The 111,727-nt window shown below is 67.6% G+C and carries 105 protein-coding genes, 2 tRNA genes, 1 pseudogene and 1 riboswitch (1 of these 109 only partly in view); of the genes and pseudogenes, 62 read left to right on the top strand and 46 right to left on the bottom strand.

The genetic code is table 11. The features are described from left to right. The 3 genes from LRK53_RS13895 to LRK53_RS13885 all read left to right on the top strand — a co-directional run. Nucleotides 1-140 carry the final stretch of a histone H1-like repetitive region-containing protein gene (locus tag LRK53_RS13895; protein WP_235642327.1) on the top strand. Its footprint begins 457 nt before the window's first position, so only the last 140 of its 597 coding nucleotides appear in the window; its start codon lies off the left edge, out of view; the stop codon is at nt 138-140. Nucleotides 141-286: 146 nt separating this feature from the next. Next, a complete protein-coding gene (locus tag LRK53_RS13890; RefSeq protein ID WP_027493983.1) occupies nt 287-694 on the top strand; it encodes a lipoprotein in 408 nt (135 codons plus the stop codon). A gap of 78 nt (nt 695-772) precedes the next feature. Beyond that, nucleotides 773-1,810 (top strand): aminopeptidase, encoded by a 1,038-nt coding sequence (locus LRK53_RS13885; protein ID WP_027493982.1) that lies wholly within the window; start codon nt 773-775, stop codon nt 1,808-1,810. A gap of 14 nt (nt 1,811-1,824) precedes the next feature. Here LRK53_RS13885 and LRK53_RS13880 read toward each other — a convergent pair whose 3' ends face one another. Further along, complete coding sequence (locus tag LRK53_RS13880) at nt 1,825-2,631, bottom strand: cytochrome c (protein ID WP_027493981.1); 807 nt, start codon at nt 2,629-2,631, stop codon at nt 1,825-1,827. 332 nt (nt 2,632-2,963) lie between these two features. Here LRK53_RS13880 and pncB point away from each other — a divergent pair, with 332 nt between their 5' ends. Further along, on the top strand, nt 2,964-4,148 hold the full coding sequence (gene pncB / locus LRK53_RS13875) for a nicotinate phosphoribosyltransferase (RefSeq protein ID WP_027493980.1): 1,185 nt from the start codon (nt 2,964-2,966) through the stop codon (nt 4,146-4,148). A 36-nt stretch (nt 4,149-4,184) separates the two neighbouring features. On the opposite strand, the gene LRK53_RS13870 is transcribed toward pncB, so the two are convergent. The 3 genes from LRK53_RS13870 to LRK53_RS13860 form a co-directional block, all read right to left on the bottom strand. Beyond that, nucleotides 4,185-4,976 carry a MetQ/NlpA family ABC transporter substrate-binding protein gene (locus LRK53_RS13870; protein WP_027493979.1) on the bottom strand — a complete coding sequence of 264 codons (792 nt, stop codon included), beginning with the start codon at nt 4,974-4,976 and terminating at the stop codon, nt 4,185-4,187. Nucleotides 4,977-5,198: 222 nt separating this feature from the next. Further along, entirely contained in the window at nt 5,199-5,876 is a 678-nt protein-coding gene (locus LRK53_RS13865) for a methionine ABC transporter permease (protein ID WP_027493978.1), read from the bottom strand. Continuing rightward, nucleotides 5,873-6,883 (bottom strand): methionine ABC transporter ATP-binding protein, encoded by a 1,011-nt coding sequence (locus LRK53_RS13860; protein ID WP_027493977.1) that lies wholly within the window; start codon nt 6,881-6,883, stop codon nt 5,873-5,875. Before LRK53_RS13860 ends, LRK53_RS13865 begins: the two co-directional genes overlap by 4 nt. A 116-nt stretch (nt 6,884-6,999) precedes the next feature. Here LRK53_RS13860 and LRK53_RS13855 point away from each other — a divergent pair, with 116 nt between their 5' ends. Further along, on the top strand, nt 7,000-7,485 hold the full coding sequence (locus tag LRK53_RS13855; RefSeq protein ID WP_027493976.1) for a glutathione peroxidase: 486 nt from the start codon (nt 7,000-7,002) through the stop codon (nt 7,483-7,485). Nucleotides 7,486-7,574: 89 nt separating this feature from the next. Beyond that, nucleotides 7,575-8,057, top strand: coding sequence for an FKBP-type peptidyl-prolyl cis-trans isomerase (locus LRK53_RS13850; protein WP_027493975.1), 483 nt, complete (start codon nt 7,575-7,577; stop codon nt 8,055-8,057). Between the two features lie 67 nt (nt 8,058-8,124). Here the strand turns inward: LRK53_RS13850 and LRK53_RS13845 are convergent, their stop codons facing one another. Then, complete coding sequence (locus LRK53_RS13845; protein WP_235642326.1) at nt 8,125-9,219, bottom strand: phospholipase A; 1,095 nt, start codon at nt 9,217-9,219, stop codon at nt 8,125-8,127. A 115-nt stretch (nt 9,220-9,334) separates the two neighbouring features. Continuing rightward, nucleotides 9,335-9,778, bottom strand: coding sequence for a hypothetical protein (locus LRK53_RS13840; RefSeq protein WP_027493974.1), 444 nt, complete (start codon nt 9,776-9,778; stop codon nt 9,335-9,337). 180 nt (nt 9,779-9,958) lie between these two features. Between LRK53_RS13840 and LRK53_RS13835 the strand changes: the two genes are divergently transcribed. Next, on the top strand, nt 9,959-11,194 hold the full coding sequence (locus LRK53_RS13835; RefSeq protein ID WP_027493973.1) for a winged helix-turn-helix domain-containing protein: 1,236 nt from the start codon (nt 9,959-9,961) through the stop codon (nt 11,192-11,194). A 38-nt stretch (nt 11,195-11,232) separates the two neighbouring features. Here LRK53_RS13835 and LRK53_RS13830 read toward each other — a convergent pair whose 3' ends face one another. After that, nucleotides 11,233-11,703, bottom strand: a complete 471-nt coding sequence (locus LRK53_RS13830) for a hypothetical protein (protein ID WP_027493972.1) — start codon at nt 11,701-11,703, stop codon at nt 11,233-11,235. 323 nt (nt 11,704-12,026) lie between these two features. Here LRK53_RS13830 and LRK53_RS13825 point away from each other — a divergent pair, with 323 nt between their 5' ends. The 6 genes from LRK53_RS13825 (at nt 12,027) to LRK53_RS13800 (ending at nt 16,161) form a co-directional block, all read left to right on the top strand. Continuing rightward, nucleotides 12,027-12,236, top strand: a complete 210-nt coding sequence (locus LRK53_RS13825; protein ID WP_008433536.1) for a cold-shock protein — start codon at nt 12,027-12,029, stop codon at nt 12,234-12,236. A gap of 256 nt (nt 12,237-12,492) precedes the next feature. Further along, complete coding sequence (locus LRK53_RS13820; RefSeq protein ID WP_007507924.1) at nt 12,493-12,702, top strand: cold-shock protein; 210 nt, start codon at nt 12,493-12,495, stop codon at nt 12,700-12,702. An 84-nt stretch (nt 12,703-12,786) separates the two neighbouring features. After that, nucleotides 12,787-13,704 (top strand): alpha/beta hydrolase family protein, encoded by a 918-nt coding sequence (locus tag LRK53_RS13815; RefSeq protein WP_027493971.1) that lies wholly within the window; start codon nt 12,787-12,789, stop codon nt 13,702-13,704. Nucleotides 13,705-13,757: 53 nt separating this feature from the next. Further along, nucleotides 13,758-14,816: an NADH:flavin oxidoreductase/NADH oxidase gene (locus LRK53_RS13810; RefSeq protein ID WP_027493970.1), complete on the top strand. Its 1,059-nt coding sequence runs from the start codon at nt 13,758-13,760 to the stop codon at nt 14,814-14,816. Nucleotides 14,817-14,833: 17 nt separating this feature from the next. Beyond that, a complete protein-coding gene (locus LRK53_RS13805; protein WP_027493969.1) occupies nt 14,834-15,709 on the top strand; it encodes a pirin family protein in 876 nt (291 codons plus the stop codon). A 149-nt stretch (nt 15,710-15,858) separates the two neighbouring features. Beyond that, entirely contained in the window at nt 15,859-16,161 is a 303-nt protein-coding gene (locus LRK53_RS13800; RefSeq protein WP_027493968.1) for an Mpo1-like protein, read from the top strand. 55 nt (nt 16,162-16,216) lie between these two features. Here LRK53_RS13800 and LRK53_RS13795 read toward each other — a convergent pair whose 3' ends face one another. After that, on the bottom strand, nt 16,217-16,606 hold the full coding sequence (locus LRK53_RS13795; protein WP_027493967.1) for a cytochrome c: 390 nt from the start codon (nt 16,604-16,606) through the stop codon (nt 16,217-16,219). A gap of 74 nt (nt 16,607-16,680) precedes the next feature. Here LRK53_RS13795 and LRK53_RS13790 point away from each other — a divergent pair, with 74 nt between their 5' ends. Further along, nucleotides 16,681-17,532, top strand: a complete 852-nt coding sequence (locus LRK53_RS13790; RefSeq protein WP_027493966.1) for a tRNA threonylcarbamoyladenosine dehydratase — start codon at nt 16,681-16,683, stop codon at nt 17,530-17,532. Nucleotides 17,533-17,630: 98 nt separating this feature from the next. Here the strand turns inward: LRK53_RS13790 and LRK53_RS13785 are convergent, their stop codons facing one another. The 3 genes from LRK53_RS13785 to gluQRS all read right to left on the bottom strand — a co-directional run bounded on the left by LRK53_RS13785 (nt 17,631) and on the right by gluQRS (nt 20,489). After that, the gene (locus LRK53_RS13785) at nt 17,631-18,563 is read right to left on the bottom strand and encodes an SEL1-like repeat protein (protein ID WP_027493965.1); all 933 of its coding nucleotides are present in this window, start codon (nt 18,561-18,563) and stop codon (nt 17,631-17,633) included. Nucleotides 18,564-18,771: 208 nt separating this feature from the next. Then, a complete protein-coding gene (phbB, locus tag LRK53_RS13780; protein WP_027493964.1) occupies nt 18,772-19,512 on the bottom strand; it encodes an acetoacetyl-CoA reductase in 741 nt (246 codons plus the stop codon). A gap of 110 nt (nt 19,513-19,622) precedes the next feature. After that, a complete protein-coding gene (gene gluQRS, locus LRK53_RS13775) occupies nt 19,623-20,489 on the bottom strand; it encodes a tRNA glutamyl-Q(34) synthetase GluQRS (protein WP_235642325.1) in 867 nt (288 codons plus the stop codon). A gap of 126 nt (nt 20,490-20,615) precedes the next feature. Between gluQRS and htpX the strand changes: the two genes are divergently transcribed. Beyond that, complete coding sequence (gene htpX / locus LRK53_RS13770) at nt 20,616-21,509, top strand: protease HtpX (RefSeq protein WP_027493962.1); 894 nt, start codon at nt 20,616-20,618, stop codon at nt 21,507-21,509. 148 nt (nt 21,510-21,657) lie between these two features. Then, on the top strand, nt 21,658-23,526 hold the full coding sequence (gene htpG, locus LRK53_RS13765; protein ID WP_027493961.1) for a molecular chaperone HtpG: 1,869 nt from the start codon (nt 21,658-21,660) through the stop codon (nt 23,524-23,526). Nucleotides 23,527-23,945: 419 nt separating this feature from the next. On the opposite strand, the gene LRK53_RS13760 is transcribed toward htpG, so the two are convergent. After that, the gene (locus LRK53_RS13760; RefSeq protein WP_027493960.1) at nt 23,946-24,518 is read right to left on the bottom strand and encodes a hypothetical protein; all 573 of its coding nucleotides are present in this window, start codon (nt 24,516-24,518) and stop codon (nt 23,946-23,948) included. Nucleotides 24,519-24,709: 191 nt separating this feature from the next. Here LRK53_RS13760 and LRK53_RS13755 point away from each other — a divergent pair, with 191 nt between their 5' ends. Continuing rightward, nucleotides 24,710-25,333, top strand: coding sequence for a phosphatase PAP2 family protein (locus LRK53_RS13755; protein ID WP_027493959.1), 624 nt, complete (start codon nt 24,710-24,712; stop codon nt 25,331-25,333). Nucleotides 25,334-25,351: 18 nt separating this feature from the next. Here the strand turns inward: LRK53_RS13755 and LRK53_RS13750 are convergent, their stop codons facing one another. Then, nucleotides 25,352-25,972 carry a DUF4124 domain-containing protein gene (locus LRK53_RS13750; protein WP_235642324.1) on the bottom strand — a complete coding sequence of 207 codons (621 nt, stop codon included), beginning with the start codon at nt 25,970-25,972 and terminating at the stop codon, nt 25,352-25,354. 321 nt (nt 25,973-26,293) lie between these two features. Between LRK53_RS13750 and LRK53_RS13745 the strand changes: the two genes are divergently transcribed. The 4 genes from LRK53_RS13745 to LRK53_RS13730 all read left to right on the top strand — a co-directional run bounded on the left by LRK53_RS13745 (nt 26,294) and on the right by LRK53_RS13730 (nt 31,205). Continuing rightward, on the top strand, nt 26,294-28,510 hold the full coding sequence (locus tag LRK53_RS13745) for a toll/interleukin-1 receptor domain-containing protein (RefSeq protein WP_027493957.1): 2,217 nt from the start codon (nt 26,294-26,296) through the stop codon (nt 28,508-28,510). Between the two features lie 80 nt (nt 28,511-28,590). Further along, complete coding sequence (locus LRK53_RS13740; protein WP_027493956.1) at nt 28,591-28,986, top strand: hypothetical protein; 396 nt, start codon at nt 28,591-28,593, stop codon at nt 28,984-28,986. 164 nt (nt 28,987-29,150) lie between these two features. Continuing rightward, nucleotides 29,151-29,378: a hypothetical protein gene (locus tag LRK53_RS13735; protein WP_185754711.1), complete on the top strand. Its 228-nt coding sequence runs from the start codon at nt 29,151-29,153 to the stop codon at nt 29,376-29,378. A gap of 141 nt (nt 29,379-29,519) precedes the next feature. Then, complete coding sequence (locus LRK53_RS13730) at nt 29,520-31,205, top strand: hypothetical protein (protein ID WP_027493955.1); 1,686 nt, start codon at nt 29,520-29,522, stop codon at nt 31,203-31,205. A gap of 47 nt (nt 31,206-31,252) precedes the next feature. Here the strand turns inward: LRK53_RS13730 and pnuC are convergent, their stop codons facing one another. The 3 genes from pnuC to LRK53_RS13715 form a co-directional block, all read right to left on the bottom strand. Further along, nucleotides 31,253-31,840 carry a nicotinamide riboside transporter PnuC gene (gene pnuC / locus LRK53_RS13725; protein WP_027493954.1) on the bottom strand — a complete coding sequence of 196 codons (588 nt, stop codon included), beginning with the start codon at nt 31,838-31,840 and terminating at the stop codon, nt 31,253-31,255. 9 nt (nt 31,841-31,849) lie between these two features. After that, nucleotides 31,850-34,027 carry a TonB-dependent siderophore receptor gene (locus tag LRK53_RS13720; RefSeq protein WP_027493953.1) on the bottom strand — a complete coding sequence of 726 codons (2,178 nt, stop codon included), beginning with the start codon at nt 34,025-34,027 and terminating at the stop codon, nt 31,850-31,852. A 57-nt stretch (nt 34,028-34,084) separates the two neighbouring features. Next, nucleotides 34,085-34,181: riboswitch (TPP riboswitch) on the bottom strand. A 32-nt stretch (nt 34,182-34,213) separates the two neighbouring features. Beyond that, nucleotides 34,214-35,350, bottom strand: coding sequence for a phosphotransferase enzyme family protein (locus tag LRK53_RS13715; protein ID WP_027493952.1), 1,137 nt, complete (start codon nt 35,348-35,350; stop codon nt 34,214-34,216). A gap of 142 nt (nt 35,351-35,492) precedes the next feature. Here LRK53_RS13715 and LRK53_RS13710 point away from each other — a divergent pair, with 142 nt between their 5' ends. The 4 genes from LRK53_RS13710 (at nt 35,493) to LRK53_RS13695 (ending at nt 38,206) form a co-directional block, all read left to right on the top strand. Then, nucleotides 35,493-36,386, top strand: a complete 894-nt coding sequence (locus LRK53_RS13710; RefSeq protein ID WP_037090539.1) for an AEC family transporter — start codon at nt 35,493-35,495, stop codon at nt 36,384-36,386. A 71-nt stretch (nt 36,387-36,457) separates the two neighbouring features. After that, nucleotides 36,458-37,042: a response regulator gene (locus LRK53_RS13705; protein ID WP_027493950.1), complete on the top strand. Its 585-nt coding sequence runs from the start codon at nt 36,458-36,460 to the stop codon at nt 37,040-37,042. A gap of 30 nt (nt 37,043-37,072) precedes the next feature. Then, the gene (locus LRK53_RS13700) at nt 37,073-37,471 is read left to right on the top strand and encodes an RNA-binding S4 domain-containing protein (protein ID WP_027493949.1); all 399 of its coding nucleotides are present in this window, start codon (nt 37,073-37,075) and stop codon (nt 37,469-37,471) included. A gap of 93 nt (nt 37,472-37,564) precedes the next feature. Continuing rightward, nucleotides 37,565-38,206, top strand: coding sequence for a response regulator (locus LRK53_RS13695; protein WP_027493948.1), 642 nt, complete (start codon nt 37,565-37,567; stop codon nt 38,204-38,206). Nucleotides 38,207-38,216: 10 nt separating this feature from the next. On the opposite strand, the gene LRK53_RS13690 is transcribed toward LRK53_RS13695, so the two are convergent. The 3 genes from LRK53_RS13690 to LRK53_RS13680 form a co-directional block, all read right to left on the bottom strand. Then, complete coding sequence (locus tag LRK53_RS13690; protein ID WP_027493947.1) at nt 38,217-39,659, bottom strand: catalase; 1,443 nt, start codon at nt 39,657-39,659, stop codon at nt 38,217-38,219. A 194-nt stretch (nt 39,660-39,853) separates the two neighbouring features. Continuing rightward, nucleotides 39,854-42,499, bottom strand: coding sequence for a DNA mismatch repair protein MutS (mutS, locus tag LRK53_RS13685; protein WP_235642323.1), 2,646 nt, complete (start codon nt 42,497-42,499; stop codon nt 39,854-39,856). A gap of 425 nt (nt 42,500-42,924) precedes the next feature. Then, complete coding sequence (locus LRK53_RS13680) at nt 42,925-43,566, bottom strand: TetR/AcrR family transcriptional regulator (protein WP_027493945.1); 642 nt, start codon at nt 43,564-43,566, stop codon at nt 42,925-42,927. Nucleotides 43,567-43,830: 264 nt separating this feature from the next. On the opposite strand from LRK53_RS13680, the gene LRK53_RS13675 reads away from it, so the two are divergent. The 12 genes from LRK53_RS13675 to LRK53_RS13620 all read left to right on the top strand — a co-directional run bounded on the left by LRK53_RS13675 (nt 43,831) and on the right by LRK53_RS13620 (nt 57,962). Beyond that, on the top strand, nt 43,831-44,985 hold the full coding sequence (locus LRK53_RS13675) for an acyl-CoA dehydrogenase family protein (protein WP_027493944.1): 1,155 nt from the start codon (nt 43,831-43,833) through the stop codon (nt 44,983-44,985). A 49-nt stretch (nt 44,986-45,034) separates the two neighbouring features. Next, the gene (locus LRK53_RS13670) at nt 45,035-46,240 is read left to right on the top strand and encodes an acetyl-CoA C-acetyltransferase (protein WP_027493943.1); all 1,206 of its coding nucleotides are present in this window, start codon (nt 45,035-45,037) and stop codon (nt 46,238-46,240) included. Between the two features lie 13 nt (nt 46,241-46,253). Beyond that, a complete protein-coding gene (locus tag LRK53_RS13665) occupies nt 46,254-48,404 on the top strand; it encodes a 3-hydroxyacyl-CoA dehydrogenase NAD-binding domain-containing protein (protein ID WP_027493942.1) in 2,151 nt (716 codons plus the stop codon). Next, nucleotides 48,401-49,438, top strand: coding sequence for a CaiB/BaiF CoA transferase family protein (locus LRK53_RS13660; protein WP_235642322.1), 1,038 nt, complete (start codon nt 48,401-48,403; stop codon nt 49,436-49,438). The genes LRK53_RS13665 and LRK53_RS13660 overlap by 4 nt, the downstream gene beginning before the upstream one ends. 181 nt (nt 49,439-49,619) lie before the next feature. Beyond that, nucleotides 49,620-49,937: an SCP2 sterol-binding domain-containing protein gene (locus LRK53_RS13655; protein WP_027493940.1), complete on the top strand. Its 318-nt coding sequence runs from the start codon at nt 49,620-49,622 to the stop codon at nt 49,935-49,937. A gap of 81 nt (nt 49,938-50,018) precedes the next feature. Then, on the top strand, nt 50,019-51,707 hold the full coding sequence (locus LRK53_RS13650) for an AMP-binding protein (protein WP_051257654.1): 1,689 nt from the start codon (nt 50,019-50,021) through the stop codon (nt 51,705-51,707). 634 nt (nt 51,708-52,341) lie between these two features. Then, nucleotides 52,342-52,851, top strand: a complete 510-nt coding sequence (locus LRK53_RS13645) for a CinA family protein (protein WP_027493938.1) — start codon at nt 52,342-52,344, stop codon at nt 52,849-52,851. Nucleotides 52,852-52,988: 137 nt separating this feature from the next. Beyond that, a complete protein-coding gene (recA, locus tag LRK53_RS13640) occupies nt 52,989-54,023 on the top strand; it encodes a recombinase RecA (RefSeq protein ID WP_027493937.1) in 1,035 nt (344 codons plus the stop codon). Nucleotides 54,024-54,088: 65 nt separating this feature from the next. Then, the gene (locus tag LRK53_RS13635) at nt 54,089-54,607 is read left to right on the top strand and encodes a regulatory protein RecX (protein ID WP_235642321.1); all 519 of its coding nucleotides are present in this window, start codon (nt 54,089-54,091) and stop codon (nt 54,605-54,607) included. Between the two features lie 83 nt (nt 54,608-54,690). After that, complete coding sequence (alaS, locus tag LRK53_RS13630) at nt 54,691-57,318, top strand: alanine--tRNA ligase (RefSeq protein WP_027493935.1); 2,628 nt, start codon at nt 54,691-54,693, stop codon at nt 57,316-57,318. 269 nt (nt 57,319-57,587) lie between these two features. Further along, on the top strand, nt 57,588-57,791 hold the full coding sequence (gene csrA, locus LRK53_RS13625; protein WP_235642320.1) for a carbon storage regulator CsrA: 204 nt from the start codon (nt 57,588-57,590) through the stop codon (nt 57,789-57,791). A 78-nt stretch (nt 57,792-57,869) separates the two neighbouring features. Beyond that, nucleotides 57,870-57,962: transfer RNA gene (locus LRK53_RS13620), tRNA-Ser, on the top strand. Between the two features lie 654 nt (nt 57,963-58,616). Here LRK53_RS13620 and LRK53_RS13615 read toward each other — a convergent pair. The 8 genes from LRK53_RS13615 to LRK53_RS13580 form a co-directional block, all read right to left on the bottom strand. Further along, nucleotides 58,617-59,441 carry a class I SAM-dependent methyltransferase gene (locus LRK53_RS13615; protein ID WP_051257653.1) on the bottom strand — a complete coding sequence of 275 codons (825 nt, stop codon included), beginning with the start codon at nt 59,439-59,441 and terminating at the stop codon, nt 58,617-58,619. 54 nt (nt 59,442-59,495) lie between these two features. Further along, complete coding sequence (locus LRK53_RS13610) at nt 59,496-60,224, bottom strand: UDP-2,3-diacylglucosamine diphosphatase (RefSeq protein ID WP_027493933.1); 729 nt, start codon at nt 60,222-60,224, stop codon at nt 59,496-59,498. Nucleotides 60,225-60,231: 7 nt separating this feature from the next. Continuing rightward, complete coding sequence (locus LRK53_RS13605) at nt 60,232-60,942, bottom strand: peptidylprolyl isomerase (protein ID WP_027493932.1); 711 nt, start codon at nt 60,940-60,942, stop codon at nt 60,232-60,234. A gap of 69 nt (nt 60,943-61,011) precedes the next feature. Continuing rightward, nucleotides 61,012-62,529, bottom strand: a complete 1,518-nt coding sequence (locus LRK53_RS13600; protein ID WP_027493931.1) for a Ppx/GppA phosphatase family protein — start codon at nt 62,527-62,529, stop codon at nt 61,012-61,014. An 81-nt stretch (nt 62,530-62,610) separates the two neighbouring features. Next, the gene (gene ppk1, locus LRK53_RS13595) at nt 62,611-64,704 is read right to left on the bottom strand and encodes a polyphosphate kinase 1 (RefSeq protein ID WP_027493930.1); all 2,094 of its coding nucleotides are present in this window, start codon (nt 64,702-64,704) and stop codon (nt 62,611-62,613) included. A gap of 52 nt (nt 64,705-64,756) precedes the next feature. Continuing rightward, nucleotides 64,757-66,025: a phosphate regulon sensor histidine kinase PhoR gene (gene phoR, locus LRK53_RS13590; protein WP_027493929.1), complete on the bottom strand. Its 1,269-nt coding sequence runs from the start codon at nt 66,023-66,025 to the stop codon at nt 64,757-64,759. A gap of 70 nt (nt 66,026-66,095) precedes the next feature. Continuing rightward, nucleotides 66,096-66,785: a phosphate regulon transcriptional regulator PhoB gene (phoB, locus tag LRK53_RS13585; protein WP_008439518.1), complete on the bottom strand. Its 690-nt coding sequence runs from the start codon at nt 66,783-66,785 to the stop codon at nt 66,096-66,098. Nucleotides 66,786-66,861: 76 nt separating this feature from the next. Beyond that, a complete protein-coding gene (locus LRK53_RS13580) occupies nt 66,862-68,484 on the bottom strand; it encodes a M48 family metalloprotease (RefSeq protein WP_235642319.1) in 1,623 nt (540 codons plus the stop codon). Between the two features lie 126 nt (nt 68,485-68,610). On the opposite strand from LRK53_RS13580, the gene grxC reads away from it, so the two are divergent. The 3 genes from grxC (at nt 68,611) to LRK53_RS13565 (ending at nt 70,500) form a co-directional block, all read left to right on the top strand. Beyond that, nucleotides 68,611-68,874, top strand: coding sequence for a glutaredoxin 3 (gene grxC, locus LRK53_RS13575; RefSeq protein ID WP_027493928.1), 264 nt, complete (start codon nt 68,611-68,613; stop codon nt 68,872-68,874). Then, nucleotides 68,871-69,248: a carboxymuconolactone decarboxylase family protein gene (locus tag LRK53_RS13570; protein WP_027493927.1), complete on the top strand. Its 378-nt coding sequence runs from the start codon at nt 68,871-68,873 to the stop codon at nt 69,246-69,248. The genes grxC and LRK53_RS13570 overlap by 4 nt, the downstream gene beginning before the upstream one ends. 238 nt (nt 69,249-69,486) lie before the next feature. Continuing rightward, complete coding sequence (locus LRK53_RS13565) at nt 69,487-70,500, top strand: isocitrate dehydrogenase (RefSeq protein WP_027493926.1); 1,014 nt, start codon at nt 69,487-69,489, stop codon at nt 70,498-70,500. Between the two features lie 75 nt (nt 70,501-70,575). Here the strand turns inward: LRK53_RS13565 and LRK53_RS13560 are convergent, their stop codons facing one another. The 5 genes from LRK53_RS13560 to LRK53_RS13540 form a co-directional block, all read right to left on the bottom strand. Then, nucleotides 70,576-70,863 carry a sigma factor gene (locus tag LRK53_RS13560; RefSeq protein ID WP_027493925.1) on the bottom strand — a complete coding sequence of 96 codons (288 nt, stop codon included), beginning with the start codon at nt 70,861-70,863 and terminating at the stop codon, nt 70,576-70,578. 56 nt (nt 70,864-70,919) lie between these two features. Further along, a complete protein-coding gene (locus tag LRK53_RS13555; protein ID WP_027493924.1) occupies nt 70,920-71,873 on the bottom strand; it encodes an aspartyl/asparaginyl beta-hydroxylase domain-containing protein in 954 nt (317 codons plus the stop codon). A 255-nt stretch (nt 71,874-72,128) separates the two neighbouring features. Further along, nucleotides 72,129-73,511, bottom strand: coding sequence for a PhoH family protein (locus LRK53_RS13550; protein ID WP_027493923.1), 1,383 nt, complete (start codon nt 73,509-73,511; stop codon nt 72,129-72,131). Nucleotides 73,512-73,575: 64 nt separating this feature from the next. Beyond that, on the bottom strand, nt 73,576-74,037 hold the full coding sequence (locus LRK53_RS13545) for a peroxiredoxin (RefSeq protein WP_027493922.1): 462 nt from the start codon (nt 74,035-74,037) through the stop codon (nt 73,576-73,578). Between the two features lie 144 nt (nt 74,038-74,181). After that, nucleotides 74,182-74,757 (bottom strand): glycine cleavage system transcriptional repressor, encoded by a 576-nt coding sequence (locus LRK53_RS13540; protein WP_027493921.1) that lies wholly within the window; start codon nt 74,755-74,757, stop codon nt 74,182-74,184. Between the two features lie 126 nt (nt 74,758-74,883). Between LRK53_RS13540 and dapA the strand changes: the two genes are divergently transcribed. Both dapA and LRK53_RS13530 read left to right on the top strand, forming a co-directional pair. Continuing rightward, nucleotides 74,884-75,780, top strand: a complete 897-nt coding sequence (gene dapA, locus LRK53_RS13535; RefSeq protein WP_027493920.1) for a 4-hydroxy-tetrahydrodipicolinate synthase — start codon at nt 74,884-74,886, stop codon at nt 75,778-75,780. Nucleotides 75,781-75,813: 33 nt separating this feature from the next. Beyond that, nucleotides 75,814-76,404, top strand: coding sequence for a hypothetical protein (locus LRK53_RS13530; protein ID WP_027493919.1), 591 nt, complete (start codon nt 75,814-75,816; stop codon nt 76,402-76,404). Between the two features lie 71 nt (nt 76,405-76,475). On the opposite strand, the gene fdxA is transcribed toward LRK53_RS13530, so the two are convergent. From fdxA to LRK53_RS13515, 3 genes are all read right to left on the bottom strand, one after another. Continuing rightward, nucleotides 76,476-76,799: a ferredoxin FdxA gene (gene fdxA, locus LRK53_RS13525; protein WP_027493918.1), complete on the bottom strand. Its 324-nt coding sequence runs from the start codon at nt 76,797-76,799 to the stop codon at nt 76,476-76,478. Then, the gene (locus LRK53_RS13520) at nt 76,796-77,026 is read right to left on the bottom strand and encodes a hypothetical protein (protein WP_185754710.1); all 231 of its coding nucleotides are present in this window, start codon (nt 77,024-77,026) and stop codon (nt 76,796-76,798) included. Before LRK53_RS13520 ends, fdxA begins: the two co-directional genes overlap by 4 nt. Before the next feature lie 19 nt (nt 77,027-77,045). Beyond that, nucleotides 77,046-77,121: transfer RNA gene (locus tag LRK53_RS13515), tRNA-Glu, on the bottom strand. 192 nt (nt 77,122-77,313) lie between these two features. Between LRK53_RS13515 and pcnB the strand changes: the two genes are divergently transcribed. The 5 genes from pcnB (at nt 77,314) to panD (ending at nt 81,374) form a co-directional block, all read left to right on the top strand. After that, a complete protein-coding gene (pcnB, locus tag LRK53_RS13510; RefSeq protein WP_027493917.1) occupies nt 77,314-78,660 on the top strand; it encodes a polynucleotide adenylyltransferase PcnB in 1,347 nt (448 codons plus the stop codon). After that, nucleotides 78,657-79,136 (top strand): 2-amino-4-hydroxy-6-hydroxymethyldihydropteridine diphosphokinase, encoded by a 480-nt coding sequence (folK, locus tag LRK53_RS13505; protein ID WP_235642309.1) that lies wholly within the window; start codon nt 78,657-78,659, stop codon nt 79,134-79,136. Before pcnB ends, folK begins: the two co-directional genes overlap by 4 nt. Before the next feature lie 51 nt (nt 79,137-79,187). Next, entirely contained in the window at nt 79,188-80,018 is an 831-nt protein-coding gene (panB, locus tag LRK53_RS13500; protein WP_027493916.1) for a 3-methyl-2-oxobutanoate hydroxymethyltransferase, read from the top strand. An 18-nt stretch (nt 80,019-80,036) separates the two neighbouring features. Then, nucleotides 80,037-80,882, top strand: coding sequence for a pantoate--beta-alanine ligase (panC, locus tag LRK53_RS13495; protein ID WP_027493915.1), 846 nt, complete (start codon nt 80,037-80,039; stop codon nt 80,880-80,882). Nucleotides 80,883-80,981: 99 nt separating this feature from the next. Next, nucleotides 80,982-81,374: an aspartate 1-decarboxylase gene (gene panD / locus LRK53_RS13490; RefSeq protein WP_027493914.1), complete on the top strand. Its 393-nt coding sequence runs from the start codon at nt 80,982-80,984 to the stop codon at nt 81,372-81,374. A gap of 4 nt (nt 81,375-81,378) precedes the next feature. On the opposite strand, the gene queG is transcribed toward panD, so the two are convergent. After that, nucleotides 81,379-82,476, bottom strand: a complete 1,098-nt coding sequence (gene queG / locus LRK53_RS13485; protein ID WP_235642307.1) for a tRNA epoxyqueuosine(34) reductase QueG — start codon at nt 82,474-82,476, stop codon at nt 81,379-81,381. Between the two features lie 15 nt (nt 82,477-82,491). On the opposite strand from queG, the gene LRK53_RS13480 reads away from it, so the two are divergent. From LRK53_RS13480 to LRK53_RS13460, 5 genes are all read left to right on the top strand, one after another. Continuing rightward, nucleotides 82,492-83,991 (top strand): bifunctional ADP-dependent NAD(P)H-hydrate dehydratase/NAD(P)H-hydrate epimerase, encoded by a 1,500-nt coding sequence (locus LRK53_RS13480; protein ID WP_027493913.1) that lies wholly within the window; start codon nt 82,492-82,494, stop codon nt 83,989-83,991. Continuing rightward, nucleotides 83,984-84,463 carry a tRNA (adenosine(37)-N6)-threonylcarbamoyltransferase complex ATPase subunit type 1 TsaE gene (gene tsaE / locus LRK53_RS13475; RefSeq protein ID WP_235642305.1) on the top strand — a complete coding sequence of 160 codons (480 nt, stop codon included), beginning with the start codon at nt 83,984-83,986 and terminating at the stop codon, nt 84,461-84,463. The genes LRK53_RS13480 and tsaE overlap by 8 nt, the downstream gene beginning before the upstream one ends. A 164-nt stretch (nt 84,464-84,627) precedes the next feature. Continuing rightward, the gene (locus LRK53_RS13470) at nt 84,628-86,139 is read left to right on the top strand and encodes an N-acetylmuramoyl-L-alanine amidase (protein WP_027493911.1); all 1,512 of its coding nucleotides are present in this window, start codon (nt 84,628-84,630) and stop codon (nt 86,137-86,139) included. 49 nt (nt 86,140-86,188) lie between these two features. Further along, the gene (mutL, locus tag LRK53_RS13465; RefSeq protein WP_027493910.1) at nt 86,189-88,015 is read left to right on the top strand and encodes a DNA mismatch repair endonuclease MutL; all 1,827 of its coding nucleotides are present in this window, start codon (nt 86,189-86,191) and stop codon (nt 88,013-88,015) included. 31 nt (nt 88,016-88,046) lie between these two features. After that, nucleotides 88,047-88,952, top strand: coding sequence for a DUF1684 domain-containing protein (locus LRK53_RS13460; protein WP_027493909.1), 906 nt, complete (start codon nt 88,047-88,049; stop codon nt 88,950-88,952). Nucleotides 88,953-88,992: 40 nt separating this feature from the next. Here the strand turns inward: LRK53_RS13460 and LRK53_RS13455 are convergent, their stop codons facing one another. Then, nucleotides 88,993-89,775, bottom strand: coding sequence for an enoyl-CoA hydratase/isomerase family protein (locus LRK53_RS13455; protein WP_027493908.1), 783 nt, complete (start codon nt 89,773-89,775; stop codon nt 88,993-88,995). Between the two features lie 154 nt (nt 89,776-89,929). Between LRK53_RS13455 and bamJ the strand changes: the two genes are divergently transcribed. From bamJ to LRK53_RS13440, 3 genes and pseudogenes are all read left to right on the top strand, one after another. Then, nucleotides 89,930-90,664, top strand: a complete 735-nt coding sequence (bamJ, locus tag LRK53_RS13450; protein WP_051257652.1) for a BamJ family beta-barrel-assembly machinery protein — start codon at nt 89,930-89,932, stop codon at nt 90,662-90,664. A 26-nt stretch (nt 90,665-90,690) separates the two neighbouring features. Then, nucleotides 90,691-91,472 (top strand): annotated as a pseudogene (locus LRK53_RS13445) (NUDIX hydrolase). After that, nucleotides 91,469-92,317 (top strand): sulfurtransferase, encoded by an 849-nt coding sequence (locus tag LRK53_RS13440; RefSeq protein WP_235642297.1) that lies wholly within the window; start codon nt 91,469-91,471, stop codon nt 92,315-92,317. The pseudogene LRK53_RS13445 and the gene LRK53_RS13440 overlap by 4 nt, the downstream one beginning before the upstream one ends. Nucleotides 92,318-92,426: 109 nt before the next feature. On the opposite strand, the gene LRK53_RS13435 is transcribed toward LRK53_RS13440, so the two are convergent. The 4 genes from LRK53_RS13435 to uvrA form a co-directional block, all read right to left on the bottom strand. Further along, on the bottom strand, nt 92,427-93,185 hold the full coding sequence (locus LRK53_RS13435; RefSeq protein ID WP_027491308.1) for an enoyl-CoA hydratase/isomerase family protein: 759 nt from the start codon (nt 93,183-93,185) through the stop codon (nt 92,427-92,429). 18 nt (nt 93,186-93,203) lie between these two features. Next, the gene (locus LRK53_RS13430) at nt 93,204-94,667 is read right to left on the bottom strand and encodes a DUF4139 domain-containing protein (RefSeq protein WP_027491309.1); all 1,464 of its coding nucleotides are present in this window, start codon (nt 94,665-94,667) and stop codon (nt 93,204-93,206) included. A gap of 167 nt (nt 94,668-94,834) precedes the next feature. Continuing rightward, nucleotides 94,835-95,287 carry an acyl-CoA thioesterase gene (locus tag LRK53_RS13425; RefSeq protein WP_027491310.1) on the bottom strand — a complete coding sequence of 151 codons (453 nt, stop codon included), beginning with the start codon at nt 95,285-95,287 and terminating at the stop codon, nt 94,835-94,837. After that, entirely contained in the window at nt 95,284-98,217 is a 2,934-nt protein-coding gene (uvrA, locus tag LRK53_RS13420; protein ID WP_027491311.1) for an excinuclease ABC subunit UvrA, read from the bottom strand. The genes LRK53_RS13425 and uvrA overlap by 4 nt, the downstream gene beginning before the upstream one ends. A 149-nt stretch (nt 98,218-98,366) precedes the next feature. Between uvrA and LRK53_RS13415 the strand changes: the two genes are divergently transcribed. The 6 genes from LRK53_RS13415 to LRK53_RS13390 all read left to right on the top strand — a co-directional run bounded on the left by LRK53_RS13415 (nt 98,367) and on the right by LRK53_RS13390 (nt 102,307). After that, complete coding sequence (locus tag LRK53_RS13415; RefSeq protein WP_027491312.1) at nt 98,367-98,996, top strand: DUF2059 domain-containing protein; 630 nt, start codon at nt 98,367-98,369, stop codon at nt 98,994-98,996. A gap of 110 nt (nt 98,997-99,106) precedes the next feature. Then, a complete protein-coding gene (gene rplU, locus LRK53_RS13410; protein WP_027491313.1) occupies nt 99,107-99,421 on the top strand; it encodes a 50S ribosomal protein L21 in 315 nt (104 codons plus the stop codon). A 20-nt stretch (nt 99,422-99,441) separates the two neighbouring features. Next, nucleotides 99,442-99,699: a 50S ribosomal protein L27 gene (rpmA, locus tag LRK53_RS13405; protein ID WP_008439252.1), complete on the top strand. Its 258-nt coding sequence runs from the start codon at nt 99,442-99,444 to the stop codon at nt 99,697-99,699. 177 nt (nt 99,700-99,876) lie between these two features. Next, the gene (cgtA, locus tag LRK53_RS13400; protein ID WP_027491314.1) at nt 99,877-100,956 is read left to right on the top strand and encodes an Obg family GTPase CgtA; all 1,080 of its coding nucleotides are present in this window, start codon (nt 99,877-99,879) and stop codon (nt 100,954-100,956) included. A 177-nt stretch (nt 100,957-101,133) separates the two neighbouring features. Beyond that, complete coding sequence (locus tag LRK53_RS13395) at nt 101,134-101,460, top strand: cupredoxin domain-containing protein (RefSeq protein ID WP_027491315.1); 327 nt, start codon at nt 101,134-101,136, stop codon at nt 101,458-101,460. A gap of 4 nt (nt 101,461-101,464) precedes the next feature. Continuing rightward, entirely contained in the window at nt 101,465-102,307 is an 843-nt protein-coding gene (locus LRK53_RS13390) for an FTR1 family iron permease (RefSeq protein WP_027491316.1), read from the top strand. 108 nt (nt 102,308-102,415) lie between these two features. Here LRK53_RS13390 and LRK53_RS13385 read toward each other — a convergent pair whose 3' ends face one another. The 3 genes from LRK53_RS13385 to LRK53_RS13375 form a co-directional block, all read right to left on the bottom strand. Continuing rightward, nucleotides 102,416-104,023 (bottom strand): carboxyl transferase domain-containing protein, encoded by a 1,608-nt coding sequence (locus LRK53_RS13385; protein WP_027491317.1) that lies wholly within the window; start codon nt 104,021-104,023, stop codon nt 102,416-102,418. Nucleotides 104,024-104,176: 153 nt separating this feature from the next. Continuing rightward, entirely contained in the window at nt 104,177-104,554 is a 378-nt protein-coding gene (locus LRK53_RS13380) for a hypothetical protein (RefSeq protein ID WP_027491318.1), read from the bottom strand. Between the two features lie 163 nt (nt 104,555-104,717). Beyond that, a complete protein-coding gene (locus tag LRK53_RS13375; RefSeq protein WP_027491319.1) occupies nt 104,718-105,902 on the bottom strand; it encodes an acetyl-CoA C-acyltransferase in 1,185 nt (394 codons plus the stop codon). A gap of 227 nt (nt 105,903-106,129) precedes the next feature. Between LRK53_RS13375 and LRK53_RS13370 the strand changes: the two genes are divergently transcribed. After that, complete coding sequence (locus tag LRK53_RS13370) at nt 106,130-108,988, top strand: S8 family serine peptidase (RefSeq protein ID WP_027491320.1); 2,859 nt, start codon at nt 106,130-106,132, stop codon at nt 108,986-108,988. Nucleotides 108,989-109,336: 348 nt separating this feature from the next. On the opposite strand, the gene LRK53_RS13365 is transcribed toward LRK53_RS13370, so the two are convergent. Both LRK53_RS13365 and LRK53_RS13360 read right to left on the bottom strand, forming a co-directional pair. After that, nucleotides 109,337-110,494 (bottom strand): isovaleryl-CoA dehydrogenase, encoded by a 1,158-nt coding sequence (locus LRK53_RS13365; protein ID WP_027491321.1) that lies wholly within the window; start codon nt 110,492-110,494, stop codon nt 109,337-109,339. Between the two features lie 82 nt (nt 110,495-110,576). Beyond that, the gene (locus LRK53_RS13360; RefSeq protein ID WP_081666535.1) at nt 110,577-111,599 is read right to left on the bottom strand and encodes an IS110 family RNA-guided transposase; all 1,023 of its coding nucleotides are present in this window, start codon (nt 111,597-111,599) and stop codon (nt 110,577-110,579) included. Between the last annotated feature and the right edge of the window lie 128 nt (nt 111,600-111,727).

The following is a 111,727-nucleotide window of genomic DNA, read 5'->3' as shown; positions in this document are numbered from 1 at the left end:
GGCCGGACGCCAACCCGTCCCAGCCGGGGCCAGGCCGGGCGGAACTGCAGCCGCCGCTGGCCGGTCCGGTGGGCGGCGAAGGCGCCGACAGGCGCGTGCTGGCTCCCCAGCGGGGCGAACAGAGCAAGCGCAACGGCTGAGTCGGCTCCGCTCCGCCGACCTGAATCGAAGCCGGGTGGCGATACGTGGCTGGCGGGTAAACGCCGGCGGACGGTGCGCTGCAACTCAGTGCGCGTTCAAGTGCAGCGGCCTAGCGTGAAGTCGCAACTCCCGATGGAGACCGATCATGAAACGCCTGCTGGCCAGCGTTGTCCTGAGCGTCGCCGCCGCGACGCTGTCGGGCTGCTATTACGACCCGGGCTACAGCTATGTGCGTGGCTCCGGCTACAGCGGCGATGCCTACTATGGCGATGGCGGCAACACCTATTACGCGACGCCGGGCTACTACGACGGCTATTACGGCGGTTACTACGGTTGCTGCTATGCGCCCGGCGTGAGCGTGGGCGTCGGCAGCGTGTGGTACGGCGCCCCGCGCTACCGGGACAGCGACTACCACTACCGCGACTACGGCGGTTACCGCGATTATCACGGCCACGCCGGTCGGTGGCAGGGCCATGACCGCGGCGACCATCGCGACGAGCGCCCGCCGCGACGCGACGCCCGCCGCGACCGCGACGACCGCGATCGTCGCTGAGGGTTGAGGCAGTATCGGGGCATGCCCGGATTCGCCCCCCCGCGCCGCCGTATTCCAAGGCTCATCGCCATCGCGGCGATGGGCCTTTTGCTGTGCGCCTGCGGCAGCCTGCGCTACTACGCGCAGGCGGTGCACGGGCAGGGCGAGCTGGTCGTGCACCGGCGTGCGGTAAGCAAGCTGCTGCGCGATCCGGCCACCGATCCGCAGCTCGCCGCGCGGCTGCAGCAGGCGCAGCGGGCGCGCCGGTTCGCCTCGCAGCGGCTGGCCTTGCCGGACAACCGCAGCTACACCGGGTACGTCGCGCTGGATCGGCCCTACGTGGTGTGGAACGTGTTCGCCACGCCGCGCTACTCGGTGCAGGCCGTGCCGCAGTGTTTCCCGATCAGCGGCTGCGTGGCCTATCGCGGCTGGTTCCGCGAGGCGGCGGCGAAGGAGTATGCAGCGCGGTTGCATGCGCGCGGCGACGACGTGTGGATCGGCGGCGTGCCGGCGTACTCCACGCTGGGCTGGTTCGCCGATCCGATCCTGTCGAGCATGCTGCGCTGGGACGACGATGAGCTGGATGGCACGATCTTCCACGAGCTGGCGCACCAACTGGTCTACGTGAAGGGCGACACCGCGTTCAACGAATCCTTCGCGACCTTCGTGCAGACCGAGGGGCTGCGCGAATGGCGCCAGTCACGCGGGCTGCCGCCGCCGGATGAGCGCGTCCACGCGATGGAACGGGGCTTCACCCGCCTGGTGCTGGACCTGCGCACGCGCCTGGCGGCGCTGTACGCCGGCAGTGCGGACGCGGCGGCGATGGAGGCGGGCAAACAGCGCGAGATCGCGGCGTTCCGCGTCCGTTATGCGCAGTGGCGCGAGCGCGACTGGCCGGGCGATCACCGCTACGACGCCTGGATCGCGCAGCCGATCAACAACGCGCGGCTGCTGCCGTTCGGCCTGTACGAGCAGTGGACGCCGGCATTCGCCGTGCTGTTCCGCCAGGCCGAGGGGCAGTGGCCGGCGTTCTACGCCAGCGTGCGCAAGCTGGCGCGCGAACCGAAGGCGCAGCGCGAACAGGCACTGCAGGCATTGTGCGATTCTCGGCAGGCCGGGGCGGCGGCCGGGCGGTGAATGGCGCGGTCGCCTCAGCTGCCGTGCCTGCGTCCCGCCATGTGCCGCAGGTAGGCCAGCACGGCGTCGAGGTCGGCATCGGACAGCGCATGCGTGTCGAACCCGGGCATCCTCGCCTGCGGCCATCGTCGCAGCGACTGCGGATCGCGGATGAATGCGCGCAGCAGGTCGGCGCGCAGGTACTCGGTGGGATTGTGCGGGATGTTCAGATCCGGGCCGAGCTTCGCATCCCCCTGACCGTTGAGCGTGTGGCAGGCGAGGCAGGTACGCTGGAATACCGCGAAGCCGCGCCGCACCTCGCTGTCCGGCGGCAGCGAGGGATCGGGCAGGAGCGCCGGGAAGCGCGCGGCCACGTCGGCCAGCTTGCGGATGCTGGCCAGCTGGTACGGCCATTGTTCCGGGCCGATGCCGGCAGCCTGCGGGCGCGTCCACACCACGTAGAACGGTCCGGCCCGGCCGTGGCCAGGCAACGCGGGCCACGGTCGGGCCGGGTCCTCGATCGCCAGCCAGGCTTCGCTGCCTTGCGTGTTCAGCAGCAGCGCAGCGGGAATCTCGGCGGCAAAGCCGTCGCCAGCCACGAACTGCAGGTGGTCGCCGGGAGCGATGCCGTCGAGCAGTGCGGCCAGCGGCACCGCGCGGTAATGCATCGTGCGGCGAAATGCCACGTCGGCGGGTACGTCGATCGTGCGCGCGTCGGGGCGCCTGAGCAGGGTTTCGCTGTTGTAGGCCATCACGCCATGGCCGAGGTCGACCTTCAGCTCGGCCGCTGCCGCGGGCAGGGCCAGGCACAGCGCGAGCAGGTATACGGCGAGCAGCTTCATGGTCGATCCCGCGAGAGGAAGAAGAAATTGTAGGCGGCGTACGCGCGAACCGTCCCGTCCGTCTCGTGACGGCAAGCCTGTCGGAAAGCTGAACGAGCGCCGCTGTGCACGTTGAACTCACCTGCCGGCGGCCACACTAAGCAGGTGTATCGCCGTGACGGCGACAGGAAGTGGCGCAATCCACCGCACCACTGAGGGGCCGGCATTCCTCCCCTGGATGCCGCCTGACAAACCCCATCAGCCCTCCCCTGGCTGATGGGGTTTCTTTTTGGGCGGAACAAGCCGCGCGGTTCGAGTGGATAATGGCCGTCCCGCTCCGCTCCCTGCCGCCGATGATCATCGAATCACTGCTCGACACCGACCTGTACAAGTTCTCGATGATGCAGGTGGCGCTGCACCAGTATCCGGCCGCCCAGGTCGAATACCGCTTCAAGTGCCGCACGCCTGGCATCGACCTGGTGCCGTACATCGACGAGATCCGCGCCGAACTGGCGGGGTTGTGTTCGCTGCGTTTCGCGCCGGACGAGCTCGACTACCTGCGCACGTGGCGTTTCATCAAGAGCGATTTCGTGGACTTCCTGGGCTTGTTCCAGCTCAACGAGAAGTATGTGGAGATCGCACCGGCCGCGGCGGCCAACGGCGAGATCGAGATCCGCATCCGCGGGCCGTGGCTGCACACCATCCTGTTCGAGGTGCCGCTGCTGGCGATCGTCAACGAGGTGTACTTCCGCAGGACCAGCGGCGGCCTCGACCTTGCCGAGGGGCGCCAGCGACTGCAGGCGAAGATCGCCCTGCTGCATGACGCGTCCGGCTACGAGGGCTGCAAGATCGCCGACTACGGCACGCGCCGGCGCTACTCGCGGGTGTGGCAGGAAGAGGCGGTGACCGCGCTGCGCGACGGGCTGGGCGAGCAACTGGCCGGCACCAGCAACGTGTGGCTGGCGCGCAAGCTCAACCTGACCCCGCTGGGCACGCTGGCACACGAGTACCTGCAGGCGCACCAGGCGCTGGGGCCGCGCCTGCGCGACTCGCAGGTGGCGGCGCTGGAGGCGTGGGCGAAGGAGTACCGCGGCGACCTCGGCATCGCGCTGTCGGACGTCTACGGGCTCGACGCGTTCCTGCGCGACTTCGACATGTACTTCTGCAAGCTGTTCGACGGCACCCGCCACGACTCCGGCGACCCGTTCGCCTGGGGCGAGCGGGTGCTGGCGCACTACGCCGCGAATCGCGTCGACCCGCGCAGCAAGGTGCTGGTGTTCAGCGACGCCCTGGACATCCCCCGGGTGATGCAGCTGTACGCATACTTCCGCGGCCGCTGCCAGCTCTCGTTCGGCGTGGGCACCAACCTCACCAACGACGTGGGCCCCGAGCCGCTCAACATCGTGATCAAGATGATCCGCTGCAACGGCCAGCCGGTGGCCAAGCTGAGCGATTCGCCGGGCAAGAACATGTGCGAGGACGAGGCCTACGTGGCGTATTTGCGGAAGGTGTTCCAGATTCCCGCGTCGCAGGGCTGATCGCTGTGCCCCTCCCCTGCTTTGCAGGGGAGGGCGTCAGAACGCCGGCAGCACGGCGCCGTGGTACTTCTGCTCGATGAACGCCTTGATCTCGGGGCTGTGCAGCACCCTGGCCAGCTGCTGCACGCGCGGGTCGTTCTGGTTGTCAGGGCGGCCGACCAGGTAGTTCACGTAGGGCGAGTCCTTGTCCTCGATCAGCAGCGCGTCTTTCGTGGGGTTCAGCCCGGCGGCCAGCGCGTAGTTGGTGTTGATCAGCGCCAGGTCGACCTCGTCCAGCGTGCGCGGCAGCATCGCCGCTTCCAGCTCGCGGAACTTCAGGTGTTTCGGATTCGCGGTGATGTCCTTCAACGTGGCCATCTGGTCGGTCGGGTCCTTCAGCGTGATCAGGCCGTGCTTCGCCAGCAGCAGCAGCGCGCGGCTGTTGTTGCTGGGATCGTTCGGCAGCGTCACGCTGGCGCCGTCGGGCAACTGGTCGATGTTCTTGTACTTCTTCGAGTACGCGCCGAACGGCTCGATGTGCACGCCGGTGATGACGACGAGGTGGGTGCCGCGCTCGCGGTTGAACGCATCCAGGTAGGGCTTGGTCTGGAAGTAGTTCAGGTCGATGGCCTTCTCGGCCAGCTGGGTGTTCGGCTGCACGTAGTCGGCAAACACCTTGACCTGCAGGTCTACACCTTCCTTGGCCAGCAGCGGTTTGGCCTGCTTGAGGATTTCCGCGTGCGGGATCGCGGTGGCGGCCACGCGCAGCGTCTGGCCGTCCTCCTTCGGTGCGGAACAGCCCGCCAGCAGGAGCAGGGCGGTGACGAAGGCGGCGCGTAGGAGTTTCATGGGGAATTCGTTTGTGCGGCGCACAATAATAAGCCGTCTATACCGCCAAACACAATCCTGGCTTGGCATGGCTCGCGCGTCATGCCTTCGGCTTGGCATATCCGGCCAGCAGGAGCAGGGCCAGGATAGCGGCGACGGCGGCGAGCAGCAGGCTCATGGCGGTGATTTCCGGTGGCGGCCAACAAAAGTAGGCCGCCCGTACCGCCACGCGCAAATAACCGATCAGCTTCGCTTATAACGCGTCACGATGTGGTCGCCGAGCATCTGCAGTGCCTGCACCAGTACGATCAGCAACACCACGGTGACCAGCATGTAGTCGGACTTGTAGCTGAGATAGCCGTAGCGGTAGGCCAGGTCACCGAGGCCGCCGGAACCGATCGCGCCGCCCATCGCGGTGTAGCCGACCAGCGCGATCGCGGTGACCGTGATGCCGGCGAACAGGCCGCCGCGGGCTTCCGGCAGCAGCACGTGGCGCACGATCTGCCACAGGCTGGCGCCCATTGCCTGGCTGGCTTCGATCACGCCCCGCTGCACCTCGTGCAGCGCGGTCTCCACCAGCCGCGCGAAGAACGGCGCCGCGCCGATCACCAGCGGCGGGATCGCGCCGCGGATGCCCAGTTTGCTGCCGACCAGGGCGTAGGTGAGCGGCATCAGCACGATCATCAGGATGATGAACGGCACCGAGCGCAGGATGTTCACCAGCAGCGAGGTGATGGCGTAGAGCTTCGGCATCGGCCGCAGCTGGCCCTTGCCGGTGAGGTACAGCAGCACGCCCAGCGGCAGGCCGATCAGCACGGTGAGGGCGAGCGAACCGCCCAGCATCAGCAGGGTGTCGACGCAGGCGCGGCCGATCTCGCCCCAGTCGTCGATGTTTGGAAAAAGTTTCTGCAGCGGGTTCATCGGTGCAGCTCCTCGATCTCGATACCGGCCTCGCGCAACATGGCCAGTGCAGCGTCCGTCCGTTCGCCCTGCATCGCCAGGGTGAGCTGGCCGTAGGGCAGCTCCTTGATATGGTCGATGCGCCCGGCGAGCAGGTTGAACTCCACTCCGGTCTCGCGCGCCACCCGGCTCAGCGAAGGACTCAGCGTGGCGTCGCCGCGGAAGCTCAGGCGCAGGATGCGGCCGTCGACCCGGGTGAACGGCGCCAGTTCGCTGGCGGCCTCCTCGGGCAGCGCCTCGTTGACAAAGCGCTTCGTGGTGGGGTGCTGCGGGTGCAGGAATACGTCGGCGACCGCGCCGCGCTCGACGATGGCGCCCGCGTCGAGCACCGCCACGCGGTCGCACACGCGGCGTACCACGTCCATCTCGTGGGTGATCAGCACGATGGTGAGCTTCAGCTCGCGGTTGATCTCGGCCAGCAGTTCCAGCACCGAGGCGGTGGTCTGCGGGTCGAGCGCACTGGTGGCCTCATCGCACAGCAGGACGGTGGGCCGGTTGGCCAATGCACGGGCGATGCCGACGCGCTGCTTCTGGCCGCCGGAAAGTTGCGAGGGGTACTTGTCGGCGTGGGCGGCCAATCCCACCCGCGCCAGCAGTTCGTCGACGCGCGCGCGGATGACGCCGGCGTCGCGTTCGCCGGTCAGCCGCAGCGGGAACGCCACGTTGTCCGCCGCCGTCTGCGAGGCGAGCAGGTTGAAGTGCTGGAAGATCATGCCGATCCGCCGGCGCTGCGCGCGCAGCGCCGGTTCGGCCAGCGTGGTCATCTCGGTGTCGCCCACGAAGATGCGCCCGCCGCTGGGCCGTTCGAGCAGGTTGATCAGCCGTATCAGCGTCGATTTGCCGGCACCGGACAGACCGATGATGCCGAACACCTCGCCGTCCATGATGTCGAGGCTGAACGGCTGCAGCGCGGGCATGTCCCTGCCGTCGACGCGGTAGGACTTGTGGACATCGACAAAGCGGATCACGGCGGGGAAGTGGCCTGCGGACGGGTGCGCCATTCTATGCCACGGGAAGCTGTGCCACGGGCAGCGGCGGCGGTGGCGTATGCTGCGGGATTGATCCATCACGACGGAGTCCGTCCATGTCCAGCGTTTACGATTTCACCGTTCGCGATATCGACGGCAACCCGCGCTCGCTTGCCGAATGGCGCGGCAAGACCCTGCTGATCGTCAATGTGGCATCCAAATGCGGCTTCACCCCGCAATACCAGGGGCTGGAGACGCTGTGGCAGGACCAGCGCGACCTGGGCCTGGTGGTGCTCGGTTTCCCGTGCGATCAGTTCGGCCACCAGGAACCCGGCGACGAGGCCGAGATCAAGACGTTCTGCAGCACCCAGTACGACGTGACCTTTCCGTTGTTCGCCAAGCTCGAGGTCAACGGCGAGCACGCCGATCCGCTGTACAAATGGCTGAAGAGCGAAGGCAAGGGCATTCTCGGCAGCGAGTCGATCAAGTGGAACTTCACCAAGTTCCTGGTCGACGCGGACGGCCAGGTGGTGAAGCGTTACGCCTCTACCGACACGCCGGAAAAGATCGGCAAGGACACGCGGGCCCGGCTGGGCGGTTGACGGTCCGATCATGGCGGCCTGATGCGCTTCTGCTAACCTTGCCGGTCCTCGTCGCCGGTGGGTGGCGCCGAACCTTTCACGAGACCATCATGCAGATTGCCCAGAACGCCGTTGCCGCCTTCCATTACACGCTGACCGACGACGATGGCCAGGTCATCGACAGCTCCGCGGGCCGCGAGCCGCTGACCTACCTGCATGGCAGCGGCCATATCGTGCCGGGCCTGGAAAAACAGATGGAAGGCCGCGCCGCCGGCGACAAGTTCACCGCCCACGTGGCGCCCGAGGAAGGTTACGGCGTGCGCCACGAGGAGCTGATGCAGGAAGTGCCGCGCGCGGCATTCCAGGGCGTCGAGGACATCCAGCCCGGCATGCAGTTCCAGGGCAACGGCCCGGAAGGCCAGGTCAACGTCACCGTCACCAAGGTCGAGAACGACGTGGTGTTCATCGACGCCAACCACCCGTTGGCCGGCAAGACCCTGCACTTCGCCATCGAGGTGACCGACGTGCGCGGCGCCACCGCGGAAGAACTGGCGCACGGCCACGTACACGGCGCCGGCGGCCACCACCACTGATCGCGGCTGCTGCCGCAACGCGAAGGCCCGGTGCTTGCACCGGGCCTTCGCCGTTCCACCCTCCGCCCTAATACCAGTCGAGCAGCGACACGCCCAGGCCGAGGTAGGTGGCGTTGTGGTTGTAGTCGATCATGCTTTCGCCGTAGCCCTTGAACACCTCCATGTAGCCGCGCAGGTTGCCGGCGACCGGGAAGCTCCAGCTGAAGCGCGCCGAGCCGTGGCTGCGGTTGCCGCCGCGCAGCGAATGGCGCAGCAGCATGCCGAACTCCTGGCCGCGCCATTCGTGCACGACCTGCATCTCGCCGCGGCCCATGTAGTCGCTGATGTCGGGGTTGTTGTCGTCGCGGCGCGCCTCCGGGACGCGCCACCACGGGCGCAGCATCACGGCCCAGCCGTCGCGCTCGAAGCCGACGCTGGCGATCACCCGGTTCCAGCTGCGCGACAGCGGATTGCTGCGGCCGTTGGACTGGTGGTTGAAGCCGATGCCGAGCATCCGCCCCTCCCAGCCCAGCGCCTGGTAGTGGGTGTCGAACACCAGCATCGCCTCGGGCTCGTAGTTGGTTTCGCGGAACGGCCGCGAGGCCTTGGCGTTGTACACCTGCCAGCGCGAGGACTGGGTATAGCCCACCCACAGGTCGCCGGCGTCGCCGAATACGCCCTGCCACAGCTTGGTCTTCAGGCTGAGCTGGAACTTCATCTCCGCGTTGTCCAGCTGTTCTCCCGGGCCCGGCACGGTGTTGTCCGGGTTCGGGCTGTGCGGTCGCTTGTTCTGGTTGCTGGTGGCGAAAACCGGCAGCGCATAGACCGGCTTGTAGCCGCGGATGTTGAAGGTGCCGAGCTTGCTTTCCGGTGACAGTTCCCAGCGGCTGTCGAGCAGCGACAGTGGGGTCGCCACTTCGCGGTTGGTTTCCGCGCTGGCGGAGACCTTCGGATGATCGCGACTGAAAATGCCCGGCGTGGCGGTGGTCTGGTCGATGCGCTTCTGCGCGATCGGCAGGTTGACCCGGCCGGTGGCGTGGTCGTAGCAGGCCAGCCGCTGGGCATCGCTCTCGATCGCGGTGCAGGCGCGGATGTCGGTGGGGTCGGGGTTCTGCGCGTGCGCGGCGCTGGCCAGGGCGCCGGCGCACAGCGCCATCAGGACGGCCGCGGTCGGACGTTTCATGGAGGAAAGTTCCTGGCGGGTCGGCGGACCAGTTTAGCGGAGCGAGCGCGGACGGCGGTGATCGGCACATGAAAACGCCGGCCGCGCGTGCGACCGGCGTCTGTGGCGTGGAGGCTCACTTGTCGTCGGTCCAGCGCTTGTACTCGCTCTTGCTGATGCGCCCGTCACGGTTGCGGTCGGCGTGCAGGAAGTCATTGGCAAGCAGGGGGTAGGCCGAGGCCTGTTCCTCGCTGATGTATTTCCCGCCACCGGACAGCTGCTCGAAACTCGGCGCCGGGCCGGCCGGCGGGGGCGGAGGCATGCTCGAACGCACCTCCAACTGGCCCGCCGGCGTGTTCATGGTGGCCGTGTCGACTTGGCTGGTCGGTGCCGCTGCCGCCGTGCCGGCCGCTGGCGGTGTCGGCGGGACGGTTTGCGGCGGCAGCGGTTGCGGCGCCGTGTCCGTGGGCGATGGCGGAGGCGTCTGCGGCGGCATGTCCTGCTGCGCGATCAGGCTGCCGGCGAACAGCAGGGTGCCGGCGGCGAGGGCGCTCAATAATGGCTTGCGGGATTTCATCATCGGTACTCCATGCCAGAATGATCGGCGGAGTTGTGCGGTGCCCTGCACTCCATCGAGCGGGCGTTCTCCTGCCGATTCGCGTTTCACGCTAACAGGGGCCTTGTAAATGCCGACTCAATATCCAGGTCACGAAGTCGTGAAGGCAGGCGGCCATTGGGCGCCGCTTCAGGTGATGGCCACGTGTTGAGCCTGGCGCAGGCGCGGGCGCTGCAGCTGTCGGCGCAGGGCCTGCTGCAGGCGCCGCGACGACGGCCCCGGCGCGACGACGTGGTGGCGGCGGTCGCGCGCATGCGCCTGCTGCAGATCGACACCATCCACGTGGTGGCGCGCAGCCCCTACCTGGTGCTGCATTCGCGCCTGGGCGATTACCCGGCGGCCTGGCTGGACGAGGCGCTCGCGCAAGGCCGGTTGGCCGAGTGCTGGGCGCATGAGGCATGTTTTGTCAGCGCCGCCGATGTCGCCTGGCACCGTGGCGGCCATGATCACCGCGCGCATCACTGGGCGCATCGCCATGCGGCGCGCATGCACCGCGAGCAACGTGCCGACATGGATGCGCTGCTGCAGTCGATTCGTGCCTCCGGCCCGGTGCGGGCAGCCGATTTCTCGCGCAGGGCCGGCGTCGCCAAGGCGGGCTGGTGGGAGTGGAAACCGGAGAAGCGCTGGCTGGAGGCGTGGTTCGCACTGGGCGAGCTGATGGTGGCGCGGCGCGACAACTTCCAGCGCGTCTACGATCTGGCCGAAAACGTGCTGGCCCGGCTCGAGCCGCCGTTCGATCCGGCCTTTGCGCCTTCGGCGGCGCAACAGCGCGAACGCTTCATCCTCGACAGCGTGCGTGCGCTGGGGGTGACGCAGGCGGCCTGGGTCGCCGACTACTTCCGCCTGAAGCCGAAGGTCGGCGAGCGCGAACTGGCGCCGCTGGTGGCCAGCGGCGAACTGCTGGCGGTGCCGGTGGAGGGCTGGCACACTCCCGGCTATGTGCACCGCGACCATGCCGCAACGCTGGCCCAGGCACTGGCGGGGCGCCTGCGCGCCACGCGTACCGTGCTGCTGTCGCCGTTCGACCCGCTGGTATGGGACCGGGCGCGCGCCCAGGCCATGTTCGGTTTCGAGTACACCATCGAGTGCTACACGCCGGCGCCGAAGCGCCGCTACGGCTACTTCGTGCTGCCGATCCTGCATCGGGGCCGGCTGATCGGCCGGCTCGACGCCAAGGCCCACCGTGACAGCGGCGTGTTCGAGGTCAAGGCCGTGTTCCTGGAGCCCGGGGTGTCGCCCCAGCCGGCACTGGTGCAGGCGGTGGCCGCAGCGATCGCCGATACCGCGCGCTGGCACGGCACCCCAAAGATCCGGCTGGGGCGCACTTCGCCGGCCGCGCTGGCGCGGCCGTTGCGCGCGGCATGGCGGCACGTGGGCTGACGGGCATCTTTCCTGTCTGATCCCGGATCCCGAGCGATCTACGGTGTGCCGCTCCCGGGTGCGGGATTCTCCGCGCACGACTTGCCGTGCAGGGCCTGGCGCAGCTGGCTGGCCAGCGAGTTGCAGCGCGCCGCCAGCTGTGGCCGGATGTCTGGGTTCTTCGAGTCGCGCAGCAGGCTACTGCGCATCGCCTCGTAGCGGGATTGCAACTGGTTCTGCGGGAAGATCGCCGCCGCGCGATGGCAGGCCAGATAGCTGGCCAGGTAGTCGTCGCAGGCGGCGATGCCGGTGTCCTCGGACAGGTCGGGTTTGGCGGCGGCGGGCTTGCTGGAAGCGCTGCGGGCACGCTCCCGTTCCCGCTGAGGGGAAGCCTTGTGGGCGGACACGGACGGGCTTGCCGCGCTGGCGCTGGCCGTTGTCGTGGTCCGTGTGGTCTCATGGGGCGCGCCGCAAGCCGCCAGCAGGCCTACGAGCGCGCTGGTCAGGATCAGGCGGGACAGTGCTGGCATGGCTCTTCTCCAGGTGGCGACCGTGCCGGCCGGGTGGCGGGCGGATCCGGGGACTGTCTGCCACTAGACTGCGCCGAAGGTCAAGAAAATCTGAATTTGTCGCCGCAGCGGTGCGGAACGGTGAACCGGCTCCATTCCGTTCGGCCCGGTTGTGCCGTTATGATCCGTCCACTGAGTTTGCCGGGGTCAGCAGAGTTTGTGGCCCGATGCTGCCGATCCGCGATCTGCCTCATCGTTCACCCCTGGGTTGTTTCCTTGCACACCAGTCAAGCCGGCCGGTCGCCTCGCGGCGGCTGTCCATAAACCCTGTGGAGTGATTAAACATGTCTGATCGTCAGGTGGGTACCGTCAAGTGGTTCAACGACGCCAAGGGCTTCGGTTTCATTGCCCGCGACAATGGCCCGGACGTTTTCGTGCATTTCCGCGCCATTACCGGCAGCGGCTTCAAGAGCCTGCAGGAAGGCCAGCAGGTCTCGTTCAAGGTGGTGCAGGGCCAGAAGGGTCTGCAGGCCGAGGAAGTGACCCCCGCCTGAGCGCCCTGCGATGCAGCAAAAACCGGACAGGGATGCCCGGTTTTTTCCGGCCTGGATAATGTCCCCGGCAGCCCGCTTGACAAATCACTCGCCGGCTGAAAATCCGTTATGCTTGGGCCGCTGCGTCTGCTTGGCTACGTGAGTGCCCGGTAAGGATTTCCTGAATCCGACTGTTGCACCGGACCCTGCATGCTCAGTAAACGTCGGCCCGCAGGGGCCGGTTTGTCTCAGCGTCTGGATAGGATCGGAGTGAGTCATGTCGGATCGTGAAGTAGGTACCGTCAAGTGGTTCAACGACGCCAAGGGTTTCGGCTTCATCAGCCGTGAGAACGGCCCTGACGTATTCGTGCATTTCCGCGCCATCACCGGCTCGGGTTTCAAAAGCCTTCAGGAAGGCCAGAAGGTGAGCTTCAAGGTCGTCGACGGCCAGAAGGGCTTGCAGGCCGAAGACGTCACCCCGGTCTGAGGCGGTGACGGCATCCGTTTGAAGAGGTCGGCGCAAGCCGGCCTCTCTTTTGTGGTGGCGGGGACAATTCGCTAGCCTGCAGCCATGGCCGACCCCTCCATCGACAGCATCCCCGCCGCGGCTGAGTCGCTGGTGCTTCCGGCAACCGCCGCCGACGGTGCCCGTTTCGAACTGCTGGCCGTGTGTCCGGCCGCGGCTTGGCAGCGCCTGCTGTACTGGATTCCGGCGATGGGCATACCGGCCCGGCATTACCTGCCGCTGGCGCAAGCGCTGGCGGCGCGGGGCATCGCGGTGGTGCTGCACGAGTGGCGTGGCATCGGCTCCAGCGACCGACGCGCCGGCCGTGGTAGCAACTGGGGTTATCGCCAGTTGCTGCAGGACGACCTGCCCGCTGGCCTAGCCACCGTGCGCCAGCGCTGGCCGCAGGCGAGCTGCCTGCTCGGCGGGCACAGCCTGGGCGGCCAGCTCGGCCTGCTCTACGCCAGCCTGCATCCGTGCGACTTCACTGGCTTGCTGCTGGTGGCCAGCGGTTCGCCGTACTGGCGATGCTTCCGGCATGGCGGGCTGATTCGGCAGGCTTATGTGCTGGCGCCCCTGCTGGCCGGGCTGATGGGTTACCTGCCCGGACGGCGGCTCGGCTTCGGCGGCAACGAGGCGCGCGGGGTGATCGCCGACTGGGCGCGCAGCGGGCGCACTGGCCGCTACGCGGCGAGCGGGATGACGCAGGATTTCGAACGTCAGCTGGCCGCGCTGCCATTGCCGTTGCTGGCGCTGCGGCTGCAGGAGGACTGGCTGGGTCCAGCGGCGTCGCTGGAGTGGCTGCTGGGCAAGCTGGGGCCGGGCGCACGGCGCGTGGAAACGATCGCACGCGACGACCTCGGCGGCCAGCCGGCCGACCATTTCGGCTGGATGGGGACGCCCGTGCCGGTCGCCGCGCGCATTGCCGACTGGCTGGCCGCGCCGGACGCAGCGTTTGTCGCAGGCGACAGCGCGGCGGGTTGATTCGGCGCGGGCCCGACTGCATGTCGAGGTACCCACGTCACCGGATACCCCCTATGAAACTGTTCGATCCGTTCACCCAGCGCAGCCTGAGCCTGCGCAACCGCCTGGTGGTCTCGCCGATGTGCGAATACTCCGCCGTCGACGGCGTGCCGAACGACTGGCACCTGGTGCACCTTGGAAGCCGCGCGGTGGGCGGCGCGGGGGCGGTGATCGCCGAGGCCACCGCGGTCTCCGCCGAAGGCCGCATCTCGCCGCAGGACACCGGCCTGTGGAACCAGACCCAGGTGGACGCCTGGCAGCCGATCACCCGCTTCATCAAGGCGCATGGCGCGGTCGCCGGCGTGCAACTGGCGCACGCCGGGCGCAAGGCCAGCACGCTGCGGCCGTGGGAAGGGCACGGCCCGGTGCCGAGCGGACAGGGCGACTGGCGCATCGTGGCGCCCTCGGCGCTGCCGTTCGACGACGGCTGGCAGGTTCCGCAGGCGCTGGACGAGGCCGGCGTCCAGACGGTGATCGCGGATTTTCGCGAAACCACCCGGCGCGCGCTGGCGGCGGGCTTCGAGCTGGTTGAAGTGCACGCCGCGCACGGCTACCTGCTGCACCAGTTCCTGTCGCCGCTGAGTAACCGGCGTGACGATCGCTATGGCGGCAGCTTCGACAACCGTACCCGGCTGCTGCGCGAGGTGCTTGCTGCCGTGCGCGAGGCGTGGCCGGCCGAACTGCCGTTGTGGCTGCGCATCTCGGCGACGGACTGGGCCGACGGCGGCTGGACGGCGGCGGAAAGCGTGGAGCTGGCGCGCCAGGTGCGGGCGCTGGGCGTGGACCTGATCGACGTCTCCAGCGGCGGCCTGGTGCCGCACGCGAAGATTCCGCTGGGGCCGGGTTACCAGGTGCCGTTCGCCGGGCAGATCCGCCGCGAGGCCGGTGTCGCCACCGGTGCGGTGGGGTTGATCACCGGCGCGGAGCAGGCCGCACAGATCGTCGCCACCGGCGAGGCCGACGTGGTGCTGATTGCGCGCGAGAGCCTGCGCGACCCGTACTTCCCGCGGCGCGCGGCACAGCGGCTGGGTGCGAAGATCGACCCGCCAGTGCAATATCAGCGGGCCTGGTAATCATCGAGGAGAACGTGATGGACGCTGCACCTGCCCTGATCGAAGGTACCCGTCTGCATGACCTCGGCGACGGCTTCATGGTGCGCCGCATGCTGCCGGTATTGCTGGCGCGGCACGTCGGCCCGTTCGTGTTCTACGACCACATGGGGCCGGTCACCTTTGCCGCCGGCAACGGCATGAACGTGCGGCCGCATCCGCACATCGGCCTGGCTACGGTGACCTGGCTGTTCGACGGCGTGATCCGCCATCGCGACAGCATTGGCAGCCTGGCCGATATCCACCCCGGCGCGGTGAACTGGATGACCGCCGGCCATGGCATTGCCCATTCCGAGCGCACGCCGCCGGAGGCGCGTCAGGGCAGCCAGCTGTTGCATGGCATCCAGGTCTGGGTGGCGCTGCCACAGGCCGACGCCGAGGTGGCGCCGGAATTCCACCATCACGACAGCGACGCGTTGCCGCGGATTCGCCAGTCCGGCGTCGAGGCGGTGTTGATCGCGGGGACTGCCTACGGCGAACGTTCGCCGGTGAAGGTGTTCGCGCCGATGTTTTTCCTCGAAGTGCGGCTGGAGGCCGGCGCCGAACTGGCGTTGCCGCCGGAACACGCCGAGCGCGGTGTGCATGTGGTCGAGGGCGCGGTGCGCTGGGGCGAGCTGGAGATTGGCGCGCAGCAGATGGCGGTGCAGGCCGGCCCGTCGGCGCCGACGCTGCGTGCGCACGAGGCCAGCCGCCTGATGTTGTTCGGCGGCGCGCCGCTGGATGGCGAACGGCACCTGTGGTGGAACTTCGTGGCCAGCACGCGCGAGCGCATCGAGCAGGCCAAGGCCGACTGGCGCGAGGGGCGCTTCCCGAAAGTGGCCGGCGACGACAAGGAATTCATCCCGCTGCCGGAGTAGGCGCACGCGGATTGCCTTGCCTCGTAGGGCGGACACTGTCCGCCGCTCTCGGCTTCAACAAGGCAAAGGCCGGCGGGCAGTGCCCGCCCTACAGCGCGCACGGATCGGTTGAGTGGCAGAATCGGCGCGTCCCGCCGCGGAGCAGAAACATGTCCGGCTACAGCAGCTTCACCGAGTTCTATCCGTTCTACCTCAGCGAGCACGGCAACCGCATTTGCCGCCGGATGCACTTCATCGGCAGCACGCTGGTGCTGGCGGTGATCGTGCTGGCCCTGGCAAGTGGTCAGCTGCGCTGGCTGTGGCTGGCGCCGGTGTTCGGCTATGGCTTTGCCTGGATCGGTCACTTCGCGTTCGAGAAGAACCGCCCGGCCACGTTCAAACACCCGCTGTACAGCCTGATGGGCGACTGGGTGATGTACGGCCAGATGCTGCGCGGCAGGATCCGCTTCTGACGATTTTCTCCCTCCCCTGCTCGCAGGGGAGGGCCGGGGTGGGGTGCTCTTCGCCTCAGCGGTACTGCTGGTGGCAGCTCTTGCAGGTCTCGCCGACCGGCTCGATCGCGGCCGTCACCGCTTCGCAGCTCGCTGGCGCGGCCTGCACGGCCTGGTGCAGGCGTTCCTGCAACTGGGTGGCATCGTCGGTGAAGGCCTTTTCGTCGATGCCGAACACCGGCATGACGTCGCTGGCGGTGGACTCCAGGCGGGCCAGGTGATGTTGCACCTTCGCCGGGTCGCACTGCTTCGCCTTGATCGCGTTCTTCAGTTCACCCACGTGGTAGCCCATGGTTTCCATCACCGCCTTCGGCATCGGGTTGCGCGCGGCCAGCGCATTCATCACGTTGGCCGTGCCGATCACACCGATCACCAGGCCAAGCAGGATCAGCAGGGCTGCACGCATCGCTACGATTCCGAGGTTGGGAAACCCGCAGGATAGCGCGGCCCGTCGCACGTCATCCGCGCAGGCACGATAAAATGGCGCCTTTGCAACAGGATTCCCCGGTGACCCACGCAGATACGACCACGCACCCGCCCGGCGGCACCACCGGCGCGGCGACGTTCCCGGCCGAACGCTTCGCCGGCGTCGAGCGGCTGTACGGCAGCGGCAGCGTGGCCGCGCTGGCAGGCAAGCACGTCTGCGTGATCGGCATCGGCGGCGTCGGCTCGTGGGCGGTCGAGGCGCTCGCGCGCAGTGGCGTGGGGCAGCTCACCCTGATCGACGCCGATGAGGTCTGTGTGTCCAACACCAACCGCCAGCTGCACGCGCTGGACGGCGAGTACGGCAAGCCCAAAGTAGGCGTAATGGCGGCGCGCGCCCACGCGATCAACCCGACTATCCGGCTGGAGGCGGTCGAGCGTTTCCTCACCCCGTCCACGCTGGATGAACTGCTCGACCGCGGCTACGACGTGGTGCTGGACGCCTGCGACGCGTTCCGCGTGAAGCTCGAAACGATCGCCTGGTGCCGCCGGCGCAAGCTGCCGATCGTCAGCGTGGGTTCGGCCGGCGGGCGTACCGACCCGACCCAGATCCGCGTGCGCGACCTCTCGCGCACCGAACACGACGCGATGTTCAGCCTGATCCGCAAGAAGCTCCGCGCCGACTTCAACTTTCCGCGCAACCCGGATCGCTATTTCGGCGTTTCAGCCGTCTATTCGCTGCAGAACGTGCAGTATCCGCAACCGGACGGCACGGTCTGCGGCACCCGCCCGCCCGGCGGCGACGCGATGAACCTGGCCTGCGGCGGTGGGCTGGGCGCGGCCACCCATGTCACCGGCGCCTTCGCGTTCGCGGCGGTGGGCAAAGTGCTGGAGAAGCTGATGGGGTGACTGGACACGGGCGCGCGCGCCCGTGTCCACATGTAGAGACGGCCGGCCGGCGTCAGGTCAAACTCGCCATGCGGTTCTCGCGTCCGGGCGGAGAATGGCTACAAATTGCCAGGCTTGTCGGCCGGTGGGTTGCCATCCGAGGTCTTGTCATCCGGGGTCTTGTCCGTAGCCGCCTTGCCCTCGCTGGCGGAAACCGGAATCAGGGCGCCCACCGAGGTGGTGCCGACCGGATCCGTCTTGAATTTCGGGTCGTAGGGATTGTCGCTTTCGCGGAACTGCTGATAGGCCACCACGCCATGCATGTCATGCCCACTGGTGATCTCGAAGCCTGTGGTGTCCGTATGCAAGGGCGTGCCCGTCATGCTTTTGCCCGTCCTGGGAGCCGAGGGGCCGCCTGTCGAGCCGACCTTCAGCGGCCCGGTGGCGCCGCCGGTGCGTGAGCCGGTCATGCCTGCGCGCACCTGGGCCCAGCGCACCTTGGCCCGGTGCAGGGCGGTGGCGTCGCCGTAAGTAGGCTTCAGCTGGTTCCACAGAGTATCGACCCGGGCGAAGTCGGCTTCGCTCAGCGGCGTGATCATCAGGTTGCGCGTCGCGACGTATTGCGGTGTGTTGCGCTCAGCCGCCAGAACCATCCAGGCGGCGCCCAGCGGCCGATCCACCGGCACCCCCTGGCCGCGGTAATACATCACCCCGAGGTTGTATTCGGCCGGCTTGTACGCCCATGACGCCGCGACCTTGTACATGTCGATCGCGTAGCGGTAGTTCTTCTGCTCGTAGGCGCGGGCGGCTATCCTGAAAAAATACACGCCCGGCCTGGCATCGCTCTCGGGGCTGGTGAAGTCCTCGTTCGGCGAGGCGCCGAAGTTCGGGTCACTGTCGTACGAGGGCGCGGCGGTGGAGGGAAGGTAGGCTGGAGAAGCTGGGGTGCTGGTAGCCGCGGCGCCGCTTTGCCCCCAGGCCGGCAGCGCCATGGTGAGCGCCAGGCCAGCAAGCATCCATGCGCAGGTGCCGGAAACACGTTCCATGACCATGAGCGATCTCCTTTCACCAGGTTGGTGACCATGGGATATACGCCTGGGGTGATCGGTGATGCAAGCCCGGCCCAGGTCATGCCGGCTCGCCATCCGCTCGCTGGAGCGTCCCGCGATCGAACTCCACAGGATGTGTCCGGGGGCTTGCGGTGATCGCGGTGCGCTCCGTGACCGCGCACATCCCGCTCATCCGCACGCGCCTGCTCGCTTACCAGCCCATGTAATGCCCACCGTTGATCGCCAGGTTGGCGCCTGTGATCCAGGCGGCCTGGTCGCCGGTGAAGAAGGCCACCGCGTGGGCGATCTCCTCCGGCTTGCCGAGGCGGCCGACCGGGATCTGCGCCACGATCTTCTCGCGCACTTCCTCCGGCACCGCCATCACCATGTCGGTGCCGACATAGCCGGGCGAGACGGTATTCACGGTGATGCCGAACTTCGCGTTCTCCTGCGCCAGCGAGATGGTGAAGCCGTGCATGCCGGCCTTCGCCGCGGCGTAGTTGGCCTGGCCGTACTGGCCCTTCTGGCCGTTGATCGAGCTGATCTGCACGATGCGGCCCCACTTGCGCGCGCGCATGCCCTCGATCACCGGGCGGGTGACGTTGAAGCAGGCGTTGAGGTTGGTGTTGATCACGTCCGTCCACTGCTGGTAATTCATCTTGTGGAAGGTGGTGTCGCGGGTGATGCCGGCGTTGTTGACCAGGATGTCGACCGCGCCGCACTTCTCCTCGATCGCCTGGATCATCGCCGCGCAGGCGACGGGGTCGGAGACGTCGCCGGACACCATGCACACCTCGATGCCATCGGCCGCCATCGCCTTGCGCCAGACTTCGGCCTTGCCCGGGTCACGATAATTGGTGGCCACCCGATGTCCCTGTCCGGCGAGGTAGCGAACGATCGCGCTGCCGATGCCGCCGGTGCCGCCTGTGACCAATGCCGTGCGCTGCGTCATGTCCTTGGAACTCCTGTGCAGGTGAAGCGTGGACTGTCGCGCCGGAGCATGGCGAGGGCATGTTTCAGCCGCTGTCGCCAGGCGCCGGCGCGTCCGGCATTTATAGCGTTTCAGGCGAAAGAGTGACCGCTGCAATGCGGCAAATCCGCCGGCTCGAAGTTGGCCAGCGCCTGGGCCAGCAGGTCGCCGGCATCGGCTGCCATGGCCGGCGCCGGCACGCGCAGGAACGCCAGCGCCCGCCGCAGCGCCGGCAGCGGATCGGCCGGGTCGACCGGAAACGCCCGCTCGGACTTCGACAGCTTGCGCCCCTCCGCATCGAGCACCAGCGGCAGGTGGCGATACCCCGGCGTGGGCAGGCCGAGGCAGCGCTGCAGCCAGATCTGCCGCGCGGTGGAGTCGAGCAGGTCCTGCCCGCGCACCACCTCGGTGATGCCTTGGAAGGCGTCGTCGACCACACAGGCGAGCTGGTAGGAATAAAGGCCCTCGACCCGGCGGACCACGAAGTCACCCACGTCGTCGCGCAGGTTCTGCTGCTGCGGACCCTGCAGCGCGTCGTCGAAGGCGATGGTGATATCCGGCACGTGCAATCGCCAGGCCGGCGCCTGGCCGGGCTGCGGCAGTGCGACGCAGCGGCCATCGCGGTGGATGCCGCCGGCGCCGGCCAGTTCGCTGCGACTGCACCAGCAGGGGAACACCTGGCCGGCCACGCGCAGCTGTTCGAACGCCGCGTCGTAGGCGGCGATGCGCCGTGACTGGAACAACGCCGGCGCGTCGGCGACCAGGCCGAACGCCGGCAGCGCGGCGAGGATGCCGGCGGCCGAGCCGGGAACCTCGCGCGGCGGGTCGATGTCTTCCACCCGCAGCAGCCACTCGCCGCCGGCATGCCGCGCGCACAGCCAGCTGCCCACCGCGGCGACCAGCGAGCCGAAGTGCAGTTGCCCGGTGGGCGAGGGGGCGAAGCGACCGCGGTGGATCATCGGCGCATTCTAGGGTAGCGGCGCGTGCCCGGTCGCCGCCCGCAACCCTTGAAAGCGGTCGCTTGCGCCCCGAATCTTGAGCCACGGTTTTTCCGTTTCCTTCATGACTGCCACAGAGAGACAGCCATGCGTCGCATCGCATTGTTCATTGCTACCAACCTTGCCGTCCTGCTCCTGCTGAGCATCGTCCTCCGCCTGTTCGGCATCGACCAGATGGCCGCCGCCCGCGGTTACGGCGGCATGGGCGGCCTGCTGGCCTACGCCGCCGTGTTCGGCATGGGCGGCGCCTTCATTTCGCTGGCGATGTCCAAATGGATGGCCAAGATGTCCACCGGCGCGCGGGTGATCGAGCAGCCGCAGAACGAGACCGAGCGCTGGCTGGTCGACACCGTGCGCCGCCACGCGCAGAACGCCGGCATCGGCATGCCCGAGGTGGCGATCTACGACGCGCCGGAAATGAACGCGTTCGCTACCGGCATGACCAAGAACAGCTCGCTGGTGGCGGTCAGCTCCGGTCTTCTGCAACAGATGAACCGCGAGCAGGCCGGCGCCGTACTCGGCCACGAGATCGGCCACGTGGCGAACGGCGACATGGTCACCCTGACCCTGATCCAGGGCGTGCTGAACACGCTGGTGATCCTGGCCGCGCGCATCGTGGGCCGGTTGGTCGACAGTTGGATGAGCGGCGGTCGCGACGACCGCGAAGGCGGTACCGGCATAGGCTATTTCGTGACCGTGATTGTGCTGCAGCTGGTGTTCGGCCTGTTCGCCTCGGTCATCGTGGCCGCGTTTTCGCGCTGGCGCGAGTTCCGCGCCGACGCGGCGGGCGCGCAGTTTGCCGGCCGCGGTGCGATGATCTCGGCACTGCAGCGGCTGCAGGCCAACCACGGCGAGAACACGCTGCCGCAGACGATCGCCGCGTTCGGCATCTCCGGTCCGCTGGCCGACGGCTTCAGGCGCCTGTTCATGAGCCACCCGCCGCTGGAGGAGCGCATCGCCGCGCTGCAGCGCAGCGCGTAAGAATGGTTGCACCATAGACCCCACATTCGTCATTCCGGCGCAGGCCGGAATCGCATTTCCAGTACGACCACGCAAAGACGCAAGTGCGATTCCGGCCTGCGCCGGAATGACGATCCAAAACGTCAACGCAACAACGGAACATCCACGCATGAACGCACCCGCCGAAACCCGCAAATTCGAAGCCGAAGTCGCCCAGGTACTGCACCTGGTCACCCACTCGCTGTACTCGCACAAGGAAATTTTCCTGCGCGAGCTGATCTCCAACGCCTCCGACGCCTGCGACAAGCTGCGCTTCGAGTCGATCGCCAAGCCCGAGTTGATGGCCGGCGACAGCGAACTGCACATCGACGTCAGCTGGGATCCGGATGCGCGCACCGTCACCGTGCGCGACAACGGCATCGGCATGAGCCGCGACGAGGTGGTGGCGAACATCGGCACCATCGCCAGCTCCGGCACACGCCGTTTCCTGGAGGCGATGTCGGGCGAACAGAAGGCCGACGCGCGCCTGATCGGCCAGTTCGGTGTGGGCTTCTATTCCGCCTTCGTGGTCGCGGACAAGGTCACCGTGCTCAGCCGTCGCGCCGATACGCCGGCCGCCGAGGGCGTGAAGTGGGAAAGCGACGGCAAGGGCGAGTACACCCTGGAACCGGTCGAGCTGGCCGAGCGCGGCACCGCCGTGATCCTGCACCTGAAGGCCGGCGAGGATCAGTTCCTCAGCCGCTGGCAGCTGCGCGCGCTGATCACCCGCTACTCCGACCACGTGGCGTTCCCGATCCGCATGCCAACCGAAAAGGACGGCAAGCCCACCGACGAATTCGAGACCATCAACGCCGCCTCGGCGCTGTGGACCAAGCCGAAGTCGGAGATCAGCGACGCGGACTACCAGAGCTTCTACAAGTCGCTCGGCCACGACTTCAACGACGCGCTGGCGTGGACGCACAACCGCGTCGAAGGCAGCCAGAGCTTCACCACCCTGCTGTACCTGCCGTCGCAGCCGCCGTTCGACCTGATGATGGGCGGCCGCGACGAGCGCAAGGGCCTGAAGCTCTACATCAAGCGCGTCTTCATCATGGACGCCGCCGAGGAGCTGCTGCCGAACTACCTGCGCTTCGTGCGCGGCGTGGTCGACGCCGACGACCTGCCGCTCAACGTCAGCCGCGAGATCCTGCAGCACAACCGCCAGCTCGAGCGGATCAAGGCCGCCTGCGTCAAGCGCGTGCTCGACCTGATCGAAAAGCTGGCCAAGGATGAGCCGGAGAAGTTCGCCACCTTCTACAGAGCCTTCGGCAACACGCTCAAGGAAGGCATCAGCGAAGACGCCAACAACCGCGAGCGCATCGCCAAGCTGCTGCGCTTCGCCAGCACCAAGGGCGAAGGCATCGAGCAGACCGTCTCGTTCGACGACTACATCGGCCGCATGGCCGTGGGCCAGGACACCATCTGGTTCATCACCGCCGACAGCTACGCCGCCGCCGCCGGCAGCCCGCAGCTGGAAGCGTTCAAGGCCAAGAACATCGAAGTGCTGCTGATGTTCGACCGCATCGACGAATGGATGATCGGCAGCTTGAGCGAGTACGAAGGCAAGAAGCTCAAGAACGTGGCGAAGGGCGACCTGCCGCTGGACGAGGCCGACAAGAAGAAGCTGGAAGAGGCCACCAAGGAGGCCGAGCCGCTGCTGAAGAAGCTGAAGGAGCTGCTGGGCGACCGCGTGGGCGAGGTCAAGGTTTCCGCCCGCCTCACCGATTCGCCGTCGTGCCTGGCCCTTTCCGATTACGAGATGGCGCCGCATCTGGCGCGCCTGCTGCGCGAAGCGGGGCAGGACATGCCGGAGTCGAAGCCGACGCTGGAGATCAATCCGCAGCATCCGCTGGTCAAGCGCGTCGAGACGGAAACCGATGAAGGCAGGGCCCGCGATCTCGCCATCTTGCTGCTGGAGCAGGCGGAGATTTCCGCCGGGGCGCAGCTGCCGGATCCGGCAGCGTTCGTGCAGCGGATGAATCGGGTGTTGATGGGGTGAGGCGGGAGCGCGTTGCTGATGTGCAAGGCCGCCGATCTGGCGGCCTTATCTCTGCTGTCATCCTCGATTACTCGTCACTCCATCCATCAACGTTCGTCATGCCGGCGAAGGCCGGAATCGCGTCATCGTCATCTCCCCCACACCGTCATGCCGGCGCAGGCCGGCATCGCACTTGCCCTTGTCGTTCGTGGCCAAGAAGCTTTCGTCCGCCTTTGGTGATCGAGTCACTTTCTCTTGCGTGACCAAGAGAAAAGTAACCAAAAGAGTTAGGGTCACCCCGCTTGGTGCTTGCTGGGCATCGGGCAACTGCTTCTGCGTTGCCTAAACTCGAGCATCCATGTCGCGTCCGGCACCCTTGCGATCGAGGGTACGGGGCTCGTGCGCAAGGCCTGAACCTTGCGCATGACCGCCACGCCGATTCAGTGATCTGCTGCGGGAGCGCGCGCCGGCGCGGCGCCGGGGGCGTTGCGGATCGTGTTCTGGATGGCGGGCATCGGCGTGGGCCGATAGTTCGGGCTGTTCCAGTTCCGGCTCATGTCACGGTGGTCGCCGTAGCGCAGCCGCATCCCGCGGTTGAAGGAATCCTGGCTGGCCAGCGCCAGTCGATGGCCGTCGATATGCACCCAGTACCAGGAGCCCGAGGGTACTGGCGAGATGGATTCGTAGACGAATTGGGCGTCGTAGCCGCCTTCGGTACGGGGCGTCGTGTGCAGCACCAGATTGGCGATGAACTGGCTGGCGATCGGGCGTCCCTTCTTGTCGGTGGCCGGCTTGCTGATCATTTCGTTCAGGTTCGCGCGCATCAGCCGGTCGAGCGAAGGCGGCAGCTTCATCGCCGGCGAGGCGTCGGTGATCTTGCCTTGCGCGTTCACCTGCACCAGTACCGGCAGGACCTTGGGGCGGAATTCGTTGAGCGAACCGGAGGGGGTTGCGGCCGCGCCCGTACCGGCGGCCAGCATGGCGAGCAGCAAGGACAGCTGGATGGATTTCATGAGGGCCTCCCTGGGTCGCCGCTGGCGAGGGCGCAACGTGGCGCTTCCCGGCGGTGCCACTGTCCTCTGCCCCGCATGCCCCGTCAATCGCCACCGGCGACCCCGCGACCCGTTCCATAAGCGGGCTGAAAGGCGGGCCGCGTAGCTTGCGGCGGGAAGGCAGGCGCTGCCTGTCGTGCGGGAGCCGAAAGATGCCTGCATCAAGGTTCTGGCTGTTCGCCGCCGTCATCCTGTTTTCAGGCGGCGTCCATGCGGGGGATGGCCCGTTCGGCATCGACCACCGCGTCCACTACGACAACAGCGGCATCTGGAACCGCTCCAACCAGAACGCGCTGCTGTACGGCACGATCGGCACGGTGGTCGGCGGCGCGCTGGTGTTCGGCGACAACGACCAGCTGGGCGACACGTTCTGGCGCTCGGTGGATGCGATGGCGGTGACCAGCCTCGGTGCCGAGGCGATGAAGTACACCTTCCAGCGCAAACGTCCTTCGCAGACCGACGATCCCGACCGTTTCTTCGCCGGCGGCCACGCGCAGAGCTTTCCCAGCGGGGAAGTGGCGGCGATCTCGGCGGCGATCACGCCGTTCATCGTCACCTACGGGCGCGATCATCCGGCCGTGTATGCGCTGGCCCTGCTGCCGGCGTACGACGCGGTGGCGCGGGTGAAGACGCATGGCCACTGGCAGAGCGACGTGCTGGTCGGCGCCGCGCTGGGCACCGGGATCGGCCTGTGGGCCGCGCACCGGGATTCGCCGCTGATCATCAGCTGGCTGCCCGGCGGCTTCAAGGTCGGTTTCATTCACCGCTTCAAGTGAGGCGCGCGGGCCGCCGCCTCAGCACTGCGTGCGGCCGCCGGCGAGTTGCTTGCACGGGTGGAAGATTGGCTGGTCCGATACCGGCGGCGGGTGTTGGCCGTCGTCGTGGTCGCGATGCCGGCGCGGGTACGGCGGGCCCCAGTAGGCGGGCGGGGCGTTGTAGACCGGCTGGCTCAGCTGGTTCTGGTAGTCCGCGTTCTGCTGGCGCAGCGCCGCGTTCTCGGCCTGCAGCCGGTCGCGGTCGGCTGCCTGTGCCGCCGCCTGGTCGGCCAGCGCCTGCTGCTGTGCCTCCTCCGTGCGTTGCTGCGCCGCGTAGGCCTCGTCGGCGTCGCGCTGGGCCTTCTCGTCCATGGCCTGCTGGCGGGCGTCGACACGCTGCTGGTAGAGCGCTTCGAGGTGGCGTGATTGCGCATAGCGTTTGGCCAGCTCGTCCTGACCCAGGCGCAGGTAGCGGTCGATGACTTCGGTGTCGTCGGCCTGGTGCAGCAGTTCGCCGCTGCCGTTCGGGCAGGGATGGTCGGTGTAGGCGACCTGCCCGCCCTGCGTGCATTTGTAGATGTTCTGGGCGCCGGCGGCCGGCACCGCGGCCAACAGCATGGCGGCAGTCAGGCAACGGATTCCCGTGGTGAGGCTTTTCATGACGGCGACATTCTGCACCCGGCCGGCATCGCCCGCATGCCGGTGGCCGGAACGGAAGGCCGCTGGGCGTGGGTCCGGCTGCGGCAGGCGGTCAGGGCCGTCGACAGGAGGTGAAGGCAATGGCCCCGTCTCGGGTCATTCCAGACCGAGAAATCGCTTCCTGATACCGCAAAAATGAGATTTGCATCACATTTATGGTGCTAGCGTTCTTCGCTGCGGGTGCCGCCCGAGGGGTGGCTGGGTGCCCAGGGTCCGGTCGAGCGGACGGGGGAGGGTGCCCTGCAAGGGAGTGCGTCACCTCGTGCGGGAGCGCGATGCGTCATGACGCAAGCTTCGACGATGCCGGCATTCCGGTACCGCGCCTTCATCAGCTACAGCCACCGGGACAAGGCCTGGGCGGGCTGGCTGCATCGGGCGCTGGAAACCTACGCGGTGCCGAAGCGCCTGGTCGGCCAGGCGACGGCGTTCGGGGGCGAGATACCTGAACGCCTGGCGCCGATTTTCCGCGACCGCGACGAGCTGGCCAGCGCCACCGACCTGGGGCGCAAGGTCAACGAGGCACTGGCGCAATCGGAAAGCCTGCTGGTGATCTGTTCGCCGCGCTCGGCGACCTCGCACTGGGTCAACGAGGAGGTGCTGGCGTTCAAGCGGCGCGGGCGCAGCGAGCGGATCTTCTGCCTGATCGTCGATGGCGAACCCGGCGCGAGCGGGCTGCCCGGCCGCGTCGCCGAGGAGTGTTTCGCGCCGGCGCTGCGTCATCCACTCGGCGCGGACGGTGAGTTGAGCCACCAGCGCACCGAACCGATCGCCGCCGATGTGCGGCCCGGCAAGGACGGCAAGGCCAACGCCAAGCTGAAGTTGATCGCCGGCATGCTCGGTGTCGGCCTGGATGTGCTGAAGCGGCGCGAACTGCAGCGGCGCACCCGGCGCATGGCCGCGCTGGCCACGCTGGCGCTGATCGTGATGGCGGTGACCACCGTGCTGGCGATCACCGCGCTGATCGCCCGCCACGCCGCGGTGGTCGCCAGCCAGGCCGCCGAGCGCCGGCAGAAGCAGGCCGAGGATCTGGTCGGTTTCATGCTGGGCGATCTCAACGACAAGCTGGCACGGACCTCGCGGCTGGACATCATGGAAGCCGTGGACGACCACGCGATGCGCTACTTCCAGTCGCTGCCGACCACCGACGTCACCGACGAGGCGTTGGCCCAGCGGGCCAAGACGCTGGAACAGATCGGCAGCGTGCGGCTTGACCAGGGCCATCTGCCTGCGGCGCTGGCGTCCTATCAGGCGGCCTTGAAGCTGGCGCGTGCGCTGGCCGATGCCGCGCCCGCCGACGTGCCGCGGCAACTGGCTGCCGCGGAAATCCTCGCGTTCATCGGCATGACCCATTGGCGGCAGGGGCAGCTGGATGCCGCGCAGCGGAATTTCGTCTCGGCGCAGGCCATCCTGCAGCGCGCTCGCTCGCTCGTGCCGGATGACCGGCAACTGCAGTTCCAGCTGGCGACGATCGACAACAACCTCGGCCACACGATGGAGGCGCGCGGCCAGCTGGACGAGGCGATGCTCTCGTACCAGAGCATGCTGCCGCTGATGCGCAAGCTGGTCGCGGCCCAACCCGACAATGCCGAGTGGTCGGCGTCGCTTGGCGCGGCACACAACAATCTGGGCAAGCTGGCGCTGATGCGTGGCGAACTGGCCACGGCCATCGCGCAGTATGGCGCCGATGATGCGATCGAGTCTGCGCTGGCGGCGCGCGATCCGAAGGACACCGACCAACGCGACAGCATGCTGATCGTCCGCGCCATCCTGGGGCGCACGCGGGCGCTGGCCGGCGACGTTACCTCCGGCATCGCCGGATTGCAGCAGGCGGTCGACATCGCCACGCAGTTGCAGGTAATCGACTCGGGTAATGCCGGCTTTCAGGAACACGCGGCGTTGTACGCCACCCAGTTGAGCCGGTTGCGGCGGCTGAGCGGCGACGGGGCAGCGGCGGCCGCGCTCACCGCGCGGGCATTGACGACCTTCGCCAGCCTGACCCGGCAGGATCCGGGCAACACGGCCTGGCGGCGCGAATTTGCCGAGGCGCAACTGGAGCAGGCCGCGCAATCGCGGGGCGCCGGTCGAACCGAGCTGGCGCGCGCGCAGGCCCGCGCCGCACTGCGCCTGCTCGATCCGCTGCGCGCCCAGCAACCGGACGATCGCGCCACCTTGCTGGCAACGGTGGGCGCGAAGCTGTCGCTTGCCGTGGTCACCGACGATGCAGCTGCCGCGCAGCAACTGCGCAACGACACCTTGAGCGTGATGCAGGCAGTGAGAAGCGGCGGCAGCGATCCCCGGCTGCTGGCGTTGCGGGTCGAGGCGCTGCTTGCGCTCGGCAGAAAGGCCGAAGCGCAACCGTTGATCCAGCAATTATGGAACAGCGGCTACCGCGACATGGCGCTGGTGAACGTATTGCGGCGCGCGCACATCGACTACCCAGCCAATACGGCATTCCAGCAGAAACTGCTGGCGGCAATCGACACGAACGCTCGCCCGTAAGGGCGGGCGCAACGGACAGGGGAAATGGCAGCACCAGCAAGCGTGGTATCGGCTCAACCCCCATCACCAAGGAATCCATCATGCCGAACAATTTTGATGTCACCCTCGACAAGAGCATGATCCCGTGGTGTCTCGACATCGGCCAGCACGGCAATGCGAACGTCAGCCGAAGTCCCGACCGGCAGACCATCACGTGGCGGCTGACCGGGAACGCCGCCACTGGAAAGTTCAACTCGCAACAGGACTCCCCGCCGGGTTTTGCCTGGATTGGCAAGCTGCCGCCGGCGGGCATCTTCGGCGACCCCGAGCTGGGCGAGAACGGCAAGGAGCTCAGCATCAGCGATCTCAACAACAGCGCCGCCACGTCGGGAGAGTGGGTCTATCAGTTGAGCGCCAAGATCGGCGACCAAGTCTACCAGTCGCGTGTGACGTCCATGACCGCTACCACGACGAGCCCCACGATCAAGAACACCTAGCAGGGTGTTGGAAAACATCCTGCCGGTGCGGGCCATGGAAGGCCCGTCGCGAAGCAGGCACGCCAGGTGCGTGCTTCGGCGCAGCCAGCCACGGACGTGTGCCGAAGTTGGCGCGCTGCACAAAGGAAGGGCAGCCCTTTCCCGACAACCCGCCAGCGGGTCGCGTGCAGATCCGCAACCCGGCGGGGCAGGCACACCCCGCCAACAACGATCTTCAACCAGTTCTGGAGAACATCGTGTCCATTACCGAAAATCAGCCCAACCCGGGTGCGCCGCTGCCGGACAGTGAAGAGAGAGGTGGGGCGAGCCACGAGAGCGGGCCGGCGCCCGAGCAGACCACGAGCCCATTGTCGCCGGATACCACCACCGCACCGCTGATCAAGAACAACTGACGCGCCGCCGCCAACAGCGAGTCAAACATCGGGGCTAGTCCGATTCCATGGGGAAGCGGACGGCGATGGCTTGCTCCGCATCACCGGGCCGCGAGGCCATGCATTGTCCACCGTGATACTCAGCATCATCCGGAAGCCGCCATGACTCCCTTGGTTGTCGGTGTCACCAGCCATCGCAATATTCCCGCGCACGAGATCGAACCGATCCGGCAGCGTGTGCGGGATTTCCTGGCGCGACTGCGGCGCGACTTCCCCGGGTTGCCGCTGGTGGTGGTGTCCGCACTGGCCGAGGGCGGCGACCAGCTGGTCGCGCACGAGGCGCTCGCCGTCGGTGCGCGGCTGGTGGCGCCGCTGCCGCTGCCACCGGACATGTACGTCGAGGACTTTTCCAGTGCGGCCGTGCGTGCCAGCTTTCACCTGCTGTGCAACCAGGCCGAGATCGTGCTGCTGCCGCAGCTGATGGGACAACCGCGGCAGGCGATCGGCTCACCGGGCGTGGCGCGCGATCGCCAGTACGCCAAGGCCGGCGTCTATATCGCCAGCCACTGCCATATCCTGCTGGCGATCTGGGACGGCAAGGTATCGGGCCGGCTCGGCGGCACCGCGCAGATCGTCAACTATCATCTGAGCGGTACTATGCCCGGCCTGATCGACCGGCGCCGGGATACACCCCACGTGCTGGGCGGCGGTGACGAGAGCCTGCTCTACCACATCGTCTGTTCGCGCGACGGGGTCGATGGCGCGCCGGCCGCCGGGCTGCTGCCATTGCAGACGTTGTGGCGCACGGCCGATACGGTGGCAGCCGCCGGCAACCTGCCGGCGGATTTTCAGCTGATGTTCGCGCGCATGGTCGAGTTCAACGGCGAGTGCGACACGTATGCCGACGAGATCGCGACTTCGACGCGACCGGCCGACACGGTGGATGCCACGGCAGACGTCGACGGCCTGTTTCGCGCTGCCGACTGGCTGGCGCTGCACTTTCAGCGGCGCGTGTTGCTGGCGATGCGCCTGACCTACACGCTGGCGGCACTGATGGGTATCGCCTTCACCTTCTACGCCCACCTGCCCGCGCAGGATTTCCTGATCTACCTGTTCCTGTTGCTGTTCGCCAGCGGCGGTGCGGTGGCGATGCTTGCCAGGCGCCGCGGCTGGCATCGCAAGTACCTGGACTACCGCGCGCTGGCGGAGGGTTTGCGGATCCAGTCGTACTGGCAGCGGGCGAACATCGCGGCGAACGCCGACCACGAGTTCGCCCACGACAACTTCCTGCAGAAGCAGAACATCGAACTGGGCTGGATCCGCAACGTCATGCGCGCCGCCGGCCTGCAGGCGGCGATCCGGCCGGCGCAGCCGCCACCCGCGGCATTGGCGCAGGTCATTGCGGAGTGGGTCGGCGAATCCGGCAAGTCCGGACAGCTGCATTACTACGAACGCAAGACCGCCGAGCGCACCGGGCTGCACCATGTCACCGAGGCGGTCGGCTCGCTCAGCCTGTGGGGCGGCGTGGCGATCAGCGTGTTCCTGGCGGTGTTCGTGCACCGGCTGTCGCACGACACCAAGACCATCCTGGTGCTGGTCATGGCGGTGCTGTCGATCATGGCTGCCGTGCGTGAGGCGTATGCCTACCGCAAGGCCGACAAGGAGCTGATCCGGCAGTACCGTTTCATGCAGCGCATCTTCACCAGTGCACGCGCGGCGCTGGATCGCACGAGCGATCCCGCGCTGCAGCGGCAGATCCTGCTTTCACTCGGCGACGCCGCGCTCACCGAGCATGCCGAGTGGACCCTGATGCAACGCGAGCGGCAGGTCGAGCACAGCAAGCTCTGATCGTTTCGGCTGGCCGGCTGACGGTTCCTGGGAGCCCTGCCGACCCATCAAGGAGGTGTGCCCAGCTCGTGCGGCGCAGCGGTCTCCGCCACCCGCTGCCATGCGTGCAGGCCGAGCACCGCCAGCAGCACGAAGCCGGCATATAGCACCGAAGTGATCAGCAGGTGCTTGTAGACGTACTCGCCCACGTAGATCACGTCCACCGCGATCCACAGCCACCACGAGGCGACGTGCCGCTTCGCCTGCCACCACTGCGCGACCAGACTGAAGGCGGTCAGCGCCGCATCCAGCCATGGCAGCGCGGCGTCGGTGCGGTAGTGCATGAACGCGCCCAGCGCCAGCGCACCGAGGCAGCCGATGGCCAGGTGCGCGATGGCCTGCCGCGGCGGCAGGGCGGCCACTTCCACGCGGCCGTCCCCGCCCAAGTGCTGCAGCCAGCGCCACCAGCCGTAGCCGATCAGCACCGCGAAGGCCAGCTGCAGCAGCGCATCGGAGTACAGCTTCGCGTGGACGAACACCCACGCGTAGACCAGCACCGAGACCAGTCCCACCGGCCAGCACCACGGGCGACGGCGGGTGGTGAGCCAGACGGCCCAGGCGCTGACCAGCGCGGCGACGAGTTCGACCCAGCTCATCGCAGGCGCTCAGAACGCCACGGTCAACGAGAGCCGGGCCAGCCGCGGCGCACCCGGGAACAGGTAGCGGTCGCCGCCGGTGCTGCCGGTGTCGCGCCAGTAGAAGCGGTCGAACACGTTGTCGACGTTCAGCCGCCAGATCAGTGCGTGGTCGCGCCACCGGCTCTCGTAGCGCAGGCCGGCGTCAAACACGTGGTAGGCCGGAACCTTGACCGTGCCATCGGGCGTGGCGGGATTGCTGCCGGCGTAGCGCCAGCCGCCGAGCACGCTCAGCTGCGGGGCGAACGGCAGGCGGTAATCCAGATAGACGGCCGAACGCACGCGCGGCACGTTGATGACCTGGTGGCCTTCGTAGCCGGGCGTGCCGGTGCCCTGCGCACGGGCGCGAATCAGGTTGATGCTGGCGGTAAGGCGCAGGTCGTCGCTGATGCGGCCGGCAGCGCCGAGCTCCAGCCCGCTGTGCACCTCGCTGCCGCGCTGCACGAAGGTGAAGCCTTCGGGCGTGCTGTCCGGTTGCGCGAACTGGTAGGCCTGACGGGTGCGGTACAGCGCGGCATTGAAGCTGAGCGCGTCGCTCCAGTCGTACTTCACGCCGGCCTCGAGCTGGCGCGACAGCACCGGCGCCAGCGTGGTGCCGCCATTGGAGGTCCAGTATGGCGCCTGGGCGCCCAGCGACAGGCCCTTGCTGTAGCTGAGGTAAGTGGTCAGTGGCGCGATGGGCTGCCACATCAGCGCCGTCTGCGGCAGGAACTTGCTCAGCCGGGTGTCGCGCTGGAGCAGCCCGCTGCTGTCGTAGTCGCGCTCGTGCAGGCGCACGAAGCGACCGCCGCCGAGCAGTTGCCAGTGCTCGCCCAGGTGCAGGCGGTCGAGCGCGAACAGCGAGTGCTGCCAGCTGGTCAGCGTGCGCGCGGACGGGCCGGGTTGGTTCGGCGAGGGGGCGAAGTAGGGCGGGTTGGCGTCGTCGATGTTGGCCGTGCCCACATAGTCGTAGACGTACGGCCGCTGGTCGAGGGTGCGGCGGAACGCGCTGGCACCGAGGCTGATCTCATGCCCGATGGCGCCGGTGTCGAAGCTGCCCTTGAGCACGGCGCGCAGCTCGTCGTTGACGCGGGTGTCGCCGGGGCTGCGGAAATCGTAGACGTCGTAGTCGCCGTTCGGCGCAAAGAAATAGCCCGGCGTGACGCCGCTGGCGCAGGCCGGCGAATAGAAGCAGCCGTAGGCGAAGGCGACGTTGTCGTTGATCCGGCTGCGGCTATGGCCGGCCGAGAGCTGCATGCTCCAGGTGTCGCCGAAGCGGTGGTCGAGGCGCGCGGTGGTGTTGCTGGCCGCGATGCCCACCGGCTGCTGCCACGGCTCGAAGCCGAGCATGCGGGTACGGCTGGGGTGGGGTGGCAGGGTCGTGCCGCCCAGCAGCTGGTAGCCGGAGACCGAACGCTGGCCGCTGGTCTGGTAGTCGGTGTCCAGCTGCAGCGTGGTGTCCTGGCTGATCTTCCAGTCCGCCGCCAGCGAGAGGAAGTTGCGCCGGCCGTCGGCGTGTTCGACCCACGAATGCATGTCCTCGTGAGCGGCGTTCACCCGCACGCCGAAGGCGGGCGACAGCCAGCCGCCGACATCCACCGCGACGTAGCGCGAACCGTGCGAGTCGGTGCCGACGGTGGCGCTGCGCACGTCGGCGGGGCGCTTGCTGACGTAGTTGACCAGGCCGCCCGGCGCGACCACGCCGGCTTCGAGCCCGCCCAGCCCCTTGAGGATTTCCACCCGCTGCTTGTCCTCCAGCGGCGTCAGCTGCTCGCCGGTGATGGTCATGTCGTTCAGCCGGTAGCCGGTGGCCAGGTCCAGCGTGAAGCCGCGGATGGCGATGTCCTGGTAGTAGCCGACCGGTGCGTAGTTGTCGCCGAGCGCCGCGTCGGAGCGGGCCAGCTCGCTCAGCGTGCGCGGCTGGCGGTCGTCGATCTGGTCGCGGGTGATCACGCTGATCGCGGCCGGCGTGTCGTGCAGCGGCGCGCTGCCGAAGCTGCCGAAGGTGTCGATCTGCGAGCTGTCGGCGTGGTAGCCCTTGGCGCGGTCGGCTTCCACGTGCACGGGCGCCAGCTGCGTCGTTTGCGGTTTGTCGGCGCTGTCGTCGGCGTGGGCGGGCGCGATGGCCGCGAGCAGGGCGAGCAGCAGGGGAGTGCGGGAAAGTGGCATGGTCGTCGTCGTCGGTGGGTACGGACGAAGCGACGGCGACCCGGCTGTCGCGAGGACGCGCCGGATCTGCAAGCTCCCTACGCCGGTACTAACCGGGTCAGGTTCCAAGGGACTCTCTCAGCCCGGCTTTTGCCGGGCACCCCCGCTTCAAGAACGTCTATTGAACCACGAATCGGCGCCGCGTGGTCAGCCGGCGGCGCGGATGGCCTGCAGCAGGGACTGCCCGGCCGGCGTACGGAACCACGCCGCGTGGCCGCGCAGGAAGGTGTCGTAAGCCACGTCGGCGTTCGCGCGCGAGTGCGTGATGGCGTGGAAGTACTCCACCTCGGACAGCGCGAAATCCACATGCACCAGTGGCAGCAGGTCGGCCAGCAGGTGCAGGTCGGCCGCCTCCAGCGGACGTTGCCGGCGGTAGCCCTCGATCAGCGCACAGGCGATGTCGGGATAGCCGACGTCAGCGTCGGCGTCGAGCGCGAGCCAGGCGATCGCGTTGCGTTCGATCGCGGTGGCCAGATCGAACAGCGCGACGTTGGCGGCGGCGAGGCCGAAGTCGAGCACGGTGCTGATCCGCGCGTCGCTGCCGCCGTCGCTCCAGCACAGGTTGGAGACGTGCCAGTCGCCGTGCGTCCACAGCCGTGGCTGCTGCGCCAGCCGCGGTTGCAGGGCGGCATGCCACGGGCCGAGCAGTTCGGTGAGCTCGCACGGCCAGTCGCGATCGCGCAGATAAGCGGCCAGGCCGGGCCGTTGCGGCAGCTGCGCACGCAGCGCGGCGAGCGGATCGGGCGCGGCGAGCAGCTCGCTGCGCGCAACCAGGATGTGGGTGCCGCGCTGCGGCGCGCGGTAGTCCGCGGCGGCGTCGTGCAGTGCGGCCAGCATGTGGCCGGCGCTGCGGGCGTGGTTCAGGTTCGGCAGCGGTTCCCACGAGATCGCCTCGCGGTACAGGTCGATGCCGGCGGCGCGTTCGTGCACTTCGTAGACCCACTCGCCGATCGCCACCGCGGTCTGTTCCTGCGCATCGCGCAGCACGGCCGGTATCGGCATGCCGCGGTCGCGCAGATGCGCGATGAAGCGGTGTTCCTCGGCGAGCGTGGCGACCGAACGCACGCGGCGGTGGTGGCGCTTGACGAACACGGTGGCGTGCGGCGTCCGGGCCAGGCACGCCGCCGACAGCGGGCGCGGGCTGTGCCAGTCGATGCGGATCGGCGCGCCGAGCGCAGGATAGCCGCGCAGCAGCGTCGCGACTTCGCCGGCGGTCAGCGGTGGCCAGTCCGGCGGCGTGTGGTCGCCGGCCAGCCCGTGGGCGAGATGGAGCGGGTCGTTCATGGGGGTGGTGAAGTCTCCGCGGGCGGGCAGGCCGTGGATTATCCCCGAAAGCGTCGGCCCACCGCTCCGGCCGCCATCGGCGCCGTACGCGCGATCCCTATAATGACCAGCTTTCGCCGCGGTGTTCCACCTGATGAGCGCGATGTTGCTGCTGTTCGCCTGCCTGATCCTCGGCGCCCTGGTGGCGCGCTACGCGCAGCCGCCGGCGGGGATCGTGCCGGGCATCAACTGGTGGGTGCTCAATGTGGCGTTGCCGGCGCTGGTGCTGGAACTGATCCCGAAGCTGAAGTTCGACCCACAGCTGTGGTTCCTGGTGGCGGCCATGTGGCTCACCTTCGGCGGCGCGTGGCTGCTGTTCGGCCTGCTCGGCCCGCGGCTGGGCTGGTCGCGGCAGCGCACGGGCGCGTTGATCCTGGTCTGCGGGCTGGGTAACACGGCGTACATGGGCTACCCGATGATCGAGGCCCTGCACGGCAAGGCGGGCCTGGCGCTGGCGGTGGTGGCCGACCAGATCGGCGCATTTCCGGTGCTGGCGTCGGCTGGCATCGTGGTGGCTTCGGTCTATTCGGGGCGCAGCCTGCAGCTGCGCCTGATCGTCCGCCGCATCGTCACCTTTCCGGCGTTCATCGCGCTGGTGGTGGGTATCATCGCCGGCCTGAGCGGTGGCTGGCCTGAACTGTTGAACGGCGTGTTCGCGCCGATCGGCGCCACGCTGACGCCGCTGGCGCTGTTCTCGGTAGGCTTGCAGTTCAAGTTTCATCCGGGTCAGCGCCAGCTCGGCGCGGCCAGCTGGGGGCTGGGCTGGAAACTGCTGCTGGCGCCGCTGCTGTGCTGGGCGGTGGGCACCGCCGCCGGCGTCGGCGGGCTGGTGCTGACCGTCGGCGTGCTGCAGGCGGCGATGGCGCCGATGGTGTCGGCCACCATTCTGGCCGACGAGTACGGCCTGGAGCCGGCGCTGGCCAATACCGTGCTGGGCGCCGGCATCGTGCTGTCGCTGCTTACCGTCCCGCTGGGCAACTGGCTGCTGGGCGGGTAGGGCTCCCTTGCGTCCGGTCTGCGCTGCCCCGAGACTAGCGCGCAGTCTCATGGGCTGGGGGAGCTCGTGCCATGGCAGGTTTCGATCTGATCAAGCGCATGTTCGGCGATCACGGCGAGCGTCGCGCGGCGCCGCGCAGCGGCGAGCCGGAGGAAGCCTGCATCCTGGTGGTGGACGACTCGCCGACCATCCGCGCGGTGCTCGGCAAGATGCTGGCGCAGAACCGCCACATGGTGTTGAAGGCGGCGGACGGCGAAAGCGCGCTGGAGCTCGCCCGCGCGGAACGCCCCGACCTGATCTTCCTCGACATCGTGATGCCGGGTATGAGCGGTTTCGCGGTGTTGCGCGCGTTGCGCCATGACTTGCTGACCCGCGACATTCCGATCGTGATGATCAGCGGCAACCTGCAGGCGACCGAGCAGTTCTACGTGCAGCGTTTCGGCGCCGACGATTTCATGAAAAAGCCGTTCGGCCGCAGCGAGGTGTTCGCGCGCATCGACAGCCTCACCCGCAGCGGGCGTCTGGTGGTGCGCGCGAGGGCGGAGGCGGAGGGGCTCCCGACCGAGCCCGAGCCGAGCGCGGCCGAGCATGCCGCCATTCCGGATATCGCGATGCCGGACCCGCACGACATGCTGCCGCCCGATGGGCAGGCCTGAGCCGCCCGCGATCGCGCGATGATCCGCGCAATGAGCAAGCCGCCCGACCTACCGATGACCGACCTGCGCGCCGACGTATGGCTGTGGGCCGCGCGCTTCTTCAAGACGCGCAGCCTCGCCAAGCAGGCGATCGATGGCGGCCGTATCGACGTCAATGGCGCTGGCTGCAAGCCGGCGAAGAGTTTGCGCGTCGGCGACCGGCTGAAGATCGGCCGTGGCGAGGAACGGCTGGAAGTCGAAGTCGTGGCGCTGTCCGATCGGCGCGGTCCCGCGGCCGTGGCGCAGGCGCTGTACGTCGAGACCGCGGCCAGCTGCGCGGCGCGCGAGCTGGCGCGCGAGCAGCACCGCCTGGTCGGCCCCAACGGTCCGCCGAAGCGCCCGGACAAGCAGGCGCGGCGCGAACTGCGACGGCTTAGAGATAACCGCTGAGCAGTGGATCGCAGAACGCCGGCCGGATCTGCGGGAATATCCATGTCAATCCAAAGGGTTGGCGCCGCCAACCGGTACGGGCGGAGGGCTCGCATGGACGGACATGCACTGATGAACGGGCTCGGCTTCTTCAAGCGCCTGCTGGGCAGCCAGACCGCCGGCGGGCACCGTGTCGAGCCGCAGGCCGCGCTGGGTGCGCGCATGCTGGTGGTGGACGACTCGCCCACGATCTGCGCGGTGCTCGGCAAGATGCTGCACCAGGACGGCTACGCCGTGCTCAAGGCCACCGGCGGCGTGGAGGCCATCGAGCTGGCCCGCCGCGAACGACCGGCGCTGATCTTCCTCGACGTGGTGATGCCCGGCACCAACGGCTTCGCGGTGCTGCGCACGCTGCGCCACGACCCGCTGACCCGCGACATCCCGATCGTGATGATCAGCGGCAACCCGCAGGCGACCGAGCAGTTCTACCTGCAGCGCTTCGGCGCCGACGATTTCATGCAGAAGCCGTTCGACCGCGACGAGGTCTACCTGCGCATCGGCCAGCTGGTGCGGTCCGGACGTCTGGACGGCCGCTTGCCCACGGCGCCGGCTGCCACCGCGGCGCTGCCGGCACTGGCGGAGGAACTGTCGGCCGATGAACTGGCCGACATTCCCGACATCGCGATGCCTGACGCGGAGGCCGCGCCGCGCCTCGTCGGCACGGCCCCGCTGCGGGTGGTTCCCGGCATCGGCTGAGCGCGCCGACTCAGATCGCCAGGCCCAGCGCCTTCGCCACGCCCGCCGCGTAGGCCGGGTCGGCCTTGGCGAAATGGCCGAGCTGGCGGCGGATGATTTCCTCAGGCACGCCTTGCATCGCCGCGACGATGTTGTCGAACAGCTGCTGCTTCTGATCGTCACTCATCAGACGGAACAGGTCGCCGGGCTGGGTGTAGTCGTCGTTGCCGGCGCGGTGGTCGTAGCGGTCGGCGTCGCCGGAGATCTTCAGCGGCGGCTCCTTCACCGAGGGGTCCTCGACCGGGCCGCCGAACGAGTTCGGCTCGTAGTTCACGCTGCCGCCGCCGTTGTCGCCGTAGCGCATCGACCCGTCGCGCGCGTAGTTGTGCACCGGGCAACGCGGCTGGTTCACCGGCAGCTGGTCGTGGTTCGCGCCGAGCCGGTAGCGTGCCGCGTCGGCGTAGGAGAACAGACGGAACTGCAGCACCTTGTCCGGCGAGAAGCCGATGCCGGGCACCACGTTCGCGGGCGAGAAGCTGGACTGCTCGACCTGGGCGAAGTAATTGCCGGGGTTGCGGTTCAACTCCATCACGCCGACCTCGATCAGCGGGTAGTCCTTGTGCGGCCAGACCTTGGTCAGGTCGAACGGGTTGTACGAAGTTTTCTCCGCGTCGGCCTCGGGCATCAGCTGCACGTATAGCGTCCACTTCGGGAAATCCTTGCGCTCGATCGACTCGTACAGGTCGCGCTGGTGCGATTCGCGATCCTCGCCGATCAGCTTCGCCGCTTCCGCGTTGCTGAGGTTCCTGATGCCCTGCTGCGTCTTGAAGTGGAACTTCACCCAGTGGCGCTCGCCGGCCTCGTTCCAGAAGCCGTAGGTGTGGCTGCCGAAGCCGTGCATGTGGCGCAGCGTGGCGGGAATGCCGCGGTCGCTCATCAGCGTGGTGACCTGGTGCAGCGATTCGGGCGACAGCGACCAGTAGTCCCACATCGCGGTGGCGTTGCGCATGTTCGTGCGCGGGTCGCGCTTCTGCGTGTGGATGAAGTCGGGGAACTTGTACGGGTCGCGGATGAAGAACACCGGCGTGTTGTTGCCGACCAGGTCCCAGTTGCCTTCCTCCGTGTAGAACTTCAGCGCGAAGCCGCGCACGTCGCGCTCGGCGTCGGCTGCGCCGCGTTCGCCGGCCACGGTGGAGAAGCGTGCCAGCATCGGCGTCTGCGTACCGGGCTTGAACACCCTGGCGCGGGTGTATTTCGTGATGTCGCGGGTGATGGTGAGTGTGCCGAACGCGGCCGAGGCCTTGGCATGCACCACGCGTTCGGGGATGCGCTCGCGGTTGAAGTGCGCGTGCTTCTCGAACAGCGCCACATCCTGCACCAGCAGCGGGCCGCGCGGGCCGGCGGTGAGGCTGTTCTGGTTGTCGGACACCGGGGCGCCGGCGTCGGTGGTCAGCGTCTTGCGGTTCTGGCTCATGGCGGACTCCTGTGGGGGACTTGGGTGTTCGGCCAATCTACGCAGGCATGACGATCAATGGAATTCGAATGTTCCGATGCAGGTGATAGCCCAAGACTATCGATGGCGGCCGCTGCCGTGCCTGACAGGACAGCATCGCCGACGAGGCGTGAGCGCAAAGTGGTGGCGGCCGGCGGCATCGCCCGCCGGCCTGGTCAGCCCGGTCGTTTCAGGCGGTACAGCAGTTCCAGCGCTTCGCGCGGGGTCAGCGCATCCGGGTCGATCGCTTCCAGCAGGCGCTCGGCGGCGGAAGGCTGCGCCGGGGCGAACAGGCCCAGTTGCGGCGAAGGTTCGCCGGCCGGCGCGGGTGCGCTGGCGTGCTGGTGCATGCCGCGCTCGAGTTCGGCCAGGGTGCGCTTCGCATCGGCGATCACCGACTTCGGCAGACCGGCCAGCGCGGCCACCTGCAGGCCGAAGCTGCGGTTGGCCGGGCCTTCCTTCACCGCGTGCATGAACACCAGTTGCTCGCCTCGCTTCTGGTCGTGGAACTCCACAGCGTCCAGATGCACGTTGGCGATCGACGCGAATTCGCCGGCCAGTTCGGTCAGCTCGAAATAGTGGGTGGCGAACAGCGTGTAGGCGCGGCTGTGGCGCGCCAGGTGCACGGCGGCGGCGCGCGCCAGCGCGAGGCCGTCATAGGTGCTGGTGCCGCGACCGACCTCGTCCATCAGCACCAGGCTGTCGGCGCTGGCGTTGTGCAGGATGTTCGCCGTCTCGCTCATCTCCACCATGAAGGTGGACTGGCCGCGCGAGAGGTCGTCGCCGGCGCCGATGCGGGTGAAGATGCGGTCGATCGGGCCGATCGTCGCGCTGCTCGCCGGCACGTAGCTGCCGATGTGGGCGAGCAGCACGATCAGCGCGTTCTGGCGCATGTAGGTGCTCTTGCCGCCCATGTTCGGGCCGGTGATCACCAGCATGCGGCGATGGTCGTCGAGGATCAGGTCGTTCGGCTCGAACGGCTCGTCGCGCACCTTCTCCACCACCGGATGGCGGCCGCGCTCGATGCGGATGCCGGGCTCGTCGGTGAGTTCCGGCGCACTCCAGTCCAGCGCCTCGGCGCGCTCGGCCAGCGTGCCCAGCACGTCCAGCTCGGCCATCGCGGCGGCGGCGGCTTTCAGCGGTTCGAGTCGTTCGGTGAGCGTGTCGAGCAGCGCCTCGTACAGCGCGCGTTCGCGCATCAGCGAGCGTTCCTTTGCTGACAGCACCTTGTCCTCGAACGCCTTCAGTTCCTCGGTGATGTAGCGTTCGGCGTTCTTGGTGGTCTGCCGGCGCGTGTAGTGAGTCGGCGCCTTGTCCGACTGCGCCCGGGTGATCTCGATGTAGTAGCCGTGCACGCGGTTGTAGCCGACCTTGAGCGTAGGGATGCCGCTGGCGGCCTTCTCGCGTTCCTCCAGCTCGATCAGGTACTGGTCGGCGTGGGTGGACAGCCGGCGCAGTTCGTCGAGTTCCGCGTCGTAGCCGTCGGCGATCACGCCGCCGTCGCGCTGCAGTGCTGGCGGTTGCTCGACGATGGCGCGGGCGAGCAGGGCGGCCGTGTCCGCATGGTTGCCGATGCGGTCGAGCAGGGTTGCAAGAAGCGGGCTTTCCTGAAGAGTGCGGCCATGGATGGCCGCTTTTTGATCTTCGCGCTCATGGAAGAGCGCACTGGCGATGATGAGGCCGTCGCGCAGCGTCGAGAGGTCGCGCGGCCGCGCCGAACGCAGCGCGACGCGGGCGAGGATGCGCTCGAGGTCGCCGATGCCGCGGAGCTGTTCGCGCAAGGGTTCGTGCCGACGACTGTCGATCAGCATGCCGATTGCCTGGTGGCGCCGGCGCAGCACGTCGCGCGAACGCAGCGGGCGAGTCAGCCAGCGGCGCAACAGCCGCGCGCCCATCGGCGTCACCGTCTCGTCGAGCACGCCCAGCAGGGTGTGTTCGGTGCGACCGCTGGGATGCGTGTCCAGTTCCAGGTTGCGGCGAGTGGCGGCGTCCAGCGCGATCGTTTCGCTGGCGCTTTCCACCGCCATGCCGGTGAGATGTGGCAGCGCGCTTTTCTGGGTTTCCTCCACGTAGCCGAGCAGGCAGCCGGCAGCGGCGACCGCCAGCGGCAGCTTGTCCACGCCGAAGCCGCCGAGGTCGCGGGTGCCGAAGAAGCGGTTCAGTTCGCGCGTGGCGGCGTCGCGGTCGAAGTGCCACGGCGGCCGCTTGCGCAGGCCGGGCAGCGTACTGACCAGTTTCGGCCAGGCCACGTCTTCGCCGACCAGGGTCTCGGCCGGCTGCAGCCGCGCCAGCTCGGCGGCCAGCGCCTCGGCGTTCGGCACTTCGCTGAGCAGGAAACGACCACTGGACAGATCGACCCAAGCCAGCCCGTAGTCGCCGCGCGTGCCTGCGGCGATCGCCAGCAGCAGGTTGTCGCGGCGTTCCTCCAGCAGCGCGGCGTCGGTCACCGTGCCGGGCGTGACCACGCGCACTACCTTGCGCTCGACGATGCCCTTGGCCAGTGCCGGATCGCCCATCTGCTCGCAGATTGCCACCGACTCGCCCAGGCGCACCAGCCGCGCCAGGTAGTTTTCCGCCGCGTGGTACGGCACGCCAGCCATCGGGATCGGCGCGCCGCCGGACTGCCCGCGCTGGGTCAGGGTGATGTCGAGCAGCCGCGCCGCCTTGCGCGCGTCGTCGTAGAACAGCTCGTAGAAATCGCCCATGCGGAAGAACAGCAGCACGTCCGGGTGCTCCGCCTTGGCCGACAGGTACTGGCGCATGCCGGGAGAATGGGAGGCGATCCACGCGGCGTGGTCCTTGTTTTTAACTTTCTCAATCATTTCAATATTTTGCTTACGCTGCTTTTTTGTGCAGATCCGGTTGTCTTCGGCGTTTTGCTCGCCTATGGTTTTGAGGAACACAACGTGGTGTCCAAATGGTGCCCAAGTCTCGACTCCAGAAATGGTCTGGTGTCCAAGCTCTGCTTCAAGAAAAACAGGAGCCCCAGACGGGCTGCTCATTGAACCACGGAAATGTTGGGCGCAAGTGGAGATCCGAATGGGATTCTCGGGTGAGCCACGCATCCGTCGAACCGATAACGGTCAAGTCGAGTGTCAGCGCTGGCCGACTGTGCTGGCAACGCTTGGTCAGTTGCGTTGGCAATACGCGCAAGATGCCCGTTGCCCGCTTTGAGGCTTCTCGACATGCGAGCACGGAGTTTGATCCAGCGGCAGGGTAGCCGCCACGTTGACGCCCGGCATCGACCTCAATCCGCCGACATCGCCCGCCACAGGATGTGGAACAGCTCGTCGAACTGATCGGTAATGGGTTGCTTGTCGGCACGCACGATGTGCATCAGCCCGACCCGGCCGAGGATGCCCATGAACACGTCCAGCAGCACCTTGCTGGAGACGCGGTTGTTGAGCACGCCGCGTACCTGGCCATCCTTCAGCACGCCGAGAAACGCGCCCATCAACTCCGGGCTTTCGTAGATGCGGATGTTGCGGTGGCGGGAGGCCGGGATGGCGGTGACCAGCAACATCATCACCGCCGGGTGCTTGTCCATGTAATCCATGAATACCCAGCAGGTCTTGCGCAGGCGTTCGCGCGAGTCGTCGATGCCTTGCAGGTGGTCGATCATGCGATCGGCCAGGCGCACCAGCATGACGTCGAGCATCGCGTAGACCAGCACCTCCTTGCTGCCGAAGTATTTGTAGATGGTCTGCAGCGACACATTCGCCGAGCGGGCCACTTCCTGCAGGCCGACTTCATGGAAATCGCGCGTGGAAAACAGCTCCAGCACCGCCTTCTCGATGCGGTTGAGCGTGTCGGCGCGCATGCCGCGGAGAATGTCACGGCGGTCGATGATGGTGGAGGCGGAATCCGGACTGGCTGGAGTGGTCGTCATGCGCGTCTCGTGGGGTAGCAGGATTTCCGTTATGGAAATGCATGTTACCAAATAACCTGGATATAGCCATTATTCGACGCGAACGCTTGCCTTCCATCGATCGGCTACACACTATGAGAGCACAACGATCGACCACGTTGGCGCGCTGTTGACTTCTTCAGCCAGCCAGGCTGGTGATCGTTGTCGAATTGGTAATTACAGTTACCAATATTTTCAGAAGAGCCGCCCGCCGATCCCGCCCGACCCGTATCGAGGAGACACCTCTTGGCCATACAGAACTTCCCCGCCGCCTGGATGACGGACGAGCACCGGATGCTGCAGGAGTCCGCCATCCGCTTCTTCAAGGAGCAGTGGGTGCCGAAGGATGCGGCCTGGCGCGAAGCCGGCATGATGGACCGTGAGGCGTGGGAGCAGGCGGGCGCGAACGGTTTCCTGTGCGCCTCGGTGCCGGAGCAGTACGGCGGCGCGGGCGGCGACTTTGGCCATGAGGCCGCGCTGCTGTATGCCCAGGGCGAGGCCGGGATCGGCGGCTTCGGCGGCTCGGTGCATTCGGGCATCGTCGCGCAATACATCCTGCACTGCGGCACCGAGGCACAGAAGCAGCGCTGGTTGCCGCGGATGGCCACCGGCGAGCTGATCGCCGCCATCGCCATGACCGAGCCGGGCACCGGTTCGGATTTGCAGGGCCTGCGCACGCTGGCGGTTCGCGAAGGTGATCACTATCGCCTCAGCGGCAGCAAGACCTTCATCAGCAACGGCCAGCTGGCCAACCTCGTCGTGGTCGCCTGCAAGACCGACAAGGAGCAGGGCGCGCAGGGTATTTCGCTGCTGGTGGTTGAAACCGACGATGCGCAGGGATTTCGACGCGGGCGCAACCTCGAAAAAATCGGCATGGAGTCGCAGGACACCTCCGAGCTGTTCTTCGATGACGTGATGGTGCCGGCGGACAACCTGCTGGGCGGCGAGGAAGGCCAGGGCTTCTTCCAGATGATGCAGGAGCTGCCGCAGGAACGGCTGATCGTGTCCGTCGGCGGCATCGCCGCGATGGAGCTCGCGATGCAGGTCACCGTGGCCTATACCAAGGAGCGCACGGCGTTCGGCAAGCCGATCTTCGCGTTCCAGAACACCCGCTTCAAGCTGGCCGAATGCCAGGCGCTGTTGCTGGCGTCGCGCGCACTGGTCGACGCGGCGATGGTGGCCCATCTCAAGGGCGAGCTGGGCATCGATCGCGCAGCACTGACCAAGTACTGGGTCACCGACAACCAGTGCAAGCTGGTCGACGAGTGCCTGCAGTTGTTTGGCGGCTACGGCTACATGAAGGAATACCCGATCGCACGCCTGTGGGCCGACTCGAGGGTACAGCGCATCTACGGCGGCACCAACGAAATCATGAAGGAACTGGCATCGCGTTTCCTTTGATGCGCGCGCCTTTCCGCATCACCCATCGACTCCCAGCTAAGGATTTCACATGACCGAGGCCTATATCTACGACGCCGTGCGCACCCCACGCGGCAAAGGCAAGAAAGACGGCAGCCTGCATCAGGCCACGCCGGTGTGGCTGCTGCGCACGCTGTTGCAGGAACTGCAGCGGCGCAACCAGCTCGACACCGCGCGGGTCGACGACGTGGTGCTGGGTTGCGTCACGCCGGTCGGTGAACAGGGCGCGGATATCGCGCGCACCGCTGTGCTCGACGCAGGCTGGGCGCAGAGTGTGGCCGGGGTGACGCTGTCGCGTTACTGCGGCTCGGGCCTGGAGGCGACCAACATGGCCGCCGCCAAGATCGCCGCCGGCATGGAAGACATGGTGGTCGCCGGTGGCGTCGAATCGATGAGCCGCTGGGCAATGGGCAGCGACGGCGGCGCGTGGTTCATGGATCCGCGCGTCAACAGCGCGCTGGGCTTCGTGCCGCAGGGCATCAGCGCCGACCTGATCGCCACGCTCGAAGGTTTCAGTCGTCAGGACCTGGATGCCTTCGCCGCCGAATCGCATCGTCGCGCCGCGCTCGCGCAGGGCGAAGGGCGTTTCGATAAATCCATCGTCGCGGTGAAGGATCTCAACGGCATGCTGCTGCTGGACCGGGACGAGACGATCCGTCCGGGCAGTTCGGTCGAATCGCTAGCCAAGCTCAATCCCTCGTTCGAACAGATGGGCCAGATGGGTTTCGACGCCACCGCGATGGCGAAATACACCACGGTCGAGAAAATTCACCATGTTCACCATGCCGGCAATTCGTCGGGCATCGTCGACGGCGCGGCGCTGCTGTTGCTGGGCAGCAAGGAAGCCGGCATTCACGCCGGCCTGAAACCGCGCGCCCGTGTGCGCATGGCCGCGGTGGTCGGTTCAGAACCCACCATCATGCTGACGGGTCCGACCGCGGCCTGTCGCAAGGCGCTGGGCAAACTCGGCATGACGCCGGCCGACATCGATCTGTGGGAAATCAACGAGGCGTTCGCCACCGTGCCGATGAAAACCGCGCGCGATCTGGGTGTGTCGCTGGACCGGGTCAATGTCAATGGCGGCGCGATCGCGTTGGGCCATCCGCTGGGTGCGACCGGCGCGGCGATTCTCGGCACGGCGCTGGATGAACTTGAACGCCGCGACCAGAGCATCGCGCTGGCCAGCTTGTGCATCGGTGCCGGCATGGGCATCGCCACCATCATCGAACGCATCTGAGGAGGCCCACGCCATGACCGCTAACAACCCTGTCACCCTCGAGATCGACGCCGACGGCATCGGCCTGGTCACCTTTGACCAGCCCGGCCGCGCGATGAACGTGCTCAACCCCGAGCTGGTCGCACCGTTCGCCGCCATCGTCGAGCGGCTGGAGAAAGAGGAGGCCATCAAGGGCCTCGTGCTCACTTCCGGCAAGTCGACCTTCATCGTCGGTGCCGACATCGATCAGCTCACCGCGATCAGCACAGCCGAGGAAGCCTTCAGCCTCTGCGAAGACTTGAAGGCGCTGCTGCGCCGGATCGAAAAGTGCGGCAAGCCGGTAGTCGCTGCGCTCAACGGCACCGCCTTGGGCGGCGGCCTTGAAGTGGCGCTGGCCTGCCATGCGCGTTTCGCGCTGGACGAGGCCGCGCTCAAGCTCGGCCTGCCCGAGGTCAAGCTGGGCCTGCTGCCCGGCGGCGGGGGCACCCAGCGGTTGCCGCGCATGATCGGCATCCAGAAGAGTTTTGAACTGCTTACTCAGGGCACCGAACTGCGCGCCGCCGAGGCCAGGGGCCTGGGTCTGGTCAACGACCTTGCCACCAGCCGCGAGGAACTGCTGCAGAAATCGCGTGCGTGGTGCGTGGCCAATCCGCGTGCCGCGCAGCCGTGGGACAAGCAGGGCTTCCGCATTCCGGGCGGCGACAGCAAGCACCCGGGCGTGGTGCAGTTGCTGGCGATTGCACCGTCCATAGCCAACGCCAAGGCGCACGGCAACTACCCCGCGATCGGCCACATCATGTCGTGCCTGTTCGAAGGTTGCCTGCTGGATTTCGATGCGGCCTGCCAGGTGGAGTCGCGCTACTTTGCTGCCTGCGTGGTATCGCAGGAATCGAGGAATATGATCGGCACGCTGTGGCACCAGCTCAACGCGATCAAGAAGGGCCAGTCGCGCCCGGCCGGCGTGGCGCCGTGCAGGGTGCGTAAAATCGGCATCCTCGGTGCGGGCATGATGGGGGCGGGCATCGCCTACGTTTCGGCCAAGGCCGGCATCGAGGTGATCCTGCTCGACACCACGATCGAGAACGCCGAGAAGGGCAAGTCGTATTCGCAAGGTCTGCTCAACAAGGCCATTTTGCGCGGCCGCAGCACGCCGGACAAGCGCGATGCGTTGTTGGCAAAGATCACGCCGACCACCCGTTACGAAGACCTGCAAGGCTGTGATCTGGTGATCGAGGCGGTGTTCGAGGATCGCGCCATCAAGGCGGCCTGCACGCAGAAAGCCGAGGCGGTAATCGCTGCCGATGCGGTGTTCGCATCCAATACCTCCACCCTGCCGATCACCGGCCTGGCCAAGGCCAGTGTGCGCCCGAAAAACTTCATCGGCCTGCATTTCTTCTCGCCGGTGGACAAGATGCCGCTGGTCGAGATCATCGTCGGCGAGCAAACCTCGAACGAAACACTGGCACGCGGTTTCGACTACGTGCTGCAGATCGGCAAGACCCCGATCGTGGTCAACGACAGCCGCGGCTTCTACACCTCGCGCGTGTTTGCCACCTACGTGATGGAAGGCTTGGCGATGCTGGGCGAAGGCGTGCATCCGCGCTCGATCGAGGCGGCCGGCATCAAGGCCGGCATGCCGATGCCGCCGCTGGCGCTGCAGGATGAAGTCTCGCTGGGCCTGTCGTTGCATGTCGCCGACCAGACCCGCAAGGATCTGGCCGCCGAAGGCAAACCGTTGCCCGAGCATCCGGGCGAGCCGGTGCTGCGCATGATCGGTGGCACGCACCAGCGCCTGGGCAGGAAAACCGGCAAGGGCCTGTACGACTACGACGGTCGGGACAAGCACCTGTGGCCGGAGCTGACCAGGCTGTATCCGACCGCAGCCGAACAGCCCACGCAGCAGGAACTGATCGACCGCCTGATGTTTGTGCAGGCCAACGAAGCCGCGCGCTGCTTCGAGGAGAACGTGGTGCGTTCGGTGGCCGACGCCAACATCGGCTCGATCTTCGGCTGGGGCTTCGCGCCGTTCCACGGTGGTGCACTGCAGTTCATCAGCGCGATGGGAGCGGCAGGATTCGTGGCACGTTCGCGTGAACTGGCCGAACGCTACGGCGCGCGCTTCGCACCCGCCGACATCGTGGTGAAGCAGGCCGCCGTTGGCGGGCGCTTCGAGGGCGCGGCGTGAGCGCCGATCGCGACCCAATGTCCGGTCTCCTCGCGGGGCTGCGCGTGGTCGATTTGTCGCGCAACCTGCCGGGGCCGTTCTGCACGCGGATGCTGGCCGATCTCGGCGCCACGGTCATCAAGGTCGAACCGCCGGAAGGCGACCCGACCCGTCCACTCGGGCCGTTGTTCGAGGCGCTGAACCACGACAAGGAAAGCCGCCGCCTTGATTTCCGCCAACCGACCGATCTCGACCAGTTGCGCGAGTGGCTGGCGGAGGCCGAGGTCATGGTCGACAGCTTCCGTCCGGGCCTCCTGTCGTCGATGGGCCTGGACTTCGACCGGCTCAAGACGATCAATCCGCAGCTGGTGATGGTGTCGATCACCGGCTACGGCCAGCACGGCAACTGGTCGCAGTGCGCCGGGCACGACCTGAACTTCATGGCCATGTCGGGCGCGCTTGACCAGATGCGCGCACCGACCGGGGAGCTGGCCTTGTCCAACGTGCAGTGGGGCGACATGGCCGGTGGCGGCTCGATGGCCTGCATCGCGATTCTCGCGGCAGTGTTCGATGCGCAACGTCGCGGTCATGGTCGGCACATCGATATCAGCATGACCCACGGCGTTCACGCGCACCTGATACTGCCCAGGGCCACCTCGTCCTTGTTCGCCCCCATGCTGGGTCGCGCGCCCGGCGCGGGGGAGGATCTGCTCAACGGCGGATTGCCTTGTTACAACCTCTACGCCACCGTCGACGGCCGCCAGCTGGCGGTGGCGGCGCTCGAATTCAAATTCTGGAAAGCGGCATGCGCGGTGTTCGGGCGACCCGACTGGGTCGAGCGACATTGGCAGCGTGGACAGATGCCCGGCACCAAGCAGAACCATGCGTTGCGCGAGGAAGTCGCCATGCTGGTGATCACGCAGCCGCTGGCGTACTGGGCGGAACGTTTCGAAACCGCCGATGCCTGCGTCACGCCGGTGCTGACCATGGCCGAAGCCCAGGCCCATCCCCTGTTTGCCGACGGCTTCCGGGCGCAAGCCTGGGCCGCCGTCTGATTCGAATGGCACTGACTTATGCTCGTCATCCCCGCGAAAGCGGGGATCCAGCGCCTCTGGCAGCCCTGAAGTCACTGGATTCCGGCTTTCGCAGGAATGACGGAAATTGAGGCTATGCGCTTACAGTAAGTCAGTGCCATTCCCGTCTGCTTCTTTCCATTCCATCAGAGAGACCGATGCCATGAGCGCACTCGAATTGCTGCACAAGCTGCCCCTCGCGATCAATCTGCAGAGCACCGCCGGTGTCGATCGCACCATCCAGTTCAACATCAGCCAGCCGGCCTACGTGGTGATCCGCAACGGCGCGTGCGAAGTGATGGAAGGGAGCGCCGAAAACGCCGACCTCTCGTTGAAGATGTCCGACGGCGACCTGGTCAGCCTGTTGACCGGCAAGCTTGACGGCATGGCAGCGATGATGACCGGCAAGCTGAAGCTGCAAGGCGACATGGCCTTGGCGGCACAGCTGGGCCGTTATTTCGACGCCAGCAAATTGCAGTGACCGTATAGTGCGCATGCCGATGTGCATCGTGCACAACTCGACCCATCAGTGAACGTTGCCCCGCGCGAAGGTGGAGTCGTGATGGTTGAGGCCAACGCACCGACGTTGCTGCATCAATTCCAGGTGTGGGAACGCGAACGGCCGGACGCCATCTATCTGACCCAGCCTTTCCCCGATGGCAGCGTGGTCGATTACAGCTGGGCCGAGGTTGGCCTGCAGGCGCGATGCATGGCGGCGTATCTGCGCTCGCTGCGGCTTCCAGCGGGCAGCAGCATTGCGATCCTGGGCAAGAACAGCGCGCACTGGATTATCGCCGACCTCGCCATCATGATGGCCGGCCACGTCAGCGTGCCGATGTATCCCACGCTCGGTGCCGAGACGGCGCGCTACATCCTTGACCACAGCGAAGCGCGGCTGCTGTTCGTCGGCAAACTCGACGGCAGCAGCGACAACTGGCCACAGATTGAAAAAATGCTTCCGCCGGACCTGCCGTTGCTCGGCCTGCCGATGACTCCGCGCGCCGACATCCCGCAGTGGGACGACCTTGTCGCCCGGCATGCACCGCTGCAGCCAGTGCATGACGCAATGCCCGAGGAACTGTGCTCCATCATTTACACCTCAGGCAGTACCGGGCAACCGAAAGGGGTGATGCACAACTATCGCAGCATGATGGCGCCGGGGCCCGCTTTCACCGAGATGATCGTGATCACCCGCGAGGACCGGCTGCTGTCGTATCTGCCGCTGGCGCATGCCGCCGAGCGCGCCATTGTGGAGTCCAGCTCGCTGTACGTCGGACTGCACATGTACTTCTGCAACAACATGGACAGCTTCGTGCACGACATCCGGCGCGCGCGACCGACGATCTTCTTTTCGGTGCCGCGGCTCTGGACCAAGTTCCAGCAGGGCGTCAATGCCAAACTGTCGCCGTCGAAACAGCGGCGGTTGTTTGCGTTGCCGCTGGTCTCGCGGCTGGTCAAGCGAAAGATTCTCCGTGGTCTGGGCCTCGATCAGGTGCGCGTTGCCATCACCGGCTCGGCACCACTGGCCGCCGACATCATCGCCTGGTACCGCCGGCTCGGCCTGACGCTACTCGAGGGTTACGGCATGAGCGAGAACCTCGCTGTTTCACACAGCTGCCGCCCGGGAGATGTGCGGATCGGCTACGTCGGCACCTGCCTGCGCGGCGTGCAGGCGCGCATCGCGCCCACCGGCGAAGTGCTGGTCAGAAGTCCGGGCCAGATGATGGGTTACTACAAGCGGCCGGAACTGACGGCACAGGTCATGTTGCCCGACGGCTTTTTCTGCACGGGCGATCGCGGTGAGATCGATGCGGATGGACGCTTGCGCATTACCGGTCGGGTCAAGGATCTGTTCAAGACGGCTCGCGGCAAATATGTCGCGCCGGCGCTGATCGAGAACGAGCTCGGCAACCATCCAAAACTGGAAAGCGCCTGCGTTACCGGCCCCGGGCAGCCGCAGCCGTTCGCGCTGCTGCGCCTCGCGCCGGAAGTGCAGCAGGTCGTGGATGCCGATCCCGGTCTGCGCAATACGCTGGACGCCGAGCTCGCTGCGCTGCTGGAGCAAGTCAACGCGAACGTGGAACACCACGAACAGCTCGGTTACGCGGTGGTCGTCAAGGACAGCTGGACCACCGAGAACGGCCTGCTTACGCCGACGCTGAAGATCAAGCGCCAGGCGATCGAGGATCGCTATCTGGACAACGCCGGCGCATGGCTCGCGATGGACCAAAAAGTCATCTGGGAAAAGTAATCGCGCGCTAGTCGCTCCAGCGCCCGGCAGTCATTGGCCGCCTTGCGGCCGCCGGGCGATGAAGACGATGTCTACCCCAGGGAACGTGACGAACCAGTCCTGCCACGTACGCGGTCCATCCCGTGCGCATCCCTTGAGCGTCGTCGATTCCCTCCACCTCGCTCCATTCTCATTGCGGCCGTCGCGGTGATTTCATCCGGAATGCCCTTCGGTCGGGCCGTTCCCAGCGCTCAGGCTCGTTGAAGAAGCTGGCCTGGTCGCGGCTGCACGCGTTATCCACGTCGTGACATGGCTTCGGCGCTGCCCAGTGGGCACGCAGCCACCGTCGTTTGGACGGTTAAACGTGATGACACAAAACGCCGGTGTCCAAGTGGGCAACGGGGTTTGCACCCCGATAGCCCTCTTTTTGGGGTCCAAGATGCGTCCAAATGGGATTTCATGAGATGGCGGATGTCTCGAAACCCGCGCCCCTCTCGGGTTCGCTAACCACACGCATGTACTGGCGCATGAACGGGGTGTGCCTGGTGAGATCGTCTTGGCTCATGCAATGCAAGTCTTGGCGTGGTCGCGCGGAACGGGTAGAACGGTGCCCCTGCGCCTGGCGCAAAGTTTCGTCCAAGTCCGGGAGTCTCGCATGGAGTCCTCATCCGTTCCTACCGATGCCGAGCTGCAGGCGCTGGCCGGCGAGGTGGCCACCGAAGTACAGCGCTGCCGGCTGATGCTGGTGACGGCCGAGTCGTGCACCGGCGGCTGGATCGCCAAGACGCTCACCGACCTGCCGGGCAGCTCGGCCTGGTTCGACGCCGGCGTGGTGACCTACAGCTACGAGGCGAAGGAGGCGCTGCTCGGGGTCAATCCGCGCACGCTGGAGCACAGCGGGGCGGTCAGCGAGGAAACCGCGCTGGAGATGGTATCCGGCGCACTGGCGCGCTTCGGCGCCGGCGTGGCAGTGGCGGTGACTGGTATCGCCGGACCTTCCGGTGGCACGTCGGACAAGCCGGTCGGCACGGTGTGGATCAGCTGGAAGCGCCGCGGCGGCTACGGCCATGCGCAGCTGTTCCATTTTCCCGGCGACCGCGAGGCGGTGCGGCGGCAGACCGTGGCGGCAGCGCTCATCGGCTTGCGCAAAACGCTGACGGAGTGATGCGCGATCGGCCGCCAGACCGGCTTGACCGGTGTGGGATACTGGCACCGTCGCTGGCGATCCGACCCGATCGCAGCCCGTGAGATCCGATCCGGGCATCATGCACCTCAATCACAGTCCAACCGGAACACAAGACGATGGATGACAACAAGCGCAAGGCGCTCACCTCCGCCCTCGGCCAGATCGAAAAGCAGTTCGGCAAAGGCGCCGTGATGCGCATGGGTGACCGCGTCAACGAACCGGTCGAGACGGTCTCCACCGGTTCGCTGGGGCTGGACATCGCGCTCGGTGTCGGTGGCCTGCCGCGCGGCCGCGTGGTCGAGATCTACGGGCCGGAGTCGTCCGGCAAGACCACCATGACCCTGCAGGCGATCGCCAACTGCCAGCGTGCCGGCGGCACCGCCGCCTTCATCGACGCCGAGCACGCGCTCGACCCGAGCTACGCGGAGAAGCTGGGCGTCAAGGTCGACGACCTGCTGGTGTCGCAGCCGGACACCGGCGAACAGGCGCTGGAAATCGCCGACATGCTGGTGCGCTCCGGCGCGGTGGACATGGTGGTGGTCGACTCGGTCGCCGCGCTGACCCCGAAGGCGGAAATCGAGGGCGAGATGGGCGACTCCCACGTTGGCCTGCACGCCCGCCTGATGAGCCAGGCGCTGCGCAAGCTCACCGCCAACATCAAGAAGTCCGGCTGCCTGGTGATCTTCATCAACCAGATCCGCATGAAGATCGGCGTGATGTTCGGCAGCCCCGAGACCACCACCGGCGGCAACGCGCTGAAGTTCTACGCCTCGGTGCGGCTGGACATCCGCCGCATCGGCGCGGTGAAGAAGGGCGAGGAGATCATCGGCTCGGAAACCCGCGTCAAGGTGGTCAAGAACAAGGTGGCGCCGCCGTTCCGCCAGTGCGAGTTCGAGATCCTGTACGGCGAGGGCACCTCGCGCGAGGGCGAGATCATCGAGCTGGGCGTGGCGCAGAACCTGATCGACAAGTCCGGTGCCTGGTACAGCTACAACGGCGACCGCATCGGCCAGGGCAAGGAGAACGTGCGCCAGTTCCTGCGCGACAACCCGGCGATCGCCAACGAGATCGACAAGCAGCTGCGCGAGCGCCTGCTGGTGCCGGTCGGCAAGCCGGCTGCCGCCGCGGCAGAGGCACTCGAGGAAGCGTGAGCCGTGCCGGTTGACGGTTCCCTGCCCAAGACATGGCCCGGCTTGCCCGGGCCATGTCCGTTTGCATGGCCATGAAACGCCCGCCCGGCAAGGGCCACTCCGGCGAAGATCCGTCGGCCAAGCCGAAGCGCAGCGCCTACGACAAGGCGCTGGGCCTGCTGGCGCGGCGCGAGCATTCGCGCAAGGAACTGAAGACCAAGCTGCGCCAGGGCGGCTACGAGGGCGGCGAGGCCACCGCCGCGCTGGACCGGCTCGGCGAGCAGCACTACCAGGACGACGGCCGTTTCGCCGAGGCGCTGCTGCGCAACCGGATCGCCCAGGGCTACGGCCCGTTGCGCTTGCGCGTGGAGCTGAAAAGCCATGGCCTGGCCGACGCGCGCATCCGTGAATTGCTGGATGCCGCGGAGGTCGATTGGGACGTCTCGGCCGCTGTCCAGTTGCGCCGCCGCTACGGCAGCGCGGGCACGGCGGACCCGGCCGAACGCTCACGCCGGGCGCAATTCCTCTTGCGCCGCGGCTTTGGCGCCGCCACAGTACGGAATGTTACCCACGCCGAAGTGGACGAAGCCGACGATATTTCCTGAAACCCGTCATCCGTGGATGACGGGCTGATGGGTCGGTCGGTCTGGCCGCGGTGTGGCCCTTGTCGCCCGCCACCTTGATCCGCATGAAAACCTCCGACATCCGTTCCGCCTTCCTCGATTACTTCCGCTCCAAGGGCCACACCATCGTGCCGTCCAGCTCGCTGGTGCCGGCCAGCGATCCGACGCTGCTGTTCACCAACTCGGGCATGGTGCCGTTCAAGAATGTGTTTCTCGGCAGCGAGAAGCTGCCTTACGTGCGCGCGGCCGACGTGCAGCGCTGCCTGCGCGCCGGCGGCAAGCACAACGACCTGGACGCCGTGGGCTACACCGCGCGCCACCACACCTTCTTCGAGATGCTGGGCAACTGGTCGTTCGGCGACTACTTCAAGCGCGAGGCGATCACCTGGGCATGGGAGCTGCTCACCGGCGTGTTCAAGCTGCCCGCCGAGAAGCTGTGGGTCACCGTCTACCACACCGACGACGAAGCCTTCGACATCTGGCACAAGCAGGTCGGCGTACCGGCCGAGCGCATCGTGCGCATCGGCGACAACAAGGGCGCGCCCTATGCGTCCGACAATTTCTGGCAGATGGCCGACACCGGTCCCTGCGGCCCCTGCACCGAGATCTTCTACGACCACGGTCCCGGTGTGGCCGGCGGGCCGCCCGGCTCGCCGGACGAGGACGGCGACCGCTACATCGAGATCTGGAACCTGGTGTTCATGCAGTTCGATCGCGCGCCGGACGGCACGCTGTCGCCGCTGCCCGCGCCATGCGTGGATACCGGCATGGGCCTGGAGCGCCTGGCCGCCGTGCTGCAGCACGTGCATTCGAACTACGAGATCGACCTGTTCGCGCACCTGATCCGCGTCGCAGGCGAGCTCACCGGCACAAAGGACCTGGCCAACAAGTCGCTGCGTGTGATCGCCGACCACATTCGCGCCTGCGCCTTCCTGATCGTCGACGGCGTGCTGCCGTCCAACGAGGGCCGCGGCTACGTGCTGCGCCGGATCATCCGCCGCGCGCTGCGGCACGGCTGGATGCTCGGCGTACGCGGCGACTTCTTCTGGAAGATGGTGCAGCCGCTGGTCGAGGAGATGGGCCAGGCCTACCCCGAGCTGCCAGCGAAGCAGGCCTTCGTCGAGGACGCGTTGCGCACCGAGGAGCATCGTTTCGGCGAAACGCTGGAGCACGGCATGCGCCTGTTCGACGAGGTCGCGGCGAAGTCGGGCAGGATCATCCCCGGCGCCGATGCGTTCCGTCTCTACGACACCTATGGCTTCCCGGTGGACCTCACCGCCGACATCGCGCGCGAGCGCGGACTGGAAGTGGACATGGCCGGCTTCGAGCAGGCCATGAACGAACAGCGCGAGCGCGCCCGCGCCGCCGGCAAGTTTGAGGCCAAGGGCCAGATGCCGGCCGAGCTGGCCAGTCAGCTCAAGCCCACGGTCTTCCTCGGCTACGAGGCACTGCACGGCAGCGGCAGCAAGGTGCTCGGCATCGTGCGCGGCGGCAAGCAGGTCGAGCAGTTGGGCAAGGGCGAGCAGGGTTTCGTGATTCTTGATCGCACGCCGTTCTACGCGGAGTCGGGCGGGCAGGTCGGCGATACCGGCATGCTGTCCAATCCGGCCGGCCGCTTCGAGGTCGACGACACGCTGAAGATGGGTGGCGTGTTCTTCGGCCACGCCGGCACCTGGCACGGCGCACAGCCGCTGAAGGCCGGCGACAGGGTGGATGCGCAGGTCGACGCCGCGCGTCGCCAGGCCATCGTGCTGAACCATTCGGCCACCCATCTGCTGCACGCTGCGTTGCGTCAGGTGCTAGGCACCCACGTCGCGCAGAAGGGCTCGCTGGTGGCACCGGAGCGGCTGCGCTTCGATTTCTCGCACCGCAAACCGATGAGCCACGACGAGCTGGTCCGGGTCGAGGCGCTGGTGAACGCCGAGGTGCGTCGCAATGCCGCTGCCGAAGTGCGGCACATGGCCTACGACGATGCCATCGCCTTCGGCGCGATGGCGCTGTTCGGCGAGAAGTACGGCGACGAGGTGCGCGTGCTGAAGATGGGCGACTTCTCCACCGAGCTGTGCGGCGGCACGCACGTGGGGCGTACAGGCGACATCGGCCTGTTCAAGATCGTCAGCGAGGCTGGCGTCGCCTCCGGTGTGCGCCGCATCGAAGCGGTCACCGGTACCGGCGCGCTGGCCTGGGTGGCCGACGAGGAGCGCCGCCTGACCGAGTTCTCGCAGCTGCTCTCCAGCAACGGCGACGACGCGGTGGAGAAGCTGCGCCAGCTGTTCGAGCGCCAGAGGAAGCTCGAGCGCGAGCTCGAGTCGCTGCGCAGCAAGGCCGCCGGTTCCGCCACAGCCGACCTGGCCGGTTCGGCGAAGGATGTCGACGGCATCAAGGTCGTCGCGGCCCGGCTGGAAGGCCTCGACGCGAAGTCGCTGCGTGACAGCGTGGACCAGCTCAAGCAGCAGCTCGGCGACTGCGTGGTGCTGTTGGCCGGCGCGGCCGAGGGCCGCGTTTCGCTGATTGCCGGCGTGCACGGCAAGGCGCTTGCTCGGGTGAAGGCCGGCAGCGTGGTCGCCCACGTCGCCGGGCAGATCGACGGCAAGGGCGGGGGCCGGCCGGACATGGCGCAGGGAGGCGGCACGGACGCGCCGAACCTGCCAGCCATCCTGTCGTCGTTGCCTGACTGGATATCAGCCCAGTAGCCCGCGCCCGATGCTGGCTGAACGCGCCACTTGTCACGATCCAGACGCATTGCACAGAAGAATCCGGCTCAGTTACTATCGACCAGGTGTCGGCGCGATCGGTAACGGTGGTGTCGCCAGTCAGGACGCTCAGGAGTGTTTTGGCTGTGAGCCGGGAAGGCGGTAGGGCCTTCGGCGGATCAATCGTCGAACTGTGGAAGGTGGGCGCTCAGGGGTGAGGCACCATCGATCCGCAGGCCTGTGACCAACAGCACTATGGAGTAGCAATCATGTTGATTCTGACCCGCAGGGTCGGTGAAACCCTGATGATCGGCGACGAGGTGACCGTTACCGTTCTTGGTGTGAAAGGCAACCAGGTGCGCATCGGCATCAATGCACCGAAAACCGTGGCGGTTCACCGCGAAGAGATCTACCAGCGGATCAAGGGCGAACACGACGCTGGCGGTGCGCCTGATGAGTCCACCGAGCATTGATCCCGCGAAACTGAGGCTTTACCTCGACCGCGTCCGTCGGTATCCTTGCCGGCTCCGCAGCAATGCGAAGAAAACCCCGGAGAGATGCCCGAGTGGCCGAAGGGGCTCCCCTGCTAAGGGAGTATAGGGTCAAAAGCCTTATCGAGGGTTCGAATCCCTCTCTCTCCGCCAGATACGCAAAGCGCCCCGCAAGGGGCGTTTTGCGTATCTGGCGGAGAGAGGTGGTGGACGAGCCCTGACGGGTTCGACAATTTTGTCTGGAACAAAATTGGACAGCTGCAGGCTGGCCCTGGAGCGCGCAGCGCGGAAGGGTGAATCCCATGGATGGGATTCACAATCCCGCACGCCGTGCCGCCGTGTCGTCAATCAAAGTCGAGCCCGCAAGGGGCGTTTTGCGTATCTGGCGGAGAGAGGTGGTGGACGAAACTCTTCGTTCGACAAAATTGTCTGGAACAATTTTGGACAGCCGCAGGCTGGCCCTGGAGCGCGCAGCGCGGAAGGGTGAATCCCATGGATGGGATTCACAATCCCGCACGCCGTGCCGCCGTGTCGTCAATCAAAGTCGAGCCCGCAAGGGGCGTTTTGCGTATCTGGCGGAGAGAGGTGGTGGACGAAACTCTTCGTTCGACAAAGTTGTCTGGAACAATTTTGGACAGCCGCAGGCTGGCCCTGGAGCGCGCAGCGCGGAGAAGTGAGGCCCATGAACGGGCCGAACAATCCCTTGCAGGCATCACGCTGGTCCGTCCTTCATTGAGGGGTGTTTTTTGCGCGCCCGGCGAAAGGATGCAGTGCAGGCGATTCATCCTGCCTGCTTGCCGCTCAACCTCACAGCTCCCCGCTCACCACCGTGAAAGTCTGCAGGAAATGGAAGTCCGTTCGACGCAGGGCGAACTGCGGGTGCTGTGGGTCGCACAGGCGCGCGAGTTCATCGTAGTCGGCGCTGGACAGGTACGGCTGCAACCGCGTTCCCCAGCTGTCGCGGAAGATGGCTTCGGCCAGATAGGCCTCGTCGGCTGCGCCGAGCGGGGATACGCGCTCGATCACGAACGTCTGCGCGCGGACCTTGCGCAATGGCGCTCGGCGCAGCACGCCGACCAGGGCGCGGACTGCCGCCAGCTCGCGTTCGCTGACGCCGTAACGGTCGCGGTAGTACTGGCGCACCGCTTCGTTGACCAGGCGCTCGAGCCGCGCGTCCCAGGCGAAGTACATGTCCGGCAGCAGCGAGCTCTGGCACAGCGCGATGCGTCCGGCGGGGCGCAGCAGGGCAGCCAGCCGCTCGGCGCCGGCCAGCGGATCGCGCAGGTGGTTGACCGTGTTCATGCACCAGACCCGGTCGAAGCTGCCGGCGCATAGCGGTGCATGCAGCAGGTCCGCCTGCAGCACCAGGGCCTGGGCGGGAGCGCATGCGCGGGCGGCGGTCGCGTGCGCTGCCGCCAGGTCGATGCCGACCACGGTACCGGCAGGGCCTACTGCGTCGGCGAACCAACGCAGCGCCTCGCCGGTGCCGCAACCCGCGTCGAGTACGCGTGCACCGGGCTGCGGGTCCAGGCTGGCGATGGCCAGGCGAAGCTCGGCTTCGGCGAAGGCGTTGAACAAGCGCAATTTGCGCGAGTAGTCGCGAGCCGCCGTATCGCCGAGGAGGCCGGACATCGACTCACCTTGCCCCGCTGGCTCGGCGGCGGCTGCATGCCGGCGCGAGGCGATTCATGTCACCGCCAGTCCGCGCAGTTCGACCCCGGTCGCATCCACCCGCAGCACCGAGCCGTGCTCGTACCAGTCGCCCAGCACGATCCGTTGCGCCGGTGCGCCGTCGAGCCGGAAGTCGTGCACGGCGGGCCGGTGCGTGTGGCCGTGGATCAGTCGGGTCACGCCCGCCTTGCGCATAGCCTCGGCCACGGCCTGCGTGTTGACGTCCATGATGCTTTCGATGGTGCTGCCGGTGTACGCCTTGCTGTCCTCGCGCGCCTTGGCGGCGAACGCGCGGCGCGCCTGCAGCGGCATCGCCAGGATCTGTGCCTGCCACTCGGGCGTGCGTACCTGCCGGCGTACCGCCTGGTAGGCGAGGTCGTCGGTGCAAAGCAGGTCGCCGTGCATCAGCAGGGTGCGCTGACCCTGGATGTCGTGCGCGGTGCCGTCGTCGAGCAGGCTCAGGCCGGCGCGTTCGGCGAACGCCGGGCCGAGCAGGAAATCGCGGTTGCCGACCATGAAGTACACCGGCACCCCAGCGTCGCGCACGGCGCGGGTGGCGGCGGCGATGCGCAGCGGCAGCTCGGCGTCGTCGTCGTCGCCGACCCAGGCCTCGACCAGGTCGCCGAGGATGTACAGCGCATCGGCGTGGCGCACTTCGTCGCCGGTGAGATAGCGCTCGAACAGTCCGGTGATCTGTGGGCGACCGGGGTCCAGATGCAGGTCGGCGATGAACAGGGTGGCCATCGCGTCGTCAGCCCTTGCCGGTGGGCTTGGCGGCTTTCCTGCGCGGTTTGGGCGCAGGGGCGATGCTTGCTGCGGCGGCCGGTGCCGCCGTGGCCGTGGCGGGCGGGGCTTCCTCACCGACCACCTGGGCGCTCTTGATCAGCACCAGCGGGTTCGGCACGTCGCCGGCGAACGGGCCGAGCGGGCGGGTGGGCAGGGCAGCGATCTTGTCGACCACGTCCATGCCCTTGATGACCTTGCCGAATACGGTATAGCCCCAGGTCAGCCCGCTCTGGGTGCCGACGAAATCCAGCCGGCGGTTGTCGACCAGGTTGAAGAAGAATTGCGCGGTGCCGGAGTTCGGGTCGGCGCCGCGGGCGACGGCCACCGTGCCGCGCAGGTTGGACAGGCCGTTGTCCGCCTCGTTGGCAACCGCCGAGCGCGTGCGCTTGGGCTGCAGGTCGCGGGTGTACAGACCACCCTGCACCAGATAACCGGGGATGGCACGGTGCAGCACGGTGCCATCGTAGAAACCGTCGCGCACGTACTGCAGGAAATTGGCCACGCTCTTGGGCGCCTTGTCCGGGTACAGCTCCAGCGTGATGTCACCCTGTGAGGTGCGCAGCATGACCTGCGGCGATGGCGTGGCGGCGGTGGCGGCCGGCGCCGGTTTGGCGGCTTGCGCTGCCAGCGTTGGCGACAGGATCAGCAGCAGCGTGGCGAGCAGGAATTTCGACATGGGCATCGGAATGGTCTGGGCGTCCGGACATGATACGCGGCCGCAGCTGAAGCGGGTTTGTCGGCGCGATCAGCTGCTGGAGATGTCCAGCTTGATGCCGAGATCGGCCATCGGCGCCTGTTCCTGCTGCAGGTCGGCTTCGCTGAGCGGGTGCTGCTCGAACCAGGCCAGCGGCAGGGTCAGCCGCAGCGACTTGCTGGTGGCGGCGAGCTTCATCTGCGGCAGCGATTCGGCGCGGCGCGCGCGGCGGAACAGCACCGCCAGGCGCAGCAGCGCGGTGGTGTAGCGGGCCAGCTGGCGGTAGCGCTGCGGCAGCGCAGCGGCCGCCGCCTTGTCCGGCTTGCGCCGGTGCATCTCCACTACCGCCGCCAGCAGCTGCTGCTCCTGCCGCGAGAAGCCGGCCAGATCGGCGTGGCGCAGGATGTACGCGCCGTGGTGGTGGTGCTGGCTGTGCGCGATGGCCAGGCCGATCTCGTGCACGCGCGACGCCCACGACAGCCACTCGCGGGCGTCGGCGTCCAGCTTCCAGGCGCGCGCGACCTGGTCGAACAGCATCAGCGCGGTCGACTCGACCCGCCGTGCCTGGGCGCGGTCGACGCCGTAGCGGGTGGCCAGTGCGTCGATACTGGCGGTGCGCGGGTCACTGCCGCCGGCACGGCCGAGCAGGTCCCACAGCAGGCCTTCGCGCATCGAGCTTTCGCATACGCGCAATCGTTCGATGCCGAGCGCGGCGAAGGCCGCCTCGAAAATCACCACGCCGCCGGCGATCACCGGCGCGCGCTCCTCGACCAGGCCCGGCAGCTTGAGCGTGCCGATCTGGCCCTGCGCGACCAGTGCATCGGCCAGCGCGGCGAGCGAGGTCGGGGTGATGCCGTCGTCGGAGAACTTCATCGCCTGCACCACCGCGCCGATCGACTTGGCGGTGCCGGAGGAACCATAGACGTCCTGCCAACCCGATTCGCGGTAGTCCTCGGCGAACTGCTGCAGCAGCACGCCGATCTCGCTGCGCGCGCGTTGCCAGCGCTTGCGGGTGAGCTTGCCGCCGGGGAAGAAGCGCAGCGTCGAGGCGATGCAGCCGGCCTGCACGCTTTCGGTGTGCAGCGGCGCCAGCCCGCGGCCGATGATGAACTCGGTGCTGCCGCCGCCGACGTCGATGACGAGACGCGGCTCGCGCGAGGCGGGCAGGTCGTGGGCGGCGCCGAGGAAGATCAGGCGTCCTTCCTCGCGCCCGGAGACCACCTCGATCGGATGGCCCAGCGCCGCCTCGGCGGCGGTCAGGAAGGTCTGCGGCGAGGCCAGCCGGCGCACCGTGTTGGTGGCCACCGCACGCACCCGCATCGACGGCAGGCCGGCGATGCGCTGGCCGAAACGGGCCAGGCAGGCCAACGCGCGGGCGCGCCGTTCGGCATCCAGGGTGCCGTCGGCGCGCAGGCCGGCGGCCATGCGTACGGTGTCGCGCAGGCGGTCGATCACGCGCGGCTCGCCATGTTCCATGCGCGCCACCACCAGGTGGAAGCTGTTCGAGCCCATGTCCACCGCGGCGAGCAGTTCGCCGTCGCGGATCGGTGTCTGTTCGGCTGGACTCACGCCCGGGCTCCGGCGACGGTAAAGCTCGGATTCTCGCATGCACGCATGGAATGGGCGAAACGCTGCTTCATGCGCAAGGGTTCACGTGTTGTAGCGCTCGAGCAGACCCTGCTGTGCGCTGTACGGCGGGTTGTCGCCGGGTTCGGCGCGGGTGTAGCGGCCGTCGGCGCCGAGCCGCCAGGCCTGGGTATTGTCGGCCAGCCCGTTGGCCAGGGTTTCCTCGAACACGCGCGCGGCCAGTTCGGGGTCGAGGATCGGGAACGCCACCTCGATCCGCCGCATCAGGTTGCGTTCCATCCAGTCGGCGCTGGCGCAGTAGATCTCGGCGTCGCCATCGTTGGCGAACCAGTACACCCGGCTGTGTTCGAGGAAGCGCCCCACGATCGAGCGCACGCGGATGCGCTCGGAGACGCCGGGCAGGCCCGGGCGCAAGGTGCAGGCGCCGCGCACGATCAGGTCGATCTCCACGCCGGCCTGCGAAGCGCGGTACAGCGCCTCGATCACGCGCGCCTCGTTCAGCGCGTTGAGCTTGGCCACGATGCGCGCGGGGCGGCCGGCCTGCGCGTGCGCGGTCTCGCGCTCGATCTTCGCCAGCACGCTGGGATATAGCGTGAACGGTGAGTGCAGCAGCCGCTTCAGCTCGATGATCGGGCCCAGCCCGGACAGCTGCTGGAACACCTTGTGCAGGTCCTCGCCGATCTCGGGGTTCGCCGTCATCAGGCCGATGTCGGTGTACATGCGGCTGTTGGCCTGGTGGTAGTTGCCGGTGGACAGGTGCACGTAGCGGCGCAGCGCCTCGCCCTCGCGCCGCACGATCAGCATCATCTTGGCGTGGGTCTTGTAGCCGACCACGCCGTAGACCACCTGCACGCCGGCTTCCTGTAGCCGCGTGGCGAGGCGGATGTTGGCCTCCTCGTCGAAGCGCGCGCGCAGCTCGATCACCACCGTGACGTCCTTGCCGTTGCGCGCGGCCTCCACCAGCAGGTCGACCAGCGGAGTGTCCTCGCCGGCGCGGTACAGCGTTTGCTTGATCGCCAGCACCTGCGGGTCGGCGGCGGCCTGGCGCAGCAGGTCGATCACCGCGTTGAAGCTCTGGTACGGGTGGTGCAGCAGTACGTCGTGCTGGCCGATCACGTCGAACTTGTTGCGGCTGCTCTCGAGTGCCGGCGGCAGCTGCGGGTTGAAGCGCGGGAACTTCAGCTCCGGCCGGTCCAGCCAGTCGTAGATCAGGCCGGCGCGGATGATGTTGACCGGGCCGTCGCAGCGGTACACGTCGGCGTCGTCCAGCTCGAAGTTGTGGGTCAGCATCGCGGTGATCGCCTTCGGGCAATCGTTGGCGATTTCCAGGCGCACCGGCCGCGCGTAGCCGCGCCCGACCAGTTCCTCGCTGAGCGCCAGGGCAAGGTTCTCCACCTCGGCCTCCTCGACGATCAGCTCGCTGTTGCGGGTGACCCGGAACTGGTACGAGCCGACCACCTTGAGGCCAGGGAACATCAGGTCGACGAAGGCCTGCAGCAGTTCGGCGAGAAACACGAAGTGTTCGCCGGGGCCGCTGACTTCGGCGGGCACGCGGATGATCCGCGGCAGCGAGCGCGGGGCGCGCACCAGCGCCATGTGGCCTTCGTGGCCGAATGCGTCGCGGCCGCGCAGCACCACCGCGATGTTCAGCGTCTTGTTGAGGATGCGCGGGAACGGATGCGCCGGGTCCAACCCCAGCGGCGACAGCACCGGCAACACCTCGTGTTCGAAGTAACCGCGCAGCCAGCGGTGCTGGCGCGGGCTCCAGCTCTTGCGGGTGAGGATGTGGATCTGCTCGGCGTCGAGCTGCGGGCTTATCTGCTCCTGCCAGGCGGCGTATTGTGCGGCGACCAGGTCCAGCACGCGGCTGCGGATGCGCGCCAGCAGCTCGCCGGAGGAGATGCCGTCGGGCCCCGGCGCGGCCGAGCCGTAGGCATGGTGGTGCTTGAGCATCGCCACCCGCACCTCGAAGAACTCGTCGAGGTTGTTCGCCACGATGCTCAGGTAGCGCAATCGCTCCAGCAGCGGCACGGTGCTGTCGCTGGCCATCGCCAGCACGCGGAAATTGAACTCCAGCGCGGCCAGCTCCCGGCTCAGGTACAGGCCGGGGGCGCTCAGGTCGGTGGCATCGGGCGGGGTGGGCGAGGGGTGGGCCATGCCGCATTCTGGCGCATGGTCCGGGCCATTGCATGCCGCGCCGCCGCGGCTCTCAGCTTTCGTTGCCGCTGCCGGGAGCCAGCAGCCGTGCCGGGCCGAAGTGGCAGGAGAAGGTGGAACCGGCGCCCGGCGTGCTCTCGATCTTCAACTGCGCTTGGTGCAGGTTCAGCACGTGCTTGACGATCGACAGGCCCAAACCGGTGCCGCCGCTTTCGCGCGAGCGGCTGGAGGAAACCCGGTAGAAGCGTTCGGTAAGCCGGGCCAGGTGCGAGGCGGGGATGCCGAAGCCGGTGTCGCTGACCGAGTACACCGCGCCGTCGGCCACGCGCTGCCAGCGGATGGCGATGCTGCCGCCAGCCGGCGTATAGCGCACCGCATTGCTGGCCAGGTTCGACAGCGCGCTGTGCAGGTCCTTCGGCGAACCGAGCAGGTCCGTTTCGGCGGTGGACTCCAGCACGATGCGGTGGCGACCCTGGCTGAGCGCCTCGGCTTCCTTGCGCACGGTGGCCAGCAGTGCCGCCATCGGCACGCGCTCGTCGACCACTTCGTGCTGGGTCTCCAGCCGCGACAGGGTCAGCAGATCCTCCACGATCTGCCCCATGCGTTTGGACTGCGTGCGCATTTCGTCCAGCACCGGCGCCAGCTCGGGCACGTCCTCCGGGTCGAGCAGTTCGAGGTAGCCATGGATCACCGTCAGCGGCGTGCGCAACTCGTGTGACACGTTCGCCACGAAGTCGCGGCGCACCTGTTCGAGCCGGTTCTGGTGGCTGATGTCGTGTGCCAGCAGCAGCTGTTCGTGCTCGCCGAACGGCAGCAGGCTGACGTTGAGCTGGCTGTCCGCGCGGCCGGGCGCGGTGGCGTCGGTGAGCGGCTCGTGCGCGCCGTCGCGCAGCCAGCCGGCCAGCTCCGAGCCGGCCAGCCGCTGCTGCAGCGAGGCGCCGCGATCGAGCGGACGGCGCAGCCCGAGCAGGTTCTCGGCGGCGTGGTTGAACCAGCGGATCTGCTGCTGCCCGTCGAGCAGCACCACCGCGTCCGGCAAGTGGCTGGCGGCATTGCGAAGATCGCGCAGGGAAGAGGCGATGCGGCGGGAGCGCGTCATGAAACGGTCATACTGGAGATGGCTGGCATTCGCCGGTGCCGTCATCATGGCCTGCGTTTGATGACGGATTCGGGTCAGCAGCAAGACGACTTCGGCCACGGCGACCAGCGCGATGCCCGCCACCGCATGCCCGCCGGTGAGCCAGCCGAACGCGGCACCGGCACCCAGCGCCGCGGCGAGTGCCGCGGGCAGTTTCCAGGGGGAGGAGAGGGGCGAGGTCATGCGGCGCACCGGCGTGTGAAAGGCATGCAGCATCGGCAAAAGCGATGCACGCCGCAAGCTTGCCGCCGGCTCAGGTGCTGGTCGAGAAGCGGTAGCCGGTACCGCGCACGGTCTGCACCAGCTCGTCCAGCTTCCACGGCTCCAGCGTCTTGCGCAGGCGGCGGATGTGCACGTCCACGGTGCGCTCCTCCACGTACACGCTGCCGCCCCAGACGTGGTCGAGCAGCTGCGTGCGCGAATAGACGCGCTCGGGGTGGGTCATGAAAAAATACAGCAGACGGTACTCGGTGGGGCCGATCGACACCGGCTCGTCGCCGGCGAACACCCGGTGCGCCGGGCCGTCGATGCGCAGGCCGCCCAGCTCGACCACACCGGAGCCGTCGTCACCCTGGCTGCGCCGCAGCACGGCCTTGATCCGGGCGACCAGTTCGCGGGTGGAGAAAGGTTTCACCACATAGTCGTCGACACCGGCTTCGAGGCCGTTGACGCGATCCATTTCCTCGCCGCGGGCGGTGAGCATGATGATCGGGATCTCGCGGCTGAGCTCTTCCTTGCGCAGGCGCCGGGCCATTTCGAGCCCGCTCGTGCCCGGCAGCATCCAGTCGAGCAGGATCAGGTCGGGCACCTGCTCGGCCAGCGCCAGCTGGGCGGCGCGGGCATCGGCTGCCTGGATCGCGTCCATGCCGGCCTTGCGCAAGGCGAAGGCGATCATTTCGCGGATCGAGGTTTCGTCTTCAACGATCAGGATGCGTTTGTGCACGCCGTGGTCCGCCTTGGCTTGTGACGGACATATTGCAGCCGATCCATGTTACGTGTCGATGACATGCGGCACGCATTCATTGCGGGGAACTGTCGCCCGGACTGTCCGCGGTCTTGATCTTGCGCTTGTGCAGTTCCAGCACCAGTGGGGTCAGCTCGACGATGCGCGCCTGGATGCGCACGCGTGCGTAGTAGTCCAGGTCGTCGCGCTTGAGCAGCCGCTTGAGTTGCTCCATCGCGTCGTACGACCGGCCGGAGTAGTAGCTGGCATCGGCGAAGGCCTCGCCGGCGCGCACGCTGTCGCCGGCCTTGTCGCTGGCGCGGGCGTAGGTGCTGTAGATCTCCGGCTCGCTGGCATTGTCCAGCAGCGGGCGCAGCAGGTCGGCGGCGAGGCGGGCCTGCTGCTGGTCGCCGCCGGTGGTGAGCGCCTTGGCGTAGGCGAGCGCGATGGCGCGATTGCGCGGGGACTGGGTGTTGAGCCCGGCATACGCCGCCAGCGCCGCGGCGCGCTGGCCGGCCTGCAGGCGGGCATCGGCCAGCGCCAGCCGGAGGATCAGGTTCTCGGGGTGGGCCTGCAGCAGCGGCTGCAACTGCTCGACCGCCACCGCGCCGCGGCCGCTGCGGGTGAGTGCCAGCGCGTAGCCGTAGCGGTTTGCCGGCATGTCGAAGTCCGGCCGGGTCTGCAGGTTGGCGCCGTAGTAGCTGGCTAGCTTGGTCGCATCGCCGGCCAGCACGCGCACGCGCTCGCGCATCAGGGCGTAACTGTCCAGGTGGCCGGGCGCGGAGGGCTGGAACAGCGAGGCGGGGTCCTTCACGAAGGCGATCGGTGCGGTGCTTTTCTCCCACTGCAGCTTGTCCATGACGGTGGCGGCGGGGCGCAGCTTCTGCGCTGCGGCCAGCGCGCCGGCGCGCGACTTCGCATCGCTGATGCGCATCGTGGACACCGGGTGGGTCTGCAGCAGGGCCGGCACGTCTTCGCCGCCGGCACCGGCGCTCATGACGTCCTGCATGCGCTGGAAGAAGTCGGCCATCGCGTTCGGGTCGAAACCGGCCTTGGCCAGCGTCTGGATGCCGACGCGGTCCGCCTCGATCTCGTCCTTGCGGGTGAAGTTGATCGACTTCTGCGCGATCAGGCCCTGACCGCCGGCCAGCACCGCCATCGGTGCGTCGCCGCTCTTGCTGCCGGCGCCGGCAGCGATCGCGCCGAGCAGCACCAGAGCCATCAGCGGCGCGTCCTTCTTCGAATCCTCGAATGCACGCTGCAGGTGGTTCTGGGTGATGTGGCCGATTTCGTGCGCGACCACGCCGGCCAGCTCGCTCTCGTCGCGGGTGATCGTCATCAGCCCGGCATTCACCGCGATGTAGCCGCCGGGGGCGGCGAACGCATTGATTTCCGGGTCCTTGACGATGAAGAACGAGAAATGCTCCTTCGGCTTTTCGCTGCTGGCGACCAGCCGGTAGCCGAGGTCGTTGATGTAGTCGTCCAGCAGCGGGTCGTCCACCACCATGTCCAGCGCGCGCATCTGCCGCAGCATGGAAGCGCCGTAGTCCTGCGCTTCCTGCGGCGAGATCAGCGCGTTTGCCGAACTGCCAAGATCGGGCAGGCGCACATCCTGCTGGGCGCTGGCGGCGCAGGCCAGCCCGGCAGTGATCAGCGCCGTCAGCAGGCGCGGTGCAAGTAGTCGTGGTGCCATGCTCATCAGGTGAGTGACAATAGCATTGAGACCGTGGTTCGCCATATTGGTTCAGCATGGCCCGGCCGCTTGAGCCGGCAGCGGCGCGGCCCCATGTTCTGTTGGCCTTTCCCCATTCAGCGGAGTGTCGTGATGTCGAAGATCGAGGTTTATTCCACCGCGGTATGCCCGTACTGCGTAGCGGCCAAGAACCTGCTCAAGTCCAAGGGGCTGGAGTGGACCGAGGTGCGCGTCGACGTCGATCAGGCACAGCGCGATGCCATGCTGGCGCGCAGCGGCGGCCGCCGCACGGTGCCGCAGATCTTCATCAACGATCAGCACGTGGGTGGCTACGACGACCTGGTCGCCGCCGACCGCAGCGGCCGGCTGGGCGAACTGCTGGGGCAGGCCGCATGAGCGACCGCCTCACCGAGTTCACCGCGTTCCGCCAGCGCATGAACGAGCGCATCCTGGCCGAGGACAACCAGGTCGTGCGGCGCTTCTTCGCACTGGATACGCAGACCTACAAGGCCGGCGCGCTGGACGTGAAGACCAAAGAGATGCTGGGGCTGGTCGCCTCGCTGGTGTTGCGCTGCGACGACTGCATCAGCTACCACGTGGCCCAGTGCAAGGACGCCGGCGTGCAGCGCGACGAGTTCTTCGAGGTGTTCAGCGTGGGCCTGGTGGTGGGCGGCTCGATCGTGATCCCCCACCTGCGCCGCGCGGTGGACTTTCTGGACAGGCTGGAAGCCGGCGAGTCTGCCGCCCCTGAGTGCGCCGACCACGCGTAGGTGCCCGCTCGCAGGCGATAACTTTTGCTTTTTGGATCCGGCCTTCAAAGCATCGCCCGCGAGCGGGCTCCTACGGATCCTGGCATGCGAGTTTACGCGATGCTCCGTGCGAGGATTTGCAACGGTTCGTGTGCGGTGCCGGCTGTCCGTCAAGGGTTTCATCGGCGATAATGGGCGGTCTTGATGTGCGCCGTTCCGTGCGTGCACGCGATCAGTCCCCAAGGAGTTCCCCCCCCCCATGAACAAGACCATCGCGGTGATCCCCGGCGACGGCATCGGCCCGGAGATCATGACCGCCACGCTGCGCGTGCTCGACGCGCTGGACTGCGGCCTTTCCTATGACTTGGCCGACGCCGGCATGGTCGCGCTGGAGAAGCACGGCGACCTGCTGCCCAAGGCCACGCTGGACAAGATCGCCGAGCACAAGGTGGCGCTGAAGGGCCCGCTGACCACGCCGATCGGCGGCGGCTTCACCTCGGTCAACGTGACCCTGCGCCGGCACTTCGATCTGTACGCGAACGTGCGCCCGGCGGTGAGCTTCCCGGGCACCAAGTCGCGCTACGAGAACATCGACATCATCACCGTGCGTGAGAACACCGAGGGCGCCTACCGCTCCGAGGGGCAGACCTTGTCCGTGGACGGCGAAGTCGCCGAGTCGGTCGCGCGCAACACCCGCAAGGGCAGCAGCCGCATCGTGCGCTACGCGTTCGAGCTGGCGGTGAAGAAGGGTCGCAAGAAGGTCACCGCGGTGCACAAGGCGAACATCCTGAAGACCAGCTCGGGCCTGTTCCTCAACGTGGCGCGCGAGATCGCCAGGGAATACCCGCAGATCGAGTTCAACGAGATGATCGTGGACAACACCTGCATGCAGCTGGTGATGAACCCGTACCAGTTCGACGTGATCGTCACCACCAACCTGTTCGGCGACATCCTCTCGGACCTGTGCGCCGGCCTGGTCGGCGGCCTCGGCCTGGCGCCGGGCGACAACATCGGCGAGGGCGCGGCGATCTTCGAGGCGGTGCACGGCTCGGCGCCGGATATCGCGGGCAAGGGCATCGCCAACCCGTGCGCGCTGCTGCTGGCGGCGGCCGACATGCTCGACCACCTGGACATGGTGGCCAAGGGCGACCGCCTGCGCCAGGCGATCCGCGACACCATGACGAACGATCGCGACAGCGTGACGCCGGATATCGGCGGCAAGGGCAGCACGAGCAGCTTCGCCGACGCGATCGTGAAGCGCCTGGCGGCCTGAGCCGCACCGCCGCTGCACAAGAAAAAGCCGCGGGCATGCCGCGGCTTTTTCTTTGAGGCTCAGCCAAAGTCGCTGCTATCCGCGCGTCGGTGCTTCGCCGGTTGATAGCTGCCCGGCTCCGCGCGCGACGGGATGGCGACGCGGTTCCAGCTGTTGATCACGATCACCGCCTGGCGCGATGCGCGTGGTCACGGTGACCAGCCACGCCTCCGGGTCGTCCAGTGCCTGGACATCCTGCGCATGCCAGCGCAGCCAGGCGTCGTGCAGCACGTCCCCGGCGTCGCCGGGCGCGCCGAGCATGCGGTAGGCCAGGCCGGACGGGCGCTGGCGGTGTTGCTGGAACGGGGCGGTTTGCGGGTCCATGGGGCGCTCCGGGGGGGGGGCGGCCAGGACGCACCGCCATCGTGAAACGTGAAGGCTCAGCGAAACAGCGGCCAGGGCGCCAGGAAAACCAGCCACATCAGCAGCAGGATGCCGGCGTACTTGCCGGCCTTGTACAGCTTCCGGTGCCGCCGCTTGAACGCCGCCTTCCAATGGTGCATGGCGCCCTTGCGCTGGCTCCATGCGTACAGGCGGTTGACGAAGCCGGTCTTCTCGGTGCCGGCGTCGCTGTTGGGCGAGGCGGTGATCTTGCCCATGAACGCGCCCACGCGGTGGTTGATCGCGCTCATCCAGGACGTGCGCAGCGGGCGCTCCACGTCGGCGAACAGGATCACCCGGGTCTGGTCGGTCTTGTTCTCCACCCAGTGCACGTAGGTCTCGTCGAACACCACGTCCTTGCCGTCGCCCCAGGCGTGTTCCTCGCCGTCGACGAGGATGCGGCAGTCGCGCGAGTTCGGCGTGATCAGGCCCAGGTGGTAGCGCAGCGAACCGGCGAACGGGTCGCGATGCGGGTTGAGTTTGCTGTTCGGCGCCAGCGTGGCGAACATCGCCGCCTTGATGCCGGGAATGGCATTGAGCAGCTCCACCGTCTTCGGACACAGCGCCTCGGCCGAGGCCAGCGGCTCGCCGTACCACTTCAGGTAGAAGCGCTTCCAGCCCTGCTTGATGAAGCTGTTGAAGCTGGCGTCGTCGTTCTTCGTGGTGCCGCGGATGTGACCGGCTTCGGTCAGCTGCAACGCCTCATCGCGGATGGTCTGCCAGTTCGCCTGCAGCAGGTCCAGCTCGGGAAAGCCGCGGCGATCGAGAATCGGCTTGGCCGGCACCGCCGAGAACGCGTACATCAGCAGGTTGTACGGCGCGAACACCGCCGAGTGGTCGACCAGTTGGCGGTCGAAACGCAGCCGCACGCGGCCGCGCAGGTGCACCAGCAGCACGCACAGCACGAACAGAGCGAACAGGACCAGCAGGATCAGGCGGGGAGTGAGGACCATGGCGAGGCGCGCGGCGGAAGGCTATCGAGAGCTGCATTCTACCCGGATGCGGTGCCCGGGCTTCGACCGCGCACGATCCCTTTCATCCCTGCGGCGCGAAGATCGCCTGCGCCAACGAAAAAACAGCGACGTCATTCCCGCGAAAGCGGGAATCCACTTTGGTCTTGCGAAACAGCCACATGGATTCCGCTTTCGCGGGAATGACGAACTGGGGGCTTTACGCTTTCCCCGATTCCCGATTCCCGATTCCCGGCCCTACAGCGCCTCCGCCGCGAAATCCGCCAACCGCGAACGCTCGCCGCGACGCAAGGTGACGTGCGCCGAATGCTCCCAGTTCTTGAAGCGGTCCACCGCGTAGGTGAGGCCGGAGGTGGTCTCGGTGAGGTAGGGCGTGTCGATCTGCTCGACGTTGCCGAGGCAGACGATCTTGGTGCCCGGGCCGGCGCGGGTGATCAGCGTCTTCATCTGCTTCGGGGTGAGGTTCTGTGCCTCGTCGATGATCAGGTAGCGGCTGAGGAAGGTGCGCCCGCGCATGAAATTGAGCGAGCGGATCTTGATGCGCGAGGCGAGCAGGTCGTTGGTGGCCTGGCGGCCCCAGCTGCCGCCGTCTTCGGGGTTGGCCAGCACTTCGAGGTTGTCGGTGAGCGCGCCCATCCACGGTGTCATCTTCTCTTCCTCGGTACCGGGCAGGAAGCCGATGTCTTCGCCCACCGAAACGGTGGCGCGGGTCATGATGATCTCGCGGTAGCGCTGCTGGTCCATCACCTGGGCCAGTCCGGCAGCCAGCGCCAGCAGGGTCTTGCCGGTGCCGGCGTTGCCGAGCAGGGTGATGAAGTCGATGTCCGGATCCATCAGCGCGTTGAGCGCGAAGTTCTGCTCGCGGTTGCGCGCGCCGATGCCCCACACGTGGTGGTTGGCGTGCGAGTGGTCGTCCAGCAGCACCAGCGTGGCGCTGGCCTCGTCCAGGTGCAGCACGCGCAGCTCGATAGCGTTCTCGCCGGGCAGGTACAGGCATTCGTTCGGGTACCAGGTTTCCTCGTCGCGCCGCTTCACCTCGTAGAACGTGCGGCCGCGCTCGGTCCACGAGCGCACCTCCGGATGCAGCTCCCAGAAATCCTCCGGCAACGCGGTCGAGCCGGTGTAGAGCAGGGAGAAATCGTCCAGTGCGCGATCGTTTTCGTAATCCTCGGCGACCAGCCCGTTGATGCTGGCCTTGATCCGCAGGTTGATGTCCTTGGTGACCAGGATGACGTCGCGGCCCGGGCTCTGGTCGCGCAGCTCGATCACCGCCGCCAGGATCTGGTTGTCCGCCTTGGCGTGGCCGTTGCTGCTGGTGCGGTGCTGGAAGTACAGCCGGCCGACCGAGGTGCCGCGCTTGAGCTTGACGCCCTGCGGGTTGCTCAGTTCCAGACCGTCGGCGAGGTCGTGCTGCTTGCCGCGCTCGATCAGCTCGTTGAGGAAGCGGCTGGCCTGGCGGCCGTTGCGCGAGACTTCCGAGGCGCCTTTTTTCTTTTCGTCCAGTTCCTCCAGCACGGTCATCGGGATGAAGACGTCGTGTTCCTCGAAGCGGAACAGCGAGGTCGGGTCATGCAGCAGGACGTTGGTGTCGAGAGCGTAGATGCGCTTGCTTCCGGTCATGCGGAAGTGTCCTCGCTGGTGGGTGGAGGGAGCTTGCGGGCAGCCGTCATGGAGGGTGACGCGGTCAACGGGCGGGGATGGCGTCGAGCACGACCTGGGCGTGGCCCGGCACCTTCACGCCGCGCCACTCGCGCGCCAGCTTGCCGTCGGGGTCGATCAGGAAGGTGCTGCGCACGATGCCCAGGTGGCGCTTGCCGTACAGCACCTTCTCGTGGATCACGTCGAATGCGCGGCACCAGGTTTCGTCGGCGTCGGATACCAGCGGGAACGGCAGTTCCTGCTTTGCGGCGAAGTTGGCGTGCGACTTCGGCGAATCGCGCGAGACGCCGACGATCTGCGCATGGCGCTTGCGGAAGGCGGGATAGAGGTCGCGGAAATCCTTCGCCTCACTGGTGCAGCCCGGGGTGGAGTCCTTGGGGTAGAAGTACAGCACCACCCACTGGCCTTTGAGATCGGCGAGCTTCAGGACGCTGTCGTCGCCGGTGGAGCCGCTGAGGGCAGGAGCCTTCTTTCCGATGTCTGGCATGGTCTCTCCGGAAACCCGACGGGGGTTTCGCCTGTGTGCGTGGCAGAGACTAGCGCGATGACCGTGACGGAGACAGCCTTGTCAGCCCTGTCGCGCAGGAGGCATCCTAGGAACCCCGATGGCATGTTTTTGCCGTCGCCGCTCCTAGAACTTCACCGGATCCATGATCGCGTCCAGGTTCAGGCCGTCGCACAGTTCCAGGAAGTCGTCGCGCAGCGCGGCGATGTGGATCTCCGCCGGGATGCCGATGGTGAACTGGGCCTGGAACATCTCCGCCCCGGTCTGCATGGCCTGGTAGCGAGTGGAGTTCAGCTGTTCCACGCTGATACCGTGCTGGCTGAAGAAATCCACGATGCGCGCCACGATGCCGGGGCGGTCCGCGGCCACCACCTCCACCAGGTAGGGCAGCAGGTGCGAGCTGTTCTGGCGCGGGCCGGTGCGGTAATGCACCAGGTGCATGCTCTCGTCGCGGCTCAGCTTGGCCAGCGCAGTTTCCAGCTTGGCCAGCGCGTCCCACGCACCGGTGGCCAGCAGCATCAGCGAGACTTCCGTGCCGATGGTGGACACGCGCGACTCGGACAGGTTGCAGCCGGCATCCGCAATGCGCCGGGCCAGCGCCAGCAGCGGCGACCTGTTGGTCGCGGTGAGCGCGTGGATCAGCAACTGGTTGTCGTTGCCCGAGCGCGTGGCGGCGGGGGAGGGGCCGGGTGAAGGTTTCAAGGAAGTCTGCCTGTGGACGTCAGCCCGCGCGGTGCGGGGCCATGAGACTACTCCGGTCGAGCTTACTTGCCCGCCTCGCGAGGCGGCAAGTAACATGGCCAGCTTGCCTTGTAGCGGAATCGTGTCTTGAACATTCGCGGAAGCATCTGCGCACTGGCCACTCCGTTCGCGGCCGATGGTGCACTCGACCTGGATGCGTTCGGCCGGCTGATTGATTACCAGCTTGCCGGCGGCACCGAGGCGCTGGTGGTGGCCGGTTCCACTGGCGAGTCGCACATGCTGGAGCCCGACGAGTTCGACCGCCTGCTGGCGTTCGCGCTCCAGCGCGTGGCCGGGCGGGTGCCGGTGATCGCCGGCACCGGGGAGGCCGGCACCGCCAAGACGGTGGCGCTGACCCGCCGCGCGCAGGCGCTTGGTGCTGACGCGGCGCTGGTGGTGACGCCCTATTACGTGCGACCGACCCAGGAAGGCCTGCGCCGGCATTTCCTGGAAGTGGCCGAGCACGGCGGCCTGCCGGTGCTGCTGTACAACGTGCCGACCCGCACCGGCTGCGACCTGCTGCCGGCGACCGTCGCCGTGCTGCGCGAGCACCCGGCGATCGTCGGCGTCAAGGAGGCGCGCGGCGATCGCGAGCGGATCCTGGCGCTGGCGGAACTTGTGCGCGAGGATTTCGTCTACCTGTCCGGCGACGACGACAGTGCCGGCGAGGCGATGCTGGCCGGTGCGGCCGGCACCATCTCGGTGGTGGCCAACCTGGTGCCGCAGGCGTTCCGCGCCTTGTGCGATGCCGCCGTCGCCGGCGACCGGGTAGCGACGGCGCGCTGCCATGGCGCGCTGGAGCCGCTGCTGCAGGCGCTCAATTGCGCGCCCAACCCGATTGCGGTCAAGGCCGGCCTGCCTGTGCTGGGACTGGGCCTGGCGCAGCCGAGGTTGCCGCTGGTGGAATTGAACGACGGTCCGGATCGCGCCCGATTGCACCAAGCGCTGTCCACTCTGGCATCCTTGGCGACTGTGGCCGGTTGACGGTTGCCCGACTTACTCACGGAATCCGCTTATATGAAGAAAACCTCGCTCCTCATGGCCCTGCCGGCCGTCGCCCTCGCTGGCCTGCTGCTTTCCGGTTGCGGCGTGTTCCGCTCGCACAAGGCGTGGGACAAGGCCGTGCAGGAAGCTCCACTGGAGATCCCGCCGAGCCTCGACCGGCCGTCGACCAGCGAAGCGCTGGTGATCCCGTCGCCGGGCGCGAACCTGCCGACCGCCAACGGCGCCACTGCGCGGGTCAGTTCGGCCGGTGGCCAGATCAGCGACGGCTTCGTGCTGGCCGACAGCGTCGACAATGCCTACCGTCGGGTCGGCCAGGTGCTGGAGAGCGGCAGCCTGGGCGAGCTGGCCGGTCACGACGATGCCACGCACAGTTACACGCTGAATGTTTCCGACTCCATGGTACAGCCGAAGAAGAAGGGCTTCTTCGGTCGCCTGTTCGGGCGCGACAAGGGCGATTCCGCGGCCGCGCCGGGTGCCAACTCGCACCAGGTGCAGATCAGCATCAACGACGGCGGCACGGCGTCGAGCGAAGTACGTGCCGAAGGCAACGCCACGGCCGTGGGCAAGGTGATCGACGCGTTGAAATCGCGCCTGGGCGGCTGATCGCCAGGGCACAAGCCCCAAAAAGAACGCCGCCCCCGGGCGGCGTTCTTTTTGGGATGGACGGACGGGTTTCAGCGCTGCAGCAGCTTGAGCTTGTCCGGCCTGCCTTCCCAGTCCTTGGCGTCGGGCAGGGCATCCTTGCGTTCGGTGATCACCGGCCAGCTCTTGGCCAGCTCGGCATTCAGCGCCACGAATTCCTCCTGGCCGACCGGCACGTCGTCTTCCGGATAGATCGCATTGATCGGGCATTCCGGTTCGCACAGCGTGCAGTCGATGCACTCGTCGGGGTCGATTGCCAGGAAATTGGGGCCTTCATGGAAGGCATCGACCGGGCAGACCTCGACGCAGTCGGTGTACTTGCACTTGATGCAGTTGTCGATGACAACAAAAGTCATGAATTGGCCTGCTCTTCTCTCTCATGAGGACTGCGGCCATGGATGGCCGCTTCTGATCCGCGCCAGACGCAGGAGAGGTGTCGGCTGGTAGCCACCTCACCGACCACGGCGATCATGGATGATCGCACAGGCGATGAAGAGTGCGGCCAAGGATGGCCGCTTTTGATCCGACCGATGACCTGATGTCTCGGGTCGTAGAGATCATCCTTCCCGATAAAGGCGATCATGGATGATCGCGCAAACAACTGGCGCTCCCTACGAGGTTCGAACTCGTGTTCCCGCCTTGAGAGGGCGGTGTCCTTGGCCACTAGACGAAGGGAGCGCTGACTTCCGAAGCGCGCTAGTATAGCGGAATTGTTTCGCCCGGCAATGCTTGGCAGCCATCGGCTTGCCCGGTCCGGGACAGGCCCGCCGGCGCAGATGTCCCGCGCCCTCAGCGGGACGGTTCGCGGTGTTGCACGCCGCGATATATTGCCACCCAAGGGCAGTTTCGCCCCGCAAGGATTCCGACCGCTTGAATCTCGAATCGAGGATCGACGCCACGCCGACGCTGCGGATCATTCCGCGCGACCAGCACATCATCTCGCGCAAGAACATCAGCAAGGCGGCGTTGCGCGTGCTGTACCGCCTCAACGAGGCCGGCTTTGCCGCCTACCTGGTCGGCGGCGCGGTGCGCGACCTGCTGCTGGGGCTGCGGCCGAAGGACTTCGACGTGGCCACCGACGCCACGCCGGACGAGGTGAAGAAGCTGTTCCGCAACTGCCGCCTGATCGGCCGCCGCTTCCGGCTGGCGCACGTGGTGTTTGGCCCGGAGATCATCGAGGTGGCCACCTTCCGCGGCACCGGCGAGGAAGGCGGCGAGGGCGACCGCCACATCGTCGACGGTCGCATCGTGCGCGACAACATCTGGGGCACGATCGAGGAGGACGCGCTGCGCCGCGACTTCCGCGTCAACGCGATGTACTACGACATCAGCGACTTCTCGGTGCGTGATTACGTCGGCGGCATGCAGGATCTCGAAGATCGCGTGCTGCGCCTGATCGGAGACCCCGACACCCGCTACCACGAGGACCCGGTGCGCATGCTGCGCGCGGCGCGGCTGGCGGCCAAGCTCGGCATGCGCATCGACGCCGCGGCGGCGGCACCGTTCGAGACGCTGGGGCCGCTGCTGGCTGACGCCGCACCGGCGCGGCTGTTCGACGAGTCGCTGAAGATGTTCCTGACCGGGCACGGGCTGAAGAGCTTCCGCGTGCTGGAGCAGTGCGGCCTGCTGAAATTCCTGTTCCCGGCCACCGCGCGCGCGCTGCGGCGCGGCGACGAGGCGCTGCGTGCGCTGGTCGAGCACGGCCTGGCGAACACCGACGCGCGGATCGCCGAGGGCAAGTCGGTGACCCCGGCGTTCCTGTTCGCGGTGCTGCTGTGGGGCGAGGTGCGCGACGTGGCGCACCAGCTGATCGACCGCGGCGTCGAAGGCAATGAGGCCTGGTCGCGCGCCGCGGCGCAGGTGGTCGGCGAACAGTGCCAGCGGGTGGCGATCCCGCGCCGGTTCACCTTCACCATGGAGGAGATCTGGTCGCTGCAGCCGCGCTTCGAGCAGGTCCAGCGCAAGCGGGTGTTCCGCCTGCTGGCGCACCCGCGCTTTCGCGCCGCGTTCGATTTCCTGCTGCTGCGCGGCGATGAGTCGCCGGCGATGCGCGAGCTGGGCCAGTGGTGGGCGCATGCACAGCAACTGCCGCCGGACGTGCTGGCCGCCGCGCTGCCAGCCGGCGGCGGCGATCTCGTGGTGGCACCGGTGGTCGGCCGGCCGCCGCGCCCGCGACGCCGGCGGCGCCGGTCGGCCGACAGGTCGGGTTCCGTGTGACCCTGGCCTACGTCGCGCTGGGCAGCAACCTCGGCAACCCGCGGCAACAGTTGCTCGACGCCATGGACGCGCTGGCGAAGCTGCCCGGCACCCGCCTGCTGCAGCGTTCGCAGCTGTACCGTACGCCGCCGTGGGGCGTGCTGGAGCAGCCGCCCTTCGTCAACGCCGCGGTGGAACTGGATACCGCGCTGTCGCCGCACGATCTGCTGGAGGCCCTGCTGGCGATCGAGCAGCGCGCCGGCCGCGTGCGCGCCGGGCGCAACGGGCCGCGCACGCTGGATCTGGACCTGCTGCACGTCGACGGCGTGCGGCTCGACGACCCGCGGCTGACCCTGCCGCATCCGCGCATGGCTGAACGGGTGTTCGTGCTGTTGCCCTTGCGCGATATTGCGCCCACGCTGCAGCCGTCGGGCCAGGCCACGGTGGCGGAACTGCTTGCCCGCCTCGATCCGACCGGTTGTGAACGCGTGGCTTGAGCCGGCACGGTGGCACGCCGGATAATCGACGCCCCCACTCCAGGAATTGCCGTGTACGTGCAGAACGCCAGTGTCCCCGACCGCAAGCCGGTGACCGTGCCGGGCCTGCTTGCGATGAAGGCGCAAGGACGGCGCATCGTGATGCTCACCGCCTACGACGCCAGTTTCGCCTGGCAGCTGGAGGCCGCCGGCATCGACATCGCCCTGGTCGGCGATTCGCTCGGCATGGTGATCCAGGGACATGCCAGCACGCTGCCGGTGACGCTGGAGCACATGGTCTACCACACCGCCGCGGTGGCGCGCGGGCTGTCGGCGACGATGCTGGTGGCCGACCTGCCGTTCATGGCCGACCGCGACCTGGCGCATGCGCTGGAAGCCGGCGCACGACTGGTCGGCGAGGCCGGCGCTGCGATGGTGAAGATCGAAGGTGCCGCGCCGCACGTGCTGGAAGCGATTGCGGCGCTCACCGCGCGCGCGATCCCGGTTTGCGCGCATCTCGGGCTTACCCCGCAGTCGGTGCACAAGTTCGGCGGTTTCAGGATCCAGGGCCGCGAACAGGCGGCCGCCGACCGCGTGCTGGCCGAGGCGCTGGCGGTGCAGGCGGCCGGGGCCGACCTGCTGGTGATGGAAGGCGTGCCGGTCGAGCTGGGCCAGCGGGTGACCGCGGCGCTGAAGATCCCGGTGATCGGCATCGGCGCCGGCCCGCACTGCGACGGCCAGGTGCTGGTGATCCACGACCTGCTCGGCATCACCCCAGGCAAGCGGCCGAAGTTCAGCAAGGATTTCCTGGCCGGGCGCGGTTCGGTCGGCGCGGCGATCGCCGCCTACGCCGAGGACGTGCGCAGCGGCGCCTTCCCGGCCCCCGAGCATTGCTTCAACTGACCTGAGCGAGCCTGCCCCATGCAGACCGTACAAGACGTCCCGGCACTGCGTGCCGCGATCCGTGGCTGGCGCGCGCAGGGTCAGACGGTGGGCTTCGTGCCGACCATGGGCAACCTGCATGCGGGCCACCAGTCGCTGATCAAGCTGGCGCGCGCGCGCGCCGAGCGGGTGGTGGCCAGCGTGTTCGTCAACCCCACCCAGTTCGGCCCGAACGAGGATTACGACCGCTACCCGCGCACCCTGGTGCAGGATCAGGCTTCGTTGGCCGAGCAGGGCTGCGACCTGCTGTTTGCGCCGGACGTGGCCACGATGTATCCGTTCGGCCCCGCACACAGCGTCAGCGTGCGCGTGCCGCAGATCACCGACACGCTGGAGGGCGCGTACCGCCCCGGGCACTTCGACGGCATGGCCACCGTGGTGTGCAAGCTGTTCAACCTGGTGCAGCCGGACGTGGCGGTGTTCGGGCAGAAGGATTTCCAGCAGCTGAAGGTGGTCGAGCGGATGGTGCGCGACCTGGGGCTGCCGGTGAAGGTGGTGGCCGCGCCGATCCTGCGCACCGACGACGGGCTGGCGCTGAGCTCGCGCAACCAGTACCTGGCCCCCCAGGAGCGCGCACGTGCGCCGCTGCTCCACGACACCCTGCAGAAGATGCGCGAGCTGCTGGCGCAGGGCCATCCGTGGCAGGCGATCGAGCAGACCGCCGCCGCACGCCTCGAGCGTGCCGGCTTCGTTCCCGACTACGTGGTGATCCGCCGTGCCGAGGATCTGGCCGAACCGGCGGAGGGCGAGCGCGAAGGGCTGCTGGCGCTGGTCGCGGCCCGCCTAGGCAACACCCGGCTGATCGATAACTTGCGCTTCGACTGAGTCGGCCGCATATCGGGTCCGCGGCGCCGATGTTGCGGCGCAGCGCCATCGGTTCGATAATCGCCGACTTTGCAGGCTGTCCCTGCGGGAAAGAACGTCATGCACCTGAACATGTTCAAGGCCAAGATCCACCGCGCCACGGTGACCCACGCCGAGCTGGACTACGAAGGCTCGATCGCGATCGACGGTCTGCTGCTGGATGCCGCGGGCATCCGCGAGTACGAGCAGATCCACGCCTGGAACGTCAACAGCGGCCAGCGCTTCGTCACCTACGCGCTGCGCGCCGAGGAAGGCTCGGGCATCATCTCGGTCAACGGCAGCGCTGCGCGCAGCGCCCAGGTTGGCGACATCATGATCATCGCCGCCTTTGCCCAGTTGAGCGAGGCGGAGCTGGAGACGTTCCAGCCGACCTGCGTGTACATCGCCGCCGGCGAAGGCAACCGCATCAGCCACACCAATCGATCGATCCCGAAGCAGATGGCCGCCGCCTGATCGTTCAGCCGCGCTGCTTCGCCAGCGCCCACGCCACGTGCTCGCGCACGATCGCCGACGAGTGATCGGCGCGGGCTTCGAGCGCCTCGATCGCCGCAGCCGACTTCGGCGCGTTGCCCAGCGCCACCGCGATGTTGCGCAGCCAGCCTTCGTAGCCGGTGCGGCGGATCGCCATGCCTTCGGTGCGCTTGAGGAATTCGCCCTCGCTCCACGCGAACAACTCGACCAGCTTCGCGCCGTCCAGGCTGTGCCGCGGCGCGAAGTCCGGCTCGGTGGCGACCTGCGCGAACTTGTTCCACGGGCAGACCAGCTGGCAGTCGTCGCAACCGAAGATGCGGTTGCCCATCGGCGTGCGCAGCTCTTCGGGAATGCTGCCCTTCAGCTCGATCGTGAGGTACGAGATGCAGCGTTTGGCGTCGAGCTGGTATGGCCCGGTGATCGCCTGGGTCGGGCACACCTCGATGCAGCGCGTGCACGTGCCGCAGTGCGCGCTGGCCGGTTCGTCCAGCGGCAGCGGCAGGTCGGTGTACAGCTCGCCGAGGAAGAAGTACGAGCCGGCATGGCGGTTGATCAGCACGGTGTGCTTGCCGATCCAGCCCAGCCCCGCGTTGCGCGCCAGCGCCTTCTCCAGCACCGGCGCGGAATCGACGTAGGCGCGATAGCCGAAGTCGCCGACCACGCCGTGGATGCGCTCGGCCAGCTTCTGCAGGCGGCCGCGCATCAGCTTGTGGTAGTCGCGCCCCAGCGCGTAGCGCGACACGTAGCCGGCCTCGGCATCGTCCAGCACGTCCCAGGCGTTCGCGGTACCGGGTGGGATGTAGTCCATGCGTACCGAGATCACGCGCTGCGTGCCTGGTTCCAGCTCGGCCGGGCGGGTGCGTCTGGTGCCGTGGCGGGCCATGTATTCCATCTCGCCGTGATGGCCGCCGTCGAGCCAGCGCTGCAGATGCTGTTCGTCTTCGCCGAGGTCGATGTCACTGATGGCGGCATCGGCAAAGCCCAGCTCGATCGCCCAGCGCTTGATGTCGCGGGCGAGCGTGGCGTAGTCGGGTGAGGCGGATGAAGCAGGGTCGGGCATCCGCCTATTGTAGAGGCGGTGCATGCCTATAATCCGCGCATGCCCGCCCACCCGTACAGCCGCAATCTGCATACCGTCGAACAGTTGCGCGTGATGGAGCGCGCGGCGCTGGCGGCGCTGGGCATTTCCGGCCACGGGCTGATGCGCCGTGCGGCCAGCACCGCGCTGAACAGCCTGCGCCGGCATTGGCCGCAACTGCAGCACATCTGCATCCACTGCGGCCCCGGCAACAACGGCGGCGACGGTTTCCTGCTCGGCGTGCTGGCGCGCGAGGCCGGGTTGCGGGTCGAGCTGGTGACGTTGACGGCCGCTTCGCACGGCGACGCTGCGGCGGCGCGTGCGGCGTGGGAGTCGGCTGGCGGGCGAGTGCGGTTGTGGGATGTGCACAGCGAGTTGCCCGACGCCGAGCTGCACGTCGATGCGCTGTACGGCATCGGCCTCAATCGCGCGCCGGAACTGGCAGCGGCGCGGCTGATCGAGGCGATCAACGACAGCGGCCACCCGGTGCTGGCGCTGGACGTGCCCAGCGGGCTCGATGCGGATACCGGCAACTGTCCCGGCGCGGCGATTCGCGCGGACGTCACGGTGACCTTCATCGCCGGCAAGCGCGGGCTGCATACCGGGCGTGCGGCCGACCAGGCCGGTGCGCTCGAGCTGGCCACCCTGGGCGTGCCGGATAGCGTGTACGTCGATGCGCTGCCCGATGCGCAGCTGCTGGTCGCCGAGGCCTTGCCGCCGCGTGCCCGCTACGCGAACAAGGGCAACTACGGCCACGTGCTGGTGATCGGCGGCGAGCACGGCATGGCCGGCGCGGTGCGCCTGGCCGGCGAGTCGGCGCTGCGTGCCGGCGCCGGCCTGGTCAGCGTGGCGACCCGGGCCGGACATGTGTCGGCACTGAACGCCGCACGGCCGGAGCTGATGGCGCACGGCGTCGACGGGCCACAGGCGCTGCTGCCGCTGCTCGAACGGGCCAGCGTGCTGGCGCTGGGGCCGGGCCTGGGGCAGGCCGCCTGGGGCCATGCGCTGTGGCTCACCGCGCTGGATGCGGGCAAACCGCTGGTGCTCGATGCCGATGGGCTGAACCTGCTTGCGCGCGAGCCGCGCCGCTTCGGCGCACCGACGGTGCTGACGCCGCATCCCGGCGAGGCGGCGCGACTGCTCGGGGTGGCCGCCGCCAGCGTGGAGCGGGACCGTTTCGCCGCCGCGCGCGAACTGGCGCGGCGTCACGATGCGGTCGTCGTGCTGAAGGGCGCCGGCAGCCTGATCGCCGATTCGGATGGACGTCTGGACGTCTGTCCGTGGGGCAACCCGGGCATGGCCTCGGGCGGCATGGGCGACCTGCTCACCGGCATCGTGGCGGGCCTGCTGGCGCAGGGTTGCAGCGCATGGCAGGCCGCCTGCCTTGGCACGGGCCTGCATGCGCGGGCCGGCGATCGCGCCGCGCAGCAGGGCGAGCGCGGCTTGCTGGCCAGCGACCTGCTGGCTCATCTGCGGGCACTCGGCAACGGCATGACGGGCTATGAGCGTGAGCATGATTGAGCCAACCGATACCGACCTGGCCTGCGCGTTGCCGGACGAGGCGGCCACGGCATCGCTGGCTGCGCGTCTGGCCGGCGTGCTGGAGGAGGGCATGGTGGTGTACCTGCACGGCCCACTGGGCGCCGGCAAGACCAGCTTCGCGCGCGCGCTGCTGACCGCGCTGGGGGTAGGCGAGCGGGTCAAGAGCCCCACCTACAGCCTGATCGAGGGTTATGCGACGCGGGACCGCCCGGCCTGGCACCTGGACCTGTACCGGATCGCCGGCCCCGGCGAGCTGGAGTGGCTGGGCCTCGATGCGTTGGCCGAGCCGAGCGCGCTGGTGCTGGTGGAGTGGCCCGAACGTGGCGCCGGCGCCCTGCCGGCGGCGGACCTCGAAGTGCGCCTGGGCTACGCCGGCCAAGGTCGCCACGCGTCGCTGCGTGCGCTGACCGCACGCGGCAAACGGTGGCTGGCGCGGCTGGCCAAGTACTGATTTCCTTTGAGAATTGCTGGCTTGGCGATTGTGGCGAGCAGCTGTCCGGCGGGCGCGGTTTGCGGTCCATAACTTGATACGACCTGATGAAAGGTCTGCAGGTCATGGATATTCAAGGGAAAACTATCTTGCATTCGGCGCCTGGCTGCGTTTCAATGCGGCCCATGCGGGCCAACCTGAACAAGCTGGGTGGATTCGTCGCCGCCGCGATCCTGGCGGCCGCGCCGCTGTGCGCGGCCCAGGCGGCGGATCTGAAGGCTGCGCGGGTCTGGGCCGGCCCCGAATACACCCGCGTGGTGCTGGATGCCACCGGCCCGCTGCATTACACGATCAGCCAGAAGGACGGCCAGGTCGTGGTCGACCTGAGCGAAAGCCGGGTAGCTCACGGGTTTTCCGATCCGGCCGCGCAGGGTCTGTACCGAGGCATGAGCCATACCCGTATCGGCGACAACCTGCAGCTGACCGCCAGGGTTGCTCCGGCCAGCCGGCTGAAAACCTTCGAGCTGAAGCCGGCCAGCGGTTCGAACTACCGCCTGGTGCTGGACCTGTATCCCGCCCGCGAGGGTACCGATACTGGTGTGGCCAGCGCGCCCGCGGCCACGCCCAAGGCCGCTCCGGCGAAGGTCATCGCGGCGCCCGCGCCATCGCAGTACAGCAACCCCACGCACAGCCGCCGGGTCGCGGCCGAGCATGCGGCGGCCCTGCTCAACGGCCAGCGCCAGGTGGTGGTGGCGATCGACGCCGGCCACGGCGGCAAGGACCCCGGTTCGCACGGCCCCGGCGGCACGCTGGAGAAGAACGTCACCCTGGCGGTGGCGCGCGAACTGGCGGCGCAGATCAATCGCCAGCCCGGCATGAAGGCGGTACTGACCCGCAGCAGCGACTTCTTCATCCCGCTGGCGCAGCGTTACCGGATCGCCCGCGAGCACAATGCGGACCTGTTCGTGTCGATCCATGCCGATGCCTTCACCCGCGACGACGCCAGGGGCTCGTCGGTGTGGGTGCTGTCGCCGCGCGGCAAAACCAGCGAGGCGGCGCGCTGGCTGGCCGACCGCGAGAACCGCGCCGACCTGATCGGCGGCACCACGCTGGATGACAAGGATGACAGCCTGGCCAAGGTGCTGCTGGACATGCAGCAGGGCTGGGCGATGCAGGCCAGCGACGTGGTCGCCGGCAACGTGCTGAAGGCGTTGTCCCAGCTCGGGCCGCCCCACCGCGGCTATGTCGAGCGCGCGAACTTCGTGGTGCTGCGCTCGCCCGACGTGCCGTCGATCCTGGTCGAGACCGCGTTCATCAGCAATCCGGCCGAGGAGCGCAAGCTGCGCGACCCGACACACCAGAAGCGGCTGGCCGAAGCGGTGATGGGCGGCGTGCGGAATTATTTCGAATCCACGCCGCCGCCCGGCACCTGGTTCGCGGCCGAGGCGGCGCGCCGCAATGGCGTGCAGCTGGCGTCCGCTGCCGGGTCCGGCGACGGCGAGGCGGTGGCGTCGGCCGATCGGTCTGCGCCTCGCGCGCAGGCGGCTGCGCACGACGTGCACAAGGTCGGGCGCGGCGAGAGCCTGAGCAGCATCGCCAAGCAGTATGGCGTGAGCGTAGGCGCGCTGAAAAACGCGAACCAGATCAACAGCAACACGGTCCGCGCCGGCACCACGCTGACCATTCCCGCCGGCTGATCCCGGCGCCGTCGGCGGCCTGGCGGACGTTCGCTGCTAAAGTTCGCGGATGACCGTCATCCGCCCGCTTCCCCCCGAGCTCATCAACCAGATCGCCGCCGGCGAGGTGATCGAGCGCCCGTCCTCGGTGGTCAAGGAGCTGGTCGAGAACAGCCTCGACGCCGGCGCCGCGCGCGTCGAGGTGGAGATCGAGGCCGGCGGCGCGCGGCTGATCCGCGTGCGCGACGACGGCGACGGCATCCATGCCGACGAACTGCCGCTGGCGGTCGCCTCGCATGCGACCAGCAAGATCGGCAGCTTCGACGACCTGGAACACGTCGCCAGCATGGGCTTCCGCGGCGAGGCATTGGCTTCGGTGTCGTCGGTGGCGCGCTTTGCATTGACCTCGCGTGCACGCGGCCAGGACGCCGCGTTCCGCATCGAGGTGGACGGCGGCAGGCTGCAGACGGCGCGCCCGGCGCAGCATCCGCAGGGCACCAGCGTCGAGGTGCGCGACCTGTTCTACAACGTGCCGGCGCGCAAGAAGTTCATGCGCGCCGAGCGCACCGAGTTCGCGCACATCGACGACCTGCTGAAATCGCTGGCGCTGGCGCGAAGCACGGTGGAATTCCGGCTCAGCCACAACGGCAAGCCGGTGCGCATCTGGAAGGCGGCGCGCGATGAGCAGGCGCAGTTGCAGCGGGTGGCCGAGGTGCTGGGCGAGGATTTCCCCGCGCAGAGCCTGCGCATCGACCACGCCGCGGCGGGCCTGCACCTGTCCGGCTGGGTCGGCCTGCCCACCGCGTCGCGGGCGCAGGCCGATGCGCAGTATTTCTACGTCAACGGCCGGCTGGTGCGCGACCGCATCGTCGCCCACGCGGTGCGCCAGGCCTACGCCGACGTGCTGTTCCACGGCCGCTACGCCGCCTTCGTGCTGTACCTGGAACTCGATCCGGCGGGGGTCGACGTGAACGTGCACCCGGCCAAGCACGAGGTGCGCTTCCGCGAGCAGCGGCTGGTGCACGATTTTCTGTTTCGCACCCTGCACGAGGTGCTGGCGCAGACGCGCGCGGGGCAGGTGGCGTCGTCCGCGCAGGCGGAGGACGGCCATCTGCGCCTGGCTGCCACCAGTGCCTCGGCGCCGCCCGCCACGCCGGTCGTCGCCGCGTCGTCGGCATGGCTCGGCCGCGCCGGGCAGAGCCGGCTGGCGCTGGGCGTGCGCGATGCGCCGCTGGCCGACTACGCCGCGCTGCTGGGTGAGTCGCCGCGCGCGGCGGCGGGCGTGCCGATGCCGGCAGCCGACGACGCCGAATCGCCGCCGCTGGGCTATGCCATCGCGCAGCTGAAGAACATCTATGTGCTGGCCGAAAATGCGCAAGGCCTGGTGCTGGTCGACATGCACGCGGCGCACGAGCGGATCACCTACGAGAAGCTGAAGTCCGGCCGCGCCTGCAGCAACTTGCGCTCGCAGCTGCTGCTGGTGCCGCTGTCGATCGCGGTCAGCGCGAAGGAAGCGGCGGCCGCCGAGGAGCATGCCGAAGCCTTGGCCGAGTGGGGCCTTGAGTTGTCGCGCAGCGGCCCGGCGACGATCGTGGTGCGACGTATCCCCGCGCTGCTGGAAGGCGCCGACGTGGCCCAGCTCAGCCGCGACGTGCTATCCGAACTGGCTCAGCACGGCAGCTCGCGCCGTCTGCAGGAACTGGAGAACGAACTGCTCTCCACCATGGCCTGCCATGGCTCGGTGCGTGCAGGACGCCGCCTGACGCTTCCGGAGATGAACGCGCTGCTGCGCGAGATGGAGGCGACCGAACGCTCCGGACAATGCAATCATGGACGTCCGACCTGGGTCCAGCTGGGCCTGGCCGAACTCGACAAATTGTTCATGCGCGGCCGTTGACGCGTCAAAAAGTTTCTGGGGGGAGATGTTGATGATACGTACCAGTCTGTTTGTTGCCGCCGCCATCCTGGGAGTCACCACCGTGCAAGCCACCGACATCGACAGTTACAAGCACAGCATCGAGCAGTGGCAGGCCGGTCGCGTCGCGCGGCTGACCGCGCCGGACGGCTGGCTGAGCCTGGTCGGGCTGGAATGGCTGAAGCAGGGCGCGAACCGCGTCGGCAGCGCCGCCGGCAACGACATCGTGCTGGGCGTCGGACCCGCGCATCTGGGCGTGGTCACGCTGGAGCGCGATGGCAGCATGCGCATCGCGCTGGACCAGCACAGCGGGGCCACGATCGACGGCAAGGCCGTTGCCGAAGCGCCGCTGGTGGACGACGCGCACGTTGCCGGCGACGCCGCCCCGACGCGGGTGGCATTCGGCAGCGCGAGCTTCTACGTAATCGACCGCGACGGCCGCAAGGGGCTGCGGGTGAAAGATACGGAAGCACCGTCGCGCAAGCACTTCGCTGGCGTCGACGCGTTTGCGATCGACCCGTCGTGGCGGATCGAGGCGACCTGGGTGCCGGCGCCGCCCGGCGAAACACTGGAGATGGGCACGGTCATCGGCACCATCGACAGGTACCCGGTGCCGGGCAAGCTCGAGTTCAGCCGCGACGGCAAGCATTTCGAGATCCTGCCGGTGATCGAGGAAGCGGGTGCCGCGCAGTACTTCATCGTGTTCGCCGATCGCACCAGCGGCAAGGAAACCTATGGTGCCGCGCGCTTCCTGTACATCGACCCGCCGCAGGACGGCAAGGTCGTGCTGGATTTCAACAAGGCCTACAACCCGCCGTGCGCGTTCACGTCGTTCGCCACCTGTCCGCTGGCGCCGCCGGAAAACCGGCTGGACCTGCGCGTGACCGCCGGCGAGAAGAAGTACGCCGGCGCGCATTGACCGTCGGCGGCGGGCGCCGTTCCCCGATTGCCGGAAGCGGTCAGGCGCCTTTGAACACCGCCTTGCGCTTTTCCAGGAACGCGCCGGTGCCTTCACGCATGTCCGCGGTGGAGAACACCAGCGCGAAACCCTGTGTCTCGAATTCCAGGCCCTGGTCGATGGCGTTCTCGCCACCTTGCAGCACAGCATCGAGGATGCCGGCGGCAGCCAGCGGCGCGGCGGCGGCGAGCTGGTCGGCCAGCGTGTTCACGGTTTCGTCCAGCGCCTCGGGCGCCACCACGCGATTGACGATGCCCAGCTCGTACGCACGCTGCGCACCGATCGGCGCGCCGGTCAGGCACAGCTCCAGCGCGGCGCCGCGGCCGGCCAGGCGCAGCAGGCGCTGGGTGCCGCCGAAGCCGGGGATCAGGCCGAGGTTGATCTCCGGCTGGCCGAGCTTCGCCTTCTCGCTGGCCACGCGCAGGTGGCAGGCCATCGCCAGCTCCATGCCGCCACCCAGTGCGAAGCCCTGGATGCGCGCGATCACCGGCTTGCCGAGCCGCTCGATCGACGCCATCAGGCGCTGCCCGGCGCGCGAGAAGCCTCGCGCCTGCACCGGCGTATAACCGCTCATCTCGGCGATGTCGGCACCGGCGACAAACGCCTTCTCGCCGGCGCCGGTCAGCACCACCACGCGCACCGCGTCGTCCTGCGCGGCTTGCGCGAACACCAGGCTCAGCTCGTTGAGCGTGTCGCGGTTCAGCGCGTTGAGCTTGTCTGGTCGGTTGACCACGATGGTGCGGACGGCGCCGCGGTTGCTGATTTCCAGATTGCGATAGGCCATGGATCGGCTCCTGATGGGTGCAGGTCCGCGATGGTAGCAGCGGGAACCTTTGCCGCCGCAGGGTTTCTCAAGCCACGAGCGCCGTCGCTGCACGAATCGCGCGAACCGCTTAGGATGATTCATCAGGATCGACTGTCCGATAGGGAAAGGCCCGGTGGAGAAAGGCATCACACATCTGCATTGCGGGTTGCTCGGCGCAGCGCTGTTGCTGGGCGGTGCGGCCCATGCGCAGAGTGCCGCGTCGTCGCTGGCGACCAAGCCGGACAAGGCCAAGCTGTCGTACGCGATCGGCTACCAGATCGGCAGCCAGTTCGCCGACGGCAAGCCCGACGTGGAGATCCCGGTGCTGGTGCAGGCGATCCAGGATGCCTACGCCAAGCGCCGTCCCAGCGTGTCGCTGCAAGACATGCACCAGCAGCTGCAGCGGCTCGACCAGCAGATGCATGCCGATGCGCTGGGCGAGTTCAAGCGGGTCGCCGCCGCCAACGCGCGCAAGAGCGTGCAGTACATGGCGCAGAACAGGCAGCGCCCCGGCGTCGTGCAGCTGCCGTCGGGCATCCAGTACGCGGTGCTCAGCGCGGGCAGCGGCACGGTCAGCCCCACGGTAACCAGCACGGTCACCGTGAACTACCGCGGCATGCTGGTGGACGGTACCGAATTCGACAGCACCTGGGCGCACGGCGCGCCGGTCAGCTTCACCGTCGACAAGGTGATCCGCGGCTGGCAGGACGTGATCCCGCGCATGCACGTGGGCGATCGCTGGAAGGTGGTGATCCCGCCGCAACTGGCGTACGGCGAAACCGGCGCGCTGCCGCGGATCGGCCCGAACGAGGCATTGGTGTTCGAGATCGAACTGCTCGCGATCAAGCCTGATTCCGGCCAGCCGTAGCTGCCTCGGTGGTAGCATGGCGGGGCATGTCGAACGCCGCCGATTCTGCCGCCATCTCTCCCTTGACGCCCTGCATCGGCATCTGTCGCCTGGATGCGCACGGTTACTGCGTCGGCTGTCGCCGCACCGGCGAGGAAATCGGGCGCTGGCGGGGCATGAGCGACGCCGAACGGCTGCGCCTGATGCGCGACGTGCTGCCGCTGCGACCGTCGCCATGATCGACGAACTGGTGGCCGCCCTGCGGCCCTTGTCGGCGCCGCCGACCGGGCCGGGGTGGAACCACGCCGACATGACCGAGCTGCTCGGCAGCAGCCTGCGCCTGCCGGCTGCGGTGCTGGTGGGTTTTCGCGAAGGCGTGCAGCCGCGGCTGGTGCTCACCGTGCGTACCGACCACCTGCAGGCGCACGCCGGCCAGGTGGCGTTTCCCGGCGGGCGCAGCGACCCCTGCGACGGCGACGCGCTGGCCACCGCGTTGCGCGAGAGCGAGGAAGAGATCGGTCTCGATCGCGCGCTGGTGACGCCGCTGGGCTATCTCGACCGCTTCGAGACGATCAGCGGCTACTGCATCACGCCGGTGGTGGCGCGGATCGCCGCCGAAGCCCGGCTGTATCCGGCGCCGGACGAGGTGGCCGAGGTGTTCGAGGTGCCGCTGGCGTTCCTGCTGGAGCCGGCGAACCTGCGTCGCTATACGATGGATTTCCGCGGCCACTCGCGGCCGATGGTGGAATTCGTCCACGGTGGCCACCGCATCTGGGGCGCCACCGCCGCGATGCTGTACAACCTGCTCGAGAGGATGGGACGGACATGACACTGAAGACCACCCTGATCGACGTCGCCGCGCTGGCCGCGTTGCCGGCAAACGAGGTGCTGGTCGTCGATTGCCGCGTCGACCTGGCCGACCGCACGCAGGGCGAACGCCAGTACCTCGCCGGGCACATTCCCGGCGCCGTGTTCGCCGATCTGGAACGCGACCTGTCCGACATGTCGCGTGTGCCCGAGGGGCTGGGCCGGCATCCGCTGCCGTCGTCGGCGGCGTTCGGCGCCGTGCTCGGCCGCTGGGGCTGGACGCCGGGGCTGCAGGTGGTGTGCTACGACGCCGGGCCGGGCGCGCTGGCGGCCGCCCGCCTGTGGTGGCTGTTGCGGTTGGCCGGCGTACGTGCAGCGGCCGTGCTCGATGGCGGCTTTGCGGCTTGGCAGGCGGCCGGGCAACCGCTGGAAACGGCCGTTCAGCCACGCGCGTCGACCGAGGTGACGCTGACCTACGATGCGCGACAGGTGATCGTCGATCACGCCGCCCTGCATGCCGCGCCCGCGCCGCTGCTGATCGACGCCCGCGCCGCCGCGCGCTACCGCGGCGACCTCGAGCCGCTGGACCGCGCCGCCGGCCACGTGCCGGGTGCACGCAACCGGCCCTACATGGACAATCTGCTTGCCGACGGCCACTTCAAGACCCCGGCGCAGCTGCGCGAGGAATTCGCCGCGGTACTGGGCGACACGCCGCCCGCGCAGGTCGTGCACATGTGCGGCTCCGGTGTCACCGCCTGCTACAACCTGCTGGCGATGGAACACGCTGGCCTCACCGGCTCGCGGCTGTACGCACCCTCTTGGAGCGGCTGGGTCAGCGACCCGTCGCGGCCGGTGGCGGAAGGCTGACAGGCAGGAGCGCGACCTTTCCACAAGGGACTTCCTTCGGTCGTGCGCAATGCTCTTGGTTCCGATCGGCATCAGAGCATCGCGCACAGGGTGCGCTCCTACAGCACATTCATTTCTTCTCTTTGAGTCGCGCGACCAGTTGCTGCAGCGTGGCCTGTGTCTGCGGGTGGAAGAACGCGTCGACGAAATCCTCCAGCGGCAGCGCATCCGGGTCGGCGTACGCTGCGGCTAGGTCGGCCCGCGCGAGGGTTCGCGTGGCCAGCATGGCGTGCGAGGGCAGGGCCAGCAGGTCGCCCAGCCAGCGGATCGCGCGGGTCGCGACCTGGTCGACGCCGGTGAGTTCGTCGACGAAGCCGCAGGCCAGTGCCTCGGCGGACTCGAGCATCGCGCCGACCACCAGCAGCCGCTCGGCACGATAGGTGCCGACCACGCGGCGCAGCGCGAGCTGGATCGCCTCGGGCACGATCAACCCGACCTGCACCTCGTTGAGGCCGATCCGGTACGGCCCTTCGGCCATCACGCGGTAGTCGCAGAACAGCGCCAGCACCGCACCGCCGGCCGGGCTGTGGCCGGTGACCGCGGCCACCAGCGGCATCGGTGCGCGCGCCAGCCTGCCGCACAGCGCGAAGAACTCGCGCCAGTACTCGCGCACGCCGGCGCGATCGCGCTGGATCAGCGCCGGCACGTCGACGCCGGCGGAAAACAACCCCGGCGCACCGGACAGCACGATACCGCGCACGCCGTCCCGCACGGCTTCGTCGAGGGCGGCGTGCAGCGCGCGCAGCAGATCCAGGTTCAGCGCGTTGACCGGCGGGCGGGCAAGCTGGATCTCGCGGATGCCGTTGTCGTGGTTGGTCAGGTTGAGCATGGGAACTCCAGTCGGTAGTTATTGCGGTTGTTCGTCGGCGGTCCACTGGTAGCGCACCGCGTAATCCAGTACGGCCTTGCCGCTGGCCGGCACGTCGACGCGGAATTCCAGCGTGTCCGGTGTCTGCGCGCTCGGCTTGCTGCTGGAGGAGACCAGCGTCCACTGGCGCCAGCGGCCGGGATGCTCGCGCACGGTCACCGTGCGCGCGCTGTCGTCGGCGTTGGTGAGGGTGATGCGGAACGCCTCGTCCAGTGTGCGGCCGGCCTTGTCGACGTGGAAGGCGGTACGCTCGCGCGTCGCGCGCAGGTCGAACGCGGTGCCCAGGGTGATGGTGGCGTCGCCGCCTTTCGGGGTGTCCTCGATGCGGCCTTCGCCGATGAACTGCGGCGTGCCGTTCCTGTCGGCGCTGAGCACGCGCAGGTAGCCGGCCGGCAGGCTGTCGAATGCTTTCAATTTCAGCGTGCTGACGATGGCGTTGCCGCCGCCGGGGTTGAAGTCGCGCTCCAGGATCGGCCGTGGCGGCAGGTAGCGGTTGCCGTTCTCGTACAGTGCGGTGCGCTCGCAGTCCAGCGTGTGGTCGGCGTACAGTGGCACCTGGCTGACGCTGGCGTCGGGCAGCTCGACCGTGCCGGGCAGGGTGTAGCTGCGGTAGTCGCCGAGGCTGTCCTGCTGCGGCAAACCGCCGGCGACCATGTCCTGCGGCCCGTAGCCGCGCGCCATCGACACCATCGGCCGCGGTGCCGAAGCCTTGGCCATGTTTGGCTGGCCGGCGATCAGGGTGAGCTGTGCATCGTGCCAGTCGCGGCCGCTGCGGTTGGCGATGCTGGCGCGCGACTCGAACCGCATGCGGCAGGCCGCGCCGGGCTGCAGCGTGGCCACGTACGCGGCGCGCCAGCCGAGGCCGGAGGTGGGGTAGCTGAGCACCGCGCGGGTCTGGCCGCTGCGCGCGGCGTCCACGCGCAGGCTGAGGCTGGAGCCGAGCGGGAAGTCGCCTTGGGCACTGCGCACGGCGGCGTAGTCGCGCACCAGCGTGGTACCGTTGGCGCCGCGCACCAGCAGGCCGTTGCCCGCACGCAGCAGGGTGCCGCTGGCCAGCGCTTCGCCGCTGCTGCCGAGCACGCTCACCTCGCGCCCGAGCAGGCCGCTCAGCGCCGCGTCCGCACCTTGCGCCAGCAGCAGGCGCTGCGAGATCACCTTGGCGTTGCCGTCGGGAAAGCCCAGCGCCAGCGCCTCGGCGTCGAGCGCGTTCGGCAGGTCGCCAATCACCACGTCGTGGGTACCGGCGACGAGGCTCAGCGAACGCTGCTCGCGCACCACCGCATAGCCTTCGTCGACCTCGCCGTCGCCATGGCTGGCGTACAGCGCGGGGCTGTCACTGCGGTACAGGGTGAGTGCCGTGGTATCAGCGGCGCGTGCCGTCGATGCGCCGGCGAGCGCGGCGAGACAGGCGAGGGCCAAGGCGGGGCGATGTGCTGTCGTCATCAGGCGCATTCCATCGTGGGAACCGGACCGCCATCATAGCGACGGCAACTGCTCGCCGTGCACCGATGACGGCACCGCCGTATGGTGATGTCGGTCCGGGCCGGAGTCAGCGGCGTGGCGCTGGAGCTGGAGCTGGAACCCAAGCGGCTCCCGGGAATGTGGGCGGGTTATCCCACGGCGCTGCGGATCGCCTCGGGCACCGGCACCGGCTTGCCGCTGGCCGGGTCCGTCCACACCATCACCACGTGGCCGTCGCAGTACAGCTGGTCGGGGCGTTCGGCATCGATTACCCGGTGCGCGATCGTCATCGAGCTGTTGCCCATGCGCTCGCAGAACAGCTGCACCTGCAGTTGCGCGGGCCAGGCGATGGGGTGGCGGTAGTTGACCTGGCTGGCAGCCATCACCGGCATCGCATGCTCGTCGAACCACGGCCCGGGCACGTGGCTCAGCCACTGCAGCCGCGCCTCTTCCAGGTAGGTGAGGTAGCTGGAGTTGTTGACGTGGTTGAACGCGTCGAGGTCACGCCAGCGCACGCTGAGCGAGGCGACGTGCAGCGGCTGGCCGGCCTCGGCATTCGGTTCGCCCGCGCCGGCGGTGTCGGTGGTCTTGGTGGGGTTCATGACGATTTCTTCCTGCCGCGCATCGGCTTGTACTTGTCGGCTGAGGCAATGTGCTTGGTGGCCGCCTTGATCCGCGTGACGGCGTCCGGCTTCTTCGGTTTGGCGGGCCTCAGGTGCGGCGCAAGGAAATGGCCGGTGTGCGATTCGGCAGTGGCGGCCACGGTCTCCGGCGTACCGGCAACCAGGATGCGGCCGCCGCCGGCGCCGCCCTCGGGGCCGAGGTCGACGACCCAGTCGGCGGTCTTGATCACGTCCAGGTTGTGCTCGATCACCACCACGGTGTTGCCCTGGTCGACCAGCTGGTGCAGCACGTCGAGCAACTGCTCGATGTCGTGGAAGTGCAAGCCGGTGGTGGGCTCGTCGAGGATGTACAAGGTGTTGCCGGTGTCGCGCTTGGACAGCTCCTTGGACAGCTTCACGCGCTGCGCCTCGCCGCCGGACAGCGTGGTCGCGCTCTGCCCCAGCTTGATGTAATCGAGGCCGACGGCGCGCAGCGTGTCGAGCTTGCGCGCGATGGTCGGCACGTTCTCGAACAGCTTCAGCGCGTCCTCCACCGTCATGTCGAGCACGTCGGCAATGGTGTGGCCCTTGTACAGAACTTCCAGCGTCTCGCGGTTGTAGCGCTTGCCGTGGCAGACGTCGCAGGGCACGTAGACGTCGGGCAGGAAGTGCATCTCCACCTTGAGCATGCCGTCGCCCTCGCACGCCTCGCAGCGGCCGCCGCGTACGTTGAAGCTGAAGCGCCCCGGCGTGTAGCCGCGTGCGCGCGCTTCCGGCACCTGCGCGAACATTTCACGCAACGGGGTGAACAGGCCGGTGTAGGTGGCCGGATTGGAGCGTGGCGTGCGGCCGATCGGCGACTGGTCGATGTCGACCACCTTGTCGAACAGCTGCAGGCCTTGCACCGATTGGTACGGAGCTGCTTGCGTACCGGCGCCGTTGAGTTCGGCGGCAGCGAGCCGGAACAGGGTGTCGTTGACCAGCGTCGACTTGCCTGAGCCGGACACGCCGGTGACGCAGGTGAACAGCCCGGCGGGAATCGCCAGGTCGACGTTCTTCAGGTTGTTGCCGCTGGCGCCGTTCAGGCGCAGCCACGAGTCGTCGTCGATCGGCTGGCGACGCTCCTTCGGCACCTCGATCGCGCGCACGCCGGAGAGGAACTGGCCGGTGACCGAGCGCGGCGAGTCGAGCATGTCCTGCACCGTGCCCTGCGCCACGACCTCGCCGCCGTGCACGCCGGCGCCGGGGCCGATGTCGAGCACGTGGTCGGCCATGCGGATCGCGTCCTCGTCGTGCTCGACCACGATCACCGTGTTGCCGAGGTCGCGCAGGCGGGTCAGCGTGCCGAGCAGGCGCTCGTTGTCGCGCTGGTGCAGGCCGATCGACGGCTCGTCCAGCACGTACATCACGCCGACCAGGCCGGCGCCGATCTGCGAGGCGAGGCGGATGCGCTGCGCCTCGCCGCCGGAGAGCGAGTCGGCCTGGCGGTCCAGGGTGAGGTAGTTCAGGCCCACGTCGTTGAGGAAGGTAAGCCGCTCGCGGATCTCCTTGACGATCTTCACCGCGATCTCGCCGCGCCAGCCGGTGAGCTTCAGTTCCTCGAAGAACGCCAGTGCGTCGTCGATCGAGCGGTGGGTGAGCGCGGGCAGCGCGTGGTCGGCGACGAACACGTTGCGCGCCGAGCGGTTCAGCCGCTGACCTTCGCAGGCAGGACAGGGCTGGTCGCTGATGTACTTGGCCAGTTCCTCACGCACGGCGGCGGACTCGGTTTCCTTGTAGCGCCGCTCCAGGTTCGGCAGGATGCCCTCGAATGCATGCTCGCGGGTGACCTTGCCGCCGCGCTCGGTGATGTAGCGGAACGCGATCCGGTCCTTGCCGCTGCCGTACAGGATGGCCTTCTGGACGTCTGCAGGGAGCTTGTTCCATGGCGTGTCCACGTCGAAGCCGTAGTGCGCGGCCAGCGACAGGATCAGCTGGAAGTAGTGCGCGTTGCGCCGGTCCCAACCGCGCACCGCGCCGCTGGCCAGCGACAGCTCCGGGTGGCCGACCACGCGCGCCGGGTCGAACACCTGGGTCACGCCCAGGCCGTCGCAGGCCGGGCAGGCGCCGATCGGCGAATTGAACGAGAACAGCCGCGGCTCCAGCTCCGGCAGCGAGTAGTCGCAGACCGGGCAGGAGTAGCGCGAGGACAGCATCTGTTCGGGCGCGCCTGGCACGTCCATGTTGGCCAGGATCACCAGTCCGTCGCCCAGGCGCAGCGCGGTCTCGAACGATTCGGCCAGGCGCTGCTTGATGTCCTCGCGCGGGCGGAAGCGATCCACCACCACCTCGATCGTGTGCTTGATGCGCAGCCCCAGCGGCGGTACCGCATCCAGGTCGTACACCGCGCCGTCGACGCGGGTGCGCACGAAGCCCTGCGCACGCAGCTGCTCGAACACCTGCACGTGCTCGCCCTTGCGCTCGCGGATCACTGGCGCCAGCAGCATGTAGCGCTGCTCCGGATCCAGCGCCAGGGTGGCGTCGACCATCTGACTCACCGTCTGCGCCTCCAGCGGCGTGCCGTGGTCGGGGCAGCGCGGCGTGCCGACGCGGGCGTACAGCAGGCGCAGGTAGTCGTACACCTCGGTGATGGTGCCGACGGTGGAGCGCGGGTTGTGCGAGGTGGATTTCTGCTCGATCGAGATCGCCGGCGACAGGCCTTCGATGTGGTCGACGTCGGGCTTCTCCATCATCGACAGGAACTGCCGTGCGTAGGACGACAGTGATTCCACGTAGCGGCGCTGGCCCTCGGCGTAGATGGTGTCGAAGGCCAGCGAGGATTTGCCGGAACCGGACAGGCCGGTGATGACGATCAACTGGTCGCGGGGTAGGTCGAGGTCGATGTTCTTGAGGTTGTGCGTGCGTGCGCCGCGGATGCGAATGGTGTCCATGGACGCCGGATATGGGGGGGAACGCGCACTATACCAACCTGAGCAGGTCAGTTATTGCCGCTTCAGCCGGAAAGTTCCGATCGGGCGCGACGTATGGCCTAATGCACGGTTTCGCGGCCGCGTGGTCGCTCAGTCGGAGACCACCGCCCATGCACACCTGGATCCGGATCGGCGCCCTGTTGTGGCTGCTCGTCTTCTGCGGGGTCGCCGCTGCGGTGGCGCCCAGCGAGCAGCAGGTGCGCGACCTGTTCAAGGTGATGCGGGTGGAGCAGACCCTCGGCCAGATGAACACGCAGATGGCGGCGCAGATGCGGCAGAAACTTCCCTGCGTGCCGGCGGAGTACTGGCAGGGGTTCGTCGATGGCGACGGCGCCACCGCCGTGGCGCAGCGCATGGTGCCGGTGTTCCAGCGCCATTTCAGCGGCGAGGAAATCGAAGGATTGCTCAAGTTCTACCGCTCGCCGCTGGGCCAGAAGGTGCTGACCGAAATGCCGGCGGCCATGGCCGAGGCGACCCAGGTGGGCCAGCAATGGGGACAGGAGCGCACCCGCACGATGCTGCAGGAGTTGCAGAAGAAGGGCAGCCTCGACGCACAGGGGCGCTGTCCGGCCGTGCCGGAGGCTGCCGAGAGCGAGACCAAGCCAGCGACCCGGCCGGTGAAGAAGCACGTCCGGCACAAGCCCGTTCACCATCACAAACCGGCAGCCAAGCCCAAGCCCAAGTCCAGGCCGGCGGCGGTGCTGGCTCCGGCAAAGTCTGCGGCGTCGGCCCAGTCCTAGCCGACTGGTCAGGAATTGACCAGCAGCCCGTGGTCTCGTTATACTCCCGCGTTCGTTCCGGCCAGTTCGGGGCGAAATACCCAAGAGAATAACGACAGAAGGGCATTTCCATGAGTTATGCAGTCATCAAGACCGGTGGCAAGCAGTACCGTGTGCAGCAGGGCGACGTGCTGCGCGTGGAGCTGTTGACCGCCGATGAAGGCGCCACCGTGAGCTTCGACCAGGTGCTGCTGGTCGGTTCCGGCGAGTCGGTCACCGTCGGTGCGCCGGTCATCGCGGGCGCCACCGTCAGCGCCACCGTGCGCAAGCACGGCCGCGCCGACAAGATCCGCATCATCAAGTTCCGCCGCCGCAAGCACTACAAGCGTCAGCAGGGCCATCGTCAGCATTTCACCGAAATCGAGATCACGGGCATCAACGCCTGATTCAGCCGGAGTAGAAAGTCATGGCACACAAGAAGGCAGGTGGTTCCACCCGCAATGGTCGCGATTCGAACCCGAAGTACCTCGGCGTGAAGATCTACGGTGGCCAGGCCATTGAGGCCGGCAACATCATCGTGCGCCAGCGCGGCACCCAGTTCCACCCGGGTACCGGTGTGGGCCTCGGCCGTGACCACACGCTGTTCGCGCTGGTCGACGGCAAGGTCGAATTCAAGGTCAGCGGCGCCAAGAACCGCCGCTTCGTCAGCGTCGTGCAGGCATAAGCCTTCCGCGATGCGGCAGCGAAGGCCCCGCTTCGGCGGGGCTTTTGTTTTTTGCCCGGGATTCGGGATTGGGGATTCGGGATTCGTAAAAGCCGAAACGCCCCGCCTCCCGTACCATGTCGGCGACAAGCCGCTCTCCCGAATCCCGTATCTCGAATCCCAAATCCCGGCTCTCCAATGAAATTCGTCGACGAAGCGCAAATCCGAGTCCAGGCCGGTGACGGCGGCAATGGCTGCATCAGCTTCCGCCGCGAGAAGTTCATTCCCTTCGGCGGCCCCGACGGCGGCGACGGCGGCAGCGGCGGCTCGGTGTGGCTGGTCGCCGATGAAGGCCTGAACACCCTGATCGACTTTCGCCACCAGCGCAGCTTCAAGGCACAGCGCGGCGAGAACGGCATGGGTAGCCAGATGTACGGCAAGGGCGGCGAGGACACCACGATCCGCGTGCCGGTGGGGACGATGGTCACCAATGTCGACACCGACGAGGTGATCGGTGACCTCACCGCCCACGGCCAGCGCATGCTGGTGGCGCAGGGCGGCAAGGGCGGGCTGGGCAACATCCACTTCAAGAGCTCGGTGAACCGGGCACCGCGCAAGGCCACACCGGGCACGCCGGGCGACGTGCGCGAGCTGAAGCTGGAGTTGCGCCTGCTGGCCGACGTCGGCCTGCTCGGCTTTCCCAACGCCGGCAAGTCCACCTTCATCCGCGCGGTATCGGCGGCGACGCCGCGGGTGGCGGACTACCCGTTCACCACACTGCATCCGAACCTGGGCGTGGTCAGCCTGGGCACCGACCAGAGCTTTGTGATCGCCGACATCCCCGGCCTGATCGAGGGTGCTGCCGAAGGTGCCGGGCTGGGCATCCAGTTCCTGCGCCACGTGGCGCGCACCAGCCTGCTGCTGCATATCGTCGACATCGCGCCGATCGACGGTTCCGACGTGGCCGGACAGGTGCGCGCGATCGAGCAGGAGCTGCAGAAATTCAATCCGGAACTGCTGGAGCGCCCGCGCTGGCTGGTGCTGAACAAGGCCGACGTGCTGCCAGCGGATGAGCGCCAAACCGTGGCGGAGAAGATCATCGCCGAGCTGGGCTGGACCCAGCCGTGGTTCCTGGTTTCGGCGATCGCGCGCGAGGGCACCATGGCAGTGTGTCAGCAGGTGCAGCGCTTCTTCGAGTCGCTGCGCGAAGCCAGCGTGGAACGCATCGACATGCTGCCGAACGACGTGCGCCTGCGCGGCGAGGCACCGCAAGGCTGAGCCCGCCGCCGGCGGCACGCCGCCATGCCGTTAGATCCAGTCGGAGCGGTTTTTGCCTGTCTCGCCATGGTGTGGCTTGGTTGACCGCCCACTTGGCGTCATGCCGGGCGATGGAGTACCATGCACCAATGAATGATAATGACTATCAATCAGTCATCCTCGATATGGGAGCTTTGCATGCAGCGCCTGTTGCCGTTCGTGTTCGCCATGTCGCTGCCGCTGCTGGCTAGCGCGGCGGATGTTCCCAGCTACACGCTGACCCTGAAGGACCACCGCTACCAGCCGAGCGAACTGCGCATTCCGGCGGATACCCGGGTCAGGCTGGATCTGGTCAACCAGGACGCCTCGCCGGAGGAGTTCGAAAGCGACGACTTTCCCGCGGAGAAGATCGTGATGCCGAACAGCCGCACCAGCTTGTTCATCGGCCCGCTCAAGCGCGGGCACTATCGCTTCTATGGCGACTTCCACCAGCCCACCGCGCAGGGCACGTTGGTGGTGGAGTAGCGCCATGGGAGCCGTAGCCTTGCTGGTGTTTCGTGAAGTGCTGGAGGCGGCGCTGATCGTCAGCGTGGTGGCGGCTGCCACCCGCGGCGTGATGCGGCGTGGCTGGTTCATCGGCGGCGGGATCGCGCTGGGAGTGTTCGGTGCCGTACTGGTGGCGCTGTCGGCCGACCTGCTGGCCTCGGCATTCAGCGGTGCCGGGCAGGAACTGTTCAATGCCATCGTGCTGCTGGCCGCGGTGTTGATGATCGGCTGGCACGTGCTGTGGATGTCCAGCCACGGCCGCGAACTGAGCCGGCAGATGCGCGAGCTGGGCAGCGCGGTGCACAGTGGCGCCAGTTCGCTGGGGCTGCTGCTGGCAGTGGTGGCGCTGGCGGTGCTACGCGAGGGCTCCGAGGTGGTGCTGTTCCTGTACGGCATGCGCGCCGGCGGTGCCGGTCACCTGTGGACCGGCCTGGCGATCGGTACGGCGGCTGGTGCGGCGCTGGGGTTTGCGCTGTACGCGGGCCTGCTGCGCATCCCGATGCGGCACTTCTTCGGCGTCACCAACGGCATGTTGGTGCTGCTGGCGGCGGGACTGGCCTCGACGGCCGCGCGCTACCTGATCCAGGCCGACCTGTTGCCGGCCTGGGGCAACCAGCTGTGGGACAGCTCGTGGCTGCTCGGCAATGGCTCGGTACCAGGCCAGACCGCCCACATCCTGATCGGTTACGACGCGCAGCCGGCCGGCATGCAGCTGGTGTTCTACGGGCTGACCCTGGTCTTGCTGTGGATGGGTGCGCGATTCGCCAAGCGCCAACCCTCAACCCAGACCGCGGACGGCAGGGCGATCACGCATCCGGTCGGCTGACGAGACGGCCGCGCGAGGCTCATCCCGCTGCGCCGCCGTTCCGCCGGCGCGGCTGCCACGAATCATTGCCGCGCATCCCCGCGGGATCGTTGCGTACGGAGCGGACGCTCACATGCGGAACACGCCGTAGCGCTGCGGCTCGATCGGCGCGTTGAGCGAGGCGGAGATCGCCAGGCCGAGCACGCGGCGGGTGTCCACCGGGTCGATGATGCCGTCGTCCCACAGCCGTGCGCTGGCGTAGTAGGGGTGGCCCTGGCGCTCGTATTGCTCGCGGATAGGCGCCTTGAAGGCAGCCTCCTCGGCCGCCGACCACTCGCCGCCGCGCGCCTCGATGCCGTCGCGCTTCACCGTGGCCAGCACGCTGGCGGCCTGCTCGCCGCCCATCACCGAGATGCGCGCGTTCGGCCACATCCACAGGAAGCGGGCGCCGTAGGCGCGGCCGCACATGGCATAGTTGCCGGCGCCGAAGCTGCCGCCGATCACCACAGTGAACTTCGGCACATGCGAGCAGGCCACGGCGGTGACCATCTTGGCGCCGTCCTTGGCGATACCCGCCTGTTCGTACTTTCTGCCGACCATGAAGCCGGTGATGTTCTGCAGGAACACCAGTGGCACGTTGCGCTGGTTGCACAGCTCGATGAAGTGCGCGCCCTTCAGTGCGCTTTCGGCGAACAGGATGCCGTTGTTGGCGACGATACCCACCGGGTAGCCGTGGATGTGTGCGAAGCCGCACACCAGGGTCTTGCCGTAGCGCGCCTTGAACTCGTGGAACTCGGAGCCATCGACGACGCGCGCGATCACCTCGCGGATGTCGAACGGGCGGCGGGTGTCCTGCGGGATCACGCCGTAGAGTTCCTCGGCCGGATATTTCGGCTCGACCGGTGCGCGCAGCGCCAGCGGCATGCCCTTCCTGCGGTTCAGGTGACCGACGATGTCGCGTGCGATCGACAGCGCGTGCGCGTCGTTCTCGGCGTAGTGGTCGGCCACGCCGGAGACAGACGTATGGACGTCCGCGCCGCCCAGCGTCTCGGCATCCACCACCTCGCCGGTGGCGGCCTTCACCAGCGGCGGTCCACCGAGGAAGATGGTGCCCTGCTCGCGCACGATGATCGTTTCGTCGCTCATCGCCGGCACGTAGGCGCCACCGGCGGTGCAGCTGCCCATCACCACGGCGATCTGCGGGATGTTGAGCGCGGACATCCGCGCCTGGTTGTAGAAGATCCGCCCGAAATGTTCCTTGTCCGGGAACACCTCGTCCTGCAGCGGCAGGAAGGCGCCGCCGGAGTCGACCAGGTAGATGCAGGGCAGGTTGTTTTCCAGCGCCACTTCCTGCGCGCGCAGGTGTTTCTTCACCGTCATCGGGAAGTAGGTGCCGCCCTTGACCGTGGCATCGTTGGCGACCACCACCACCTCGATGCCGTTGACCCGGCCGATGCCGGTGATGATGCCGGCGGCGGGCGCGGCGTCGTCGTACATGCCGTGCGCGGCCAGCGGCGAGAGTTCCAGGAATGGCGAACCGGGATCGAGCAGGGCGCGGATGCGCTCGCGCGGCAGCAACTTGCCGCGGGCAACGTGCTTTTCGCGCGCCTTCGCTCCGCCACCTTCCGCGCTGCGCGTCAGTTCGCGCTGCAAATCGTCCGCCACGGCGCGCAATTGCCTGCTGCTGGCCTGGAACTCGGCAGAACGCGGATCAATCTGCGATGCAATGACGCTCATGGATGCGGGCTCACGGAGTGGTTGCCATCAAGGCCGAACCACGAATGATAGCGGGCGCGGGCCGGCGACCAAAATCACGGATGGAGTGGCAAATCGTCGACGAAAAAAAACGGCCGCGCAAGGCGGCCGTTTTTTCAGGAAACCAGAGAAGGATCAATGCCCCTTCACGGCGTCCTTGGCCTTGTCGGCCGCGTCCTTGGCGGCGCCGGCGGCGTCCTTGGCAGCGTCGGCAGCCTTGGCGGCGGCGTCGACTGCAGTAGCAGCCGGAGCGGCAGCCGTGGTGGCCGGAGCTGCCGCTGGAGCTGCGGCCGGAGCGGCAGCCGTGGTGGCCGGGGCAGCAGCCGGGGCCTCAGCAGCAGCCGGAGCCGCCGCCGCTGCCGGAGCCTCGGCAGCCTTCTGCGCGGTATCAGCAGCCTGCTGCGCGGTGTCAGCCGACTTCTGAGCGTCTTGCGCGGAATCCTGCGCGCCGTTGCTGCATGCCGCCAACAGCGCGACGAGCGCGGCGGCGAGTAGGGTACGCGTAAACTTCATGGTGGATCTCCTTTGCCGTGGAATGCCATTTGGCCGTGTATTAATAGCGCTTTCGCGGTGACCGCGCCACATCTTTATGTGTGGAGCTTCAGTGCGTATTAAAAACTGATTTATCCGGCCGTCATCTGAATATCATGCGTCGGTCATGGCGATGCGCTGCGTATCAGCCAATGCATTCCACCGCGATCGCCGTCGCCTCGCCGCCGCCGATGCACAGTGAGGCGACACCGCGCTTGAGGCCGCGTGTTTTCAGCGCGTTCAGCAGGGTCACCACCAGCCGCGCGCCGCTGGCGCCGATCGGGTGCCCGAGCGCGCAGGCGCCGCCGTTGACGTTGAGCTTGTCGTGCGGGATGCCGAGCTCCTTCATCGGGGCCATCGCGACCACGGCGAACGCCTCGTTGATCTCGAACAGGTCGACATCGCCAACCTTCCAGCCGGCCTTGTCCAATACCTTCTGGATCGCACTGACCGGCGCGGTGGTGAACCACTCCGGTTCCTGCGAGTGGGTGGCGTGCGCCACGATGCGCGCCAGCGGTTTCAGGCCGCGCTTGTTCGCATCGTCGGCCGACAGCAGCACCACCGCGGCGGCGCCGTCGGAGATACTGGACGAGCTGGCGGCGGTGATCGTGCCGTTCTCCTTGCGGAAGGCGGGCTTCAGCGAGGGAACCTTGGCCACGTCGGAACGACCGGGCTGCTCGTCGGTGTCGACCACCACGTCGCCCTTGCGGCCGCTCACCGTCACCGGCACGATTTCGCCGGCGAAGCCGCCATTCTGCTGTGCCGCCTTGGCCCGGTTGACCGACTCGATGGCGAACGCATCCTGCTGCTCGCGGGTGAAGTGGTACTTGTCGGCGCACAGTTCGCCGAACAAGCCCATCGACTTGCCGTCGTAGGGGTTGGTCAGGCCGTCCCAGGCCATGTGGTCGACCAGTTGGCCGTCGCCGTAGCGGATGCCGGTGCGCGCCTGCACCATGTGCGGGGCGTTGGTCATCGACTCCATGCCGCCGGCGACCACCACGGCCGCCGAGCCGGCCCTGATCAGGTCATGACCCAGCATGATCGCCTTCATGCCCGAGCCGCACACCTTGTTGATCGTGGTGCAGCCGGTGCTGGTCGGCAGACCGGCACCGAGCGAGGCCTGGCGCGCCGGCGCCTGGCCCAGGTTGGCGGGCAACACGCAGCCCATGATCACCTCGCTGACGTCGGCGGGAGCCACGCCCGACTGCTCCAGCGCCGCGCGAATCGCGGTGGCACCGAGCTTCGGGGTGGGCACGCCGGTGAACTGGCCGAGGAAGGAGCCGATGGCGGTGCGCTTGGCACCGACGATGACGACGTTGACATCCGACATGGAGAACTCCGCTTGCAAGACTTGAGGGGCGCGAACGCCTGACAGACAACTGACCAATTATCGCAGCCTGTTGCAAAACTCGGCAAACAACCGCAAGTCCTTGCGGTGTCTGGATTTGCATCCGGTTTCATTGGATTTTCGTTGTGCCAAGATGCGCATGGGGGCAAGCGGCGGCATATCCATCACGCCGTTGCTGCATGAGATCGGACTGTGGTCAAGGGGGATGAATGAAAGTGCTCGACTCGGGTTGGCGGCGTCGCGAAATGGCCCTGCTGGTGGCCATGGCACTTGGGCTGAGTGCCTGCGGCGGGGGCGGCGGCAGCAAGCCCACGCCGCCGCCAGTGGTGCCGACATCCCCGCCGCCGGCGCCACCACCGTCACCGCCTCCCAGTGCCCAGCCACCGTTGGATGCCCAGCTCTCAATTACCCGGGCTAGCGGCGCGCAAAGCCTGGGCTACACCGGCGTCGGCGTGACCATCGGCATGGTCGACAGCGGCATCATGCGCAGCAATCCCACCGTGGCTGGGCGAGTCACGCAGGAATTGATCTACGTCGACCCCACGGTCAACAAGACGGCCATCGACGATGTGGTCGGCCACGGCACCTGGGTGTCGGAGATCGCCGCAGGCACGGGGTTCGCCAAATTCCCCGGCGGCATCGCGCCCAGGGCCAGCCTGGTCTCGGCACGTATCATCAGCGACGTGACGCCGAAGGACGACGGCTCCGGCCAGGGCAACGCGGTGACCGCCGCCGACGCGGCCTTCTTCGCACAGACACTCAACCCGGCCCTGATCAATGCCGGCGTGCAGGTGATGAACAATTCCTGGGGCGGCATCTACTGGGACACCACCAACGCCTCGATCAACCAGGCCTTTGGCCAAGCCTACCAGCCGTTCGTGGTGCAGCATGGCGGCCTGGTGGTGTTCGCGGCGGGTAACGAATCACGCACCAGTCCCAGCGACATCGCCAGCCTGCCCACGGTGGCACCGGGTCTGGGGCTGGACAAGGGCTGGCTGGTCGCGGTGGCGCTGGACAGCAACCATCCCACCCAGCTGGCGAGCTACTCCAACGCCTGCGGGCGGACCATGAACTACTGCCTGGCCGCGCCGGGCGACGTGATCGTGCTGGACAAGGACACCACGGCCAGCACTACCAACCCCTCCTACTGGGTTGTCAGCGGTACCTCGTTCGCGGCACCGCAGGTGTCGGGCGCGGCAGCGCTGGTGTGGCAGGCTTTTCCGTATTTCAGCAACGACCTGGTGCGCCAGACCCTGCTCGGCACCGCGCGCGATCTCGGCGCGCCCGGTCCCGACCCCACGTTCGGCTACGGAGCCCTGGACGTGTTCGCGGCAGTCCAGGGGCCGGCAAGGTTCGACTGGGGCGACGTCACGGTGAATTTCAGCGGCACCTCGACCTGGGGCAATCCGATCTCCGGTGCCGGCGGGTTGATCAAGCAGGGGCCGGGCCGGCTCAACCTCTGGGGCGGCGAAAGCAGCTATACCGGCCTCACCCAGGTGCAGGGCGGCACGCTCGCCGTGGCGGGGTTGCACAGCCCGGTGGAGATTGGCGCGGCGGGCACGCTGATGTCCGCTTCCACGCAGCTGAATCCCACCGGCTTCTCGGTCTACAACAGCGTGACCAACGCCGGCGTGCTGGTGGTGAGCCAGGGCGACGTCCATCTGAGTGGCAACTATCTGCAGCAGGGCAGCGGGCGAATGGCGGTGTCGCTGGGTTCGCAACTGTACGTGAACGGTACGGCCACCTTGTCCGGCGGCGACCTTTACGTGTACGGCGCCAATGCCAATTACACGCTCAACTCGCATACGACGGTGCTGACGGCCAACGCTGGCCTCACGGGCACCTTCTCGGCGCTGAACACGGCTCCCGGCGTGGCGCTGACCGCGACGCTGGGCTACGACGCCAGCAACGCCTGGCTCGACGTGCAGCAGGTGAACCTGAGCCAGATCCAAGGGCTGCCATACACCGCCGCCAGTTTCGGCGCTGCGCTGCGCACGCAGAGCGCGTTCCAGCAGATCAACAGCCAGTTGCAGGGCGTCGCCAGCGGAACATCGGTCGGCACGGGCTTTGTCGAGGGTGCCGCGAACCTGCAACATGCCGTTTCCACCGAGGTCATGCAGCGTTCGCTGGAAAGCCTTTCCGGCCAGTTGCATGCGGCCAGCGCGGCGATGACCTTCGAGGCGATTGATGCCGGTACGCGGGCGCTGTCCGACCGTTTCGACCGCCTGCTCGATGCGCCGCAGGCCGGTGCCTGGACGCAGAGCCTTGGCTATCACGGTGGCATGTCGCGCAGCGGCTATGGGCACGTCGGCTACGACCTCAGCGGTGCGCTGGTCGGGCAGGACCTGCGCGTCGGCAGCAACGGCGTCGCGGGCTATGCGCTGAGCCAGAGCCGGAGCCTGGGGCGGCTGGCCGAAAGTGCGGACCAGGGCCGCAGCCATGCGCTGGAAGGCATGCTGTATGGCGGCATGGTCCACGGATCGTGGTACGCCATGGGCCGCTTCGGCATCGGCAGTTATCGGGAAACCATGCGTCGCCAATTGCAACTGGGCGACCAGTTCGCCGGGGTCGCCAGCGACGTCCATGGCCGCTACGGCGTGGCCTATGGCGAAAGCGGTTACCGCTTCACCCTGGGCCGCACGCAGCTCACCCCGTACATGAACCTGCAGTACGCGCAGATCCGGCGCGATGGTTTCAACGAGCTGGGCGCCTACGGCTTTGGCCTGAAATCGGCGGCGCAGAGTACGGCGCGCTGGCAGGCCGGCGCGGGTCTGCGTGTCACCCGCGAATGGGCGCTGCCCGGTGGCGGCAGCCTCGCCATGCAGGGACGCATGCTGTGGCAGCAGTCGTTCGGCCTGCGCGGCGAGGCATTCGATGCCAGCTTCAGCGGGGTCAACCAGTTCGCCCCGGTGGGGGGCATCGGCCTGTCACGTTACGGCGGCATGCTCGGCACCACGCTGGACTGGAAGATGACGCCGCACGCCAGCCTGCAGTTCGGCTACGACCGTTACCTGGGCCAGGGCCGGCAGGCGCAGATGGCCAGCGCCAGTTTCAGCTGGGCGTTCTGAGCAGATCGGTGCACACAAACGAAAGGCCCGCCTGGTGCGGGCCTTTCCTTATCCGATGTGGGGAAATCACGCGTTGCCGTGGAACAGCTCGCGGCCGATCAGCATGCGGCGGAACTCGGTTCGATGTGCCGGCGCCGATGCTTTTGTCGGCGCATGTTGTTCATGCCTTGCCATGGAACAGCTCGCGGCCGATCAGCATGCGGCGGAATTCGGTTCGATGTGCCGGCGCCGATACCTTTGTCGGCGCATGTTGCTCATGCCTTGCCATGGAACAGCTCGCGGCCGATCAGCATGCGGCGGAATTCGGTTCGATGTGCCGGCGCCGATGCCTTTGTCGGCGCATGTTGCTCATGCCTTGCCATGGAACAGCTCGCGGCCGATCAGCATGCGGCGGATCTCGTTGGTGCCCGCGCCGATCTCGTACAGCTTGGCGTCGCGCAGCAGGCGGCCGGCGGGGAACTCGTTGATGTAGCCGTTGCCGCCCAGCGACTGGATCGCCTCCAGCGCCACCTTCACCGCGTTGACCGAGGCGTTGAGCAGGCAGGCGGCCGGGTCGATGCGCGACTTCACGCCGCTGTCGAACTGCTGCGCCACCATGTAGGCGAAGCCGCGCGAGCTCTGCAGCGCGGTGTACATGTCGGCGACCTTGGCCTGCATGATCTCGAAGGTGCCGATCGGCGCGTTGAACTGCTTGCGTTCGCGCACGTAGGGCAGGGTGATGTCGAGCGCCGCCTGCATCAGGCCGATCGGGCCGCCGGACAGCACCAGCCGTTCGGTGTCCAGCCCGCTCATCAGCACGCGCACGCCCTCGTTGACCTCGCCCACGATGTTCTCGGCCGGGATCTCGCAGTTGTCGAATACCAGCTCGCAGGTGTTGGAGCCGCGCATGCCGAGCTTGTCCAGTTTCTGCGCGGTGGAGAAACCCTTCATGCCCTTCTCGACGATGAAGGCGGTCATGCAGCGGCTGCCGGCCGGGCGCGGCGCGGTGCGCATGTAGACCAGCAGCACGTCGGCATCCGGCCCATTGGTGATCCACATCTTGTTGCCGTTGGCCACCCACACGTCGCCGCGCAGCTCGGCCTTGCAGCTCATCGAGCCAACGACGTCGGAACCGGCGCCGGGCTCGCTCATCGCCAGCGCACCGACGTGTTCGCCGCTGCATAGTTTCGGCAGGTACTTGCGGCGCTGCACTTCGTTGCCGTTGTGGAAAATGTTGTTGAGGCACAGGTTGGAGTGCGCGCCGTAGGACAGGCCGACCGAGCCGGACGCGCGCGAAATTTCCTCCATCGCCACCATGTGCGCCAGGAAGCCCATGCCGCTGCCGCCGTAGGTCTCCGGGACGGTCACCCCGAGCAGGCCCATCTCGCCGAACTTGCGCCACAGGTCGGCGGGGAACAGGTTGTCGCGGTCGATGCGGTCGGCGCGCGGGGCGATTTCCTTTTCCGCGAACGCATGCACGGACTCGCGCAGCAGGTCGATGTCTTCTCCGAGCGGAAACGGACGCATGGCGGACTCCTTGAATGCAGACCGGCGATTTTAGCGCACGCGGCAATCCTTGGCCCGTGTGTAGATACCGTCTCGTTCCGCGTTATGCAAGCGAGCATCCAGGTGATGCGTGCGCAGAGGCAACGAGGCGGTGTCTGGGGTAGTCAGGATCAAACAGCGAGTTGGTATGGATGACGCCCCAGACTAGGTGCAGGAGCTTCCGCATGGCGGCACACACGGTCACGATGGGGAGCTTCCCGCGTGCGAGCAACCGTTCGCAGAAGGCACGAACCACGGGGTTGTGGTTCTTGGCGCAGATGGCGGGAAAGTAGAGTTTGGCGCGCAAGCCGGGGGCACCGGTTTTGGAGATCCGGACCTGTCCCTTGAGCGTGCCCGACTCGCGCCGTGCCGGGTTGAGGCCGGCGAAGGCGACCAGCTTGCCCGGCGCGTCGAAGCGTCGCAGGTCGCCCAGTGCGGCGAGCAGGGAGGCCGACGTGGTCTTGGCGATGCCGGGGATGGACGTCATCAACGCCGCGTCGTAGCGCAGCTGGGGATCCTTGTCGATGTGATTGTTGATGCGCTGCTCCAGCGCCTTGATCTGCTTGCGCAGTTCCTTGAGCGACGCTTCCACCGAGTCGCGTACGGCGTCATTGGCGACGTCGAGTCGGTTCGCTTCCATCCGCTCCATGCCCTTGAGATCGTCCAGCCGTTCGACCAGCGCGCGCAAGGTGCGCTGGGCCGCTGTCGGCGGCATCCACGGCGCCATCGGATGGGTGCCGGCCTGCTGACTGGTGGCGAACTGCGCAATGAGCTTGGCGTCTGTGCGGTCGGTCTTGGTTCGCGTCAGCTGGCTCTTGCCGAAGTACTTTACTTGCGCCGGATTGGCCACGTAGACCGTCTTGCCTTGCTGTACCAGGAAGATGGCCAGTGCCTCGTGATAGATCCCCGTCGCTTCCATGCACACCGCCGCTTCCGGCGCGTGCTTGTCCAACCAGGTCATCAACTCCTGGAAGCCTTCTTCACGATTGGCCACCTTGGCGCGTGTCTGGAATTTGCCCGGCTTGGCCAGACCAACGGCCACATCAAACGTGGCCTTGGCCACATCCACTCCCACAACGTTTGTCATCGCCTTACCTCGCATGGTTTGTTCCGATCACCATGCTCATCCGGCTGATCCTTAGGTGTGCAGGCTCACGCCAGTGGCGGGCCGAGGGTACCGTTCAAACTTCTGGATGAGCGAAATCGGAACCGGGG

This window comes from Rhodanobacter thiooxydans (assembly GCF_021545845.1).
Taxonomy (GTDB): Bacteria; Pseudomonadota; Gammaproteobacteria; order Xanthomonadales; family Rhodanobacteraceae; genus Rhodanobacter.
Note: the sequence above shows the minus strand (reverse complement) of the source record. Positions and strands in the feature narration are given on the sequence as shown.

Bases quoted from the DNA above. Each gene is read 5' to 3' on its own strand.
- queG (WP_235642307.1), bottom strand. From the start codon at position 82,476: ATGCACCGCCTCTACAATAGGCGGATGCCCGACCCTGCTTCATCCGCC.
- LRK53_RS13440 (WP_235642297.1), top strand. From the start codon at position 91,469: ATGACACTGAAGACCACCCTGATCGACGTCGCCGCGCTGGCCGCGTTG.
- pncB (WP_027493980.1), top strand. From the start codon at position 2,964: ATGATCATCGAATCACTGCTCGACACCGACCTGTACAAGTTCTCGATG.
- LRK53_RS13865 (WP_027493978.1), bottom strand. From the start codon at position 5,876: ATGAACCCGCTGCAGAAACTTTTTCCAAACATCGACGACTGGGGCGAG.
- rplU (WP_027491313.1), top strand. From the start codon at position 99,107: ATGAGTTATGCAGTCATCAAGACCGGTGGCAAGCAGTACCGTGTGCAG.
- uvrA (WP_027491311.1), bottom strand. From the start codon at position 98,217: ATGGACACCATTCGCATCCGCGGCGCACGCACGCACAACCTCAAGAAC.
- fdxA (WP_027493918.1), bottom strand. From the start codon at position 76,799: ATGACTTTTGTTGTCATCGACAACTGCATCAAGTGCAAGTACACCGAC.
- LRK53_RS13425 (WP_027491310.1), bottom strand. From the start codon at position 95,287: ATGAACCCCACCAAGACCACCGACACCGCCGGCGCGGGCGAACCGAAT.
- LRK53_RS13545 (WP_027493922.1), bottom strand. From the start codon at position 74,037: ATGCCAGACATCGGAAAGAAGGCTCCTGCCCTCAGCGGCTCCACCGGC.
- LRK53_RS13880 (WP_027493981.1), bottom strand. From the start codon at position 2,631: ATGAAGCTGCTCGCCGTATACCTGCTCGCGCTGTGCCTGGCCCTGCCC.
- LRK53_RS13605 (WP_027493932.1), bottom strand. From the start codon at position 60,942: ATGTCGAAATTCCTGCTCGCCACGCTGCTGCTGATCCTGTCGCCAACG.
- alaS (WP_027493935.1), top strand. From the start codon at position 54,691: ATGAAAACCTCCGACATCCGTTCCGCCTTCCTCGATTACTTCCGCTCC.
- LRK53_RS13665 (WP_027493942.1), top strand. From the start codon at position 46,254: ATGACCGCTAACAACCCTGTCACCCTCGAGATCGACGCCGACGGCATC.
- LRK53_RS13845 (WP_235642326.1), bottom strand. From the start codon at position 9,219: ATGAAACGTCCGACCGCGGCCGTCCTGATGGCGCTGTGCGCCGGCGCC.
- LRK53_RS13560 (WP_027493925.1), bottom strand. From the start codon at position 70,863: ATGGACCCGCAAACCGCCCCGTTCCAGCAACACCGCCAGCGCCCGTCC.
- LRK53_RS13855 (WP_027493976.1), top strand. From the start codon at position 7,000: ATGTCCAGCGTTTACGATTTCACCGTTCGCGATATCGACGGCAACCCG.
- LRK53_RS13790 (WP_027493966.1), top strand. From the start codon at position 16,681: ATGGCGCCTTTGCAACAGGATTCCCCGGTGACCCACGCAGATACGACC.
- LRK53_RS13550 (WP_027493923.1), bottom strand. From the start codon at position 73,511: ATGACCGGAAGCAAGCGCATCTACGCTCTCGACACCAACGTCCTGCTG.
- LRK53_RS13720 (WP_027493953.1), bottom strand. From the start codon at position 34,027: ATGCCACTTTCCCGCACTCCCCTGCTGCTCGCCCTGCTCGCGGCCATC.
- LRK53_RS13760 (WP_027493960.1), bottom strand. From the start codon at position 24,518: ATGAAATCCATCCAGCTGTCCTTGCTGCTCGCCATGCTGGCCGCCGGT.
- LRK53_RS13820 (WP_007507924.1), top strand. From the start codon at position 12,493: ATGTCGGATCGTGAAGTAGGTACCGTCAAGTGGTTCAACGACGCCAAG.
- LRK53_RS13565 (WP_027493926.1), top strand. From the start codon at position 69,487: ATGAACAAGACCATCGCGGTGATCCCCGGCGACGGCATCGGCCCGGAG.
- LRK53_RS13455 (WP_027493908.1), bottom strand. From the start codon at position 89,775: ATGGCCTATCGCAATCTGGAAATCAGCAACCGCGGCGCCGTCCGCACC.
- csrA (WP_235642320.1), top strand. From the start codon at position 57,588: ATGTTGATTCTGACCCGCAGGGTCGGTGAAACCCTGATGATCGGCGAC.
- phoR (WP_027493929.1), bottom strand. From the start codon at position 66,025: ATGACCTCGCCCCTCTCCTCCCCCTGGAAACTGCCCGCGGCACTCGCC.
- LRK53_RS13470 (WP_027493911.1), top strand. From the start codon at position 84,628: ATGCGGGCCAACCTGAACAAGCTGGGTGGATTCGTCGCCGCCGCGATC.
- cgtA (WP_027491314.1), top strand. From the start codon at position 99,877: ATGAAATTCGTCGACGAAGCGCAAATCCGAGTCCAGGCCGGTGACGGC.
- LRK53_RS13810 (WP_027493970.1), top strand. From the start codon at position 13,758: ATGAAACTGTTCGATCCGTTCACCCAGCGCAGCCTGAGCCTGCGCAAC.
- LRK53_RS13715 (WP_027493952.1), bottom strand. From the start codon at position 35,350: ATGAACGACCCGCTCCATCTCGCCCACGGGCTGGCCGGCGACCACACG.
- mutL (WP_027493910.1), top strand. From the start codon at position 86,189: ATGACCGTCATCCGCCCGCTTCCCCCCGAGCTCATCAACCAGATCGCC.
- LRK53_RS13830 (WP_027493972.1), bottom strand. From the start codon at position 11,703: ATGCCAGCACTGTCCCGCCTGATCCTGACCAGCGCGCTCGTAGGCCTG.
- LRK53_RS13555 (WP_027493924.1), bottom strand. From the start codon at position 71,873: ATGGTCCTCACTCCCCGCCTGATCCTGCTGGTCCTGTTCGCTCTGTTC.
- htpX (WP_027493962.1), top strand. From the start codon at position 20,616: ATGCGTCGCATCGCATTGTTCATTGCTACCAACCTTGCCGTCCTGCTC.
- LRK53_RS13580 (WP_235642319.1), bottom strand. From the start codon at position 68,484: ATGAGCATGGCACCACGACTACTTGCACCGCGCCTGCTGACGGCGCTG.
- grxC (WP_027493928.1), top strand. From the start codon at position 68,611: ATGTCGAAGATCGAGGTTTATTCCACCGCGGTATGCCCGTACTGCGTA.
- LRK53_RS13645 (WP_027493938.1), top strand. From the start codon at position 52,342: ATGGAGTCCTCATCCGTTCCTACCGATGCCGAGCTGCAGGCGCTGGCC.
- tsaE (WP_235642305.1), top strand. From the start codon at position 83,984: ATGATTGAGCCAACCGATACCGACCTGGCCTGCGCGTTGCCGGACGAG.
- LRK53_RS13385 (WP_027491317.1), bottom strand. From the start codon at position 104,023: ATGAGCGTCATTGCATCGCAGATTGATCCGCGTTCTGCCGAGTTCCAG.
- LRK53_RS13480 (WP_027493913.1), top strand. From the start codon at position 82,492: ATGCCCGCCCACCCGTACAGCCGCAATCTGCATACCGTCGAACAGTTG.
- LRK53_RS13745 (WP_027493957.1), top strand. From the start codon at position 26,294: ATGACGCAAGCTTCGACGATGCCGGCATTCCGGTACCGCGCCTTCATC.
- LRK53_RS13890 (WP_027493983.1), top strand. From the start codon at position 287: ATGAAACGCCTGCTGGCCAGCGTTGTCCTGAGCGTCGCCGCCGCGACG.
- panC (WP_027493915.1), top strand. From the start codon at position 80,037: ATGCAGACCGTACAAGACGTCCCGGCACTGCGTGCCGCGATCCGTGGC.
- LRK53_RS13610 (WP_027493933.1), bottom strand. From the start codon at position 60,224: ATGGCCACCCTGTTCATCGCCGACCTGCATCTGGACCCCGGTCGCCCA.
- LRK53_RS13530 (WP_027493919.1), top strand. From the start codon at position 75,814: ATGAAGAAAACCTCGCTCCTCATGGCCCTGCCGGCCGTCGCCCTCGCT.
- LRK53_RS13670 (WP_027493943.1), top strand. From the start codon at position 45,035: ATGACCGAGGCCTATATCTACGACGCCGTGCGCACCCCACGCGGCAAA.
- LRK53_RS13825 (WP_008433536.1), top strand. From the start codon at position 12,027: ATGTCTGATCGTCAGGTGGGTACCGTCAAGTGGTTCAACGACGCCAAG.
- LRK53_RS13785 (WP_027493965.1), bottom strand. From the start codon at position 18,563: ATGGTCATGGAACGTGTTTCCGGCACCTGCGCATGGATGCTTGCTGGC.
- LRK53_RS13570 (WP_027493927.1), top strand. From the start codon at position 68,871: ATGAGCGACCGCCTCACCGAGTTCACCGCGTTCCGCCAGCGCATGAAC.
- LRK53_RS13840 (WP_027493974.1), bottom strand. From the start codon at position 9,778: ATGATGAAATCCCGCAAGCCATTATTGAGCGCCCTCGCCGCCGGCACC.
- htpG (WP_027493961.1), top strand. From the start codon at position 21,658: ATGAACGCACCCGCCGAAACCCGCAAATTCGAAGCCGAAGTCGCCCAG.
- panD (WP_027493914.1), top strand. From the start codon at position 80,982: ATGCACCTGAACATGTTCAAGGCCAAGATCCACCGCGCCACGGTGACC.
- rpmA (WP_008439252.1), top strand. From the start codon at position 99,442: ATGGCACACAAGAAGGCAGGTGGTTCCACCCGCAATGGTCGCGATTCG.
- LRK53_RS13370 (WP_027491320.1), top strand. From the start codon at position 106,130: ATGAAAGTGCTCGACTCGGGTTGGCGGCGTCGCGAAATGGCCCTGCTG.
- LRK53_RS13870 (WP_027493979.1), bottom strand. From the start codon at position 4,976: ATGAAACTCCTACGCGCCGCCTTCGTCACCGCCCTGCTCCTGCTGGCG.
- ppk1 (WP_027493930.1), bottom strand. From the start codon at position 64,704: ATGGCCCACCCCTCGCCCACCCCGCCCGATGCCACCGACCTGAGCGCC.
- recA (WP_027493937.1), top strand. From the start codon at position 52,989: ATGGATGACAACAAGCGCAAGGCGCTCACCTCCGCCCTCGGCCAGATC.
- LRK53_RS13705 (WP_027493950.1), top strand. From the start codon at position 36,458: ATGGCAGGTTTCGATCTGATCAAGCGCATGTTCGGCGATCACGGCGAG.
- LRK53_RS13755 (WP_027493959.1), top strand. From the start codon at position 24,710: ATGCCTGCATCAAGGTTCTGGCTGTTCGCCGCCGTCATCCTGTTTTCA.
- LRK53_RS13650 (WP_051257654.1), top strand. From the start codon at position 50,019: ATGGTTGAGGCCAACGCACCGACGTTGCTGCATCAATTCCAGGTGTGG.
- LRK53_RS13885 (WP_027493982.1), top strand. From the start codon at position 773: ATGGGCCTTTTGCTGTGCGCCTGCGGCAGCCTGCGCTACTACGCGCAG.
- LRK53_RS13375 (WP_027491319.1), bottom strand. From the start codon at position 105,902: ATGTCGGATGTCAACGTCGTCATCGTCGGTGCCAAGCGCACCGCCATC.
- phbB (WP_027493964.1), bottom strand. From the start codon at position 19,512: ATGACGCAGCGCACGGCATTGGTCACAGGCGGCACCGGCGGCATCGGC.
- LRK53_RS13615 (WP_051257653.1), bottom strand. From the start codon at position 59,441: ATGTCCGGCCTCCTCGGCGATACGGCGGCTCGCGACTACTCGCGCAAA.
- LRK53_RS13655 (WP_027493940.1), top strand. From the start codon at position 49,620: ATGAGCGCACTCGAATTGCTGCACAAGCTGCCCCTCGCGATCAATCTG.
- LRK53_RS13700 (WP_027493949.1), top strand. From the start codon at position 37,073: ATGAGCAAGCCGCCCGACCTACCGATGACCGACCTGCGCGCCGACGTA.
- gluQRS (WP_235642325.1), bottom strand. From the start codon at position 20,489: ATGATCCACCGCGGTCGCTTCGCCCCCTCGCCCACCGGGCAACTGCAC.
- LRK53_RS13520 (WP_185754710.1), bottom strand. From the start codon at position 77,026: ATGATCGCCTTTATCGGGAAGGATGATCTCTACGACCCGAGACATCAG.
- LRK53_RS13380 (WP_027491318.1), bottom strand. From the start codon at position 104,554: ATGAAGTTTACGCGTACCCTACTCGCCGCCGCGCTCGTCGCGCTGTTG.
- LRK53_RS13750 (WP_235642324.1), bottom strand. From the start codon at position 25,972: ATGAAAAGCCTCACCACGGGAATCCGTTGCCTGACTGCCGCCATGCTG.
- LRK53_RS13460 (WP_027493909.1), top strand. From the start codon at position 88,047: ATGATACGTACCAGTCTGTTTGTTGCCGCCGCCATCCTGGGAGTCACC.
- LRK53_RS13395 (WP_027491315.1), top strand. From the start codon at position 101,134: ATGCAGCGCCTGTTGCCGTTCGTGTTCGCCATGTCGCTGCCGCTGCTG.
- LRK53_RS13815 (WP_027493971.1), top strand. From the start codon at position 12,787: ATGGCCGACCCCTCCATCGACAGCATCCCCGCCGCGGCTGAGTCGCTG.
- LRK53_RS13415 (WP_027491312.1), top strand. From the start codon at position 98,367: ATGCACACCTGGATCCGGATCGGCGCCCTGTTGTGGCTGCTCGTCTTC.
- LRK53_RS13730 (WP_027493955.1), top strand. From the start codon at position 29,520: ATGACTCCCTTGGTTGTCGGTGTCACCAGCCATCGCAATATTCCCGCG.
- LRK53_RS13805 (WP_027493969.1), top strand. From the start codon at position 14,834: ATGGACGCTGCACCTGCCCTGATCGAAGGTACCCGTCTGCATGACCTC.
- LRK53_RS13680 (WP_027493945.1), bottom strand. From the start codon at position 43,566: ATGACGACCACTCCAGCCAGTCCGGATTCCGCCTCCACCATCATCGAC.
- LRK53_RS13800 (WP_027493968.1), top strand. From the start codon at position 15,859: ATGTCCGGCTACAGCAGCTTCACCGAGTTCTATCCGTTCTACCTCAGC.
- LRK53_RS13690 (WP_027493947.1), bottom strand. From the start codon at position 39,659: ATGAGCCAGAACCGCAAGACGCTGACCACCGACGCCGGCGCCCCGGTG.
- LRK53_RS13795 (WP_027493967.1), bottom strand. From the start codon at position 16,606: ATGCGTGCAGCCCTGCTGATCCTGCTTGGCCTGGTGATCGGTGTGATC.
- LRK53_RS13435 (WP_027491308.1), bottom strand. From the start codon at position 93,185: ATGCTCAACCTGACCAACCACGACAACGGCATCCGCGAGATCCAGCTT.
- LRK53_RS13390 (WP_027491316.1), top strand. From the start codon at position 101,465: ATGGGAGCCGTAGCCTTGCTGGTGTTTCGTGAAGTGCTGGAGGCGGCG.
- LRK53_RS13365 (WP_027491321.1), bottom strand. From the start codon at position 110,494: ATGCGTCCGTTTCCGCTCGGAGAAGACATCGACCTGCTGCGCGAGTCC.
- LRK53_RS13635 (WP_235642321.1), top strand. From the start codon at position 54,089: ATGGCCATGAAACGCCCGCCCGGCAAGGGCCACTCCGGCGAAGATCCG.
- mutS (WP_235642323.1), bottom strand. From the start codon at position 42,499: ATGATTGAGAAAGTTAAAAACAAGGACCACGCCGCGTGGATCGCCTCC.
- LRK53_RS13695 (WP_027493948.1), top strand. From the start codon at position 37,565: ATGGACGGACATGCACTGATGAACGGGCTCGGCTTCTTCAAGCGCCTG.
- LRK53_RS13360 (WP_081666535.1), bottom strand. From the start codon at position 111,599: ATGACAAACGTTGTGGGAGTGGATGTGGCCAAGGCCACGTTTGATGTG.
- LRK53_RS13430 (WP_027491309.1), bottom strand. From the start codon at position 94,667: ATGACGACAGCACATCGCCCCGCCTTGGCCCTCGCCTGTCTCGCCGCG.
- LRK53_RS13740 (WP_027493956.1), top strand. From the start codon at position 28,591: ATGCCGAACAATTTTGATGTCACCCTCGACAAGAGCATGATCCCGTGG.
- pnuC (WP_027493954.1), bottom strand. From the start codon at position 31,840: ATGAGCTGGGTCGAACTCGTCGCCGCGCTGGTCAGCGCCTGGGCCGTC.
- LRK53_RS13710 (WP_037090539.1), top strand. From the start codon at position 35,493: ATGTTGCTGCTGTTCGCCTGCCTGATCCTCGGCGCCCTGGTGGCGCGC.
- LRK53_RS13850 (WP_027493975.1), top strand. From the start codon at position 7,575: ATGCAGATTGCCCAGAACGCCGTTGCCGCCTTCCATTACACGCTGACC.